We start from the raw sequence: 113014 nt of genomic DNA on the forward strand, positions 1-113014 counted from the left end.
GTGATGGCTGTTGCTCGTCGATACTCGGTAATGCTGGTGATGCTCGTTCCTTGCTGCCCGTCAGATCGATACCGCATGGGCCCGGTTGCCCAGCGCGCGGACCACGCTGAACACCGTCAGCGCCGACGTCTTCGGGTTGGCCGCCAGCGGCTTGCCGCGCATCGTCAGCTCGAAGCCGCCGAAGGCGCCGCGCGCCTCGACGTGGTGGACGTTCTCCTGCACGCCGGGATCGGCCAGCAGCCTGACCGCGGTGCGGTCCAGCCCCAGGCCGGCCAGCGACAGCGTGGCCGCGACGTTGGCGTTCTTCGGATACAGACGCGCCGCATCGCGCGCGGTGCCCTCGAAGATCACCGTCGGCGTGGTGAGCGCATCCAGGTCGAACATGGCCTCCGCCGGCGTGTCCTTCCAGGCCCGCGGCGGCTTGCGGCCGGTGTAGACCACCTCGTCCAGGCCGCCGACGCGGGCCGCGGCCAGCGCGTCGATGGCGCCGATCGCCCCGGACAGCAGCTGCACCTGCGTGCCGCCCCGGCGGGCCGCCGCTTCCAGCCGATCGGCCAGGCCCGGCTCGGACAGCGCGCCCACCGACACGACCATGCAGGCGATGCCGCGCTCCAGCGCCGGCACGATGTGCTGCTCCAGCGCATGGTGACCCGCGCACTCGACCAGCAGGTCGGGGCGCGCGTCGCTGTCGCTCAGCCGCGTGGCCACCCGCGCGCGCGGCGCGAGCTCGGACAGCGCGCTGCGCGCCTCGTCCATGCCGTTCTCCGGCACGATCACCACGTCGAACACCACATCGGGATCGCTCTTGAGCAGCTCCAGGACGCCGCGCCCGATCGCGCCGCAACCCACCATCGACACATGCAGCATCTCGCTCTCCCTCAGGCCGCGACGGGGGCGGTGGCCGGGGCCGCGTCGGCGGCCTTGTCCTGCACGGGCTCGTCCTTGTTCACCGGCGGGCCGGCGAACGCGGTCTTGAACGTGCCGATCGACAGCATGTCGATCTCCAGCAGGAACGGTCCGCGCTGCGACGTGGCTTCCTTCAGCGCCGCGCCGATCTCGTCCAGGCTGCTCACGCGCCGGTGGCGCAACGACAGCGACTGCGACAGCACCGCGTAGTCCGGCGTGTGCAGGTCGACATAGTGGCGGCGGCCGCCGTACTGCACGTCCTGGATGTTCTTGATGACGCCGTAGCCCTTGTCGTTCATCAGCACGATGACCAGGTCGGCCTGCTCCTGCACCGCGGTGGCGAGCTCGCCCAGGTTCAGGATGAAGCCGCCGTCGCCTGCCAGCGCGAAGGTGGTCTTGCCCGAGCCGGTGGCGGCGGCGCCGACGGCCGCGCCAATGCCCATCGCCAGCCCCTGGCCGATGCCGCCGCCCAGCGCATGCACGCCGGCGCGCGAATCGAACAGGCGCAGCTCGCGGTTGCCCCAGGTGCTGTTGGACACGGTCACGTCGCGCACCCAGTTGAACTGCTTGCCGACCGCGCCCTGCAGCGCCTTGACCAGCGCCGTGTACGGGCCGAGGCCGTCGTGCAGGCTGGCCACCGCCTGCTCGTGCGTGCGGCGCAGGTCATCGGCGAAGGCCGGATCGATCTGCATGCGGCCGGCCAGGCGGTCGGCCAGGCCCTCGAGCACCAGCGCGGCGTCGCCGCTGACGAAATAGTCGCTCTGGTAGCAGCGGCCTTCGGAGGCCGGGTCGGCGTCGACGCGGAACAGCGGACGCGGCAGCTTCAGTTCGTACTTCAGCGTTTCGTTGCCGCGCAGCCGCGAGCCCACCACCACCATTGCATCGCAGCGCTGGTAGAACTGTTCTACCGGCTTGTGCAGGTTGTAGGCGCCCAGCGAGCGGGGATCGTCCTCCGGCACGATGCCGCGGCCCTGCGTGCTGGTCACCACGCCAAAGCCCATGTCGAGCAGGCGCTTGACCTGCGCGCTGGCGTGGCGCGCACCGCCGCCCAGCCACAGCATCGGGCGCTTGGCCTTGGCCAGGCGCTCGGCCAGCGCGTCCAGCGCATGGTCCGACGGCTCGTGCACGGGCACAGGCAGCGGGCTCAGGTCCGAGGGCATCGGGATCAGCGCCGCCTGGATATCGATGGGGATCTCGACGCTGACGGGGCCGCTCGGCGCCGTCAGCGCGGTCTGCACCGCCAGCTTGATCGTGCTGATCGCGGTATCGGCGCTGCGCACGCGGAAGGCTGCCTTCGAGATGGCCTTGAGCATCGTCAGCTGGTCCGGCGCCTCGTGGATGTACGCCAGGCTCTGGTCCAGGTACGGCGTCTCGATCTGGCCGGTGATGTGCAGGAGCGGCGTGCCTGCGGTCAGCGCCTCGACCATCGCGCCGGCGGCATTGCCGGCGGCGGTGCCGGTGCTGGTCAGGCACACGCCCAGGCCGCCCGTGGTGCGGGCGCAGGCGTCCGCCATGTTGGTGCCGCCCGCCTCGCCGCGCGCCGGCACGAAGCGGATATTGCCGCGCTCGCCCATCGCATCGAGGATGGGCATGTTGTGGATCGAAATCACGCCGAATGCTGCCTTGACGCCGCACCGCTCCAGGAAGGCGGCGATCGCAAAGCCGACGGTGACTTGTTGTTGTTCGTTACGCATGACGGGAGTGTCCTCCGGAAACATCGATGTGGCTGCCCGTGGTGTACGAAGACAACGGCGAGGCAAGGAAAAGAATGGCTTGGGCGGCTTCGCGCGGCAGGCCGAGGCGCCCCAGCTGGATATGTTTCTGCTGGGCCAGGCGCGCGGTCCATGCGGCCCAGTCCAGATGGCGGTCCGCCTCGGGCCGCGCCTCGAAGCGGCGGCGCCACTGGCCGGACTCGATCAGCCCGACCAGGATGCCGTTCACCCGCACGCGGCGCGGGGCGAACTCGGTGGCCAGCGAGCGCACCAGGTTCAGGATGCCGGCCCGCGCCGCGGAAGTCGCCACCATGTGCGGCTCCGGCTGGCGCGCGAGCAGCGAGTTGACGCAGACCACCGCGCCCGTGCCCGAGCGTTCGAGCTGCGGCAGGAAGGCGCGCGTGGGGTAGATCACGGAGAAGAACTTGAGCTGCAGCTCTTCCATCCAGGCCGCGTCCTCGGTATCGGCGAACGTCGATACGCGGCCCTGGCCGGCGTTGTTGACCAGCATGTCGGCCGGGCCGAGCCGGGCCTCGACGTCCGCGGCAAAGGCGGCGACCTGGTCTGCCTTGAGCACGTCGCACACCGCGGCGAGCAGGCGGGCATCCGGATACGCGTCGCGCAGCTTCGCCTCGGCCTCGCGCAGGCGTTCCTCGTTGCGCCCGCACAGCGCCACGGCGGCGCCGGCCTGCAGCAGCAGCTCCACGGTGGCCAGGCCGATGCCCGAGGAACCGCCGGTGACGACGGCGACCTTGCCGTCGAGTTCAATCATGGGCATCTCCTCACTCCCGATGCAAAGTGGCTGCCGCGGCGGCTGGCTTCGGCATGGCCGCCAGCGCGCGCAGCGCCGCCAGGCCGTCCCGCTGCGGCGGCCTGTAATCGAGCAGGCGCGACAGCTCGCCCGCGGTGGTTCGTACTTTTTCGACCATGCCCTCCAGCTGCACGGCGCCGATGTGCGAGGCCGGAATCGTGGCGCCCATCGCGGCCACCACGCGGCCGGTGCGGTCGCGCACCGGCGCGGCGATGGTCGAGATGCTGGCTTCGAAGAAGCCTTCCTGCAGCACGTAGCCGCGCTCGCGGTCGCGCTGCACCATCTCGTGCAGTGCCTCTACGCTCTGCGGGGTGCTGGGCGAGAACACTTCCAGGCACGGCTCCGGATACAGCGCACGCAGTTCGGCCAGCGTCAGGTCCTCCAGCAGCACGCGGCCGAGCACGGTGGCGTGCGCGGGCAGCCGCGTGCCGACGTTGACGGTGCTGGCGAACGGGCTGGCGGCCACCGACTTGGCGACATAGACGATCGAGCGCCCGTCGCGCACGACGAGGTTGCACGGGTACTGGATGTCGTCGCGCAGCCGGTCCAGCAACGGGCGGCCGAGTTCGGTCAGCTCCAGCGAGGCCAGATACTCGAAACCCAGCCGCAGCACCGCCATGCCCAGCCGGTACTCGCGGCCCTCGGTGCGTTCGATGAAGCCCATGGACTCCAGCGTGGCCAGCAGCCGGAACACCGTCGAGCGCGGCGCCTTGAGGCGGCGCGCCAGCTCGGCCGCGGACAGCGTGCGCTGGCGGCCGCTGAACTCGCCCAGCAGGCGCAGTCCGCGTTCCAGTCCCGGCACGATGTATTTGTCCTGCGGGTCTTCCGGCAAGAGAGCATTGGTCATGTGTGACAGCATTGGCTGCCGGCGCGAGGAAAGCGCGCCGGCATCTGCATCGTGGTTCAGCGCTTGACCTTGGTCAGCGGGTGATCGGGCGGATAGGTCGGGGTGATCGGCTTCTTGGCGCCGAGCATCACGCACATCAGCGCGTCCTCCTCGCCGATATTGATTTCCTCGCGGTACACGCCCGGCGGCACCGACACCAGGTCCCGTTCGGTCAGGATGGTCTCGTAGCGCTCGCCGTCCTTCTCCAGCACCAGCTTGAGCTTGCCGCGCAGCACGAAGAACACTTCCTCGACGTCGGTGTGCAGGTGCGACGGGCCTTCGTGGCCGGCCGGGATGATCATGGTCGAGAACGTGAAGTGTTCCGACGGCACGGTGTTGGTATCGGTGGCCACGCCGGTGCCGCCCGTGCCCAGGTAGCGCATCTGCGCACGGCGGTATTTCGGGTCGTAGTCGGCCTGGAACTTCAGCGCGTCCCAGTCGTAGCGGCGGGTGGAAAAGCGGGCGACCCGGCTCTCCATCCACTGGTCGAACGAGGCGCCTTCGGGTTGCTCCCAGGTCCGCTTCATGTCTTGTTGTTGGGAAAGATCGCTCATGTGGATTCCTTCTGTCCTCAGTGCATGACAAAGCCGCCGTTGACGGCCAGGGTCTGGCCGGTCACGAAGCGGGAAAGATCGGAAAGGGCGAACAACACGGCGCCGCAGACGTCTGCCGGCAGTTGTTCGCGCGAAATCGCGCGTTGCTCGCGATAGAGCTCATGCCTCTTCTGGGGCACGTACTCGGTCGCCTCGACCAGCGTCAGGCCGGGCGCTACTGCATTGACGGTGATGTTGCCGGTGCCCAGTTCGCGCGACAGCGAACGGGTCATGCCGATGATGGCGCTCTTGCTCGCCACGTAGGCCAGCAGGTTGGGCGCGCCCCACAGCGGCGTGTCGGAGGCCAGGTTGACGATGGCGCCGCGGCCGCTGGCGCGCAGCGCCGGCTCGCAGGCGGCCGTCATCAGCCAGGTGCCGCGCACGTTCACGTTCATCACGCGGTCCCAGGTGGCGATGTCGATGTCGCCCGCGGCGCGGCCGCCCGAATCGGTGACCGCCGCGTTGTTGACGAGGCCATCGAGCCCACCCAGCGCCTGGACCGCCTGCGCCGCGCAGGCGCGCACCGATTCCGGGTCGCCCAGGTCCAGCGTCAGCGGCACGGCGGTGAAACCGCGCTCGCGCAGCGCCGCGGCCTCCTGCTCCAGGCGCTCGGTGAGGATGTCGGCCATCGCCACGGCCGCGCCGGCTTCGGCGATGGCGGTGGCGAACGCGAGGCCCAGGCCGCGCGCTGCGCCCGTCACCAGTACCCTGCGCCCGGCCAGCAGCTTGCCGCCTTGAATGTCATCGGCACGGCGCTCAGACATGGTTCGCTACCCCGGCCGCCGGCTTGACCATGGCGATCGGCTCGTCGGCGACCTCGGCCTCGGCGCGCCGGCGCAGCAGGCGGCGCACGCGGGTGATGCCGACGTCGTGCTGGTACAGCATCTCGTGGTCGCGCGCATTGGGCGCCATCGATTCGAGCACCACGCGGTCCTGCTCGAGCACGTCCCAGTGCAGTCCTTCCAGCCGGTTGCGATACAGGAAGCGCCAGACGTCGCGCTCCCAGCCGCTGACGTTGCGGGTACGCCAGAAGAACACCATGCAATGCTCCTCGTCCACCGGCGTGGCCATGCCGACGATGCCGAACGGACCGCCCGGGCCCACCTTGGCGCGGTACGGAATGGCAAGGCGCAGCCACAGGGTGCCGGTTTCGCCGAACTCGACCCAGTCGAAGTTGACGCCGCGCTGGCCGGTCTTCTCGAACATCAGGCCGTGCTCGGTCTCGCGCACCGCCATCACCGCCTGCTTCTCGCCGCTGGCCATCGAATGCGACACCGCGTGCAGGTAGGCGCCGTGCATCGGGTCCATGACGTTGTCGATGGCGTAGCGGTAGTTGCAGTCCCAATGCGCGACGCAAAGGAAGTTGCTGTGCTCGTCGCTAACCAGTTCCTCCGGCAGGCGCAGTTCGTCGGCGCTGCCTTCGCCTTGCGGCGCGCGGTCGCCGAACCACAGGAAGATCGCACCGGCGCGTTCCTGCACCGGGTAACTGCGCACGCAGGTCTTGCCCTCGAGCGGACAGCTGTCGACGGCCGGCACGCTCTTGACCTGGCCATCGCCGCCGACCTCGACGCCGTGGTACCAGCAGGCGACGCGGTCGCCCAGGTTCCAGCCCATCGACAGGCGGGCGCCGCGGTGCGGGCAGCGGTCTTCCAGCGCGTGGACCTGGCCGGCGTTGTCGCGCCACAGCACGATGTTCTGGCCCAGGCGCGTGATGCCGATCGGGGCGTGGGTCACCGACCACGAGGCGGTGACGGGATACCAGTAGTTGCGCAGGCCGGTGTTGAGGCGGGCTTCGGCGCGGGCTTGCTTGTTCGATTCCATGTTCTTTCTCTTGCGGGGTGCGGGCCTGATGAGCGTGCGGTGCGGGACCGGTCGGTCGGGGCCCGGTCAGGCGCCGAGCCGGCGGATTTCGGCGAGGAAGCGCTCTTCGGTCCAGCCCTGGCCGTCGCTGGTCATGAAGCCGGCGCGGTTGAAGCTGCGCACGATGTCCTCCGGCGTTTTCGCGCCGCCCTCGAAGGCGGCCTCGAGCGCGTCGCCCAGCGCGTTCTCGTAGGCGGTCGGCACGGCGGCGCGGGTCTGCCACACGATGTTGGGCACCTTGCCGGGACGCTCGATATAGCCCTTGCCGGCGACGTTGTTGGGGGCGGGCCGCTCCCAGGGCGCCAGGTTGGGGTTGTAGGCGAGGTCATCCATTGCGCTTCTCCTTGCTCGTTGCCGGCTACCGAATCGCGTCTCGTTTTATGTATGAAACGCTGATCCAGATATTGAACACAGTTGAGACTATAGACAACCGTCTCTCGGAATTTGATTAGGGTTTACCCCTCGGACTGGCCGTTTGTCAGTTTCGGTCGCCGCCCCGGCGGCACAAGAGGTCGTCAGGCCACTGCCGCGGCGGCGCTTGGACGCCGGCGTTCCGCTGTCAGCGGAAAGCAAGCGCCATGCGCCCTCCCGGGGGCGTTCAGGCGGCGCGGATCCACCGCGCGACCGCGGCGCCCTGTTCGACGTAGCAGGCGTGGCCCGCGTCGGGAATCAGCGTGAAAGGCAGGCCGAAGCGCTCGGCGAGCGCCGCGCAGGCGTCGGGTGGCGTGACCACGTCCTGCGCGCCGCAGGCGACGCGGACGTCCAGCCCGGCGGGCCGGGCCTGCAGATACCGGTCGATGGCGTCGCCGCACAGCATGGCTACGGCCTGGCGGTAGCCGGCGGGGTCCAGGCGCTCCATGTTCCGGCGCACCCAGGCCCGCGCGCCTTCGTCGGCGTCGGGACCCAGCAGGCGCTCCGGCCCCCGCGCGGCGAGGCCGGGCACGCCGAGCCGCTCGAGCGCCTCCAGCCGCTGCACGGCGACTTGCCGCGACTTCTCTTCCTGGCCCGGGCCGCCATAGCCCTGCGCGGGACTGACCAGCAGCAGCCGGGAGGGCAGCCATTGCGGATCGGCTTGCGCGACATAGGCCGCCGCCATCGGCGCGCCAAGCGAATGGCCGACGATCACGTCCGGGCGCAGGTCCAGCACGCGCAGCATCGCCTGCAGCGAACGCGCATAGTCGGCGGCCATGGGCGCCTCCGCCGGCAGGGGCGTCGAATTGCCATAGCCGGGCGCGTCCCAGGCGAGCACCCGCGCGTGGCCGGCCAGCAGGCTCGCGCATGGCAGCCAGGACGGCGCGCCGGAACTGATGCCATGCAGCAGCACGATTACCGGCCCCTGGCCCCCACCGCGACGGCAGCCGATCTGCGCCACGTCGCCGGTGCTTTCGCCCGCCGCGCTGGGCAGCCGCACGATTTCCTCGGCGAACGTGCTTTCCAGGCGCGCCAACTCGACGCTGTCCAGCCCTTCGGTAAGCGCCGTCTTATGTTCCATATATGAAACCTATGTTTGGTAATAAAACCTTGGGACTATAGTCGGCTCTTTTCGCGGTGGCAGCCTAGGGTAAATCCCTAGTAAAAATCCCGCGGCGCGCCGGTGTGGCTGCGTATGCGCACCACATTGAAGCGCTTGTGCGCGCGACCGGCAGCGGCCCCGCCGGCAAAAGCCCCGTAGCGCCAAGGGTTTCCGTCCGCTGCCCCGAGAGCGGGCCCCGATCCATCCCCGCGCATCGCTGCACCGCCTCAGGGAAACCCCTCGGACCACGGGTGCCGCAGGCGTCGCGCCCGGGCGGCACTAGGGAATTCCCGCCCCTTACGGTTTCGAAAACTCCCGCTATATTCGCTCCAACGTTTTCTATGTGATTCGTGGTTTTATATATGAAACGCAAAGAAAGCGATACAGAGGGTCGCCGTCACCCGTACCCGGCCCACCGGGACACCACGGCGTCCCGCCGGCCATCCCCGGCGGGAACCACACCAAGACCACGGATTTGGAGAAGGAATCGAGATGAACTTTGGACGGATCGCATCAACGGCCATCGCGGCCTCGGCCGCGGCACTGCCCATGCTGGCTTCGGCGCAATCCTCGGTGACGCTGTACGGCGTGATCGACACCGGCGTCGAGTACGTGAACAACGTGGGTGCGAACAAGGACGGCCTGTTCCGCGTGCCCAACCTGACCGCGACGGTGCCCTCGCGCTGGGGCCTGCGCGGCAGCGAAGACCTGGGCGGTGGCCTGAAGGCGAATTTCGCCCTCGAATCCGGCTTCTCCCCCGATAGCGGCACGGCCAACCAGGGCGGCCGGCTGTTCGGGCGCCAGGCTTGGGTGGGGCTGTCCGGTCCGTGGGGTCAGGTGTCCGTGGGCCGCCAGTACACCATGCTGTTCTGGGCCATTCTCGATTCCGACACGCTGGGCCCGAACATCTACGGCTCCGGCTCGCTGGACAACTATCTGCCCAACACCCGCGCCGACAACACCGTCGCGTACAAAGGCAAGTTCGGCGGCTTCACCGTTGGCGCCACCTACAGCTTCGGCCGCGATGCGGTGAACGCGGGCCCCAGCCCCGCCGGCACCAACTGCGCCGGCGAAAATCCGGCCGACAGCCGTGCCTGCCGCGAATGGTCCGCGCTGCTCGCCTACGACACCAAGCAGTGGGGCGTGCATGCCGCCTACGATTCGCTGCGCGGCGGCCCGGGCGCGTTCGGCGGCCTGACCAGCAGCAGCCTCTCGGACGACCGCCTGTCGGTGGGCGGCTACGTGTTGCTGGACCGCACCAAGCTGGGCATCGGCGTGATCCGCCGCGACAACGAAGGCAGCCCCACGCCGCGCAGCGAGCTGTACTACCTCGGCGCCGCCTACGACATCACGCCGCGCTTCAACCTGGCCGGCCAGGCGTACTTCCTGAACTATCACAACAGCGACAACCAATCGATGCTGTTCACGGTGCGCGGCACCTACGCGTTCTCCAAGCGCACCTCGATCTACGCCACCGCCGGCTATATCAATAACGACGGCAACCTGACCACGTCGGTCAGCGGCGGCTCGGTGGGCTCGAACACCACGCCCGGCGGCAACCAGCTGGGCACGATGATCGGCATCAAGCACGTCTTCTGAGCACGGGCGGTACGGCCCGGCATGGCGCGCATCTTGCGCCCGGGCCGTACCGCCAGCGCCCTGCCCGTTTCCATTGCGCACGGTGCCCCGCGCCGGCACGCACGTCATCCACCGAGGTACCAGAACATGAAGTCAGCAAGTCGCCCCCGCTCCCCGGTCCGCCGCATGGCGCTGGCCGCGTTCACCGCCTTCGCCGCCGCCGCCACCGTGGGCGGCATCGGCGCCGCGCATGCGCAGGCGTATCCGACCAAGCCCATCACCATCGTCGTCGCGTACCCCGCGGGCGGCGACACCGACGTGCTCGCGCGCATGATCGCCGAGAAGCTGTCGATCCGCCTGAAGCAGTCGGTGGTGGTGGAAAACCGCACCGGCGCCGCCGGCACCATCGGCAGCGCCTACGTGGCCAAGGCCGCGCCGGACGGCTACACGCTGCTCGCCGCGCCCAATACCGTGGCGTTGGCACCGCTGGTGCTCAAGTCCGGCTCGGGCGCCGTCTACGACGTGCAGCGCGACTTCACCCCGATCGTCCAGACCGGCTTCCAGTCGCTGTTCGTGGTGGTCAGCAAGAACACCGGCATCGCCAAGGTCGGCGACCTGGTCACGCGCGCCAAGGCCGGCACGGTCTCGACCTACGCGACCCCGGGCAACGGCTCGCCCATGCACGTGCTCGGCGAGCTGTTCAACAAGGCCGCGGGCGTCAGCATCGCGCAGGTACCGTACCGCGGCACGGCGCCGGCGGTGGTCGACGTGCTAGGCGGCCAGGTGCCGATGACCTACTCCACCTACGGCGCGGTCTACCAGCATGTGAACACGGGCCAGCTCGTGCCCATCGCCGTGGCCGACCAGAAGCGCTCGCCGTTCGCGCCGAATGTGCCCACGCTGGTGGAGCTGGGCTACAAGGACGTCGAGGTCAGCGCGTGGCAGGGCCTGCTCGGGCCCAAGGGCATGTCGCCGGAGCTGGTGCGCACGCTCAACACCCACGTCAACGAGATCCTGAAGATGCCGGACATCGTGCAGAAGATGGCCACGTTCGGCATCAGCCCGGTCGGCGGCGAACCCGGCGTGCTCGCCAAGGTGATCGCGGGCGATGCCACGCGCTACGCGAAGATCGTCAAGGAGTTCGGCATCCAGGCCGACTGAAGACGCAGACACGGCGCCTTCCATGCACGATGGCTCGAGCGGTGCGAACCGCTCGGGCCATCGTCGTCTTGCGGGTACGAGGCACGCAAAGCGTACCCGTTTCTGCGCGGGCCGCGCCTTACCGCCCGCCCCCGCCGCCGCCATCTTCGCCGGCCTGCCGCGGCAGGAATGCATCGCCCTCGGCGAGCGGCGCATGCCGGTACGTGGCCGGCGTGCGGCTCAGTTTCACGGGGGCGCCCAGCCCCCGGTACCCCCCTTCCATCTCCACCACCATCTCGCGATGCGCCGTATGCGGGTGCTGCAGCGCGTCCGCCACCGACAGCACCGGCGCGCACGGCACGCCCGCCTGCACGAGTTCGTCGGCAAGCGCCTTGCCGTCCAGGCCCGCCATGCGCGCCTCCAGCTCCGCCTTCAGCGCGGCGCGGTTGACCGAGCGCGCGCCGGCCGTGGCGTAGCGCTCGTCGTCCGCCAGCGCGGGCACATCCAGATGGCCGCACAGGATGCGGAACTGCCGGTCGTTGCCGACCGCCAGGAAGATCGGATCGGTGGCGGTGGCCACCGTATCGTACGGATAGATATTGGGATGGGCGTTGCCGGTGCGCGTGGGCGTCTTGCCGCTCATGAACCAGTTGGCCGCATGCGGATGCAGCAGCGACAGGCCCGAGTCGTACAGCGCCGCCTCGACGAACTGGCCGCGGCCGCTGCGCGCGCGCTCCTGCAGCGCGAGCAGCACGCCGAGCGCGGCGTTCAGGCCCGTCACCATGTCCACCACCGGCAAACCCACGCGCAGCGGATCGCCGTCGGCCTCGCCATTGATGCTCATGATGCCGGCCATCGCCTGGATGGCGGCGTCGTAGCCCGGCAGTCCCCCGAGCGGGCCGTCGGCGCCAAACCCCGACACGCGGCAATGGATCAGCCGCGGGAAGCGTTCCGACAGCGTCTCGTAGCCCAGGCCCCATTTCTCCAGCGTGCCGGTCTTGAAGTTCTCCACCAGCACGTCGGCCTCGGCCAGCAGCGCCAGCAGGACTTCGCGATCGGATTCCGCCGCCAGGTCCAGCCGCATCACCCGCTTGTTGCGGTTCAGCCCGAAATAGTAGGACGCCACGCCGTCCTTGAACGGCGGCCCCCAGGTCCGCGTGTCGTCCCCCTGCGGCGGCTCGATCTTCAGCACGTCGGCGCCATGGTCGCCCAGGATCTGGCCGCAGTACGGCCCGCCGAGAATGCGCGACAGGTCGACCACGCGGATGCCGGCGAGCGCGCCGGCGTTCGGTTGGGTCATGACAGGCTCCTGGAGGTGTCGGATGGGTCGATGGTAACGAATCGCCGGCGCGCGCCGGAGCCGCAAGCGCTCAGTCCAGCTGCGCGCCGCTCTTCTGCACCACGCTGCGCCACTTGCCGACCTCGGCCTTGACGAAGTTGCCCAGTTGCTCGGGCGTGGTGGACGACGGCAGCTCGAGCCCCTGCGCCACCAGCGTCTTGCGCACCTCCGGCTGCGACAGCGCATCGGCGAAGGCGGCGTTCAGCCGTGCGATGACCGGCTTGGGCGTGCCCGCCGGCGCCACCACCCCGAAGAACACCGACACATCGAACCCGGCCACGCCCTGCTCGGCCACGGTCGGCACGTCCGGCAGCGCCTGCGAGCGCTCCTTGGTGGTCACACCCAGCGCGCGTACCTTGCCGCTCTTGATGAACGGCAGCGCGGTCAGCACATCGGTAAACGTCATGCTGACCTGACCGCCCAGCAGATCGTTCAGCGCGGGACCGGTGCCCTTGTACGGGATGTGCTGGAAGTCCGTGCCGGCCAGGTTGTTGAACAGCACGCCGGCCAGGTGCGACGAGGCGCCGTTGCCCGACGAGGCATAGGTGAGCTTGCCGGGATGCGCCTTGCCGTAGGCGATCAGTTCGGCGATGTTCTTCGCCGGCACGGAAGGATTGACCACCAGTACGTTCGGCAGATGCCCCACCTGGATCACCGGCGCGAAGCTCTTGACCGGGTCGTAGTTGATCTTGCGGTACAGGCTCACGTTGATGGCCAGCGGCGCCGAGGTGCCGAACATCAGCGTGTGGCCATCTGGCTCGGCGCGCGCCACCACCTCCGCGCCGATATTGCCGCCGGCGCCGGCGCGGTTCTCCACGATCACCGGCTGGCCCAGGCTGCTCTTGAGCGCGGCGGCCAGCGTGCGCGCCATCGCGTCGGTCGGGCCGCCCGGCGGGTAGGTCACCACCAGCATGATGGGCTTGCTTGGAAAGTCCTTCTGCGCGACGGCGGGCGCGATGCCCACGCACAGGGTACAGGCGGCGATTGCCGCGATGCGATGCCAGATTGCCATGATTGTCTCCACCCGGAATGTTTTAAAAATGGGGTACTGCTCGGTACGGTGCCGTTCGCGTCCGCTCAGAACACGGTGACGGTCTTCAGCGCGGCCGCGGTGCAGCCGGTGTCGCCAGCGCGCGGGTACACCGCTTCGGCAAGCCATGCCGGCTCACTCTCGCCCGCCAGCGGATCGCGCGGCAGCACGCGATGGGCCAGCACCAGTTGCGCCAGCCGCATGCGGCGCCGCGAGCCGATGCGCCCGGCTTCCCACGCCATCGCGGCGGCGCTGGTGACGTGATACAGCGCGGAGGCGGCCTGGCGTGCCAGCACGTCGCCATCGGCGCCGGCATCGGCGGCATGCTGGGCGAGGGCCTGGGCGCGCGTGATCGCCGTCGCGAAGGCGGCGCGCGCGTCGGCGTGCAGAGGGGCTTGCGCGAGCAGCGCATCCAGATGGGCGCGCAGCACGGGCAGCGCGCCTTCGCGGCGGATTGCCCGCAGCACGTCCAGCGCGACGATATTGCTGGTGCCTTCCCAGATCGAACCCAGATGCGCGTCGCGCACCAGCCGCGGATCGCTCCACTCCTCGATATAGCCGCAGCCGCCGCGCATCTCCATGGCGTCGCCGGTCACCTTGCGCGCATCGCGGCAGGCGCGGAACTTGATCAGCGGCGTCAGGATGCGCATCAGCGGATAGGCGTCGGCCTCGCCCAGGTCGGCGCGGCGCAGCGCCTCGGCGGTCTGGAACACCATCGTGCGGGCCTGCTCGGTGGGCAGGGTCAGCTTGAGCAGCTGGCGGCGCATCAGCGGCATGTCGGCCAGCCGCTTGCCGAAAGCACGGCGCTCGCGCGCGATGAACAGCCCTTCGGAGAGTGCGCGCCGCATCAGGCCCGCCGCGCGCACGCCGTTGGACAGGCGCGAATTGTTGATCATGTCCGCCATCTGTACGAAGCCGCGGCCCGGCTCGCCCACCAGCCAGGCATGCGCGCCTTCGAGGCGGATCTCGCCGCTGGCCATCGAGCGCGTGCCCAGCTTGTCCTTCAGGCGGATGATGCGATAGTGATTGGCGCTGCCATCGGCCAGCGTGCGCGGCAGCAGGAACAGCGACACGCCCTTGATGCCTTCGGGCGCGCCCGCGGGACGGGCCAGCACCATCGCCAGCGCGGCGTCCGGGTTGGAGCAGAACCACTTGTCGCCCCACAGCCGCCAGGCGCCGTCGGCCGACTCGGCCGCCTCCGCGCGCACCGCCTGCGTCGCGGTAGCCGCCACGTCGGAGCCCGCGCCCTGTTCGGTCATGAACATCGCGCCCTGGTACAGGTCTTCGAACACCTGGGTAGTCAGCGCGGGCAGGAAGCGCTCGACCAGCGCCGGGTCGCCGAACTTGCGCAGCGTGCGCGTCAGCGAATCGGTCATCGACAGCGGGCAGCACAGGCCAAACTCCGCCTGCACGAACAGATAGGTCAGCGCGTACTTGGCCGCGGGCGGCATCGGCGCCGGCCAGCCCAGCACGCCACCGCGATGGGAGGCGGCGGCCAGCCCGAACTCGGAGAACGCCACGCGCTCCAGTTCCACATAGGCAGGATGCTTGTCGATGCGCTGCGCATCGATGCCGGTACGGGTGCGGTACGACAGCTCCGGCGGGTGGTGGTCGGCGACATTGGCCAGCGTATCGAGCACGCCTCCGGCCAGCTCGCCCATGCGGTCCAGGTGCGGCAGCAGGTGGCGGTACAGATCGTCGGGCAGATAGAGCGGCAGCAAGGCGCCCAGGTCCGGATCGGTGGCGAACAGGTTGGCACCGTGCTGGTCGGGCACCGGGTGAGCCGCCTCGATGTCGTCTTGGGAAGGCAGGGGTTGGACGCTGGCAAGCATGGTGTCTCCTTCTCGTATGGACCTCGCCGCCATGAAAGGGGCCGGTCTCTCGTCGCTGCTGTGCCTGCATTATTCAAAGCGGGGCGATTCGTGTCTAATTCAATAATTGGCTTGGTCCATATATTTTTTGTATCGATAGGGAACGCCCATGGAATTCCGTCACCTCCGCTATTTCCTGGTCCTGGCCGAGGAATTGCACTTCGGCCGCGCGGCGCGGCGGCTCTCCATTTCCCAGCCGCCGCTGTCGCTCAATATCCAGCAGCTCGAGGCCTCGGTCGGCGCCCGCCTGTTCGAGCGCGACAGCAAGGGCGTGCGGCTGACCGCCGCAGGCCGCGCCTTCCGCGAGTCCGCCACCGCGCTGCTCGCGCAGGCGGAGGAGGCGCGACTGCTCGCGCGCGAGATCGAGGCCGGCGCGGTGGGCCGGCTGCGGGTCGGCTTCGTGGGCTCCATGCTCTACCGCGGCCTGCCGCAGCGGCTGCGCGAATTCCAGGCGCGCTACCCGGGCATCCAGGTCGCGCTGACCGAGCTGAACTCCCAGGAGCAGATCGACGGCCTGCTGCATGGCCGCCTGGACGCCGCCTTCATCCACACCGGCCGCGTGCCCGACGAACTGGCGACCCGGCTGATCCATAGCGAGCCCTTCGTCTGCTGCATGCCGGAGGACCATCCGCTGGCCGGCCGGCGCACGATCAGGCTCACCGAGCTGCGCGGCGATCCCTTCGTGCTGTTCTCCCGCAAGGCGTCGCCCGATTACTACACCCGCATCGTCGACATGTGCGCGGCCGAGGGCTTCTACCCGCAGGTGCGGCACGAGGTGCGGCACTGGCTGTCCGTGGTGTCGCTGGTATCGCAGGGAATGGGCGTGGCGGTGGTGCCGGCGGCGCTGCAGCGCTCGGCCATGGCGGGCGCGGCGTTCCGTCCGCTGGCCGGCTCGACCGTGCCATCGGAGGTGTATTGCGCGTGGAAGGCACTGCCGGACCATCCGGCGCGCGACCATTTCATCGCCATCTTCGCGGCCGCGGCAAGAAAAAAGCCATCCGCCGGGGCGACGGATGGCTCTTGAGGACGCATTGGAACGGGGTGTTCAGCGTGTGCTTAGCTTAACGGCAGCATTGGCCCGATCCAATAACGCAAATACGGTAATTAGAGCCAACCCTCGATTTTTGCCGGCCGTTTCCGGCACTTGGGCACCGGGCCTTCCCGCCAGCACGCCGCACTTGGACTGCCCCGGAATGCCCCGCAACCGCGCCAGGATGCCGCCCTCCCGCCTTCGGCAAGGCCTGTTGCGCTACAATGCAAACGATTCTCATCTGCGTACCTGTTGCGCTCCGCCGGCGCAAGCCGGACGCCACCTCCACTGACCGGAAACCTCATGCGGTTGTCTGAACTGCCGCGGCGCACCGCCGCTGTCGTGCTGTCGGTCGACGACACCACGCCCAACGACCCAGTCGCCCGCCGACTGCGCGAACTCGGCTTCGTGCCCGGCGAAGCCGTGCAGATCATCGCCGTCGGCCCGTTCGGGGCCGACCCGCTGGTCGCCCAGGTCGGCTTTACCCGCTTTGCGCTGCGCCGCGCCGAGGCAGCCCGCGTCGCGGTGGAGCCCGTTGCGGCCACCGTCGCCAGCCTCGCGCCCGCCGCCGACCCACGGGTCTCCGACGTTCCCCCGGCCAGGCGCACCGCCTGAACGCCGCTCACGAGTCTTACGCCGAACATGTCCGTCGCCTCATCCCCGCCCGCCCTGCGCATCGCACTGGTCGGCAATCCTAATTGCGGCAAGACCGCGCTGTTCAACCGCCTGACCGGCAGCCGCCAGAAGGTGGCCAACTACGCCGGCGTCACGGTCGAGCGCAAGGAAGGCCATTTCGTCTCGCCGGGCGGCCGGCGCGTGCGCATCCTCGATCTGCCGGGCGCCTATAGCCTGCACGCGGCCAGCCTGGACGAGGCCATCACGCGCGACGTCTGCACGGGGCAGCGCCAGGACGAGCCGCCGCCCGACCTGCTGGTCTCCGTGGTGGACGCGACCAACCTGCGCCTGCACTTGCGCTTCGTGCTGGAGCTGCGCCGCCTCGGCCTGCCGATGGTGGTGGTGCTCAATATGAGCGACGCGGCGCAGCGGCGCGGCATCCGCATCGACCGCGACAAACTCTCGGCGGCGCTCGGCGTGCCCGTGGTCCAGACCGTGGCGGTCAAGCGCGGCGGCGCGGCCGCGCTGCTCGAGGTCCTCGACGGCACCCTGCCCGCCACCTCGCCCATCCTGGCCGGCGACGCCGGCCAGACCACCGACCTGCACCAGCAGGTCAACCAGCTGCTCGCCGCGGCCGTGGAGATGCCCGCGCGCACGGCCGAACTCGATGACCGCATCGACCGCGTGGTGCTGCATCCGGTGTTCGGCCTGGCGCTGCTCGCCGTGCTGATGTTCCTGATGTTCCAGGCGGTGTTCGCCTGGGCCGAGCCGCTGATGGGCGGCATCGAGGCCGGTGTGGCCTTCGCGGGCGAGTGGATCGGCAACTTCCTGCCCGACGGCATGCTCAAGAGCCTGCTGGTGGACGGCGTGATCGCCGGTCTGGGCAGCGTGGTGGTGTTCCTGCCGCAGATCCTGATCCTGTTTCTGTTCATCCTGACGCTCGAGGAATCCGGCTACCTGCCGCGCGCGGCCTTCCTGCTGGACCGCCTGATGATGGGCGCCGGCCTCTCCGGCCGCTCCTTCATTCCGCTGCTGTCGAGCTTCGCCTGCGCGATTCCCGGCATCATGGCCACGCGCACGATCCAGGACCCGCGCGACCGCCTCGCCACCATCCTGGTCGCACCGCTGATGACCTGCTCGGCCCGGCTTCCCGTGTACACGCTGCTGATCGGCGCGTTCATCCCCGAGCGCGCCGTGATGGGCCTGTTCAACCTGCAGGGGCTGGTGCTGTTCGCGCTCTACGTCGCGGGCATCGTCAGCGCGCTGATCGTCGCCTACGTGCTCAAGTGGTTCCGGCGCGGCGGCACCGACCACCCGCTGCTGATGGAGCTGCCCTCGTACCGCATTCCCAATCCGCGCGACATCGCGATCGGGCTGTGGGAGCGCGCGCGCATCTTCCTGTCCCGCGTGGGCAAGATCATCCTCGCGCTGACCGTGCTGCTGTGGTTCCTCGCCACGTTCCCGGCGCCCCCGGAAGGCGCCACCCAACCGGCCATCGACTACAGCTTCGCCGGCATGATCGGCCGCGGCCTCGAAACGATCTTTGCCCCGGTGGGCTTCAACTGGCAGATCTGCATCGCCCTGGTGCCCGGCCTGGCCGCGCGCGAAGTCGCGGTCGGCGCGCTGGCCACCGTCTATGCGCTGTCCGGCAGCGAGGACGCCGTCGCGGCCCAGCTGGCCCCGATGATCGCCGCGCAATGGTCGCTGGCCACCGCGCTCGCGCTGCTGGCGTGGTTCGTCTTCGCCCCGCAGTGCATTTCCACGCTCGCCGTGATCCGTCGCGAAACCAACTCGTGGAAGGTCATGGCGCTGTCGACGCTGTATCTCACCGGCCTCGGCTACCTGGCCGCCTTCGTCACCTATCGCGTCGCGCTGCTGTTCACCTGAAGCGGCCACCGCGCATTCACCATGAGCCTGTACCAACTCGCCGAAACGCTGCTCGTCCCACTGATCGTGATCGCCTGCGCGATCTCGGTCGCGGCGCGCTACATGCCGCGCACGCGCGAGCGCATCAAGGCGTCGCTGGCGGGCGCGCTCGGCGGCGGCACCGCCACCGGCTGGAAGGGCCGCATGGTCGCGTGGCTCGCACCGAAGGGCGCGGCCGGCTGCGCGAGCGGGTGCGACAGCGGAGGCTGCAACACCTGCGGCTCCAACGAAACCGCCGGCGGGCAGCCCACGGAACAGACGGTGAAGTGGGTGCGCAAGCGCTGAATCGGCGGTGCGAGCGCTCCGCAGAAACGGGTACGCTCCGGCCCATCTCCCTCGATGACCAAAGCCCTCGACCATGCGTCGAGGGCTTTTTTTTGCAGGTGCAGCACGACAGGCCGACGCTTTCCGGTTAACGGTTATAAACAATCGAAAGCTTGCGATTGCTAAAGTGCGCAGTCCCTCCCGGTGTCACCTTAGGCGCTCTTTCTGACGCTCAAGGAGAGCACCATGCCGCAAGACTGCATCGCAGGCATTGAACTTACGGTTTTCAGGACCGAAGGGACGAACAGAGCGGAACAAGATGACGGGAACAACGGACGCCTCACTACCAGTGGCTCCTCTGCTGTAGTTCAGAAACGTACCGCCGGGCCAATGCTCGCAGCGATCCGATCGCTGGTGTCCACGAACTCGGATCCCCAGAAACATCCACTCACCAACCAGGACTGGGCCCGCCTGCCGGTAAGCGTCACCAGCAAGATATTCACCTATCTTGCCGACCCATTCGACCGCGCCACCCTTGCCATGACTTGCCGCGTTCTGGATCAGCGGCTGAAACCGTACCGGAAGGAATTTGCGCTGTTTCGGCATGTGATAGCGGCGAAGAGACGTCTGGACACGCGGACGCAATCGTCGTGTATCCGTGAGCTTTCAGTGTGGCTTGACATATTCAGCAGTAACGGTTGGAGCCAATGGCGGACATGCTCTGCCCTGCGAACCATCTTTGCGAGACTCGGTGCGCTCTACCCGCATGTGCCCGAGCGCGTCTTTCACGAAATCTGGCCACTCTTCCTGGGGCTGGATTCAAAACCGGCGACGCAGTTATTGCAGCAGATCGCAGACGCAGCCCTCAAGCAATCGCCCAAGTTCGCCATCGTCGTGCTAACAGAAATCGCCAGGCGCACCGTTCATAGCCCGAGTATGAAACCGGATTTTCACGACAAGCTCCTTGATCTCGCTATTCCGCTATGGCAACACCCGAACACCGAAGAGGCGGAACACCTCATTGGGGCAATCGCCCAACGCATGGAAATCCGCAAGGACAACGAGACTAACAAGCGTCGGGACGAAGCAAGATGGAAAAGGATGGTGGCGCTGTTGCCATCGACCACAAATGTCAATTCCCCCGCCGTGCTTGGTTTGGCGCTTTCCGCCCTAGAAATCCAGTTCCACTGGGAGAGGCATGGCAAGCAGCAAGGCATCGGATTTCCCGCAGTGGCGATATTGCGAGAACGCATTGGCGCATTTCCGAGCCATGCGGACATCGGCTCAAATGCTATCCGCTACCGTACGCGCAAGGAGGAGGAAATAGACAACCGACGAGCGAGGCGATACATCGCCAGTGGCCGCTTCGCTCGTGACTGTGCGGAAGACGAAGCAGCGCGACGGCAGTTCGCGGGGCATTTTTCGAGCAGCATGCCACGCATTCAAACCGCCGGCGGGGGCTGCGGCTAATTTAGGACAGCACGACAGTGGCCAGGCTCTTGTGTCCTGCGCCACCGAGGTAGCGTAGGAGACAAGAATGAGCAAGGTGTACTGCAACTACCCAGGCTGGATTGCCTCGCGGAATCAAGCGCGGGCGGATAGCCGAAGCGTGGCCATCGCCAGCACTGGCCTGTACTCGAGTTGGGGGGCAGTTGCGCTCTGCCGCGCCGGAGTCTTTGCTGAGGCCATCACGGCTTTCTTCCGTGCCGGCGCGGCAATTTCACTACCGGCACCTGTTGCACTAACTGGAATCCGGCATGCGCTTTCGCAAGTTGGCCTGGGCCTTGGCACTGTAATGTCAATGGCGGAGATGACCGCGGCTAGCTATGTATTTGGTAAGGATGCACATGAATTCCGTTGTCTTCGCAATCACCTCCGGAAGCACAAGAGAAACAGCGAAGACTTTGCGGCCGATATACAGAACGCAAAGATGGCCGCACACCACGCCAAGCGTGGATTACCGGCCAGCGTGGTAGCACCGACCTACCCACAGGCGGACAACAGTACCGTCCGCGCAAAAAGCTATTTCGAATACGAGACCGGTCAAGTCGAAATACGGCAGGCAACCAACACCTTCAAACGCTCCCTATGGATGTTCCTGCGCGACGGCCCCCTTCAAGGCGGTGCGGTAAGCTGCAACCTTGCGACCCTGTGGCAAGCCGCCAAGGTCAGCGATCTGCTGCATATCGCCACCGTGCCGGCCAATGCGATCGGGACAGCCATCGGCGGCGCAGCGTTTAGTGTCGCCTGTGGCGTTCTCCATATCGTGGCCGGTGTGCTCGCTCGCAGCGAGGGTCTGCAGAAGTTGGCGGCGGCAACGAACGCAAAGGCGAAAATCGACGGCGTCATCCAGAGAATCGATACCGCCAAGAGGCAGCGAGAAGCCGCGGTAGACGATGCCGCCGAAGTCGGCGCAGCGCTGCTGCGGCACGCCGCAAAGAACGAGGACCGCGCGCAGGACGATGCGCGCAAGCAGATCCGGGTCGGCAAATGGCGCATCGGCTACGGCACGATGGCCATCGCGATCGCGGCACTGTCGCTGACATGCTTCGTGATCGCCGGCGGCCTTTCGATGGGCGGTATTGTCATTGCCTTCGTCGGCGGTCTGGTCGTGGCGGGCTGGGTCGGCTATGCCGCCTATCGCAACCGGCAGGACGCGCGCAGGTTGCAGGCGGCAGTCGCGGAGGGCAAGGGCGCCGGGCCCGCGATGCCGCTCGAGGAAGCCATCGCGCGCGCCGTTGTTTATCTCGACCGGAATACCGGCATCGGCAAGGAGGACCGGGCAGGAAGGCGGATGATCAAGCATGCCCTGATGGATATCGGCATGAAGCGCGAGGATTTCTGGGCGTTGCGGTTCTGCGCCGACGACCCCGAAGTCAAGGATTCGGTGGTGGACACCTTGAAAGTCTTGATCCACAACCTTGTCGACGGCGATGGCGCACGCACGGCGCTGGCGGCCAGGGTGAACAGCAAACGTCCGGCCTCGCAATAGCGGCTACCGTTTGCAGCTCTCGGCCGGCGGTTGCGCACCGCCGGCCCTGTCCCCTCCATGGGACAGGGAGTACAGCGTGGTCGGCGCATCCGCGCCTTGATGCCACGGCTTGCTTACTCCGGCTGAATCCCCGCATCCTTCACCACTTTTGCCCAGCGCGCCACCTCGCTACGCAGGAACGCGCCGAGTTGCTCGCGGCTGGAGCCTTTCAGCTCGATGCCTTGCGTGCTGAGCCGATCGCGCGTCGCACCATGCTGCAGGGCCTGATTCACTTCCTTTTCGAGGCGCGCGACGATCTCGGGCGGGGTTTTCGCTGGCACCACCATCGCCCACCACTGGTTCAGTTGCATGCCTGGAAGCCTGGCTTCGGCAGCGGTCGGCACCGTGGGCAGCGCGGGCAGCCGCGTCGCGCCGGTCACCATCAGCGCGGATAGCTTGCCCGTGCCGAGCAGGCTGCTGCCACTTGCCAGCGTGGCAAAGTGTCCGGCCACAAGCTGAGCGGCCACGTCGGTGAGGGCGGGAGCCGACCCCCGGTACGGGACCACATCGACCTTGACGTCGGCCTGGGCTTCCAGCAGTTTCGCGGACAGATGGCTGATCGATCCATTGCCGCTGGTGGCCATCTGCAACGGCCCCGCCTTGCGTGCGTCGGCCAGGAAGCGCTGGATATCGCCCGCCTTGTAGCGGCCGCTGTCGGCAAACAGAATCAGTGGCGATTCCCCCATGAGCGAGACGGGCGCGAAATCGCGCAACAGGTCGTAGGGCATCTGCGTGAAGACGGCCGGTGCGATCGCATGCGGCAGCTCGACCACCGCCAGCGTATAGCCATCCGGCGCCGCCTTCGCGGCGGTCTCCAGACCGATACGCCCGGAGGCGCCGGAGCGGTTCTCGACCACCACGCTCTGTCCCATGGTTTCGCTCATGCGCTTGGCCAGCGCGCGGGCGAAGGCATCGGTACTGCCGCCGGCCGCCCATGGCACGATCAGGCGCAGGGGCTTGTCCGGATATGCCGCGTGGGCGGTGGGGCTCAAGGTTGCCGCCAGCAGCAGCAGCGAGGGGACCAGGCCCCGGATGGTCTTGCGTAGCGTCATGCGAGCGCTCCCTTGTATCAGCGTGAAAAGGCAAACGGCGGGGGGAATCAGACGGATTCGACCTGGAACGGATCGCGCTCGCCCTTGGCGGTCAATAGCAGCAGAACCTGCTCGGACGATGCGATGCGACCGTCGGCGCGTAGCTGCCGGGCGGCGCTCAACCCTGCACCGGCGCACAGCTCCACCCAGAAACCGGCGCGGGCCAGTCGCGACACGCCATCGACCGCCGCGTCGTCCCCTACGACCAGAGCACCGCCGCCCGAGCGGCGCACGGCGATTTCCTGCTGGGCGGTCACCGTTGAGCCGGCGGTGGAGAACTGCGCCGTCTGCCCCGGAAATTCGGCTTGCAGCGAGGCGCCGTCCAGCACGCGAGACAGCCTGGCAAAGGGCTCCACCGCCCATAGCCGAGGCAAGCGCGGCAGCACGCCGGCTTGCACGAGGTCGCGCAGGGCGCTGTAGATGCCCCACAGCAGGTCGCCCCGCGCGGTTGGCACCATGATGTGATCGGGCCGGCAGCCCTGGGCTACCCACTCGAGCGCCACCGCGCGATAGCCTTCCACGCCGAACACCGGGCTGCCGACCGGCGGCACGGTGTAGTTGGTCAGCGCGAAGGCGCGGTCGCGCTCCACCCGCAGCCGCACGTGGTCCCAGCGCGCGTGGCCGGTATCGAAGGCGACGCGCTTTGCCCCGTAGTAGTGAAGGGCGCGCGCGAACGGCGTGGGCAGGTCGCGATACGTTGCGACCTCGCAGCGCAAGCCGGCCGCGGCGCAATAGGCCGCGGCGGAGATCGCCGCATTGCCGCTGGACGCAAGCACCACGGTGTCCGCGCCGATGTCCAGCGCGCGGCTCACGCCCTGCGCGGCCATCCGGTCCTTGTGCGATCCAGTCGGGTTCATGCCCTCGTGCTTGACCCACAGGGCCGCCACATCGAGATCGCGCGCGAGACCACGCACATCCAGGCAAGGCGTGTCGCCCTCCCCCAGCGAGACACCATGCGAATACGGCAGCCAGTGGCCCCACCTATAACCTGAGCTTTGTGCCACCGGCGCGGCCGGCAGGCTGTCGTACACCGCCTCGACGCTGCTGGGCCGCCCTGCCTGCGCGCAGCGCGGGCAGCCGGCGGGCATATCGGCTATGGGATACTCCGCCTGGCACGTGATGCAGCGGAGCTTCGCCAGCCGCGCATTGCGGCGAATCGGGGACACCGGCGACACGGCCGATGATTTCGGAAGAGGTGTTTGCATGCGGCGTATGGTAGAGGCCGGCGGCCGCCCCGGGCACCATGCGTCATGCATATCGAATAAGCAAAACTAATATGTCGACGACCACACCGAGCGCTCGTCAGATCGAGATATTCCGCATGGTGATGCGCCTGGGCTCGGCCAAGCGGGCCGCCGCGGCGCTGCATATCAGCCAGCCCGCGGTGACACAGTTGCTGGTCCAGTTCGAGACGCGCTCCGGGCTGAAGCTGTTCGACCGGCTCAAGGGCAGGCTGGTGCCGACGCCGGAAGCGCGCGCGCTGATGGCGGAAGTCGAGCGCGTCTACGTGGGGCTGGACATGGTCCAGCGCAAGATCGACATGCTGCGGTCGCATGAGGACGCGGTCCTGCGCGTCGGCGCCCTCCATGCAATGTCCGCCAGCGTGATGCCCGCGGTGGTATCCGAGTTCCTGCAGCTCTATCCGCGCATGCGTTGCCAGTTGCTGGTCGACAGCTCGCTGGTACTGCGCGACAGCGTGCTGCAAGGCGGGCTCGATCTGGCGTTCATGGGCAACGAAGCGGACACGAGCGGCCTGGTGGCCTCGCCGTTCTACGAGGCGACGGCCGTCTGCGTCATGCCAGCGACGCACCCGCTGGCCCATCGGCAGCGCATCGGACCCGAGGATCTGCGCAATGTGCCACTGGTGGGACTGTCCGAGTCCGATCCGGCGCAGCGCAGCCTCCAGGCGCTGTTCGCGCAAAGCAGCACCGTCCCCCGCTTTGTCGCGGAAACGCCGTACAGCGCCACGCAATGCGCGCTGGTCCTGGCGGGCACGGGGCTGGCGATCACCAATCCGCTGGTGGCGCGCGAATATGCGGCACTGGGCCTGCGCGCCGTGCCTTTCGCGCCCGCCGTGGTGTTTCGCGCGGTGCTCGCCTTTCATCCCGGGCAGGGTCAATCGCGCGCGGTCCAGGCGTTCGTCGGCCTGTGCCGGCGGCGCGTCGATCAGACGCTGGCGACATAGTCGCGCGATGCGAAGCGCCCGCGCCGGTCTTGACGCCCGCGTGGCGCCTCGCATACTCTGTCGCCCAGGCTGCGTGAATCGATGCCTGTATCGATCCCGCCGTTCCGCCGGCGCAGCCCGCCTCCTTACCAGACGATGACCCGTTCGCGCCCTTCCCGCCGTCATGCCGCCGATGCCCTGTGCATCGCCGCGCCGGCCTGCGCGCGTTCGCCGCTCGCTCTGCGTTCGTCCTCTGGTGCCGTGTCTGCCGTGGCTATCGCCGCGAACACGCGCGCCCTCTCCTCGCTAGCGCTAGACCTACCGATCGGTTGCCGGGCCTAGGGCCCCCGTGGCAGTTCGGCAGCCTCGCGCCACCCGTTTTCCGGATCCGTCCGGTCTCATTTCATCTTCCCGCGAGGAGGAATTCCCATGCTCCGCAACCCCGCCGCCAAATACCGTCCCGCCGCCACCGTGGACCTCACGGATCGCACCTGGCCAAATCGCCGCATCGAACGCGCTCCGCTCTGGATGAGCACCGATCTGCGCGATGGCAACCAGGCACTGATCGAGCCGATGAGCGTCGCGCGCAAGCTGCGCTTTTTCGAACAGTTGGTGAAGATTGGCCTGAAGCAGATCGAAGTGGCTTTTCCCTCGGCATCGCAAACCGACTTCGACTTCGTGCGCATGCTGATCGAGCAGTCGCGCATTCCCGACGACGTCACCATCGTCGTGCTGACGCAGTCGCGCGAAGATCTGATCCGCCGCACCATCGACGCCGTGCGCGGCGCGCCCCGTGCCGTGGTGCATCTCTACAATCCCATCGCGCCGGCCTTTCGCCGCATCGTCTTCGGTGCGAGCCGCGACGAGGTGAAGGAGATCGCGCTGTCCGGCACGCGCCTGATCCGCGCGCTGACCGATTCGCTGCCCGAGACGGCATGGTCCTACGAGTATTCTCCCGAGACCTTCAGCATGACCGAGCTCGATTTCTCGCTCGAGGTCTGCAACGCCGTTGCCGATATCTGGCAGCCCGATGCCAGCCGCCCCCTGATCCTGAACCTGCCGACAACGGTGGAATGCAGCACGCCCAACGTGTTCGCCGATCAGGTCGAATGGATGCACCGGCATCTGGCGCGCCGGGCGGATATCGTGCTCTCCGTCCACCCGCACAACGATCGCGGCACTGCGGTGGCCGCCGCCGAACTGGCCGTGATGGCCGGGGCCGACCGCGTGGAAGGCTGCCTGTTCGGCAATGGCGAGCGCACCGGCAACGTCGATCTGGTGACACTGGCACTGAACCTCTACACGCAGGGCGTCGATCCCGGACTGGACTTCTCGGATATCGATGCCGTGCGGCAATGCGTCGAGCATTGCAACCAGCTTCCCGTGCATCCGCGCCATCCCTATGCCGGCGACCTCGTCTTCACCGCGTTCTCCGGCTCGCACCAGGACGCGATACGCAAGGGCTTCGCCCAGCAGCGGCCCGACACGGTATGGGAAGTGCCCTACCTGCCGATCGATCCCGCCGACCTGGGCCGCAGCTATGACGCCGTGATCCGCGTCAACAGCCAGTCCGGCAAGGGTGGCATGGCGTATCTGCTCGAACAGGGCTACGGGCTGTACCTGCCGCGTCGATTGCAGATCGAGTTCAGCCGGGCCGTGCAGCGCATGACCGACGAGAGCGGCGCGGAGGCCAGTGCGAGCGAGCTGTACGCGCTGTTCCGGCGCGAATACCTCGATGCCGATGGACCGATCCGCTATGTGGGCCACCGGCTGCTGACATCCGCAGGGCGAGACGGCGACGTGGAGGTCGAAGCGGTCCTGATGCGCGATGGCAGGGAAGCGACGGTACGCGGCAAGGGCAATGGTCCGATCGATGCGTTCGTGCGCGCGCTCGGGCTGCCGGTGCGGGTGATGGACTATCACGAGCACGCACTGTCCGCGGGCGCGGACGCACAGGCCGCCTGCTATGTGGAAGTGCGTCTCGGCGATTCGCCGACCGGCTTCGGTGCCGCGGTCGACGGCAACCTCGTCAGCGCTTCGCTCAAGGCGGTGGTGTGCGGCGTGAACCGGCATCTGCGCGCGATGAAAACCGCCGACGGCAACAAGGCAGCGCAGGCGGCGTGATGGCGCGGCGCGCGCGGGGCTGCCATGTCCCCGCGCGCTGCGCGTCGCGCCGCCGCCACGGCAATCATGGCCAAAGCGAGCAACGCCCCGCTTCTTGCGTTGGGTCAAAATGCGCAAGCATCACATGGGACACACTCGGCGTCAGATTCCATGACCTGAACGCAGAGCACCATGACTTGCCATAACCGTCTTCACGCCGATCTCAACGTCGATTCCTACGTCGATTCCAGCGCTGTCTCGCGCGCCTTCCGTTTCCCTTCGCGCCATCGCGTTGCCGCCGCCGTGCTGGCCGCCTGCGCGGGCCTTTCGCTGTCGCTGCCCGCGATGGCGGCCGACGCGGATGGCCAGGGCAACTGGATGGTGCGCATGCGCGTCACCTATCTGGACATGGCGAATAAATCCGACCCCGTCGGCGGCATCGGTGCGTCGGACCGCGTCACCGTCAACAACAAATGGATTCCCGAGCTCGACGTCACGTACTTCTTCACGCCGCATATCGCCGCGGAACTGGTGCTGACCGTGCCGCAGAAGCAGGACGTCTATCTCGATGGCAACCGCATCGGCAGCTTCAAGCATCTGCCGCCGACGCTGCTGTTGCAGTACCACTTCCGCCCGGAGGCGACGTGGCGACCCTACGTTGGCGCGGGCCTGAACTTCACGCGCATCTGGGGCGCGGACATCGCCGGTGGCGCCATGTCGCTGGACCGCTGGAGCGTCGCGCCCGCGCTGCAGATCGGCATGGACTACCGGCTCACGCGCAACTGGTTCCTCAATGCCGATGTGAAGAAGGTCTGGCTGTCCAGCGACGTCACGGCCGGCGGCGTCAAGGTGTCCGAAGCGAAGCTGGACCCGTGGCTGTTCAGCGTCGGGGTCGGCTATCGCTTCTGAGACTTGCGCCAGGGATGCCGCAAAGGCGTCCCTAGCGGAACGCCGGCTCGTCGAAGCTGCGCAGCTTGCGCGAATGCAGCGCCTCGACGCCGTTCTCACGCAGGATGCGGATGGCTTCGAGGCCGATGCTCATGTGCTGGCTCACGCGCTGGCGATAGAAGGCGTTCGCCATGCCGCGCAGTTTCAGCTCGCCGTGCAGCGGCTTGTCCGAGACGCATAGCAGCGTGCCGTAGGGCACGCGCAGCCGGAAGCCGTTGGCCGCCACGGTGGCGCTCTCCATGTCGATGGCGATGGCGCGCGACTGGTTGAAGCGCGCATACAGCGCCTTGGACTTCAGTTCCCAGTTGCGGTCGTCGGTCGACACCACCGTGCCCGTGCGCATCCGGATCTTCATCTCGTTGCCCGACAGGCCCGTCACGCGCGCCACCGCTTCCTGCAGCGCCACCTGAATTTCGGCGATGGGCGGCACCGGCACCCACGGCGGCAGGTCCTGGTCCAGCACGTGATCATCGCGCACATAGGCGTGCGCCAGTACATAGTCGCCCAACTGCTGCGAGCGCCGCAGGCCGCCGCAATGGCCCACCATCAGCCAGCAATGCGGACGCAGTACGGCGAGATGGTCGGTCATGGTCTTGGCATTGGACGGGCCCACGCCGATATTGACCAGCGTCACGCCCAGCTTGTCCTCGCGCACCAGGTGATATGCCGGCATCTGCGGCAGGGCACGCGGATACAGGCCCTCGGTGGGCTGCGCCTGCCCCAGCTCCTGCACCACATCGCCCGGCTCCACGAAGCGCACATAGCCTTCGCCGTCGCCGCTGCCCATCAGCGAGCGGCCAAGCGCGACGAACTCGTCGACATAGCGCTGATAGTTGGTGAACAGCACGAAGCGCTGGAAATGCTGCGGGGCGGTGCCGGTGTAGTGGTACAGCCGCTGCAGCGCCAGGTCGACGCGCTCCGCAGGAAACAGCGACAGGGGCCAGGCCTCGCCCGGAATGGGCTCGTAGGTGCCGTTGGCGATGGCATCGTCGATGCGGCTCAGCTCGGGCAGCACGAACGAGGCTTCGAGTTCGCGCGCCTGCGTGTAGCTGATGTCGGTGGTCGATGCCTCGATGACGAAGGGCAGCGGAATCGGTCGCCGGCTGGTTCCCACCACCACCGGCACGCGGTGATAGCGCATCAACCGCTCGATCTGGTCGCGATAGTAATCCGCGAGCAGGTCGGGCCTTGTCACGGTGGTGCCATAGACGCCGGGGTACGCCACCGTGCCCCAGGAGGGCCGGCTGTCGGTCACCAGCGTTTCGAGATTGACGGAGATGCCCAGGTACGGGTAGCAGGCCTGCGCCGCAGAGGGAAGGGGCGCGCCCTGCACGAAGGCGTCGAAGCGCGCGCGGATCGCGGCGACCGACGCCTCGTAGATATCGTTGATACGAACCAGCGCCGCGTCGGCGTCGGTGAACTCGGCCAACTGATCGGCCGGGTGGGCGGAAGAGAAGATCGAGGCGTTCATGGCAGCCATCATACTCCCGCCGGCCTCGGCCGCGGCGGCGAAGCAAGCCCAGGGCCCCGCGGCTCCGCCCCGGGCGCCCGCCAAATTGACGCGCCCGCGCACCGTCGCTACACTGCGCGCTCATGCGGCCGGCGGCATCGCCGGCGCGCGGATGGCGCACGGCAACGCCCTTCCACGGGTTCCTACCTCGCCGTCGTCCCACCACCCGACCATCTCAAAACCTCGCCCGCTCCCCACGGCCGGGAGCGCCGACGAGGCGCTGCACGTTTCGCAAGGAGAGCCGCCGATGCAGATCCGCAACCTGATGCCCGAGGATATCGAGGCAGCCAGACAGCTACTTGCGGAGAACGGCTGGTCTCACCGGGTGGCCAATCCCGAACGGTTCGCGCGTCTGGTCGCCAACTCGCAACGCGTCGCGGTGGCGGTGGACCAGGGCGATATCGTCGGCTTCGCCCGCGCGCTGTGCGACGACGTCTCCAACGGCTATATCTCGATGGTGGCCGTGGCGCAGAGCCATCGGCGGCGCGGCATCGGGCGCGCGCTCGTCAGGCATATCATGGGCGACGATCCGGACATTACCTGGGTACTGCGCGCCGCGCGCTCTTCCGAGGCGGCATTCTTCGGCCAGCTCGGCTTCACGCCGTCGATGGTGACGATGGAAAGGCGCCGCGCTTGAGCCGGGTGGCGCGCGCCCTGCCACCAGCCTTTCAGCGGTCGGTACGGATGGGCCCGAATTCCACCGGCACCCACGCATAGCCCTTCGCTTCGGCCCTTACATGGCCAATGCCCGGGAACGGCAGATGCGCGCCGGCCACCCACAAGCGGTTGCGCGCGGCATCGGCGAACAGGCGCTTGCGCGTGCGTACCGCCTGGCGCGTATCCGTATCGAACTCCAGCGCGACATCCGGGCGGCGGAACTGCACCGCATGGCTGTGCACGATATCGCCCCACACCAGCAGGCTGTCCTTGCCCGACGTGAACAGATAACCGGTATGCCCCGGCGTATGGCCGGCGGCATCCACCGCGGCCACGCCGGGCACCAGTTCGTCGCCGGCGCGGTAGGCGCGGAGCCGGTTGGCCTCCCGGTACGGCGCCACGGCGTTGCGCGCCATCTCGAAGAAGGGCCGCGCGGCCTCCGGCGCCTGCTGTGCCTGCGCTTCGCTGAGCCAGAAGTCGGCGTCGGCCTGGTTCACGTGGAGGGTGGCATTGGGAAACAGCGCCTTGCCGTCGGCCACGAGGCCACACGTGTGGTCGGGATGCAGATGCGTCAGCAGCACGGTGTCGACCTGGCCCGGCTCATAGCCGGCCGCGCGCAGGTTCTCGGCGATGCGGCCCAGCGCCGGCCCGAAGCAAGACGGGCCAGCGCCCGCGTCGACCAGGATCAGGTTGGTACCCGTGTGGATCAGATAGGCATTGACCGCTGTCTGCACGCCCGGCGTGGCGGCCACGAACATGCGCGCCAGCAGGGTCTGCACTTCTCTCGCGCTGGTATTGCGCAGCAGCTTCGGGTCCAGGTCGATATAGCCGTCATAGAGCGCGGTGACCTCGAACTGCCCGACCATCATCCGGTAGAAGCCCGGCGCCTGCGCCTTGACCTGGGCCGGCGGGGCCGCCGCGGACTGTGCGCCGGCGGGCGCCACAAACGAAACGGCGCCCGCCAGGGCCAGCGCCGTGAAGACATGGAATGCGGATCGGCCCGCGGTGTTCGGTTGGCGACCAGCGGTCAGGTGCCGTGCTGACATGCGATGCTCCCTTCTTGGTGGAGAGGATTCGGAGGTTGAAGCCGCCGCCACTGTAGCACCGCATCGTCCGCCCGCGGGCGTTGCCGCGCCCGCGGGCGCCTGTCCCGGGGCTTATTCCGGCTGAATGTTGGCCGCCTTGATGATGCGGCCCCATTTCGTGGATTCGGCCTGCTGGAACTTGGCCAGCTCGGGCGGCGTGGTGGTGAAGACTTCTGTGCCGGTGCTCTGGTAGAAGTTGGACGCGGTCTCGCTCTTGGCCGCCTTCACCAGCATGGCGTTGAGCTTGGCGATCACCGGCTGCGGCGTGCCGGCCGGGGCGTAGGCCGCGAACCAGTAGCTCATCTCGTAGCCCTTGACGCCGGCTTCATCGATGGTCGGCACGTTGGGCGCAAGCGGCGAGCGGGTCTTGCTCGATACGCCCAGCGCCTTGAGCTTGCCGCTCTTGACCTGCGGCAACCCGGTGGCGTTGTCGGTGATCATCATCTGGATCTGGTTGCCCAGCAGATCGGTGACCGCCAGCGGATTGCTCTTGTACGGCACGTGCAGCAGCTGCACCTGCGCCATCTGCTGGAACAGCTCGCCGGCGATGCGCGACGACGAGCTGCCGCTGCCGAAGCTGAGCTTGCCCGGTTCCTTCTTGGCCAGCGCGATGAATTCCGCCACCGTGTTCACCGGCAACTGGGGGTTGACCACCATGATCTGGCCGCCCTTGCCCAGCGCCGTAATCGGTGCAAAGTCCTTGACCGGATCGTAGGGCAGCTTCTTGTACAGATGCTCGTTCGCGGCGTGTGTGGTGTTGGTGGTGATCAGCACCGTATAGCCGTCGGGCGAGGCCTTGGCGACGTCGCTGGCCGCGATGAACCCGCTGCCGCCGGGCTTGTTGTCGACCACCACGGTCACCTTGGCGTCGGTGGTGATCGCCTGTCCCAGCGCACGCGCGAGCTGATCGGTGGCGCTGCCGGCCGCGAACGGCACGACGAAGCGGACGGGCTTGTCCGGGAATTCGGCGCGGGCCGCGCCAGCCAGCATCAGCAGCGCGGTGGCGGCGATCGAAACCTTGAGGAATCCGGGCATGGTGAAGTCTCCTGTCTGAACTTTTCTAGTGAGTCAAAACGCATTGCATTGCGGTGGTGCTTGCGTGGGCGCGGCGCCAAGCCGGCGCAGGCCATCGCGGCGGAAGCGTGCCTCGCGGCGGACTAGTCCGATTCCATCATGCGAGGCGGAGCGGGAATGTCGAGCTGCAGCAGCAGGAAGGCGAGCGCCTTGCCGTGCGTGTCCAGATTCAGCGCGTCGTTGACGCCGCCATCGAGCACGCCGTCCAGCACGAAGTTCATCGCCTGTATCGAGGGCACGACGTAGCGACGCACGCTGGTGGGGCGGCGGTGGGCGAACAGCGCGCGTACGGCGTCCTCGGTGACATGCGCCAGCAGATGATCGAAGTCGCGCGCATCGTAGGCGATGACGCTGATGTTGGAGCGGTCGCCCTTGTCGCCGGTGCGGCCGTGGGCAAGGCGGTATAGCGCAACGGTGCGGCTCATGGCTCGATCCAGGTATGCGAGGGGGACACGGCGGCGCGCGGCACCAGGCACGACATGGCGTTCAGGCGCCGGCGCAGCGCGGTGCGCACGCCGCCGCCGCCCGCCGGACCGCAGGTGTAGAGCGCGTTCACCTCGCGCAGCAGGGTATCGGCCACGGCCTTGTCGTCGTGCGCGAGCGCGGCGCGCAACCGGACGTCCTGCGCCTGCGCCTCATGGGGCTGTGGCTGTGCGAGCCGCGTGCCGGCATCGTCGGCCAGCACGCTGATCACGCCGATGAGGTCGAAGCGGATATTGCCATCGTGGCCGAGCATGGCCATGCGCTTGCGCACGATATCGGCGGCCAGGCGGGCCCGCGCGGCCGCGTTCGGGCCCGCGTACGAGATCTCACCCTCCGCGATCCAGCCGCCTTCGTAGAACAGGTTGGCCTTCAGGCTGTCCGGCCGGGCGCGGCCGGCGATATTGCGCACCGCCACGCGGTCCGGGCCGAGCTGCTCGACCGTGACCGCGCTGATATCCGCGACCACGTCCGGCGTCAGGTACGCCGCCGGGTCGTGGACTTCGTACAGCAGCTGTTCCTTGACCGTGCGCAAGTCGACGCAACCGCCTGTATTGGCGGCCTTGGTGATCTCGATGTCGCCGTCGGCATCCAGGCGAACAATGGGATAGCCGACCGCATGCACGTCCGGGACGTCCTTCATGCCCGGGTCGGCGAAGTAGCCGCCGCTCGCCTGGGCGCCGCACTCGAGCAGATGGCCGGCCATGGTGGCGCGGGCGAGGCGGTCCCAGTCCTGCCACGACCAGCCGAAATGCGCCATCGCGGGCCCGACGGCGAGCGCGGGGTCCGCGACGCGCCCGCACACCACCACCTGCGCGCCGGCGGACAGGGCCTGCGCGATGGCCTGGGCGCCGATATAGGCGTTGGCACAGACGAAGCGCGCCTCGGGAAACGACTCGCCGACGATGCCGCGCAGCAGCGCGCGGCCATCGGCATGCGAGAGATCGTCGCCCTCGACCACCGCCACCCGCGGCGCGGGCAGGCCCAGCTCGGCAGCCAGCGCCTGTACGCGCCGGGCGGCGGCGCGCGGATTGGCCGCGCCGAAGTTGCCGACGATAGGAATGCCGTTGGCCAGGCACAGGCCCAGCACCGGCGTGAGCAGCGCATCGAGCAGCGGCTCGTAGCCATGCGCGGGATCGTTGCGCCGCGCCAGTTGGGCCAGCGCCAGCGTGCGTTCGGCCAGCGTCTCGAAGATCAGCGCGGCGGGGCCGCCCGCAGCGATCAGCGTGCGCACGACTGGCAGGGCGGCGTCGATACGGTCGCCCGAGAAACCGGCGCCCGAACCGATCAGCAGGGGAACGGTCATGGTGGCGATGCCAGAAGGCAGCGAGACAGCATAGTGGAAACCACCGGGGGCGCGCGGGTTGGGCGGGCACAGCGGCTGGTGATGGCATTCTAGGCCCGCGCCCCATTCCCGAAAAACGGATTATTTGGATTAATCTATCGATCCGTCAAATGAATTCCGCCGTCCATGAACCTCTCGGTCAAGCATCTGCGCGCCTTTGTCGCGCTCGCCGCGCACCGCAACTTCACGCGCGCGGCGCAGGCCTGCCATCTGTCGCAGTCCGCGTTCAGCGCGTTGATCCAGACGCTGGAGGAGCAGGCCGGCGCGCGGCTGTTCGAACGGACCACGCGTTCGGTGGAGCTCAGCGTCGAGGGCAAGCGCTTCGAGGACGTGGCGGCGCGCCTGCTCAGCGATTTCGAGACGGCGTTCGCCGAGCTGCGCGACCATGCCGAGCGCCGCAAGGGCCGGGTCGCGATCGCGGCGCTGCCTTCCATCGCCGCCGGCGACCTGCCGCCGATCCTGGCCGCTTTCCGCCAGCGCTATCCCGGCATCGCGATGGAGCTGTTCGACCTGCTGGCCGATGGCTGCATCGACCTCGTGCGGCGCGGCCGCGTCGACCTGGCGCTGGCACCCGCACCGGCGCAGGACCGTGACCTGCGCATCGAGCCGCTGATCGCCGATACGTTTCACCTCGTGTGTCCGGCGGACCATCCGCTGGCCAGCCGCAAGCGCATTCCGCCGCAGGCGCTGGCCGGCCTGCCGTTCATCCAGCTCTCGCGCACCAGCAGCGTGCGCCAGCACCTGGATGCCGCGCTGCATCCGCTCAAGCTCAACGGCGTGATGGAGGTGGAGCACCTGGCCACCGTGGCGGGATTGGTGGCGGCGGGGCTGGGCGTGACCGCGGTGCCCGCGCTCGCGCTGTTCCAGTTTCGCCTGGAGGGCCTGGCGGTCAGGCCGCTGCAGATGCCTTCGCTGGTGCGCGACATCTGCCTGATACGGCTGAAGGACCGGGGCGATTCCGCCGCGGCGGCGGCGATGGTGGAGTGCCTGCACGCCCATTTCGGCAAGCGGCGGGCTTCGTGATGGCGCCGTGCCGAAATGCGGCTCAGAAGTGTGCCAGGTAGCCGCCGTCGACCGCCAGCACATGGCCGGTGATGTACGAGGCCGCGGGCGAGGCGAGGAACACCGCCGCGCCGGCGACCTCGTCCGGCTGGCCCCAGCGGCCAAGCGCGGTGCGCTGCCTGAGCCAGTCCGCCACGCTTTCGTCGGCCACCATCGGCTGGTTCGGCTCGGTGGCGAAGTAGCCGGGGGCGATGGCGTTGACGGTGACGCCGTCGCGGCCCAGGTCCGCGGCCATCGCGCGCGTCAGCGCATCGAGGCCGCCTTTCGTTGCGGGGTACAGCACGTCGCCCGCGCGGGCCACCTGCCCCGCGATGGAGCTGACGTTGACGATGCGGCCGTAGCCGCCGCGCCCCATCCGCGCCGCCGCCTGCCGGCACAGCGCATAGGGCGCGACGAGGTTGGTTTCCAGCATCTCGCGCAGGTCTGCCGCGCCCAGATGCGCCATGGTCTGGCGGTTACGGGCGCCGGCATTGTTGACGAGGATGTCCAGTCGCGCGTGCGCTGCGTCGATGCGTTCGAAGGCGCGCGCGCCGGCCGCCTCGTCGGTGATGTCCAGCACCAGTGCCTCGGCGCTGCCGCCGCGATCGCGCAGCATCGCCACGGCGGCATCGACACGCTGCGCACTGCGCGCGGCGACGATGACATGGGCGCCGGCATCGGCCATCCCCGCCGCGATCGCCAGACCCAGGCCTTGGGCGCCGCCGGTCACCAGCGCGACACGGCCTTGCAGGGAAAAGAGTGAGGTCGTCATCCGCGGAAATATACCGCAGGCCCGGATGCGACAAGGGCGCCGCACGCGCGTGCGGCGCCCTCGTGGGTCAGCCTGTGGGCCGGGCGCGTCCGGCCCAGTCGCAGCGGCTCAGGGGAACGCAGGCACCGCGGGGTCCATGCCCGCGAAACGCGCCTCCGGATGCTTGCTGCGCAGCAGCGTTTCGATTTCCTCGCAGCGGCCGCGCGGCACGTCCACCATCAGCAGGATGCGTCCGTCCTCGATATCACCCTGGAAGGACTTCAGCCGGCTGTTGGGTGCGGAACTGCCGATCATGCTGGAGGCCCACGCGCCGAACACCGCGCCCAGCACGGCGAGCACGCCGACCAGTCCCCACTGCGGCGTGTCGCTTACGATCGGGAACATCGCCACCACGACACCGGCCGCCACGCCCACCGCACCGCCGACCATCAGGCCCATCTCGGCGGCATGCACGATATCCGAGGTCTGGAACAGATTGGCTTCGTGCAGCCCGGTCATGTCCTCGCCATCGCGCGCGACGAAATGGATGTGCCTGTTCTCGATTCGCGCCAGCAGCAGGTCGTCCATGGTGCGACGCGCGCTGGTCGTGTCGGGTAGCAGCCAGAATATCCGTTTGCGCATGGCTCTCTCCTTAACTCATGCTCTCGCCGACCGTCCCGAATCTTGCCCGGCGGCGCGCCTGACATCGGGCCGGAGTTATCTCGTTGTACGCCACGAGACCCGCAAGCGCAAGCAGACACGGCGCCCCGCCGGGCACCGTGCCTGCCTCGCGTCACGTCCTCGAATGGACAAGCGCCGCGGGGCCGTCACGACGGTGACGGACGCGGCGCTGCGAACTTGCGCTGTGGGTAAGGCGCGGCTCAGAAAGTGATAGGCAGCCGCACGTTGACCTGCAGGTCCGGCGTATCTCGGGTGAGGCCCGCGCCCACCGACAGGTTCAGCGTATAGCGGTCGTTGAAGCGGTACGAATAGCCGACCAGCAACGTGCCCTGCGTGATGCGCACCGAGCCGGGGACGCGTTGGCCGTTCTGCTTGGTCGGCCAGATGATGGCCTGGTCGTAGCCGATGCTGAAGGAGGCCCGCTCGTTCAGCGACAGGCCCATGCCGAAGTTGAAGCCGAAGATATCGCCCGGCGCGATCTTGCCCAGCGACTCGGTCTCGCCGTTGAGCACCGTGCGGCTGACGTTGTCGCGCGAGAAGTTGTGCAGATAGCTGAAGCTGCCGAAGAACACCGCCGGATCGCTCGGCAGCAGCCACGTGATGCCGGGCTGGATCGCGTGAAAGCCCGTACCGGTCGGCAGGCCCAGCGGCAGGCCCGTGCCCGTGGTGTTGCCCACGCAGCGCTGCACGCAGTCGGTCACCACCTCGAACGGGCTCTTGCCGGTATTGGACTTGTAGCGCAGCCAGCCGACGAAGTACGGCATGCGCTCGTTGCCGTAGTTGAGCTGGTAGCGCAGCGTGGCCTCGACATCGCCCAGGCCGCTGCCGCTCGCGTCGAATACGTTGTCCACGGCGGTGCCGGTAAAGACCTCGCGGCTGATGGTCGAGCCCGAACTGCGCACGTACGGCACCTTGGCCTCGATCTCCAGGCGCTTGGTGATGCCGTAGCGCAGCGCAACGGAGGCGACATACGTCGACGTCTTGACCTCGCGCACGTCGATCAGGCCGATCAGGATGGCCGGAATGACCGAATAGCCGACCAGCGCCACGCGGTTGTTCGACGAATAGCCGTACTGGAACGCCGGCTCCACCACCAGCTTGCCCACCGGCGTCAGCACGCCAGGCTGGTCGAAGATCGGGGCGATTTCCGGTGGCCGCGTATCGGACTCGGGTGGCTTGCCCACCGGCTGCTGGGCATCGGCCTGCGCCACGGTCACGTCGCCCTGCCTTGGCGGGGGAGCGGCCTGCGCGTTCGTGGGCACGCCCGTGGTGTTTGGAATGCCCGTCATGCCGCTGGCGGCGGCAGGCGCCGTGGCCGCGCCCGTGGCGATATCGCCGCCCGTCACGCCGGTACCGGGGCCGCGCTGGCCGCCCCGCTTGTTCGACAGCACATCGACGCCCAGCACGCTGCGCAGTTCGCGGATGGTGGCCTCCTGCTCGGCCATCGAGCGCTTCATGGCCTCCAGCGCCGCGGCCTGCTGCGCGACCTCCTTCTTCAGCGCATCGAGCCGCGCCGCGGTGGGCCCGTCGTCGGGCGCTGTCTGGGCCTGCGCCAGACCCCCGAGCAATAGCAACGTCGAGCACCCCGCTTGCCGGATGCCCCGCAGTGACTTGTTCTTCATGGCGTCTTCCTCCCGGGACGGCGGACTGTTGTGCAGGAGTCCGCGACCTGCCTGCATGGCATTCGCTCCTTGCCTACCTCATCGCGTTTCCTCTCGTTTTCGGGCCGGTCTCCGCGCCGGCCTCATGCTTGCCGCATGGCTTGGTACCGCGGGCCCGCCTTCCCCCTCACCTCGCGCTCGCCGCCCGCAGCAGCGCGTTCTGCAGTGCCGATCCCGCGACCTGCGCGCGGAACGCCTGCAACGTGTTCACGCCCGCGTCGATGGTCAGCAGGCTCTGGATTTGCTGGTTGCTCAGCGTGTTCTGGATGACGGTGGCCGGCGAACTGGCCAGGGCGGCGGGATTGAAGCTGTTGCCCGGCCCGTTCTGGATGAGGTTCAGCAGACCGTTGGTGGCGACCGTGCCGGTGGCGGTGGCGATCACCGATGGCGGCGGCACGGCGGCGGCCGCGGCAGTGCCGGGGCTCGGCGCGGCGGTGCTGGCGGTGCCCGGCGTGGCGGAGCCCGTGCCCGGCTGTCCGGCGCTGGCGGTCGCGCTGCCGGTGCCCGGTGTACTGCTGCCGGTGCCCGGGCTGCCGGGGTTCGACGTGGTGGTGCCGTTGCCGCCGAGCGCGGCGTTGACGGCCGCCGTGGCCGTGGCCCCGGCGTTCGCCGCGCCCTGCAGCGCCGCCGCCAGGCGGCCCGCCTGTTCGGCCGTGATGCGGCTCACATCCGGAATCGTCAGGCTGGTCGAAACCACCAGGTTGCCGTTGACATAGACGGCGCGCTCGATGCCGAAGGACACCTGCAGGCCGGCCGCCTCGAAACCGCCGCGCAACTGCTCCAGGCGCTCCTGCGCGACCGGCGTCCAGCCCGCCATCAGCGTTCGCGATGCGCCGACTGCGATCGGCGAGGGTTGCCACGCAGCGCTCGGCGCGGGCGCATCCGCGACATCCGCGTCCAACGCGTTGGCCGCTGGCGCGGCGCTGGCCCAGGCACTGCCGCAGCAGGCCAGCCCCACGCCGAGCAGCATGGCTGCCGCCGGCGAGGCCGCGCCGCCGCGGCGCGCGCGCGGGGTCATGGATAAACGGTGGTGGTCCATGATGCGGTATTCCTAGAAATCTCCCACGCCGTGCTTGGGCATGACGGTGAAGAACAGACTGTCCCGGTTCACGCCCATCCAGTAGGGCCCGCTGGGCGCCACGCGCCAGTCGGCATACTGGTTGAAGCGCGCGCGGTCGGTCCGGTTGTGGATCACGAACAGCAGGTTGCTGTCCCAGATGCGCTCGAAGTGTTCGCGCGACAGTGCGCGCGTGCCCATGGCCGGGTCTCCCACCAGAACCCGGTTGCCGCGCACCCCCTTGACCACGACGAAGTGGTGATAGCCGTTCTCGACGATCAGCACGATCGCCGGCACCTGCGTTTCCTCGAGCTTGGACAGGGGCAGCTCGTAGCCATCGGCCAGAAAGCCACGCGCTTCCAGAAAGCGCTTCATGTCCAGCAGCGAGAACCCTTCCTGCCGGATCTTGGCCTGGTTGCCCCGCAGGTACATCTCCTGGAACACTTCCTGTTCCGTGACGGGATAGCCGTACTGGTAGGTCAGCAGCGTAGCGATCGCCGCCGAGCCGCAACTGAAGTCGTACTGCTGGCGCACCGTGGTGCGAAAGCGCGCTTCCTTCAGGCTGACCGTGCGCACGCGGTATTCGCCGCCGACGCCCGGCACGACGGCCTCGCCGGCATGTCCGGCAGGCGCGCCCAGCGACGCGCCCAGCAGCACCGCCAGCAACATCGAACCACGCACGATCATGGCCGGAACTGCACGTTGAGGATGGTCGCGTTCTGGATCAGCACGTTGGCCCCGCTGTTCTGGATCACGGTGGGCAAACCCGCGGAATTGGAGAAGGCGCCGTCGCTGATGGCGTTGGTGCCGGTGACGATGCGGTTCGCGTAGTTGTCCGCCACGGTGCCGGACAGCCGCATGTCGTTGACCACGACCTCGGCGCCGCCGCGGATATCGTCGAGACGATTGCCGTCGACGGGCTTGCCGAAAGCGGACAGCGCCGGCGCGGGCTCGTCCTGCGGCGTGGTGGAAGCCGGTACCGCCACGCCCGTGAGGGAGGGAATGCCGGTGTAGTGCGCGATCGCCGCGATCGCGGGGGTTGGCCCGTCGGGCTGCGGCTCGGCCAGGACCGACAGCCCGGGCCAAAGCAGAAATGCCATCGACAGCGTGCCGACGGCGGTACGGACCGGTCGCATGGTGCGCCTCCTACGAACCCTGGCGGGCGATTCCGACGGTACGCCTTGCCAGGTACGACTGGACGTCTGGGTGAACGGACGCCCATCCGCGCTAGCGCGAACGGGCATCCCGTCGTGTCAGCCCGACACGTGCATGGTGCGGCGGCGGCGGACGCCGGGTCCGTTCGCCACCGCGCATACACGCATCGCGCTTCCCGCGCGGTTTCGCCCTACCTGCCGACCGCCAGGTTGGCCTGCACCGTGACCGCCTGCTGCACCAGCGCGCCAAGCCCGCTGTTCTGGTTGGCGATCATGATGCCGGCTGCCGACTGGCCCACGCTGGTCATGGCGTTGGACATGTTGAAGGTGCCCGCGTCGGCCACTGCCATGCCGCCCGCGCCACCCACGCCGCCCGTCGCGCCATTGCCCACGCCACCGGTGCCGCCCGCGCCGGCGCCGCCGGCTCCGCCCGCACCGCTGGATGCGCCCACGGCGCCAGCCGCGCCATTGCCGGCGGTCGAGCTGCCGTTGGTCGCCTGGGTCGACGCATCACCATTGGTTGCCGCGCCGCCCGCGCCGCCGTTGCCCGCCACGCTGTTCTGCGTGCCGCCCGCGCCGCCGGTTCCGGTGCCGGTGCCAGCCGTCGCCGTTGCAGCGCCGCCGGTGCCCGCGCCGCCAGCGCCGCCGGTGCCGGTGCCGGTGCCAGCCGTCGCGGTGGTCGCGCCGGTGGTGCCCGTACCGCCTGCGCCGCCAGATGCCGCGGAGGTGCCGCCGGTCGGCGACGCCGCGCCGGCGGTGCCCGAGCCCGCGGCGCCATCGCCCACGCCGACGCCCACGCTCGCGCCCAGCGCGCCGCCCGAGCCCGCGGCCGCATAGCCGCCGCGGCCGCCCGTGGCCGAGCTGCCCGAGCCGCTGTCGCCACCCGTGCCGCTACCCGCCGCGCCACGCGAGCCGACGCCCAGGCTCGCACTGAGCGCATAGCCGCCATTGCCGCGGCCATTGCCACCGTAGCCGCCCGTGCCGGAGGCCTCGCCACCATTGCCGCCGCGGCCTGCCGTGGCGCTGCCATTGGTGGCGGTACCCGCCGTTGCGCTGCCGTTGGTGGCATTGCCGCCCGCGCCGCCGTTGCCGCCCGCGCCGCCATTGCCGCTGTTGCCGCCATTGCCGCCGGTGCCGCCGGCCGCCATGCCGCCCGTGCCATTGCCGCCATTACCACCGGTGCCGCCCGCGGCGTTGCCGGTCTGCACGGCGATATTGCCCAGGTGCGCGATCGACATGCCGCTCACCGTGCCCGACAGGCGCGTGGTCGCGACCGCCCGGCTGGTGTTGAAGGCATTGCTGAAGTTGGCGGTGGCCGAGCCGCCGTTGGCGGCGGCGTTGCCATAGCCGCTATCCATCCGCACGCGGTTGGTGTTGTCCGCGTTGGTCTTGGTGCGCGTGCTGGTGGTGGTGCTGGAGTCGGTGTAGCTGCTGCTGTCCTGGTAAGCGCTGGAATATTCGCTGGCTTGCGGCCCGTCTCCCGTCTGCGTCGATACTGCGGTTGCGGTTTGCGTGTTGTTGCCGTCGATGCGGCGAACGTCACTGTTGGTGGTCGGATCGGCGGCCATGGCCTGGCCGCCGATGGCGCCAAGCGCCATGGCGATAGCCGACGCTAGTAAGGTCTTATTCATACGAAGCTCCCAGGAGAATGTCACAGCGGCTCAGCCCGGCGCCGGCGTCTGATTGGGTATCCGCCGGCAGCAGGTAGCGGTCTGGCACGCGGCCAAACCGGCATCGCCTGCGCATAATCAGTGCCAGCGGATTTGCGCAAAGCCGCAAGTCCTTTAAATACAACGCCCGGCAAACGCGGCTGGTCCCTGGAAACGGCCAACGCAATGCCCTCAGGCGGCCCGCTGGCTGTGAACCGCATCACACATGTCACAACTCTGAGACAGCGACCGCAGTGCAACAAGGTTTGCTGCGACGCAACGCGCACGCGTCGATCCACGGCGGTGCACAGGCTGGCCGCGGACCTTGCGGTATCCGCACGCGAGTATCGGATTTGAAACAACATCGCCTCGGTGTCCCCGCCGCCGCTCGGCCCGGCGCGCCTTGTGGGGATGTCTGTCTCCCGTCGCACATACCGCTTTGCGCTGTGTGCGCCGCAGCGTTGTGGCGCATACCAGATCCACGGTGGCGTTCGCGCGTCACACCCCGGAGGTCTCGCAAACCGGCGCCCCGCAAGGGATTCCGGCGTGTGGCCATGGCGCGACGCAACTAGGTTCTATGTCTGATTTAAAGTACATTAAGGTATTTCGGACGTGTCATCTCTCCCCAAGGGAAGCCATGAGTGAAGCCGTCGTTCCCCTGTATCACCAGATTTACGTGGTGCTGCGTCAACAGATCGTGGAGGGCCGCTTCGGCCAGGGCCCCCTGCCCGGTGAAATCGATCTGGCCAAGCAGTTCCACGCGTCGCGCGTGACGATGCGGCGCGTGTTCGACCGCCTGGTTCAGGAGGGACTGGTGCGCAGGCACCGCGGCCTGGGCACGTTCGTCAATCCGCATCCGGTCAAGCCCGCCCAGGTGGAGGATCGCCCCTCGAGCCTGCTCGACAACCTGATCGACATGGGCGAGAAGACCGCCGCCAAGCTGATCGCGATGGACGAGGTGCAGGCCACCCCGGAGGTCGCGCAGGCGCTCGCGCTGCAACCCGGCGACCCGGTGGTCAAGGTCGTGCGCGTGCGGCACTACCAGGGCCGCCCGCTCTCCCATATCACCGTCTACCTGCCCGCCGACGTGGGCCGCCTGCTGACCAGCGAGCGCCTGGAGACGGCGCCCATGCTGCGGTTGCTCGAAGCCGGGGGGGTCCAGCTGGGGCGCGCCACGCAGGTGGTGTCCGCGCGCCTGGCCGACGTGGTGGTGGCCCCGCTGCTGGAGGTGCCGGTCGGCGCGGCGCTGCTGGCGGTGCGCCGGGTCGTGAAGGACAAGTCGGGGCGGCCGGTCCAGTTTCTTCTGGGCCAATACCGTCCCGACCGCTATGAATACCGTATGGAACTGTCGCCCGCGGGCGGCGACAGCGCCAACGTATGGGTGGAAAACGGCGTCCGCTCGGGACTGCGCGATTGAGCGATCGCGCGAATCCGCAGCCGAGGGCGAACCCGATAACGATTCGATGGAGACCATGCCCATGTCGCTTGACACAGTTGCCAAGACCCGCCTGTCCGGCCGCCAGCGTCGGCGCGCCACCGCCACGCTGACCATTCCGCTGCTCGCCGCGCTGCTCGCCCTGCCGGGCATGGTCCGCGCCGAGATAGCCGGCGGCAAACCGATCCGCCTGCTGGTGGGCGCCCCGCCGGGGGGCACCACCGATACGCTGGCGCGCGCGCTCGGGCAGGAAATGGCCAAGGTGCTGAACCAGACCGTGGTGGTGGAGAACCGCCCCGGCGCGGGCGGCAATATCGCCGCCGACATGGTGGCCAAGGCCGCCCCGGACGGCAGCACGCTGCTGATGAGTTTCACCAGCCACACCATCAACGCCTCGCTGTACAAGAAGCTGCCGTTCGACCCGGTGGCCGACTTCACGCCCATTACGCTGGTGGCGACGGTGCCCAGCGTGCTGGTGGCCGCGCCGAGCCTGCCCGCCTCCGATATCCCGCAGCTGATCAAGCTGGCCAAGGCCCAGCCCGGCAAGCTGAACTTCGGCATCGGTTCGGTGGGCTCGTCGCTGCATATGGCCGGCGACATGTTCAAGATGATGACGGGCACCTATATCGTCAACATTCCCTACAAGGGCACAAACCCCGCGCTGACGGACCTGCTGGCCGGCCAGGTCGACCTGATGTTCGCCAGCACGATCAACGTGCTGCCGCACGTGAAGGCCGGCAAGCTGAAGGTGCTCGGCGTGACCAGCCCCGCGCCGCTGCCGCAGTTTCCGGGCGCGGCGCCGATCGGCGCGACGGTCAAGGGCTTCGAGTCCAATGCATGGTTCGGCCTCTTCGGCCCGGCCGGCATGCCGGCCGAGGTCACGCAGGCGCTGTACCAGGCCGCGCGCAAGAGCCTGGACAACCCGAACGTGACCAAGCGGCTGGAGGCGGACGGCGCCCAGCCGGTCGGCAATTCGCCCGAGACCTTCGGCGCGTTCGTGCGCCAGGACATCAAGCGCTGGGCCACCGTAGTCAAGTACTCGGGAGCCACCGTCGAATGACGTCCCCCGGCCACCCCGCCCCCGCCACGCTCGCGCAGAAGCTGGTGGCCCGCGCGGCCGGCATGGAGGCGGTCGTGCCGGGCACCGTGGTGACCTGCCGCGTAGACCTTGCCATGTCGCACGATTCCAGCGGGCCGCGCCGCGTGGCGCCCCTGCTGCGCGAACTCGGCGCCAAGGTGTGGGATCCCGAGCGCTACGTCATCGTGACCGATCACTTCGTGCCGGCCGCCGATCCGGAAGCCGAAACCATCGTGCGCTTTGCCCGCGACTGGGCGCGCGATGCCGGCCTGCGCCATGTCATCGACGGCGAGGGCATCTGCCACGTGGTGCTGCCCGAACGCGGCCACGTGCTGCCGGGCCGCTTCATCGTCGGCGGCGACAGCCACAGCCCCACCGGCGGCGCCTTCGGCGCCTACATGTTCGGCATCGGCGCCACCGAGATGGCGGGCGTGCTGGCCACCGGCGAAATCTGGCTGCGCGTGCCCCACACCATCCGGCTGCACTGGAACGGGCGCCTGGCCGACGGCGTGTGCGCCAAGGACATGATGCTGTTCCTGTGCGCGCGCCTGGGCATGGGCGGCGGCCGCTACGAGGCCGTCGAGTTCAGCGGCGACGCGGTGACCGCGCTGCCGATGCAGGAGCGCATGACGCTGACCAACATGACGGCGGAACTGGGGGCGCAGACCGGCCTGATTGCTCCCGACGACACCACGCTGCGGTGGCTGGCCGACACCGGCGTCGCTCCGCAAACGCTCGCGGCCATCGACGTGGCGCACTGGCGCACCGATGCCGGGGCGGCGGTGCTGGAGGACCATCGCTTCGACGCCGCGACGCTGCCGCCGCAGGTGGCCGCGCCGCACTCTCCGGCCAACAGCGCGCCGGTGGAGCAGGCGGCCGGCGAAGTCATCGACATCGCCTATCTTGGCGCCTGCACTGGCGCCAAGCTCGAGGACATGCGCATGGCCGCGCGCGTGCTGCGCGGGCGGCGCATCGCGTCGGGCGTCACGCTGCAGGTCGCCCCCGCTTCCTTGCGCGACCAGCAGCAGGCCGAACGCGAAGGCACGCTGGCGGCGCTGCGGGATGCCGGGGCCCAGTTGCTGCCCAATGCCTGCAACGCCTGCGCGGGCTACGGCCCCACCCGCTTTGGCGCCAGCGCGCGGGCCATTGCCTCCACCGCCCGCAACTTCCCGGGGCGCATGGGCGATGCCGGCAGCGCGGTCTGGCTGGGCTCGCCGCTGACGGTGGCGGCCTCCGCGGTGGCCGGCCGCATCACCGATCCGCGCACCATGCTGTCATGAGCCAGATGTCCCCTCTCCGCGCCGTTACCGCCTCCGCCACCGGACGCATCTGGCGCTTCGGCGACAACGTCGACACCGACGCCATGGCGCCCGGCACCTACATGAAGCTGGGGATCGAAGAGATTGCGCGCCACTGCCTCGAAAACCTGCGGCCGGAATTCCCGGCGCAGGTGCGCGCGGGCGACCTGCTGGTAGCCGGCGAGAACTTCGGCGTGGGCTCGTCCCGCGAGCAGGCGCCGCAGGCACTGCGGCAACTGGGCATCGCCGCGATCGTCGCGCCCTCGTTCGCCGGACTGTTCTACCGCAATGCGCTGAACCTGGGGCTGCCGGCGCTGGTTTGCCGGGACACCGCCGCGCTCGCGGACGGCGCCGAGGCCACCCTGGACCTGAACGCCGCCACGGTGGTGCTGGGCGATGGCCGCCGCATTGCGTGCGAACCGATTCCCGGCTTCCTGCTGGCGATGCTGCGCGCGGGCGGATTGATTCCGCATCTGAAGGCGCGGCTGGGCGCGGGCGTCTAGCAGGCGCGCGCCGCCGCGGCGCGCACTACGACGGACCGACCTCGTCCGATGGCGCCTGCATCGCCCGCGCCTCGGCCAGCAGCGCGATCACCTCCGCGTCCTCGGTCTGGTTGAAGTCGACATAGAACGCGCCGACCGCCCCGAAGCTTGGCGGCACATCGAGGCAGACGACCTCGTCGGCTGCAGCGCGCAGGGTGTTCAGTCCCTCCTCCGAGCCGACCGGCACGGCCGCCACGACATGGCTCGCGCCGGCCATGCGGGCCGCTTCGAGCGCGGCGCGCAGCGTGGCGCCGGTTGCGACCCCATCGTCCACCACGATGACCGCGCGGCCAGTCATGGCCGTGACCGGTGCTCCGCCGCGGTAGCGCTGCCGGCGCCGCGCGATCTCGTCCAGTTGACGGCCGCGCTCGGCGTCGAAGGTCCCGCTGTCCAGCAGCCGCCGGGTCCAGGCATCGTCGTTCGCCACCGTATGGGGCGCACTGCCCGCGGCATCGCCTTCCACCACCGCGCCCAATGCCAGTTCCGGATATCCCGGCGCGCCGATCTTGCGCACGATCAGGATGTCCAGCACTGCGCCGATGGCCCGGGCGACCTCGAACGCCACCGGCACCCCGCCGCGGGGCAGCGCCAGCACCAGCGGCGGCGCACGGTCCGGCGCGGCGCCGTATCCCAGTTCGCGCAGACGGCGACCCAGGTATTGGCCGGCCTCGCGCCGGTCCGCAAAGCGGGATGGCAGTTGCATCACGGTCTCCTGTGGCGCGGTGTACCGCGAAAGGCCCCTTCTCCGAGCCAATATGTTGCTTCCGCCATAAAACATTCCGTTACAATGCGGATGCAATTAAGAACGATTCGTATTTCTCAACACATCGTTCTGTCGGCGCCCGGCCTTTTCGGCGTCCCGGAACGAGGCTCTTCCAAAATATAGACAGATTCACCATGACCAAGCGCGCTCCTGCCTGCCGCCGCCACCACGCCTTTCGTCTGACCACGCTTGCCCTCGCCCTGCAGGCCGCCGGAACCGCCCTCGCCCAGGAACAGGCGAACCCCGAGGCCGCGACGCAGCTGCCCTCGGTGACCGTACGGGCGGACGCCGGCAACGAAAGCCCGACGGGTCCCGTATTCGGCTTCGTGGCCAAGCGTGCCACCACCGCCACCAAGACCGACACGCCGGTCATGGAGACGCCGCAGTCCATCTCCGTGATCACCCGCGACCGCATCGAGGCCCAGGGCGCGCAGACCATCCAGCAGGCCATCGGCTATACCGCCGGCGTCACGGCCGGCGTCTATGGCAACGACAACCGCGGCGACTGGGGCAAGTTCCGCGGCACCGACTTCACGCAGTACCAGGACGGCCTGCTCAATCAGGTGGGCTTCTACAACAACGTGCGCACCGACGTGTACGCGCTGGAGCGCATCGACGTGCTGCGCGGTCCGTCGTCGATGCTGTTCGGCCAGGGCGCCGTGGGCGGCATCCTGAATCTGGTCAGCAAGCGGCCGCAGGCCGAGGCCGCGCGCGAGATCGGCGTGCAGTTCGGCAACAACAACCGCAAGCAGGTGCAGGCGGATCTGACCGGCCCGCTCGATGCCGAAGGCAAATGGCTGTACCGCCTGGTGGCGCTGGCGCGCGACAGCGATACGCATATCGACTATGCCCAGGACAACCGCTACCTGATCGCGCCGTCCCTGACGTGGCGCCCGAACGCGGACACCTCGCTGACGCTGCTGGCCAACTTCCAGCGCGACGACAGCAACACCACGGCGGGCTTCCTGCCCTGGCGCGGCACGCAGATCGCCAATCCGGCCGGCCAGATTCCGGACAGCTTCTTCGTCAGCGAACCGGGATACGACCGCTTCCGGGCGGAGCAGGCCGCCATCGGCTACCAGTTCGAGCACAAGGCCAACAGCGTGTGGACGCTGCGGCAGAACCTGCGCTACTCGCACAGCAAGGTGGACTACCGCAGCATCTATGCGGCGGGCTTTACCGGCGCCACGCACGGTTGGGTGCCCGGCAGCGACACCATGCTGCGCCGCACGGTCTATATGAACCAGCCCACGCTGGACAACTTTGCGGTGGACACGCAGGCCCAGGCCAATTTCGCCACCGGCCCGATCGGCCACACGCTGCTGACCGGCATCGACTACCAGCACTCGGAAATCACGGGCCGCACCGGCTCCGGCGGCACCGCCGCGCCCATCAACGTGTTCAATCCCGTGTACGGCAACTTCACGCCGCCGACCACGATCCGCGACCTGAACCCGAGCACGCAGGCGCAGACCGGCCTGTACATGCAGGACCAGATCTCGTGGAACAAATGGCTGCTGATGCTGGGCCTGCGCTACGACATGTCGCGCGCCTCGCAGGACAACACGCCGTCGGCCTCGCGCGACGACAATGAACTGACCAAGCGTGCCGGTCTGATGTACCGCTCGGACCTGGGCATCAATCCGTATGTCAGCTACTCCGAGTCGTTCCAGGGCCAGGCCGGCTTCAGCCAGTCCGGCCGCCCGTTCGATCCGCTGCGCGGCAAGCAGTGGGAAGCCGGTATCAAGTACCAGCCGCCGGGCAAGAACGCGATGCTGACGGTGGCCGTGTTCGACATGCGCGATCGCTGAACAACCAGTGGGATTCTGCTGGCCAATTACACCTACCTGGGCCACCGCTTCGACTTCCAAAGAACCGCAAGGTGGCCGGCGTGGTGAACGGCGTGCCGGAGACCACGCAGGTGGGCGAGGCCCGCACGCGCGGCGTGGATGCGCGCGTGATCGCCGGCACCGCGGCCGAACTGGACAAGCGCCTGGCCAGCGTGCCGTCCAACATGGCGTCGCTTGAACTTGTACGTGGCCCAGAAACGACGTGCCGGGCTTCTCGACGGGCGCGGGCGTGCGCTATATCGGGCCGAGCTATGACGGCGCGGACAACAACAAGGTCGGCGGCGTGACGCTGTTCGACGCCATGGTCGCCTACGACCGCGGCCCGCTGCGCCTCGCGCTGAACCTGACCAACCTCGCGGACAAGGAGTACGTGAGCACCTGCCTGACCCGCGGCGACTGCTACTACGGCGCGCGCCGCACCATCGTCGGCAGCGCCACGTATCGCTTCTGATCCGCTTGCCAGCTCTCTCGGGATCCCATGGACGGATTCTGTTGCGCTCCCCCTCGGGGGAGCTTTTTTTTGCTTGTTCGCCGCAGGGCGCGATATCCGGTGCCTGTCGCGCTTAGTGGTGCTGCGGTCCTGCCCGGCCGCGGCAGCGCGGACCGTTACCCTTGCTCTCCGCCCCCGCCTCTGCCGCGCAGCCGCGAAAGCGGAGAAGACGCGCCATGCGTATGGAACGCGTCCGGACCGCCTTCGTCCGATGGCCCGGCGACGCCGCGCTCGAACTCGGCGATGACCTGCGCGCCGAGCAGCAGCAGCGTGGCGGCGATCTCCAGGCTCAGCAGCACGATGATGGCGGTGGTGAGCGAGCCATACACGCGGCCGACCTGCGACAGCGTCGCGAAATACCACACCAGCACGTGCCGGGAGATTTCCCACAGCACCGCCGCGGTCATCGCGCCAATGAGCGCGTAGCGCACCGACAGGCGCCCCACCGGCATCACCAGATAGATGGACGTGAGCAACAGCACTTCCCCGCCGAGCCCGAGCAGGTAGAGCAGCGTCCCCGAGAGCCGGTCCAGCGACCAGTCGCGGCCGAGCACTTCCACATGGCGCTCTCCAATGGTCTGCAGGGCGCCCGCGACCAGCGTCACCATCAGCAGGCCCACGCTGAGCACGAGGATGTAGCAGTACGGGAGGATCGCCGACACGAGGAAATGCCGGCGGCGGATAGCGACCCGGTGCACGAAGATCACCGACATCGCGTTCTCCAGCACCGTGAAGGCCAGCGAGCTGAAGAAGATCATGGTCGCGAGCAGCACCCATCCGATCACGCCGCGGTTGGCCATGAAGCTGGCCAGTTCTCCGGTGAGCGCGCGCGACTGCCCAGGGATCAGCCATTCCAGATAGCGCGACAGCGTTGCCAGCAGCGCCTCCGGCGCGACGATATGCGACAGCCCGATCAGCATCAGGATCAGCAGCGGCACGATCGACAGCAGGGCGTAGTAGGCGACCGCGCCCGCCAGCAGCAACCCCTGGTTGGCGCGGAAATTACTGAGCGTCAGCAGCACGAAGCGGCCGGGGTGCTTGAGAACCGCGCGGGTACGCGCATCGATGATCGGCATGGCTGCGGCGCTGGGAATCGGTGGCCTGGAAGTCGGTGGCGGCGGCGGTCCAACCCTGTCCGGCGCGGCCCGCCGCTTCGCGCCCAGTGGGCAATGTGTGCCATCGCGCGGCGCATGGCAAGAGGAGCTTGTCCTACGGCGCGCGGCAGTTTTCGTGCGATGACCGCACCGTTGGCGGCGCGGCCACCACAGGGCGCGGACATTTCGCTATTGTTGTCTGGCCCCGCGGTGGGCATTCCATAACAAGCCGTCCAACGGAGACATACCATGCAACTCGCAACCGCTCCTCGCGCCCTGGCGCTGGCCATTGCCATCGGCATCGCCCCGGGTTTCTCATGGGCCGACAGCCGGCCCGCCGGCGAGCGCTTCGACGCGCCCGGGCTCGAGAAGCCCGCCACCATCCTGGTGGACCGCTGGGGCGTGCCGCATATCTATGCGAATACGCTGTACGACGCCTTCTATGCGCAGGGCTTCGTCGCCGCGCGCGATCGCCTGTGGCAGATCGACCTGTGGCGCAAGCGGGGACTGGGCGAGATGGCGCGCGACTTCGGTCCGGCCTACGTGGAGGGCGATCGCATGGCGCGCGCCGTACTGTACCGGGGCGACATGTACCGCGAATGGCTGGCCTACGGCTCGGACGCCAAGCGCGTCGCCGAGGCCTTCGTCGCCGGCGTCAATGCCTATGTCGCGCTGACCGAGAGCCGGCCCGAGCTACTGCCGGCGGAATTCCGCCAGCTGCGCTACAAACCCGCGCGCTGGCGCGCCGAGGACATCGTGCGCATTCGCCACCACGGGCTGACGCTGAACTTCACCGGCGAAACGGACCGCGCCCAGCTCTACTGCCAGGCCAAGGGCGAGGCGCCGCGCGCCGACTGGCTGCGGCGGGAACTGGACCCGCCGATCGAGCCGCGCCTGCCCGAAGGGCTGGACCCCTGCGCCATTCCGGCGGCAGAACTGAAGAAGGCCTATGGCCTTGCCACCGCGCCGGCCCGCTTCCCCAAGGAGGCGTGGACCACTGCCGATGCCGCCACCAGCGCCCACGAGCTGTATGCGATGGCGGAGGCGGACAGCGACACCGCGCGCAGCCTGGGTTCGAACAACTGGGTGATCGCCGGCAAGCGCACGCAAAGCGGCCGGCCCATCCTCGCCAACGACCCGCACCGCTCGCACGGCGCACCGAGCCTGCGCTACATCAGTCATCTGAACGCCCCGGGCCTGTCCGCCATCGGGGCCGGCGAGCCCTTCCTGCCGGGCATCTCGATCGGCCACAACGGCACCATCGCCTTTGGCCTGACGCGCTTCTACATGGACCAGGAAGACCTTTACGTCTACGAGACCAATCCGGCCGCGCGCAACGAGTACAAGTACAAGGGCCGCTGGGAACCGATGGAAACCGTCACCGAGGAGATCGCCGTGCGCGGCGAGGCCGCGCCGCGCAAGGTGACCATCGACTTCACCCGCCATGGCCCGGTGCTGCATGCGGACGCGGCCACCGGCCGGGCATGGGCGCTGCGCGCGGCATGGCTGGACCAGGGCATGGCGCCTTACTTCGGCTCGATGGACTATATGCGCGCGCAAAACTGGGACCAGTTCCGCGCGGCGATGAACCGTTGGGGCGCGCCGGGCGAAAACCAGGTCTACGCCGATCGCGGCGGCAATATCGGCTGGCTGCCGGGCGGGCTGACGGTGGTGCGCCCGAACTGGGACGGCCTGTTTCCGGTGCCGGGCGATGGCCGCTACGAATGGGCGGGCTATCGCAACATGGACGAACTGCCTTTCGCCTATAACCCGGCCGCAGGCTATGTGGTCACGGCCAACGAGAACAATATTCCGCCTGACCACCCCGCCGCCCGCGCGGGCATCGGCTACGAATGGAGCGATACCTCGCGCGCGCGCCGCCTGAAGGCGCTGGTGGGGGCGGCGCCCATCTCGTCGCTGGCCGACTCGATGGCGTGGCAGAACGACACCGTCTCGCTGCCCGCGCAGCGCGTCGTGGCGCTGCTGCCCGGGCTGGAAAGCGCCGATCCGCAGGTGGCCCGCGCGCTCGGCCTGCTGCGCGGGTGGGACGGCAACCTGCGCGCCGACAGCGTGCCGGCCGCGCTGTTCGAGATCTGGTTCAGCAACCATCTGCGGGCGGCCGTGGTGCGGGCCGCGCTGTCCCCCGAGGCGGCCAAGCTGGTCGGCGCAGGCGATGCCGCCCGCGTGCTCGCGGCGCTGGAGCAGCCGCAGCCGTGGATGCCCATGGCGCGCCGTAACGAGATCATGCTGGCCTCGCTCAAGAGCGCCATGGCCGAACACGAGCGCCGCTCGGGCGGCGAGAAGCTGGTCGCCTGGGGACAGCTGCACCGCGCCATCTTCGAGCATCCGTTGTCCGCCATCTCCGACGAGGCCACGCGCCAGCGCTACAACGTCGACGCGGGCGGCATCGGCGGCTCGGCCTTCACGCCGATGAACACGAGCTACCGCAACAGCGACTACCGGCTCACCGCCGGAGCGTCGTTCCGCATGGTGCTGGACGTGGGCAACTGGGACGCGGGACGGGTGATCAATACTCCAGGGCAGTCGGGTGACGCGGCCAACCCGCACTATCGCGACCTCGCACCGGTGTGGGCGAGGAGCGAGTACTTCCCCCTGCTTTACACGCGCAAGGCCGTGGAGAAGGAAAGCCGCCAGCGGCTGGAGCTGGTGCCGCGCTGAAGCGGGCGCCGCCCCGCGGTTTTCCCCGGGGCGGCGCGGCAAGCGGCAAATATCGATTGACTCCGCCCCTATACCATCCTATAACCATCCCAGTGGATGTTAATTGGATGGATATGTCAAAAGAAGCGGATCAAAGCTCACTTCCCCTCGCGCCGCGCCCCAAGGGGGGCGATACCGAGAAAATCACCATCAATCTCGGACCGGTCGATCTTGGCCAGATCGATCTGCTGGTCGAGGAGGGGTTTTATTCCAACCGGACCGACCTGATTCGCACGGCCATTCGCAATCAGCTCGCCCTTCACGCGCAGGCGGTCAGCGAAACGGTGACCCGACGGGCCCTCGTGCTCGGCCTGCAGCACTTCTCGCGTCAGGACCTCGAGGCCGCCCAGGCGGCGCACCAGCGTCTGGACATTCACGTGCTGGGGCTTGCCAGCATCGCCACCGACGTCACTCCCGAACTTGCCCTCGCCACCATCAACTCGATCGTGGTGCTGGGTGCCTTCCATGCGCCTGCCGCCGTCAAGACGGCGCTGGCCGGGCGCATCCGCTGACCGCGGATCGCCAAACCGGAAAACCCGATGAAAATGAACGAAGACTTCCTCGCGTCGATGCAGGAAGCCATGCAGATCCTGCGGACCAGCGGTCCGCTCGAAGCGACAGAAGCGATCCAGCGCGCGCTGCGCGGCGGGGATGCGGGCGTGTCCGCCCCTGCGCCGGCCGGTCATGCGGCCATCGCAGAGCCGGCGCGGCGCGACGCCGCCGCCCGGGATCACGACGCACCGCGCGCCCGTGCAACCGCGCGCACGCAGGCACATCCCCAGCGCCACACGGACGCGCAGGCCAGTGGCCACTTCAGCAGCCGCACCTACGCCGGCGCCACCGGCAAGCGCGACTACAAGCTCTATGTGCCCGGGGGCTACGGGAACGAGCCCGTGCCCCTGATCGTCATGCTCCACGGCTGCACGCAAGATGCCGACGATTTCGCCGCGGGCACGCGCATGAATCTGCTTGCCGAACAGCACAACTTTCTGGTGGCATACCCGATCCAGCCGGCCAGCGCCAACCCTTCCAAGTGCTGGAGCTGGTTCAAACCCGGCGACCAGCAGCGCGATCGCGGGGAGCCGGCGCTGATCGCGGGCATTACGCGCGAAGTCATGTCCAGCTACCGGGTGGATTCGCAGCGCGTGTATGTGGCGGGCCTGTCCGCCGGCGGGGCCATGGCCGCCGTGATGATCCAGACCTATCCGGAACTGTACGCGGCCGCGGGGGTGCATTCGGGCCTGCCCTATGGCAGCGCGCAAGACCTGCCCTCGGCGCTGGCCGCGATGAAGGGTGGCAAGGGCGGCGCGGGCCGGCGCAGGCCGGCCGCCAGCAGCGCGGCGCCGCGCCGGCCCGTGATCGTGTTCCACGGCGATGCCGATACCACGGTCCATCCCGCCAACGGCGGACGTGTCCTGCAAGGCTTCGACCACGCCGCGGCGGGCGCGCGGCATGCCCAACCAGGCGGGCGTCCTTACACGCGGCACGAACTGCGCTCCGCGGATGGCATCGAGGCGGAACAGTGGATCGTCCATGGCGCGCCGCACGCATGGGCGGGCGGCAGCAGCCGGGGGTCGTACACCGATGTCGATGGACCGGACGCCAGCGCGGAAATGGTCCGGTTTTTCCTGGCCCATCCGGCCCGCCCGTAGCCGGCGAGCGTCGTCCTGTTCCTACAGGGCTTTCAGCGCCGGGCCTAACCAGCCGACCGGGCATGCGGGCTATCGTAGAGCCATATCGGCGGCCGTCGCCGCCGCGGAGGGCATGACATGATCAGAACCGCGATAGTGATAATGACCAGTGCCTTTGCGATTGCGCTGACCGGCTGCACGGCCGCCGGCGCGGTGGCAGGTGGCGTCGCCGGCCACGAACTGAGCGACGGCAGCCCTTGGGGCACGATCGGTGGCGCCGCCGTGGGTGGCGTGATCGGCCACGAACTGGGCAAGGACTGACCGGCCGCGCACTTCGCTGTCGGTCTCCGGGCCGCCGCACCAGCGCGGGTCTCGTACCCGCGCTTTGTTTTTGGCGCGGCAGCCCGCTAATACATCGGGCGGTCCGATGCGCGCGTGACGATGGACGCGCCGGCGATCAGCTCGCCCAGCAACGCCAGCGAGGCGCGTCCGCTGCTTTCATAGGGATCGAAGTGCGCCTGGGGCGAATACTTGAGCATGGTTGCCACGTTGACCTTGCTGGTATTGACATGCCCCATCGCCCACCCGGCGAACTCGCGCTCCAGGATTTCCTCGTAGTGCAGCAGCACCAGGTCGTGGTGGCGGGGATCGCGCGCGATCGCCTGGTACAGGTGCGATACCGCCATGCGCCCGCCCTCCAACGCTTGCAGGAACATGCCGTTGCCATGGCAAAGCACGCCCGTGATGCCGTTGCGGGCATTGTTTTCCAGGCTGGTGGCCAGGATGTCCTCCATCAGCGTGGCGGGCGCGGGCTCGCTGGCGCGGCTCGCGTAAAGCAGACGTACGAGCATGGCGGCGCCTCCTTAGCGTCGGTTGAGATTGAGCAGCGTCAGGAATTCGCGCCGCAGGCTGTCATCCTTCAGGAAAGACCCGCGCATGACGCTGTTGGTCATCTTGGCATCGGTGTCGCGCACGCCGCGCCAGTGCATGCAGAAGTGCTCGGCTTCCATCACGATGGCCAGCCCGTCCGGCTTCATCTTCTCCTGCAGCAGGTCGGCCAGCTGGCTCACCGCTTCCTCCTGGATCTGCGGCCGGCACATGATCCATTCGGCCAGCCGCGCATACTTGGACAGCCCGATCAGGTTGGAATGCTGGTTGGGCATCACGCCCACCCACAGCTTGCCCAGGATCGGGCACAGGTGGTGCGAGCAGGCGCTGCGCACCCGCATCGGCCCGACGATCATCAGCTCGTTGAGCTGCTCGACGTTGGGAAACTCCGTCACGTCCGGCGCATGGACATAGCGGCCGGCGAAGATTTCCTTCAGGTACATCTTGGCGACGCGGCGCGCCGTCTCCTGCGTATTGTGGTCGTTGTCGACGTCGATCACCAGGCTGCGCAGCACCTCGGTCATCCGCTCTTCCACCTCGTCCTGCAGCGCCTGCAGTTCGCCCGGCTCGATATAGCGCGAGATATTGTCGTTGGCGTGGAAGCGTTGGCGCGCCGCCTCGAGCCGGGCGCGAATGCGCGCCGAAACGAGGGGCCCGCCGGCCGGGGCGTGAGCGCCATCGGCGTCGTCGGGCTTTGCCGCGCGCGCGCCGCGCGCGTTCAGCGTGGGATCCATGTCGGTCATCCGAAGTTGTCCAGCGAAATGCTAACTGGCAAGGCGGCCCATGCCGCGTCGCCGGCCGCCGCCCGCGTGCAACGGCCCGGCGCAACGGCAGGATCGATGCAAAATCGCAGCGGCGATCACATTGGACTATATGGGTCCCGTCGCAGTGCCGCAACCACCGTACGGCGGAGCGCCCGATTTGGCGGCCGGGGGCCGGAATTGACGACAAAAGCGGAACAGTGTGTTCTTCGCCGCCCGGATTTTCTTTGGGACGGGGTTGGCTACCATGCTTGGCATGCGACGGCAATGCCGTCATACCCTTTCATCAGCACGCAAACCAGCAGGCATACCATGTCCCAGCAGAACAACCAGCACGACACCGAGGCGCAACAGGCCGACTTCGACCTCGACATCCCGCAAGGCTCGCTCGAAGCGGCCGCGTTCGCCGAATTGCCCTATACGTTCGCGCGCGGCGGCACCTGCGCCCGCTACTACAACGAGTTCTTCGGCTGAACGCGGCGACGAGGCGGCGCCGGGCCGCCGCCTCCCCGCAAGGAGCCCTCGCTCGATCCGTCTCTCAATACGTCTTGTAGGGCAGGAACTTGCCCGACATCTCGATGCGCACCCGGTCCCCATTGGGATCGGCCTCGCGCTGCAGGTCCATGCGGAAATCGATGGCGCTCATGATGCCGTCGCCGAATTCCTCGTGGATCAGCGCCTTGAACGTCGTGCCATAGACGCTGACCAGTTCGTAGAAGCGGTAGATCAGCGGGTCGGTCGGCACCGTGGTCGGCAGCGAACCCTTGTACGGTACGGTCTTGAGCCAGGGCTCGGCTTCCGGCGGCAGGCCGAAGATCTCCATCACGGCCCGGGCGCCGGCGTCGTCGAAGACCATCTGGCCCAGGCACGCGGCCGTCGTCCATTCCTTGCTCTTGCCGACCTTGTCGGCGACCTGGGCCCAACTGATGCCCTTGCTGACCTTGGCTTCGATGATCAGGTCGGTAACGTCGCTGCGGTTCATGGTTTGTCCTCTCGGTGTCGTAGGCGGAATCGGAAATCAGGCGATGCGGGCCAGCGGCGGGCCGGACGCCGCCGGCGCGGGCTGCGGCTCGCTGCCGGGAGACACCACCGGGGGTTCCGCGGGCGCGCGCCCGCCGGCGTAGCCGTTCGCGCGCGTGACCAGGAAGTCCACCAGGTGGTTGCGGATCGCGTAATAGCGGGGGTCGTGGTGCAGCGTGGCGCGCTGCCGGCTGCGGGGCAGGACGTTGCGCACCACCTCGGCGATGCCGGCGCGGGGTCCGTTGCCCATCAGCAGGATGGTGTCCGCAAGCAGGATCGCCTCGTCCACGTCGTGCGTGATCATGAAGACCGTCTGTCGCGTGGCCGCGCAGATGCGCAGCAGCTCGTCCTGGATGGTGCCCCGCGTGAGCGCGTCGAGCGCGCCGAACGGCTCGTCCAGCAGCAGCATCTTCGGTTCGATGGCGAAGGCCCGCGCGATGCCCACCCGCTGCTTCATGCCGCCCGACAGCGCGGACGGCTTCTTGTCGATGGCATGCGCGAGGCCGACCATCTCCACGTAGCGCTCGACATGCGCGTCGACCTGCGCCGCATGCCACTGGGGCCAGCGCGACCGCACGGCGAAGGCGATATTGCGGCGAACGGTGAGCCACGGCATCAGCGCGTGTCCCTGGAACACCACGCCGCGCTCCAGGCTCGGCCCGGCGATCTCGCGCCCGCCCATGATCACGTGGCCCTCGCTGGCCGCTTCCAGCCCGGCCAGCACGTTGAGGATGGTGGTCTTGCCGCAACCGGAATGGCCGACGATGCAGACGAACTCGCCTTGCGCGATGCCGAAATTGACGCGCTCGAAGACCGTCGTGTCGGCACCGGGATAGCGCTTGGCCAGCGCCTCGACCTTCAGGAAAGGTTGTTCCATGCGCCCTACTCCACGTAGCTGACCAGCTTCTGCAGGCGCGCGAACATCATGTCCAGCGCCATGCCGACCACCCCGATCATCAGGATGGCGAAGATCACGTTGGCGAGCGACAGGTTGTTCCACTCGTTCCACACGAAATAGCCGATGCCGGTGCCGCCCACCAGCATCTCGGCGGCCACGATCACCAGCCACGCGATGCCCATCGAGATGCGCATGCCGGTCAGGATGGTGGGGGCCGCGGCCGGCAGGATGACCTCGCGCGCGCGGCGCCAGGCGGACACCTCCAGCGTGCGCGCCACCGCCAGCCATTCGCGCCGCACCGTCGCCACGCCGAACGCCGTATTGGTCAGCATGGGCCAGACGGAGCAGATAAAGATCACGAAGATGCCGCTGATCGACGAGTCCTTGATCGTGTAGAGCGCGATCGGCATCCAGGCCAGCGGCGAGATGGGCTTGAGCACCTGGATGAAGGGGTTCAGCGCGCGGAAGGCGAGCGGCGACATGCCCACCAGAAAGCCCAGCGGCACCGCCACCAGCGCGGCCAGCGCAAAACCGAGGCCAACGCGCGCGAGCGACCAGCCGAGCTGGATGCCGATGCCCTTGTCATTGGGGCCGTTGTCATAGAACGGCTGCGACAGGTTGGCGGCGATGGTGCGCCCCAGCGCTGCCGGCGTGGGAAAGCCGCTGGACGGCTGCTCGGCACCGGCCGCCGCCCCGGGGTCCTTGCCGAGCAGCTTCATGTACTCGATCTGCTCCGCCGTGTACTGCTGGGCGACCGTGGCGGCCGGCATGGTGGCGACGTGCCACACGCCGAGCACGGACAGCAGGATCAGCAGCGACAGCAGCGCGCCCTGGATGGCAAGCCGCGACGAAGCGGACAGGCGGCTGGCGCGCGCCTGGGCAGGCGGGCGGCGGACGGATTCGGGCAGGGACATCGCGGGCTCCGGGACGGCTTTCACGTGCGGCGGATCGGAAAGCTGGCCAGATACGCGTCGGGGCGCGCCGGGTCGAACTCCTTGCCCATGATCCGGAAGCGCGGATACGCGCCATCCGGCACGGTCTGTCCCAGCGACTTCATGGCCTGCCGGGCGTCGGTGAGCAGGAACACCTTCTCGGCGATCTGGCGGTAGTCGACCTCGCCCTTCACATAGCCCCAGCGCTTCATCTGCGTGAGCATCCACACCGCCATCGACTGCCAGGGAATCGGATCGAAGTCCGCGCGGTCCGGCACCTCGCGCACATTGCCCAGGCCGTCGGCGAAGCGCCCGGTGAGTACCTGCGCGACCACGGTCTCCGGCTGGTTCAGATAGGCCTGCGGCGAGATCACCTTGGCGATCAGCGGGCGGTTCTTCGGGTCGCACGCCATCGCGGAGGCGGTCAGCACCGAGCGGTACAGCGCCGCGAAGGTGTTGGGATGGGCGCGGATGAAGTCGGCGGACGTGCCAAAGGCGCAGCAGGGATGGCCGTTCCACAGATCGCGCGTGAGCACGTGCAGGAAGCCCACCTCGTCATACACGGCACGCTGGTTGAACGGGTCCGGACCGAGGAAGCCGTCGATATTGCCGGCACGCAGGTTCGCCACCATCTCCGGCGGCGGCACCACGCGGATCTGGATGTCCCGGTCCGGGTCCAGCCCCGCTTCTGCCACGTAGTAGCGCAGCAGAAAGTTGTGCATCGAGTAGTCGAACGGCACCGCGAAGCGAAAACCCTTCCACTGCTTCGGATCGCGCTTGTCCTTGTGCCGCACCGACAGCGTGATGGCCTGCCCATTGGTGTTCTGGATGGTGGCCACGTTCATCGGCACCGGGTTGGATCCCGCGCCCAGCGTCATCGCCAGCGGCATCGGCGACAGGAAGTGCGTGGCGTCGTATTCGCGGTTGAGCATCTTGTCGCGGATCAGCGCCCAGCCCGCGGTCTTGACGACCTCCACGTTCAGGCCCTGCTCGCGATAGAAGCCCAGCGGATGCGCCATGATCAGCGGCGTCGCGCAGGTGATGGGAATGAAGCCGATCTTCAGGTCGCGCTTTTCCGGCGCGCGCTTTTCCTGGGCCATTGCCTGCAGCGCATGCAGCGGCAGCACGCTGGAGATGGCCGCCATGGCCGTGCCCCGGCCCACGGCGCGCAGGAACCGCCGGCGCACGGCCTCCTGCGGGAAGATGGCCTTGACCAGCGCAGCCTCGAGAAGGCGGTTGGAGAGCGCTTCCGCGTTCGTGGCCTCCGTGCCCGGCCGTACCGCGCGCGCCATCGCGGCATCGTGATCGGCCGTGCTGGCATGCTGCCCGCAGGCGCAGCCGGCCAGCAGCGGCCGCTCGGCGTCGTAGGGGTCAGGCAGGTCGTGCGCGGACGCGGCGGCGCGTCCCTCTGGCTTGACAGCGGTCATGGCAGCTCCCCGGCTGGTTGGTCAATGTGTTGCGCCTTTGCGCAGGCGAATCTCTTGTGGCTCCCATGCTAGGGACGATGGCCTCGGCCCGGTATCGCGCCAGCAGGGAAAGCGCTGTCGTGGCGCACGTGATGCCCTGTAGTGCCAGCACTACAGGGCGGCCACCACGGGCCTATGCCTCGAGCAGGTTCTGGCGTACCGCGTACAGCGCGAGTTCGACGTCGTTGCGCACGCCGGTCTTCTCGAGGATCCGCGCGCGGTAGGTGCTGACGGTATTGGGGCTGAGCGCCAGCGCCTGCGCGATCTGCCCCACGGTATTGCCGGCCGCGATCAGGCGGAACACCTGGTATTCGCGGTTGGACAGCGTCTCGTGGGCCTGCCGCCCCGCCATCTCGCTGATGGCGGCGGCCAGCGCCTCCGCGATGGCGGGCGTCACATAGACCTTGCCGGCCGCCGCCTTGCGGATGGCGGCCACCAGTTCCTCCGTATCCGCACTCTTGTTCAGATAGCCGGCGGCGCCCAGACGGATCGAGCGCACCGCGTACTGCTTGTCCGGATAGGTGGACAGCATCAGCACCGGCAGCCGGGGCATCTCGCTCTTGAGCTGGCGCAGCACGTCCAGCCCGTCGCGGCCGGGCATGGCGATATCGAGCAGCAGCACGTCGGCCGGGCACGGATTCGCCTCGCGCAGCAGGCGCACCGCCTCCGGGCCATCGGCCGCTTCCGCCACCACGCCGATATCGTCCGCATCGGCCAGGATCTGGCGCAGGCCCTCGCGCACGATACGGTGGTCGTCGCAGATCAGTACCCGGATCATGCTGCGTTCTCCTCGCGGCAATGCGGCTCGTGACCGGATGCGGGCGCCCGCGTGTCCGCGGGCATCGTCAGCCGCACCGTGGTGCCCGCGCCGGGGCGGCTGTCGATCTGCACCGTGCCGCCGAAGTGCGACGCGCGCTCGCGCATGCCCAGCACGCCGTAGGCGGCGGCGCGCTCGAAGGCGGCGGCGGGCGCCCCGCGGCCGTCGTCCCGCACCTCGATGCGCAGGCCGTCGGCGCCGGCGCGCACGCCGATGCGCACGCTGCGGGCCTGCGCGTGCCGCGCCACGTTGGACAGCATTTCCTGGAAGATGCGGAACACCGCGATGGCACGGGCGCCTTCAGGCGCGGCGGTGCCCTCGTCGATATCGAAACGCCGCACGCAGCGCAGCTCCGCGCTGTCGGCGAACTCCTGCGCCTGCCACTCCAGCGCGGCCCACAAGCCCTGGTGGTCGAGGATCGACGGGCGCAGGTCGGTCATGATGCGGCCGACGTTGTCGACCGCGTTGTCGATCAGCGTTCCCATGCGCCGGCATTTCGCCAGCCATTCCGGGTGGGGCGCCAGCCGGTGCGCGAGCCAGTTCACATCCATCTTCAGCGCCACCAGCAGGCTGCCGAGTTCATCGTGGATCTCGCGCGCGATGCGCGTGCGTTCGTCCTCGCGCACGCTGTCCAGGTAGGCCGACAGCTCGCGCAGCTGCGCCAGCGCGTCCGACAGCGCGCGCGTGCGCTGCTCCACGCGCCGCTCCAGCAGATCGTTGGCCTGGCGCAGCAGTTCCTGCGCCCGCTGCCGTTCGGAGATGTCGACGAAGGTCACCACCGCGCCCAGCACCGTGCCTTCGTCGATCACGGGGTGCGAGGAATATTCCGCATGGAAGCTGCTGCCGTCGGCGCGCCACATCACCTCGCTGTCGATGCGGCAACCGTGGCCGGCGCGAAAAGCGTTGAAGATATGGCAATCGCATTCGGCATAGCGGCTGCCGTCGGCGCGGGTATGGTGGACCAGCGCATGCATGTTGCGGCCGGCCATCTGCGCCGGCGTGTAGCCCAGCATGGCGGCGGCGGCGCGGTTCGCGTACATGCAGCGGCCCGCCGTGTCGACGCAGTAGATCCCTTCCCCGGTCGATTCCAGCAGCAGGCTCAGCCGCTCGTGCCATGGCGCGCCGTCCACGGCGCTGGCGGGCACGGCGCTGGCGGGCACGGCGTGGGCGGGCGAATGCGGCACGGCAAGCAGGGACGGGGGCGACATGGGCGGGCTCCGCGAGAGGGGCCTGCGCATCGCGCAAGCACCATGCCATCCGCGCATGCCGCCAAGGCCGCCCTGACGGCCGGCCGGTGCACCGTCGGGGACCGGCATGCGCACCGCGCCAGGGCATGGCACCCGGCGCAGGAGACCCCGCTGCACCACCGTGCGTACCCGTTTCTGCGGGGAGGCCCGGGCCGACGCGTCGACCGTACCCGTTTCTGCGGGGCGCCGAGGCGCGTTCTCGCCGTCATCGGCGTCGGCGCCGGTCTCCGATCCGTGCGGCTCGTATTACGGCTGTAACGCCACATTACGCCGTGCCCGCATGCCACGGTGCCGCCACCCTGTCCCCTGGCGCCGCCAAAAGCCGCGCAACCCCGCACCGGCAAGGATCGGGCGCATTCCACGCGGCATTCGCGGCGGCACGGCTCGCGGCCGCGGCTTGTGAAACAGCCTTACAAGTGCAACCGCCCGCACCCGATACGTGCCACTACATTCGAGCCATGTTCAACGCGCCCTTCTCAGGAGCACACCCATGAAACGCACCCTGTCCCTTGCCGTAGTCCTGTCCACCGCGGCGGTGCTGCTCTCGGCCTGCATCGTGGTGCCGCACCACGGCGGAGGCCATCGCCACCACCATCACCACCGCTATTGAGCGGCCCTCGCCGGCCACCGCAACCGCGCCCGAACAAACCCATCCTTGCAGGAGCACACCATGACCCGCCAACTGCTGATCGCACTCGGAACCCTTGCCGCCGGCGCCATGTTCGGCATCGTCACGCCCGCCCAGGCGCATTCTGACCATGACCACCGGGATCGCTACCAACGCCACGAGCGTCACCATCCGGTACCGCCCCATGCGCGTCCCTACGTGCGCCCGGTCCACGGCCACGCCCATGACCATCGCATGTCGCGCCCGGGACATCGCTGGGTGCCCGAGCGCTGGGTACGCGACCGGCACGGTCACCTGGTGAAGCGGCCGGGGTACTGGGTACGCTGAATACGGCGCACCGACGACGCCTGATCGTCGCGACGTGATGGAAGGGAATGCCGGCCGGTGGGCCGGCATTTTTTTTCCATGACGCGCCGCGCGCCTTGCTGTGGCGCCGGCACAACCGCCCCTTGCCCGGCGTGCACGCCTGTGTGCCCTATCCAACAGTGACCCGCTGACAGCGCCAGTACATTGACCCTCGACAACCGCCGGAGCGGAACAGACCGCATCCGCCGCGGCATATGGAGAGCGTCATGGCTAAGGACAATGAGATCGTACCGGTCGTGCTATGCGGCGGCACAGGTTCGCGCCTGTGGCCGCTGTCGCGCGACGGGCATCCCAAGCAGTTCCTGCGGTTGCTCGGCGAGCGTTCGCTGCTGCAGGATACGTTGCTGCGCGTGCGGGAGGTTCCCCACATCGCCGCGCCGATTCTGGTCAGCAACGAAGCGCACCGCTTCGTGGTGGCCGAACAGGCGCGCGAAATCGGCTGCGAGCCCGCGGCCATCATGCTCGAGCCGCATGCGCGCAATACCGCGCCGGCGGCCGCGGTGGCCGCGCTGCGCGCCCGGGCGAACGGCGCCGATCCGATTCTGCTGGTGCTGCCGTCCGATCACCTGATCCGCGACCACGAGGGCTTTGCCCGCGCGGTGACCGCAGCCAGCGCCGCGGCCGCGGCGGGCGCCATCGTCACGCTCGGCGTGGTGCCCACCTTCCCGGCGACCGGCTACGGCTATATCAAGGCGGTGCCCACCAATGTCACCGAGCTGCTGTCGGTGTCGCGCTTCGTCGAGAAGCCGTCGCTGGAGCAGGCCACCGACTATCTGGGCGAAGGCAACTGCTTCTGGAACAGCGGGATGTTCCTGTTCCGCGCCTCGGCCTACCTGGCGGCGCTGCAGGAGTTCGCGCCCGCGATCCTCGATGCCTGCAAGCAGGCGGTGGAGCGCGGCCAGATGGACCTGGACTTCTGCCGGCTCGACGGCGCAGCCTTCGAGGCGTGCCCGTCGGATTCGATCGACTACGCGGTGATGGAGCACGTGCGCGGCGCGCAGATGGCCCCGCTCGCCTCCGACTGGAGCGACGTCGGCTCGTGGGACGCCGTCTGGAAAGCGGCCGACAAGAACGCCGACAACAACGTCGCGATCGGCAACGTGGTCACCCACGGCGCGAAGGACTGCATGGTTCACGCGTCGCACCGGCTCGTGGCCATCGCGGGGCTGGACAACGTGATCGTGGTCGAGACCCCCGACGTCGTGATGGTGGTCCACAAGGACCACGCCCAGGACGTGAAGCATCTGGTGGAAGGACTGCGCGCCCAGGGACGCTCCGAGGCCACCCAGCACCGTCAGGTGTACCGCCCCTGGGGCTCGTACGACTCGGTGGACAACGGCCAGCGCTACCAGGTCAAGCGCATCAGCGTCAAACCCGGCGCCAAGCTGTCGCTGCAGATGCACCACCACCGCGCCGAACACTGGGTCGTGGTCTCCGGCACCGCGCGCGTGCGGCGGGGCGAGGTCGAGTACCTGCTGACCGAGGACCAGTCCACCTATATCCCAATCGGCGAGACACACAGTCTCGAAAACCCCGGCCGGATCCCGCTCGAACTGATCGAGATCCAGTCCGGTTCCTATCTTGGCGAAGACGACATCATAAGGATGGCAGATATCTATGGGCGCACATGATCTTGAGCCACTGGGCCAGCTTCCGGCCGTGGACCTTCAACTCGACACCGGCACCGGCGACAGCCAGCAGGGACGCGGCGGCCAGCGCACCAAGCGCGCGCTGATCACCGGCATCACCGGTCAGGACGGCGCCTATCTTTGCGAGCTGCTGCTGGGCAAGGGCTATGAGGTGCATGGCATCAAGCGCCGCAGCTCGCTGTTCAACACGGACCGCATCGACCACCTGTACGAGGATCCGCAGCGCCAGGACCGCCGCCTGTTCCTGCACCACGGCGACATGACGGACACGTCCAGCCTGGTGCGCGTGGTACAGCAGTCGCAGCCCGACGAGATCTACAACCTCGCGGCGCAGAGCCACGTGGCGGTCTCGTTCGAGGAGCCGGAGTACACCGCGAACACCGACGCGCTCGGTACGCTGCGCCTGCTCGAGGCCGTGCGCATCCTGGGCCTGGAGAAGACCACGCGCTTCTACCAGGCATCCACCTCGGAGCTGTACGGCCTGGTGCAGGAGATTCCGCAGAAGGAAACGACGCCCTTCTACCCGCGCAGCCCGTACGCGGCGGCCAAGCTCTACGCGTACTGGATCACGGTGAACTACCGCGAGGCCTACGGCATGTATGCCTGCAACGGCATCCTGTTCAACCACGAAAGCCCGATCCGCGGCGAGACGTTCGTGACCCGCAAGATTACGCGGGCCATTGCCCGTATCGCGCTGGGCCTGCAGGACACGCTGCATCTGGGCAACCTGTCGTCGCTGCGCGACTGGGGACATGCGCGCGACTACGTGGAAATGCAGTGGCTGATGCTGCAGCAGAACGCGGCCGAGGACTTCGTGATCGCCACCGGCGAGCAGCACAGCGTGCGCGAGTTCGTGCAGCGCGCGGCGGCCGAACTGGGCATCACGGTGCGCTTCGAGGGCAGCGGGGTCGACGAGGTGGGCGTGATCGACAGCATCGACAACAGCCGCCAGACCGTCGCCCCGGGGCGCAAGGTCGGCGACGTGATCGTGCGGGTGGACCCGCGCTACTTCCGTCCCACCGAGGTCGACACGCTGCTGGGCGATGCCACCCGCGCGCGCGACCGCCTGGGCTGGACGCCGCGCATCTCGTTCGGCGAGCTGGTGAGCGAGATGATCAGCGCCGACTATTCCGCCGCACGCCGCGACGCCCTGTGCAAGCTGGCCGGATTCCGCGCCTACGACCATCATGAGTGAGACCGCGCGGCGCCCCGTGCGCCGCGCGCATGATCTTCCAACAACAAACCGGACCGCGCGCCGCCTGGCCGGCGCCGGCAACGGAGCAAGGCCGTGAATCGAATCCTGCGCGGCATCGGCGCCAACGCCTTCGGGCAGGCCGTCACGGTCGTGACCCAGCTTCTGAACGTGCCGCTGTTCCTGGCCACGTGGGGAGCGGACCGCTATGGCATCTGGTTGATGCTGATCGCCGTGCCGGTCTATCTGGGCCTGGCGGACTTCGGCTTTACCGGCGTCGCGGTCAACCGCGTGGTGATGAACGTGGCCGCGGGCAAGCAGCGCGCCGCGCTGACCGCCTACCAGTCGGCCCTTGGCCTGCTGCTGGCGATCGGCGTGGCGCTGCTGTGCCTGTCCGGCGGCGTCGGCGCGGCCCTGGGCGCCCAGATCCAGCAATGGACCGGGCTTGGCCGCATGGAGGCCGTGCTGGCGATGCTGATGATCGCCGTGCAGGTCTTCGGCTACATGCTGGTGCTGCTCGTGCACGGCGTCTTCTACAGCAGCGGGCGCTATGCCGAGGCGATGCTGTGGCTCAACGTCTTCCGCCTGCTGGAGTTTGGCGCACTGGCCGCCGCCGTGCTGGTGTTCAAGGGCGGCTTCCTGATGCTGCTGGCCTTGCAGGCCGCCGGCCGCGTGATCCTGCTGGCGGTGCTGTACGCGCGCATGCTGCGCTTCGCCCCGTGGGGCCGCTTCGGCCTGTCCCACTTCTCGCGCGACGAAATCAAGGACATGTTCCTGCCCGCGCTCGCCTTCAACGCGTTTCCGATCGGCAACGCCCTCAATATGCAGGGGCTGGTGCTGTGCGCCGGCTTCCTCTTCGGTCCCGCGGTGGTTGCCTATTTCAGCGCGATCCGCACGCTCTCGCGCATCCCTTACCAGCTCGGCCAGCTGATCAGCCAGGCGCTGTCGCCCGAGATCGGGCGGCTCTACGGCCAGCGCAACGCCACGGCGCTGCGCGCGCTGTACCGCCATGCCCTGGCCGCATCCGTGGGCCTGGCCACGGCCTGCGCCATCGTGCTGTACGTGGCCGGCGACTGGATCTGCAACTACTGGACGCACGGCAAGCTGGTGCCGCAGCACCCCGACTACAGCTGGCTGCTGCTGGCGGCGGTGGTCAATTCGCTGTGGACCACGGCGTCCGTCATGGTCACCTCGACCAACAACCACGCGCGGCTGTCGCTGGTGTTCCTGGGCGCCAATGGCGGCGGCCTGCTGGTCGCGCTCGCCGCCGGGCCATGGCTCGGCCCCTCGGCGGTGTCGCTGGGCGTGCTGGTGACCGAAGCCATCGTGCTGATGGTGCTGCTGCCGCAGATCCAGGCGTTCGCCAAGCACGGGATATCGGGCGCATTGGCGCGCCCTTGAGGCGCGGCGCGCCGCGCATTCCAAGGGTTCATCGCGCCCGAAAACGATAGAGCGGCAACCTTGATGGAATGCAGCAGGAAGAGCCGCGAGCAAGCTTGCGGCTCTTCCTCCTCTTCTATCCCGCTCATGACGAACGAAAGCGACGCTTCATACAAGCTGCTCTTCTCCACGCCCGAATTTGTACGCGAACTGATACGGGGATTCTCTATACCGGACAGCGGACATGGACGGCAGCCACCGACATCGCCGCGCTGATTGCGCAGATGCCGGATACGGTTTCAAAATACCAGCCCAGGCTGTCCTATCTGCTGATCGATCGCAACCAATACCGGCAAGCCGATCTGGTCAAGATGAACAACCTCGTGGCCTGCGCCATTGGGCTGGAACAACCTGCCAGCAAGGAGACGTGTTCGGCGCTGATCGCTCAACTGCGGCTGATGGTCGGGACCAATGTCCCACTCACGCAAGTTGTTGTGCGATGGATGCGCGGGCTGGCTTTGCGCCACAGCAAGAGTTCATCGGTACCGCCCGTTTTGGCGGAAGCGGCTTTCAACAATCTGAAGGAATTCGAAATGACATGGGGACACCTTTTTGAACAGGAGCGGCAAGAAGGTCGGCAAGAGGGCCGAAAGGAGGGGCTACAGCAAGGCCAAGCTTTGGCGCTGCGCAAGCTATTGGTTCGGCGCTTCGGCAGCGTTCCACCGGAAATCGCTGGCCGTATCGACGTGGCTGCGCCGGAGCAGCTCGATGTGTGGTTGGATCGGGTTTTCTACGTGGACAGCCTGGCCGAAGTCTTCCGCGAATAGCGCAACACCCCCCTACGACCGGACCGGCGGTGGGCAGCATGTGACTGCCTGCCGCCTCGCATCCCGCTCAATTGATATACCCGGCCTCGCGCTGGAAGTACGCCAGATCTTCCGGCAACTCCTGCACGGCCTTGGCCGGGCAGCCGCCATACAGCATATGCGGCGCCTCCATGCTGCGGTTCAGCACCGCGCCGGCGGCGAGCACGGAGTAGTCCGGCAGCGACGAGCCGGGCAGCAGTACCGACCTGGTCCCGACGAAGCAATAGGCACCGATGGTCACCGGCGCGCAACGCTGCTTCGATTCGCGGATCGATACGCTGTGCGTCAGGATCTGGCTGCGGTAGCCGGCGAAGGTGGTGTAGGGGCCGAGCGTGACGGTATCGGTGCAGTCGATCAGATGCCGCGACGTCACCGCGGCGTGCCGGCCGATGATCAGCGCCGGATCACGCCCCACGGCATCGCGGAAATGCGGCGAGTCGGTCAGGCCGACGGGAAAACCCGAGACCCAGTTCAAGCTTCCAAGAATGGCATGCTCGCCGAGCGCCACGCGCCGCAGGCCCTTGATCACCGTGAGGTGCGAGATCACCGCATGCGGGCCCATCTCCAGTTCGTCGCACAGCACCACCGACATGCCGATGCGCGCGGTGGGATGGATGCGGTAGCCGCATACCGCGCCGAGCACGCGGCGGCGCAGCGGCCAGGGCATGGCCAGTGAAAGCACGGACACTAGCTGCTTGATCATTGCGATCTCCCGAACACCGGGCCCTTGAAGACCCGTTCCAGCGTGGCGCGCGGATTGGCCAGGTGCTTCGCCACGCGATAACAGGCCAGCGGCACGACATCGAGCCGATGCCAGTCGCGACCGACGATCTTGCGGAACATCCGGCGCTCGAACTGCTCGTGCGCGTCGGCCAGCCGCGCCGACCCGGTAATGGATTCCGCGTAGACGCGGTAGCAGCTCATGAAGTCGGGCACGTTGCGGAACACCGCGCCGGCCAGCGCCATGTCGATGGCCAGCTCGCCGTCCCAGTTCGAGCGGTTCTCCACGTTGAACCCGCCCGCCGCATGAAAGGCGCGTGCGCGGAAAAACGTCGAAGGCTGGATGGCGATGGCCGAGCCATAGGCGGCCGGGCGCAGGCCGAAGCGGTCCGAATAGACGCGCCGCAACCGCTTGCCGGCGCCGTCGATCACATAGCCGTTGCCGCAGATCACGTCCCAGTCGCGGTGCCGCTCAAAGTACTCGACCGCCTTTGCGAATGCGCCAGGCAGGAACACGTCGTCCGAGTTCAGGTAGCAGTAGATATCGCCGGTCGCATGCGCGAAGCCCTTGTTCAGTCCATCGCCCGGCCCGCGGTCCGGCTCGAGCAGCTGCACGGCGATATGGGGCGCGTAGCGCGCGATGATGTCGCGGCTGCCGTCCTTGGAGCCCGGGTCGACCACGATGTACTCGATCTCGCAGCCCTGCTGCTCGATCACCGAGCGGATGGCCGCCTCCAGATACGGCGCCTGATTGAACGACACCGTGACCACGCTGATTTTCATCGCTGTTTTCCTTCGCGCAGGGCGATTCCGTGGTGCCAGGCAAACAACAGGCCGACGAAGACGGCCGATCCCCAGCGATGCTCCGCCGAGAACGGCGAGAAGAAGATGTCCCACACGAGCTGAGCCATCATCACGAAGAAGTAGATGGGCAGCACGCGCATGTTGCGCACGAACACGGCCAGCGCCCGTCCCATCAGGCAGATCCAGAACACACCGCCCAGGATGCCGCTCCACACCAGGCCCCCCATCAGGAAGGAGTGGGCCGGGATCAGGTCGTTGTCGAACACCTCGAGCTTGTCGTTCAGCGAGGCGCCCATCTGGTAGACGAGCACACTGTAGGCATCCTGGTAGCCGTTGCGGTCCACCGCCCACGATCCATGGCCGAGCCACGGCGAATCGAGGAACGCGCGCACCGATACCAGGATCTCGGAGCGCCCGCCCAGCAGGATGCCCAACTCGCTGGTGGCCTGCACCGTGTACTTGTGCACGGCTTCCGGCGTGAGGAAACCGAAATCGCCGGCATGCGCGAAGATCACCGACAGCACGGAATTGAGCGCCGCCATGGCCACGGCCAGCGCGACGAAGATCGCGGCGATGCCGCCGGGCGTCTTCACCACGCCGGTTACGTAGCGGGCCAGCGCGGAGCGGCGGCCGAAGTACACCAGCAGCGCGATCAGCGGCAGCCCGGCGGCACTGCGGAAGTCGAAGATGGCCGAGACCACGGCATAGGCGCCCAGGCACACCATGATCCGCAACATGCCGGCGCGCGCCATCGACAGATAGGCCAGCAGCAGGATCAGCACGGGGCTGGCATAGCCCCATTTCCAGGGATTGAACAGCATGTCCTCGGTGGGCGCCCGCGCCATGCTGACCATCTCGCTCAGCGCCAGGCCAATCAGGAAGAACCAGATCCGCCGTGACGAGCCCTCCCCGAAGTGGTTGCCGATCGCATAGATCGTCAGGAAGAAGACGCCCGGCGCCAGCACGCCCTTGAGCGATGTCATCAGCGGCGTGCCGTTCACCACGTCCGACATGGCCTGGGCCGCGGCCCACATCAGCGTCAGGGCAAGCAACGTGACATAGGCGCGCGGAATCCGCAGCGTCGAGAGCAGCGCCAGCGCGTAGCAGGCGGCGATGAACTCGCCGACGAACACGTCGCCGATCACATTGAGCTTGATCGCCGCGACCGCGCCCAGCGCGAGATACAGCACCGGCCGGGTCGACTGCGTCGCGACAGGGGGGGAATAGGTGGATTGCAGCATGTGACCGCCCGGAGTGAAATAGGGCGCGGCGGCGCGTTTGGCATGCATCGCGCACGTCCGCGGAACAGGAACCGACGCATGGGCGGTTCCCGGCCTGGATTGCATGACGGCAAGATGAACCCGAGCCCGGGCCGCATCTGTACGTTGCCCCACACCGCCTCGTGCGCGGCGGGCCGCGGTGCCCTTCCCCGGTCCGCTCTGCCGCCGATTGTGCGGCAACCCACAGTCCCCCGCGACATGGCGCGCTAGATTGCCGTACACGTCCTGCGGCCGGCGGCATCGCCATGCCGCCGTGCGTGCATGCGGGAGCGGTCGTCCGTCTCCCGCAGCTCTGTCCAGACACGGCCAACAGCACTGACAAGAGAAGCCATGAATCGATCCTCCTCCCGCATTTTCGTTGCCGGCCATCGCGGCATGGTCGGCGGCGCCATCGTGCGAGCCCTGCAGGCAAACCCGGACGCGCAGGTCGTCACGCGCAGCCACGCCGAGCTCGACCTGTGCGACCAGGCGCAGGTCCAGGCCTTCTTCGAGCGCGAGGGGATCGACCAGGTCTACCTGGCCGCGGCCAAGGTGGGCGGCATCCACGCGAACAACACCTATCCCGCCGAGTTCATCCACCAGAACCTGATGATCGCGGCCAACGTGGTGCATGCGTCCTGGCGCAGCGGCGTCCAGCGGCTGCTGTTCCTGGGCTCCAGCTGCATCTATCCGGCCCTTGCCGCGCAGCCCATCCGGGAAGACGCGCTGCTGACCGGCCCGCTGGAGCCCACCAATGCGCCCTATGCGATCGCCAAGATCGCCGGCATCAAGCTGTGCGAGAGCTACAACCGGCAATACGGCACGGACTACCGCTGCCTGATGCCGACCAACCTCTACGGCCCGGGCGATAACTACCACCCCGACAACAGCCACGTGATTCCCGGCCTGATCCGGCGCTTTCACGCGGCCCGTCTCGATGGTGCCGAGGAAGTGATGGTGTGGGGCACGGGCACGCCGCTGCGCGAATTCCTTTACGCCGACGATCTGGGCCAGGCCTGCGTCCACGTCATGGACCTGGACCGGGACACCTACCTGCACCATGCCGGCGCGGCCGGCTTCTTCAACGTGGGCAGCGAAGACGAGGTCAGCATCCGCACGCTGGCCGAGCTGGTCGCGGAAACGGTCGGTTATCGCGGCAGGATCGCATTCGACAGCAGCAAGCCCGACGGCACGCCACGCAAGCGCCTGGACAGCGGGGCGATCGCGGCCACCGGCTGGCGTCCGACCGTGGCGCTCGCCGCGGGCCTGCGCCTCGCCTACGAGGACGCGCTGCGCAGCCGCCGCCTGCCGGTCGCCCCGGCGGAACCGGCGCTGCTGGCGACCGGCACCTGATCCGCCCCTCCCGGCGCCGCCTGGCGCGCCGCCCACGTAGCCCAAGGAGTCGTTCCGGCGCCATGAAGATTCTTCTGTACTGCCTCAACTATTCCCCCGAGCTGACCGGCATCGGCAAGTACACCGGCGAGCAGGCCGAATGGCTGGCGGCCCGCGGCCACGATGTGCGCGTCATCACCGCGCCGCCCTACTACCCGGCCTGGCGGATCGGCGCGGGCTTTCGCGCGTGGCAGTACCGCCGCGAAAGCCGCGGCGGCGTGCATGTCGCGCGCGCCCCGCTGTGGGTGCCGCGGCGGCCGTCCGGCCTGAAGCGGCTGGTGCATCTGGCCAGTTTCGCGGCGAGCAGCCTGCCGCTGTTGTTTGCCCAGTGGCGCTGGCGCCCCGACGTGCTGTTCGTGGTGGAACCCCCGCTGTTCTGCAGTCCGGCCGCGCTGCTGTTCGGCCGCCTGAGCGGCTGCAAGACGTGGCTGCACGTGCAGGACTACGAGGTGGACGCCGCCTTCGCGCTCGGCCTGCTCAGGCAGCCGCTGCTGCGCCGGCTGGCCACGGCCCTGGAGCGCGCGGCGATGACGCGCTTCGACTGCGTCTCGACGATCTCCGAGGCGATGCTGCGGCTGGCGCGGGAGAAGGGCGCCGATGCCGCCCGCACGCTGCTGCTGCCCAACTGGGTCGATGTCCAGGGCCTGCGCCCGAGCCGCGGCAGCCTGCACCGGCGCCGGCTCGGCATTCCGGCCGACGCCGTGCTGGCGCTGTACTCGGGCAACATGGGCAACAAGCAGGGACTGGACGTGCTGGCCGACGCGGCGCGCCGGCTCGCGCATCGCCCGGACATCCACTTCGTGTTCTGCGGCGACGGCGCCGGCCGCGCGGAACTGGAGGCCGCTTGCGCCGGACTGGCACAGGTCCACTTCCTGCCCCTGCAGTCGGCCCAGCGCTTCCCGGCGCTGCTGTGCGCCGCGGACATTCACCTGCTGCCGCAGCGCGCCGACGCGGCGGACCTGGTGCTGCCATCGAAGCTGACCGGGATGCTGGCCAGCGGCCGCGCGGTGGTGGCCACCGCGCATGCCGCCACGGAACTCGGCCGCCTGCTGGCCTCGTGCGGCGTGATCGTGCCGCCCGGCGACGGCGGCGCACTCGCGGACGCCATCGGCGCGCTGGCGCGCGACCCCGACCGGCGTGCCGAACTCGGCGCGGCCGGGCGTGCGTGGGCCGAGCGCCATCTGGATCGGGAGGCGGTGCTCGCCCGCCTGGAGCAGCAACTGCTTGCCCTGTGCGGCACGCCCGCGCCGCGGCCCGTGCCGGCGATCGGCGTGCCCGGGGAGTGAACCCGCGCGGCCCCGGTATCTGTGAGTTTGCGCACCGAACACCATGCCGGAGGCCGCGCATGCTTCGCGACAATGGCGCGCGTTTCGCGCGTCCGGCGCGCCGCATCGGCCGTTGGGCGGCAATGATCCACCTACTGACTCCGACACTTCCATGCTAATCGCACAAGACGACCCTTCCATGGGCCCTTCCTTCTCGCTCGGCAATCGGGTGCAGCGGCAGTTGTGGAACTGGGTCTGGCTGTTCCTGTTCCGCCCCAGCCCGCGCTTCGCGCACGCGTGGCGCTCCGCGCTGCTGCGCCTGTTCGGCGCCAGGCTCGGCCGCCATGTCCATGTGTATCCGAGCGTGAAGATCTGGGCGCCGTGGAACCTGCACATCGACAACAACGTTGGCGTGGCCGACGGCGTGACGCTGTACAACATCGAGCGGATCGAGATCGGCGAGTACGCGGTGATCTCCCAGGGTTCGCACCTGTGCACGGGCTCGCACGACTACAACAGCTACAACTTCCAGCTGGTGGCATCGCCGATCGTGGTCCAGGCGCGGGCATGGGTCTGCGCGGAGGTCTTTGTGGCGCCGGGCGTGACGATTGCCGAAGGCGCCGTCGTGGCGCCGCGCTCGGTCGTGACCCGCTCGCTGCCCACGTCGTGGACGGTCTATGCGGGAACGCCCGCCAAGCCCATCAACCGGCGCAAGCATCCCGCGGCACAACGCTGAGCGGCACCACGCCGGGCGACATGGGCCAGTGACGACCAACCACGGGTAACGAGGGCTGCGGGGCCGTCTTTCCGACACGCGTGTCCCGGCTCCACGCTGGCGCGCGCGTCAGCCGGCCAGTTCCAGCACGATGTCCTGATACGTCGTGGCAAAGCGGCGGCGGCGTTCGTCCAGGTCCGCGCGGCCGTGTTCCGCGTTTGCGCCCGGCACGTCCTCTGCGTGCCTTTCCGCCAGCACCGCCGCGATCCCGTCGGCCAGGGCTTCGGCATCGTCCGGCGCGAAGTAGCTGCCGCGGGCCGGAGCCTGTTCGCGATGCACGGGAATGTCGGACAGCAGGATGCGCTTGTCCAGCGACTTCGCTTCCTCCACCGTCGTGCTCCAGCCCTCGAAGCGCGAGGGGTTGATCAGCGCCACCGCGCCGCGCATCAGGCCCAGCAGGTCGGCGTAGGGAACCACGCCGAGGATGCGGAAGCTGTCCTCGAGGCCGGCCTGCGCGATGCTGTGCTGGAGCTGGCGGCAGTATTCGGGATTGCGCGGGTCCAGCGTATTGCCGGTGGCCAGGACGGTGGCCCGCTGCCCGCGTTCCTTCAGCACCCTCAGGGCTTCGATGGCGACGCGGTGGTTCTTGTGCACCCACAGCTGGTTGGGCAGGTGGAAGTACGGCCCCGAGAAGCCGTACCGCCGTTCCAGTTCGGGCACCGCCGTCGCCTGCGCGCCCGCATCGGTGTCCAGGCTGGCGACGAACTGCAGCACGCGCGCCCGCGCCGCATCGGCCGGATGCCGGCGTTGCAGGTCGCCACGCGCATGGTGGCTGCTGACGAGGATGCGCGCCGAGCCGCGGCAAATACCTTCGAACAGCCGCTCGCGCTGCGCGATGTCGTCGGCGGTGAACAGCTCGGGCAGGTGCAGATGCTGGAAGTCCGGGATCCAGCCCAGCGTGGGCACGCGAGAACGCCTGCCCAGCGGCCGGTGGTGCGACAGCACCGCGACGCCCTCGCGCGCCAGGCGCCACTCGAACCAGGCGTCGCGGCCGGTGGCGCGGAACCAGGCCTGCCGCGCCAGGCGCGACGGATGGCGGTCATCGAGCAGCGCGGTGCGTACCACGCGAAAGGGCGGCAGACCCTCCAGCAGGTCCGCCGGCGTACGCTCTCCGGTAAAGATGATGGGCTCGATCCTGCGCGCTTCCAGAAGCGCGATGGCCCACAGCAGATTGCGGTAGTAGCTGATGCCGCCGAGCCAGCCCCGGTCCTGGAACGCGAACACAAAGCCGACGCGGATCATGCGGCAAGCTCCCGGGACTGCGCGAACCAACGGGCATAGCGCCCGATGCCCAGCTCCATGTCGACCGCCGGCGCCCAGCCCAGCGCGTACGTGCGGCCCATATGGGCCTGCAGGCACGGCGGATCGCCGACCCGGGCCTGGTGCGAAAAGGAAGGCGTGGCCTGCACGCCAAGCGCGCCGTACAGCAGCAGCAGCGCCTGCCTGACGGTCGTCGGCCTGCCGCTGGCGCCGTTGAAGATCGGGCACGCGGGCGTGGCGTGCGCCGCCACGGTGGCCAGCAAGCGCGCCGCGTCCTCGGCATGCATCCAGTCCCGGCGTTCGTTGCCGGTCCCGGCATAGACGTGATCGCCGCGCTCGATCTTGCAGCAAGCGTCCCATAGCAGCTGCTTGCGCAGCCCCTCGCCGTAGAGCGAGAAGAGCCGCACGATGGCCACCTTCAGCCTGAAATGCCGCGCATAGGAGATGCACAGCTGCTCGGCCATCAGCTTGTGCGTGCCATAGGGCGAAGCCGGTGCGCTCGCCAGGTACGGCATGCTCTCGTCGACGGGATCGCAGGTGCTGTCGCCGTACACCGCCGCGCTCGAGGGATAGACCACCACGCAGGACGGGCAATGCTGGCGCGCGAATTCCAGCACGGCCGCGGTCGAACATACCGTGCTGCCGTAGTCGCGCAGCGGATCGCCCAGCGAGTTCGCCACCGAGCCGCTGCCGGCGCAGTGCACGATCAGGTCGGGCCGCACATCCAGCGCCACCAGCGTCTGCAGATTGACTTCGCCGCTGTGCCATTGCATGCCCGCGGGCAGCGGTTCGCCGCTGCCGCAGCTGCCGCGGCCGATACCGGTCACGCGCCACCCTTGCTGCAGGTAATGTTGCGCTACGAAGCGGCCGAGGAAACCTCGCGCGCCCGTCACGAGCACCGTGTTGTTTGCCATTGTTATCGGTCGGATCGAAGGGTTTCCCGGCGTGCCCCGGCCAGCTGGCGATGAGGGGCACGAGTGCGGCGCACCGTCGTGCGCTCCGCTGTCACTTTACGCACTGCCGCACCGCTGCACTGTGGGATAGCCCTCATAGTCGCGCCGGCCACCGATCCGCCATGGCGCCGTGGCTCGATGCCGCCGCCGCTTCAATGGCAGGAGGCCTGCAGCAACGCGCGTACGCGGCGCCCTGCCGCGCCCCAGTTCAGACGCTGCGCATACTCGCCATAGGAGGTCTGGCACAGTCGCATATAGGCCGCGGGCTCGGACATCAGCGCCCCGATGTAGTCGCAGTACGCCTGCGGATCGGCGTCGAGATCGAAGGTCATGCCGTTGCGGCCGTCCCGTACCACGGTGCACACGCCGCCGGTGCGCGTGGCGAGCGAGGGCAGGCCAAACGAGCTCGCCTCGGCGAACACCACGCCGAAGCACTCCGCCCGCGACGGCACGATCAGGAAATGCGCGCCGCTCATCAGCGCGTCGAACTGGTGGCGCCCCGCCTCGCTGGCCTTGGAGATGAAGCCATGCAGCTTGACGAAGGGCGGCGGCTCGAAGGGCGGCTGGCAGCCGACCACATGCAGCTCGGTCGCAATGCCCTGCCGGTTCAGCAGCGACGCCACGGCCAGCGCCGTGTCGCCACCCTTGCGCTCCCAGTCCACGCCGACCAGCAGCAGCCGGCAGACATCGCCGCGGCGGGCCCGCGCGATATGCTCGATGTCGGCGCTGCCGCGCGCACAGTCGACATTGGCGCCGAACGGCACGACCTTGACCTTGGCAGGGTCCACATCGTAGTGCCGCAGTGCCGTGGCGGCGGCCCATTCCGAGCTGTAGATCGCGACGCTGGCGCGCGTGAGCGCCTGCTGCTCCAGCCGGTTGCCGGTGCGTACCGTCTCGGCGCAGAAGTTGCTGAAGTTGGGATAGAAGCCGAGCATGCCGGCGAAGCAGGCGTCGGTCCAGAAGGCGATGGGCTTGTCCGACTCCAGGCACGCGATCGGCAGCGTGCCGGGACTGAACACCACGTCGCAGTCGGCGCAGCGCAGGCAGCGCTCGGCGTGATGGGCATAGCGCCGCGCCACCGAGGGCGCGCGCTCGCGCTGGTAAGTGCGCGCGAGCAGCCGCCGGTAGGCGACCGTCTTCACGCGCTGGTAAAAAGTGAGCGCGCGTCCCGCGCTCAGCTTGTCGATCACCTCGGTCTCGAGGTTGCTGGCGCGCAGCGCGCGCAGTATGTAACGGGCGGAACCGGACCAGGCATGCGGATCCGATGTGTCATAGGTGGTGAGAAAAGCGACTTTCATCGGATCCGCCTCCTGGCTGGCCGTCATAACGGCAATTGCATGGCCCTGCGCTGCTGTTCCTCGACCTTGAGCACGACCATGTACTCGTAGATCGCGATCAGCACGCAGTAGTGGAATCCGGCCTTGCCGTCGATAAAGCCGAGCCGGAGCAGGTACAGGTGAATGAAGCGGGCCACGGGCCGCAGCGGCAGCCGGAACGACAGCTCCTTGAGCGCACGCCGGCGCGCGGGTGGATCGCGCACCAGCAGCGAGGAGAAGCGGAAGTCGTCTTCCTTCAGGCTGCGGATCGTCTCCATGGCTTCGCCCATCGAGTATTTGTTGTGCTTGTCGAACCAGGCATCGAAGCCCTTGTTGAAGCTGAAGTGCAGAAAGTGGTTGTCCAGGAAGCCGACGGTGCCGTCCACCACTGGCGCGGGATTGACGAGCCGCTCCCAGCGCACGCGGTCCGGCTGGAAGAAGCGCAGCACCCAGATCGGATAGCCGCCAGCGAAGCGGATCCACTTGCCGAGGAAGAAGTTCTTGTAGCGGACGCGATAGGCCACGTGGCCGCCCTCGGGTCGGCCTGCGATCGCCCGCAGCTCGCCCGCCAGTTCCGGGCTCACCACTTCGTCGGCGTCGGAGTAGTAGACCCACTTGTGCTTGAACTCGATGTTCTCGTTGGCCCAGTTCTGATGGGCCGACCAGTTGTCGAACTTGCGATAGAACACGCGCGCGCCGTATTGCTTGGCGATCTCGACGGTACGGTCGGTGCTGTGCGAATCCAGCACCACGATATCGTCGGCCCAGGACACGGATTCCAGGCAGCGGGCGATGTTCTTCTCTTCGTTGAGGGTAAGAATCAGGATCGAGACCATGGCGTCGTCTCTGCGGTTAGCGATGGGGACATCGGTACGGGCCCATGGCTGGGCTACGACTGGCCATAGCGCGTGAGCTGCACGCCGTTGCGCGCCAGCGCGGCGCGCAGATCGCCGGCATCGATCAGCGGCTCGGCCTCGCACTTGCGCCAGGACTCGGCATACCCCGGGTGCACCGAGATCTCGGTGACCCCATCGCGCAGCAGGTCGGGCAGGCGGGCGGCCCAGCCGTCATCGTCATGGTTGATGGCGCCGTAGTAGTGCGTATGCCGCAGGCCCGCGAAGTACAGATGGCAGTAGTTGTTCATCACCGCCTGGCGCGGATTGGCCGCGAAGTAGAAATTCTGCGGACGCCGTACCCAGTCCAGCCCCGCGCGCGCCATCTCCCGCCGCAGCGCGCTGATCACCACCGGGAACTTGTGCAGGTGGCCGTGGCTGTCCACATGGGTCACGTGCACGCCGTTGTCGCGCAGCTCCTCCAGTTGATGGCGGAACTCGCGCGCGATGTCTTCTTCCGACAGCATCCACGCGAGCGCACGCACCCGTTGGCGATTGCTCTCCCGAAATACCCGGCCGCGCGTGCACAGCGACGGCGCCGACCCCGCCAGTGGCGGATGGCCGTCGACCATGTTGAAGTGCAGGCCGAACGAGCAGCGCTTGCGATTACGGCGGGCATACTCGAAGGCCTGCGCCGATGCCGGGCGCCCGGTCATGATGGTGGCGCTGGTCAGCAGCCCCGCTTCGAAGCACGCCACTGTGGCGTGATAGGTATCGTCGTCCCAGCCGAAATCGTCGGCGTTGATGATGAGCTTGCGCATTGCTTCCTCCCCGTTAGCAAGCCTGGGGCACGCCGTCGGCGTGGCCCTGGATGATGTTCAGCAACCGTTCTCCGACCTGGTTGCTTTGGAACCGCCTTGAGAAGCTGGCCCGCGCCGCCGCACGCATGCGATCGCGCGCCGGTTCGTCCATGGCCAGCCAGCGGCGCAGTGCGGCCTGCGCGCCTTCGACGGTGTCGTCGCTGACGATGCCGGCGCCGTCGCTCTGGATCTCGCGCCAGATATTGACCTTGTCCGAAATGAGCACCGGCACGCCGCAACCCATCGCCTCGGCCACCGCCACGCCGAAGTTCTCCTGGTGCGAGGGCAGGCTGAACACCTCGGCGGCGTGGAAGGCGCCCCACTTCAGTTCGCCCGACAGCATGCCGGTCCACAGCACCCGGTCCGCGACCCCGGCGCGCACCGCCAGCGCCTCCAGCGACTCGCGCAGCGGCTGCGCGCCGGGCCCCACCATGACCAGATGCAGCGACGGGTCTTCCCCGGCGATGCGCGCAAAGGCCTGGATCAGCAGGTCGCACCCCTTCTTTTCGTGGATGCGGCCGAAGAACAGCACGATGCGCTTGCCTTCCAGTTGCGGATAGGCGGCGAGGAAGCGCGCACGCAGCTGGGCCTTGTCCTGCGGCGGCAGCGCCGTGCCATACGAGGCGATGCGTTCGGTGCAGCGGTAGAGCGGAAACGAGCCGCGGGCCCGCAGGCGCTCCTCGTCGCAGGTAAACAGCACGGCGCGCGCGCGGCGCAGCACCCAGCATTCGCCGAGCAGCCAGTACAGCGACTTCTTCAGGTGCTTGAGCGGGTAGCGCTGCTTGAACCAGGGATCGAGCATGCCGTGGGTGAAGACAAAGTAGGGCACGCGCTTGCCGCGCAGCGTCAGCCATGCGGCAATGCTGTGGAACTGCCACAGCCCCTCGATGATGATGGCGTCGTACTCCTCGCAATGCGCCTTGAGCCAGCCGAGCAGCCGCGTATTGAAGGTGTATGTCAGCACCGAAGGGCCCAGCGCGATGACATTGAGTTCGCTCTCGCGCACGTAAGGGGCATCGGGGGCGTCGCCGCAGCAGACATCCACCCGCACGCCGCGCTGGGTCAGCGGAATGCTCAACTGGCGCAGCCCCTCGATCGGCCCGCCGCCCGCGGGATTGATGGTGGCGATGAGATGAAGCAGCTTCATGGCTCTGACCTTCTCGTCTGGCGCAGCAACGGCCGGCATGCCGTGCCGGCGGGGCTCGCTGTGTCGTTATGGTTTCCACGCGGCGCCAATGCGGGGGCGCCGGTTCGGGAATGGTCGAAGCTTAGGAGCGCGCCCGGACCCGTCTCTGTTCGTTGGCGCACCGTTGGTGCACCGGGTCGGCCAGGGTGGAAGCGACCCCTCGCGCAGCGGGGATTCTCCGCCTTTGCCCCTCTCATCCTGATGACGGAGGGCGCCTCATCCTTTTGGCGCGATCGGAACCGGCGAACTCATCCGCCGTTGGGGAAAGCGCACCGCGGCGGCGCACGTGGCGCTGTTACAGCGTTGAACCCGGGGCCGGGTCGTTACGTGCGGTGGCACACCATACGACGGGTCTTTAGCCTGCTGTCAGTTTCAACGCTGAAACATTAAGGCCGGAGCGCTGTTTCAATGTTGAAACTCGGGGGTGTGGATTAATTTTCACCCTTTTGGTTAGGCTGCTATCGGTTACCGGCGCTTCATTTCCGGATTATGAAAAGCGGTATCTAGTCCTTTTTGCAAGCGCAGCAAAGCTGACTTGATTTCAAAAGATTCAGCCCATAAGATGGCCTAAACGCATTAAAGATAAATCGTTTTGGGGTGGGGAATCAGGGTCGGCTCCTGGCATGCAGCGCGTCTTTGGGAGCGAAGGACGCGCTAGATTTGCGGGATCCAGGACTTGCCTGAACGGCTCGGTCGGTACGCCATTCGTACCGGTGGCATCAGGCGTCCTTAGTGTGTTCAACCTGTTCTCCGCTGCGAACATACGGGGGGAACAACAACATGAACGCACTGCTGATCGAGAGCCATCCTTTGCTAAGGCTTGGCTTGTATCGGATGCTGGAACGCATCGAGGGCATCGACCAGGTCATCACGGTCGACCCGGCCGACATCTCGCTGCTGGACGGCGCCTACGGAGATACCGACCTCATGATCTTCGGCATGCCGCCGGACGTCGAAGCGGGTTGGCAGCTGCTTGGCGACGTACGGCGGGTCCTGAGCGCCCAACGGGTGCTGCTGCTGTCGGACACCATCCCGCTGCAGGTACCCACCACCGTCATGACGCAGGGCGTGTGCGGCTGTCTGCCAAAGACCGCCTCGCTCGCCGTGCTCGAGGCGGCCATCCGGCTCGCCATGGTCGGCGGCTATTTTGTCCGCGGCCACGGCGCCCAGGCGCTGTCGCCGGCGCCATCGCTGGGCATCCCGCTGCCAGCCGGCGGCCATGGGGGTCCGGTCGGCGCGGGCGCGCCGCCCAGCTCGCGCGCCTCGGCGCCCGCACTCCCCACGCCGGCGATCCACGCGGCCAATCATCCCGCCACGCTGGCCACCGCGCGCGGCCCGACCGGACAGGCGCGCGCGGTGCCGTCCGTGGCGATGCGCGCGGCCGCCGCCGCGCCGGAGCCGGCCGCCGAGACCACTCACTACGACGAGGCCGAGATGCTGCAGATCACGCCGCGCCAGTACGAGGTGCTGGTGCTGCTCGCACGCGGTCATCCGATCAAGACGGTCAGCCGCATGCTCAATATCTCGGTGGCCACGGTCAAGAGCCATGCCTGCACGCTGTACCAGCGGCTGAAGGTGCGTAACAAGGGCGAGGCCGTGTACACCGCGCTGCAGCGCGGCGCCAAGCTCGAATGGGTCAGCGGCGACGGCACGGCCACGCGCGCCACGGTGACGCGCATGCCGCGACCCGCAGCCGTGGCGGAGCGCACCAACGCCACGCCGATCCAGGCGGCGGTGGCCATGCGCTGACGCCGCAGCGCAAGCTCCGACGACTGGCACGGCGGGCCGGGACCAATGTCCCGGCCCGCTTTGCTTTTGCGCGCCGCCTTGCCCCGCCTTGTGCCGCGCTTCGCGCCGCCAGCTCACCCTTCTCTGCCCGCCGCGTGGCGCGTTTCGGCCGCGGGCGACCGTGCTGTGTCAACGCGCAACATCACCGCGTGATCAATGTGGGACAGCGCACCGATACCCCGCCCCCGCGCGCTCAGCATTCGAGCATCGGGGGACATGGCCTGTCGCTGTGTCTATTTGCAATAAGCAGGGGGAGCTTGTCGTGAACACAACCAACGAAGGTCAACAATCCATCGCCACCAGCAAGCGCGGCAGCCGCTGGCTGCTGGCCATCGCCGCACTGGGTGCCACCGTCATGCTGGGCGCATGCTCGAGCTCGCCGGGCATGTACTTCGACGCCAAGGCACCGGTCAGCGCTATCGGCCCGGACGCGGTGCCCAAGATCACTCCGATCACGATGGACCTGGTCAAGGAACTGCGCGCGAGTGTCAAGCGTGGCAACGAGAACATCGACGAACTGTTCGCCACGCCGGAGCCGTATCGCATCGGCCCCGGCGACATCATCTCGGTGGTGGTGTGGGACCACCCCGAACTGGTGTTTCCCACGCAGACCTACAGCATCGGCCAGGGCTACGAACTGCCCGCCGTCGGCGGCAGCGCCAACGTGCCGGGCTACGTGGTCAGCGCGCAGGGCGACATCCAGTTTCCCTACGCCGGCGTGATGAAGGTCTCGGGCCGCACCGCCAACGAGGTGCGCGAACAGATGGCCAAGGCCCTGTCGCGCGTGGTGCGCGATCCGCAGATGACCGTCCGCGTGCTGGCCTTCCGCAGCCAGCGCGTCTATGTCGACGGCGAGGTCAAGACCCCCGGCATGCTGCCGATCGACGATGCCCCGATGACGCTGGTCGAGGCGCTGAACCGCGCCGGCGGCGTGCTCACGCAGACCGGCGATGCCAGCCGGGTGCGCATCACGCGCGGCAAGCAGAGCTGGTACGTCAACATGCCCGCGCTGCTGTCCAAGGGCATCGACCCGTCGCGCATCCTGCTGCGCAACGGCGACATCGTGCGCGTGGAGCAGCGCGAGGACAGCAAGGTCTTCGTCACCGGCGAAGTGCTGCGTCCCAGCGCGCTGCTGATGCGCAATGGCCGCATGACGCTGAACGAGGCGCTGGGCGACGCGGGCGGCGTCAATCCGAACTCGGCGAGCGCCGAGCAGATCTTCGTGATCCGCAAGTCCGAGACCGGTGGCGAGCCGCACGTGTTCCACCTGGATGGCACCTCGCCGGTGGCGCTCGCGATCGCAGAAGGCTTCGAGCTCGAACCGAAGGACGTCGTCTATGTCGACGCGCGCGAACTGGTGCGCTGGAGCCGCGTCATCAACCTGCTGATTCCGGCCACGCAGCCGGTCATCGGCACCGCGGGTGTGGTTCGCTGAAGCGGAGCTCGCCATGATCCAGTCGATTCTCGTGGTCTGTCTGGGCAATATCTGCCGCAGTCCGATGGCGGAGACGCTGCTGCGCGAGGCGCTGCCGAACTGCCAGATCGCGTCCGCGGGGCTGGCGCCGCTGGAGGGCGCCGCCGCGGACCCGCGTGCGGTATCGCTGCTGGGTGCGGAAGGCAGCGCCATTCGCGCCCATCGGGCCCGCACCGTCAACGCCGCGCTCATCGACTGGGCCGATCTGGTGCTGGTGATGGACGGCGAGCAGCGCGATGAACTCGAGGAGCGCTTTCCGCAGGCGCGCGGCAAGGTCTACCGGCTGTGCGAGTTCGTGCACGCCGATGTGCCGGACCCCTTCGGATGCTCGCAGAACATGTTCAGCATCGTGCTGGGTCTCATCAAACAAGGTATCGAATCATGGTCGGTGCGGATACAGGCTACACGAGCCAACGTACCGGCCAACTGTCACGGGGAGGCATCATGAATATCAACCAGGCCCGGCATCGCCATGCCGACAACACGGACGATCGCGAAGGCGTCGTCGACCTGACATCGTGGATCGATGTCCTTGCCAAGTATCGCTGGACGTTCGTCCTCGTGGCGGGACTGATCACGCTGCTGGGCATCGTCTACGCGTTCATGGCGCGACCGGTGTACCGCGCCGACATCGTCGTTCAGGTGGAGGAAAGCGCCACCTCGCCCGCCAGCAAGCTCGCGGCATCGGTTTCGCCGGTGTTCGACGTCAAGCCGGCAGCATCGGCGGAAATCGAGCTGCTGCAGTCGCGCATGGTGGTGGGCAAGGCGGTCGATACGCTGAACCTGGATATCGAGGCGGCGCCGCGCTACTTTCCGCTGATCGGCCGCGCGATCGCCGGCCTCAATCCCGAGCTGTCGCGTCCGGGCCTGCTGGGCTGGGGCGGCTTTGCCTGGGGCGGGGAATCGATCTCCGTCTCTGAGCTGACCGTGCCCGAGGCCATGGAAGAGCGCAAGATCATGCTGACGGCGCTGGGCGGCAATGCGTTCCGCGTGGAGTTCCCGAGCGACCGCGCCCAGGCCACCGGCAAGGTCGGCGCGCCGATGACGGTGCAGACGGCGCAGGGTCCGGTGACCATGCTCGTGGACAAGCTCGATGCTCGCCCAGGCGCGCAGTTCGTCGTGCGGCATCTGCCACGCGCCACGGCCATCGCGGCGCTCCAGCAGCAGCTGCACATCATGGAGCGCGGCAAGCAGAGCGGGGTCATTGGCGTCACGCTGGAAGGCGAGTCGCCCACGCGCACCGCGGCCATCCTCAACGAGATCGGCTTCGAGTACGTGGACCAGAACGTGCGCCGCAAGGCCGCCGAGGCCGAGAAGTCGCTGGCCTTCCTCAACAGCCAGCTCCCGCAGCTCAAGCAGCAGGTCGAAACCGCCGAGCAGCGCTATAACGCGATGCGCAACCAGCGCGGCACCGTCGACCTGAGCGAGGAGTCGAAGCTGATCCTCACGCAATCGGTCGGCATCCAGACGCGCCTGCAGGAACTGCGGCAAAAGCGCGAGGAACTGGCCACCCGCTTCGCCGGCGACCACCCGAGCATCACCGCGATCGATGGCCAGATCGCCAGCCTGACGTCGCAGCTCAATGGCGTCACGGGCCGGATCCAGCGCCTGCCGGACGTGGAGCAGAACGTGCTGCGCCTGATGCGCGACGTGAAGGTCAGCACCGAGCTGTACCAGACTCTGCTCAACGACGTGCAGCAGCTGCGCCTGATGAAGGCGAGCAAGGTCGGCACGGCGCGCCTGGTCGATCCGGCCGACGTGCCGCTCAAGCCGGTGCGTCCGAACCGCGCGCTGATCGCCGCCGTGGCGCTCGCGCTGGGCATCGTCGCGGCGCTGATGGTGGTGGTGCTGCGCCGCTCGCTCGACGGTGGCGTGGCCGACGCGGACGAGATCGAACGTCAGACCGGGCTGACCGTCTACTCGACCATTCCGTTCAGCAATATCCAGGCGCGCCAGGTGGGGGCGACCAAGGACAAGGCCGGCCTGCTGGCGCTGCATCAGCCGGAGGATCCGGCAATGGAGAGCCTGCGCAGCTTCCGCACCGCGCTGCAGTTCGCCCTGCTCAGCAGCCGCAACCGCATCGTGGTGATCACAGGCGCCGCGCCGGGCGTGGGCAAGTCCTTCATCTGCGCGAACTTTGCCGCGGTGCTCGCCGCCGGCGGCAAGCGCGTGGTGCTGGTGGATGCGGACATGCGCCGCGGCGGGCTGAACCACCGCTTCGGCGTGGCACGCTCGCCGGGCCTGACCGAGCTGCTGCTGGGCGCGCCGCTGGAGAAGGTGCTGCAGCGCCAGGTCGCGCCCGGACTGGACTTCATCGCCACCGGCTCGCAGCCCCCGCATCCGTCGGACATGCTGCAAAGCGCCGGCATGGAAGCCCTGCTCGATACGCTGAAGACGCGCTACGACATCGTGCTGGTCGATTCGCCGCCGGTGCTGTCCGCCTCGGACGCGGGCATCCTCGCCAGCAAGGCCGGCGCGGTGTTCCTGGTGGCGCGCGCGGAAATGACCACCGCAAGCGAACTGGTGGCCACCGACAAGGCCATTCGTCATGCGGGCGGCGAGGTCAAGGGCGTGCTGTTCAACGGCTTGCGCGTCGAGGGCCGCTGGTACCGCTCGCACGTTCACTTCGGCAAGTATCGCTACCTGAACCAGTACGGCGGCGCGCTGGCCAAGGAAAAGCAGGCCTGACGGGCACGGCCGCGAGGCCAAACGCGGGCAAAGGGGCACTTCGGTGCCCTTTTTTCATTGGCGTCGCGGGATGTGTTGCGTCCACGCGACCGCGGGTGTCGGTGTCTGTCCGACGAGGGGCCGAGACACGTAGGAACGGGCCTGTCGGAATGCGCGCCAGTTGTAAGGAGTTGTTCGAACACGGGCACGAGGCAGCGGTCGGCACGTCAGAATGACAGTGCGCGGTGCATCGTCGCCGCCTCCGTCAGTGGCACCGGCGCCCAGGCGCGCGTGCCGTTCGATAACGCGATAGAGAGGTCCTACATGTCCAAGAAATTGCCCGTTGATCAGCCGCTGAAGCAAATCAAGCAACCCGCCCGTGTGGCCGCGATGGCCGGCACGATCGCCGGTGTGTTGGCCGCCGGCATGTTCTCGCTGAGCGCCCAGGCGCAAACCCCCGCCGGGGCGAACACCGCGACCGCGCCGGGCACCACCACGATGCCGGCCACCGGCGCGCAGTCCACCGCCCCTGGCGTGCCGCCGGGCATGGTGCAGATCCAGCCGCCCAAGGATCCGCTGGTCGAGCGCCGCGAGGCCCGCCGCGAGGCAAGGGCGGAGTACAAGGCCACGAAGAAGGAAGCCAAGCAGGAGTACAAGCAGGAAGTGCGCGGCGCGAAGCAGGAACGCAAGGCCGAGAACCGCGCCGCCGATGCGGCCGCGCGCGAGGAACTGTCGGCGCCCAAGCAGTAAGCCGAGGCCCGGCAGCCGGGCGATGCCGCAGGACGGCAGGCCGTGCCGGCGCGCCCGATTGTCTCGGGCGCGCCGGCACGGCCGCTTGCATCAGGGGTCGCTCAGTGCGATGTTGGCCGGCAGGGCCGCCGCGGCCGGGTCGTCGCGCGCCAGGTCGCGTACATGGAGCACCAGTTGCGCCGCAAAGGCATCGCGGCTTTCCGGCAGCCACAGCTTGTGATCGTGCCACGGCAGCACACGCACATGGACGCGATGCAGCGGCGCGAGGGCGTCGAGCCCGCCGCCCAGTTGCGCGCGTGCCCTGGCCAGGCCGATGTCCCCCTTTCCATAGAGCAGATCGACCCGCACACCGCGCGCGTGCAGCGCGTGCATGGCCGTGCGCGGATCGCGCGCGGCATTGGCGCCAGGCGCGGCGGCATCGGCATACGCGGCATCGCCCCGGGCATCGGCATACCCCTCGGCATTCGCCGCGCGCAGCATGCGCCCGATCCGTCGACCCAGGCCTGCCACCCGGCTCCACGCATACCATCCCGGCCATCGGTGCGAGCGCGCGCCGCGGTCCGCCCGCAGCCCGCACAGTGAGCGCAGGGCCGCGCCCGCGCCGGGAAACGCTGGGAGGTTGGCCAGCACCAGCCCATCGACGCCCGGATGGCGCAGCGCGGCTTGCAGTCCCAGCCAGCCGCCCGTGCCGATGCCGGCCACCACCACCTTGTCGTAGCCACGCGCGCGTACCCAGTCGACGGCCGCGGCGACATCGCGGCAGGACCGCTCCCCCATCAGCGCGCTCGCGCTGACTTCGCGCGCGGCGGATGGCGTATCGCCGAGCATCGAGACGTCCAGGCGCAGCGACGCAGCGCCCATGCGCGCGAGCTGGCGCGAGAGGGTCACGAAGATCCTGCAGTCCCCGACATGATGGCTCCCGCCGCTGTTCGGAAAGATCACCACCGTGCCGCCTTTGGGCTGCCTGCCGGCGACGCTGCCGCTCGGGGCCGCGTGCGTCGTGCAAAGGATGCCGAACTGCCGGCCTCCATCCAGCCACAGCGGCCACTCGCAAGCGCCGTCGGCGAGCAGAGGCGGCGCCGCGCCGGCACGAGCGCCGGGCGGGCATGGCGGCCTCACCGTGGTGACGGGACCGAGCCAGTGCAGGATGTCGCGCCACGCACGCTCCGGCACGGCGGCCAGATCGGCGCATTGCATCATCCGCGGATATTCGGGGAAGTCGGCCAGCGTTACGCAGGCGCCGCCGCGCTGATAGTGCGCGGCGAGCGCCGCCACCGGCGAGCCGCTGCCAGGCCACGCATCGAGCAGCAGCACGCGCCGCCCCGGCACCCGGGGCCGCTCGTCCAGGCGCAGTGCGTCGATGCGCGCCACCGTGTCCGCGCTCAGGCGATAGCCCAGCAGCGGGAGCGCGCCGTCGGCGCACGGGGCCTCGCCCGGCGCCAGCAGGCTGTCGCGCCAGTTCGCGTGGAGCATGCGCATGTCGCCAAGATAGTCCTGTCCCGCCAGCGGCGGCGCGATCAGCACGAGCCCGTCCGCGCCGGCGCCGGCGTGCGCGGCCATTGTCTCGGCCGCGAGCACGGCGAGCATTGCGCCCAGCCGCAGCCCGCACAGCACCACGCGGCGCGTACCCGTACGCGCGCGCATCCACGCCGCGGCATCGACGATGGCGCGCTCCCACTGCGCCATGCTGCCCGGCGCAGCCTCGGCCCCGGCGGCGTCGCCGGTACCCGGGTAGTCGAAGCGCAGTGCCGGCACGCCGGCCGCGGCGAGGTCGTCGGCGAGATGGCGCAATGCGCGGTGCGACCACATGGCCTCGTGACCGATGGTCGCGCACAGCACGACGGCGGTATCGCCCGGTGCATCATGCAGCCAGCCCACGCATTCGCCGAATGCCACGCGTTTCATGCTCCGCCCTCCCCCGCTGCGTTGATGCCGTGCCGTGGTGCCGTGCCGTAGTAGTGCCGTGATGCGGTGATGCGGTGATGCGGTGATGCGGTGGTGCGGTGGTGCTGGACGGATGTCCGCAAGCGCGGCCGCGCGCGCCCTGCGTCGTACGCAGAATTGGGTACGCTTGCCCATTGCGGGCGAGGAAACGGCACGGCGAACGAGGCGGTGCGATGCGCCGGACCTGCCGGCACATTGCACCGCTGTCGTTCGCCGCTTACGACGAGAGCTTGCTGTGCGCCGCGCCGATCGGGCGCTCCAGCGCGCGTACCGCGGGCGAGGCCGCCGGCAGCGGCATGCCCAGGTACGGGTTGATGGTGCGGAAGTCCGCGCGGTTGCTGCGCCGCTGCGCCACGCCGTTGATGATGCCGCCCGCCAGGCGCGCGTTGGCCCGCGTCAGGCGCTTGAGCGTCTCGTCCACCTGCCCGGGCACGGTCACGTCGGCGCGCATCACCAGCAGCGTGGAGCCGGCCTGGCTCGCGACCAGCATGGCGTCGGCCACGGACAGCACCGGCGGCGTATCGACGATCACCAGGTCGAAGCGCTGCTTGCAGGCGCGCAGCGTATCGCCCAGCGTCGGCAGCATCAGCAGCTCGGACGGATTGGCCGGCGTGCGGCCGGCGGTCAGGATCGAGAGTCCGGCGACCACCGTGTGCTGGACCGCCGCGGGCAACGGCACGCGGCCGGACAGCACGTCGGCCAGGCCCGGCTCGGCCGGCTGGTCGAAGCAGCCGGCCACGCGGCCGCGCCGCATGTCCGCATCGATCAGCAGCACGCGCTGGCCCGCTTCGGCGAACAGCACGGCAAGGTTGACCGCGGTAAACGTCTTGCCGGAGTCCGGCGCCGGGCTCGTGATGGCCACCACGCCATCCGGCGCGGCGCGCAGGTCGAAGTGCAGCGCGGCGCGAACGCTGCGCAGGCCCTCCACCGCCAGCGCATGCGGCGAGCGCCGGGCCAGCAGATAGCGATCGTGCAGACCCGCGGTAACGCGCGCATCGCCCTGCGCCAGCTCGCTCTCGTTGGCCTCGGCCAGCGCGGTGCCCGGCTGCGGCGCGGCAAGGCGCCGGCCCTGCTGCGGCACGAACGCGCTCATTGCACCGAAGCGCCGGTTCAGTTCGGCTTCGCGCTCCAGTTCGGCCTGTTCGTCGCTGTGCGCGATATCGCCGAGAATGGACAGCCCCAACCGCGCTTCGGCATCGCTCGCATCGGCCACCGACGGCTTGAGCCGGCGCCGCAGCATCACACAGCCGATCGCCAGCGCCAGTCCCACGAGTCCACCACCGACCGTGGCGGGCCACGGGCCGACGCCGACCGGCTTGGCAAACGCCGCGGCCGCATCGACCACTCGCGTCTGCGTGGAGCGGTCCGAATGCACCAGCGACAGCTGTTCGATGCGGTTGCGCAGCGACATGTACATGTCTTCGGCCACCTTGACATCGCGCGTGATCGCCACCGACTCGCGCTCGGACAGCGACAGGTTGTGCATGCGCGCGTCCAGGTCCTGCCGCTCGCGCGTGAGCTGCTGAATCTGGCTGTCCACCGTCTTGACCTCGTTGGCGTCGGTGGTGAAGCGCTGCAGCAGCTTGGTACGCTCCAGCCGCAGGGCGGCGATCTGGCGCTGGTAGTCCATGCTGCCCTGCAGATACGATTGCGCGTCCTGCGTCGGATGCATCGAGCCGGAGCGCGAGCGGTAGCGGGTCAGCGCCGCCTCCGCGCGTTCCAGTTCGGCTTTGACGCGCGGCAGCTCCGCGGTCAGGAACGCCAGCGAGCCGGCCGCATCGTCGCGGCGCTGCGAAGTCTGCCCGCGGATATAGGCATCCGCGATGCCGTTGACCAGATCCGCCGCGACCTTGCGGTCGCCGTTGCGCCACGCCAGCCGCACCGTGCCGGCGCCGCCCGCGACGGCATCCACCTTCAGCTCGCCGGTGATGGTGTCGATGGTGGCCACCGGATCGTGGCGCGTGACGACAAAGTGCGTGCCCGGCAAGGCATCGATGCGCGACACCAGCATCTCCACGCCGGCGCCCGCCGCGGGCTCGCCGACCTGGCCGTCGAGCAGCGTCTCGCTGCCCGCCACCAGCCGATACGCGCCGCCGCGCATGACCTGCAGCGTCATCGGTACCTCGAGCAGCCGCTCCGGTACGGCCAGCCGGTCCACGGCGATGCGCTCGCCGCCCCACGCATAGCCCAGGTCGTGGGGCCACGCCCCGCGCGCCTGTCCCGGTTCCGCGAGGCGCGCGGCCAGCGTGCCGACCAGCGGCGCGCGCAGCGGCTCGGCGCTGATGCCCAGGCGCAGGCGCTCGATGACGGGACCGGCCACCGCACGGCTGCGCAGGATGCCGGCATCGAACGGGACGGACTGCCCCGTGGTGGCGACGTCGCGCAGCGCGCCGTCATTGCCGGCGACCTGGATCAGCGCCGCCGCCTCGTACTGTGGCGCGCGCGAGAGCGCGAGTACGCCGCCGATCGCCGCCCCCGCGGCGGTCGCGACCATCAGCCAGCCCACACGGTCGAGCAGCGCGCGGCCGTAACCGGCCCGCCGCTCGGACACCGCCCCCGGAACCGGCATCGCGCCGGCAAAAGACATCCTGTCCACGGCAATCTCCTGCTACACATCGGCGCGCGGCGCGCGCCGGCAAAACGGCTGACTGAAGGCTTCGATTGTGGGTACGCGCGCCAGTGGCGTCGGTTCGCACCCGCACCTATCCTTTCGCACCCTCCCTGTCGACGCAGGGCTCTCGCTCAGGCCTCGGCCAGCGCCGGCAGCAAACGGTCGAACTCGCGCTTGACCAGCTTGTAGCACTCGCACGAATGCGCTTCGAGGCCGTGGCGGTCCAGCACCGTGATATGTCCCCGGCTATGGTGGATCAGGCCCAGGTCCTCGAGCTTGCCGGCCGCCTCGGTCACGCCTTCGCGCCGCACGCCCAGCATGTTGGCGATCACCTGTTGCGTGATGACCAGTTCATTGGACGCCATGCGGTCCAGCGCCAGCAGCAGCCAGCGGCACAACTGCTTGTTCAGCGAGTGGTGGCGGTTGCAGACCGCCGTCTGCGCGATCTGCGTCAGCACGGCCTGCACGTACAGCAGCGTCGCGCGCTGGATCGGCGGCGAACGCATGAACTCCTGCTTCAGCGTATTGGCCGAGAGCCGGTAGGCGAAGCCGGGCGTGCGCACTTCGACGCGGCACGGCATGGTGTCGCCGCCGGTCAGCACCGGGATGCCCACGAGCCCTTCGTTGCCGATGGCCGCGATCTCGGCGGTGGCGCCGTTCTCCAGCAGCGACAGCATCGAGACGATGGCCGTGGTGGGGAAATACACATGGTGGATGCGCTGGCCCGAATCGGTCAGCAGTTGCCCGGCACGCATGCGCACCAGTTCCAGATGGCCCGACAGAGCCTCCCATTCCTTGCGCGGCAAACCGCCGAGCAGATGATTGACGTGCAAGTCCGAACGTTGGCCGATCATTTTCTTCTCCCTCTTCCCCGTGATACCGCTGGTGCTGCTACCCGTTTGCCGTCTGTGCCCGCCTGCCGCTGCTGTGTTGCCACGACCGCCGTGCATCGCTTGCGGACCACCGCCGGTCCCGTGTTCCCGCATGTCGTTGCAGGCCGTGGGCGGCGCGTCTTCCGTGTCGTTATTAAGTTCCATATGTGGTGCGTCCAACAGTAGCCGCACGGCTGAAACCTGTTCATCCTTCGGTAGGTGGTAGAAGACGTACGCCTGTTTCAGCGCTGTAACCGCCACGGCGCGACGCCGCTTGCGCGTGTCGCTGCACGCCGAACGCCCCCCTCGCCACGGCCTTTTTTCCTGTGAGGCTCGGCCATCGGGATGGGCCGCGAAGCCATCTGCACTAGTGCGTTTTTTGCGCTCTCATCCCTGCGGCGAAGCCGCGAACGGGCACCGCGCATATGCGCTCGCGCAAAGGTGTAGACCGTGCGGAGAGCGACGGTCAGCGATGGCTGCCATTGCCTCTCATCCTTGGCACGAGCACGTCATCCGTTGGAGTGAGGATTCATGCGCGCACGTCGATGCGAACGGGTGCGCGCCATGCGCGCACGCCCGGCCGCACAGCGACATCGGGACAACGACGCGACGCAAAGCACGGACGGGCCGCGAAGGGGCACGGCCGGCGGGACAGCGATGACGTCGAAGGGCGGCGCGCGTGCGCCGTATCAGGAATCGCCTTCGCCCAGATAGGCGCACAGCGCGGGCACCACGGCCTCGTAGCTCGCTTCCATCTGGTCGAAGCAGTCCTGGCAGGCATCGGGGCGCCGGCTCAGGATGGCCCGTACCAGGCGGAACTGCATCACCATCGCCTCCGAGGCGAGGCGCTGGCAGGCGGCGGCGATGGAGGCCGGCACCGGCTGCCCATGCTGGGCCAGCCATCGCAGGTACCGGCCCAGCATCTCGAAATTCGCGCCGAGCTGACGCAGCATGTGGAAGGCGTAGGGATGAAAGGCAACCTCCCCGCCGGCCAGCAGCGCATCGAGATGCTCCGGGAATACCGTGCGATACGCGGACAGCGGGTTGTTGCGCGGGCGCCGTGCCAGATGCCTGCGCAGCAGCGCGAGCGACGCGCGCAGCTGCATCGTGCCGCTCAGCGCGGGGAAGCGCCGCCGCACCACTTCCGCATAAGGAGCGAGCATGTCGGGCAACGCCGCCAGTTCGGGCAGCAGCCGGAACAGCCCCGCATAGTCGTCGCCGCGCGCGACATGGTAGCCGTCGTTGTGGTAGTAGCCCACGCCACGCGCCTCCGGCATCAGCACATCGATGCCGATCGTGGTCTTGGCGTGCTCGCGGCGATACCAGGTGGCATAGGTGTCCGGCAGATAGAAGCCGTCGACCTCGAGCAGCACCACGTTGCCGCGCGCGGTCTGCGTGGCGACGTGGCGCTCCAGGCCGTCGTACAGCGCAAGCTCCTGGACCACCACGCCATAGACACGCTCCAGGTCCTCCGCGGGATATTTGGACAAGGTGAACTGGTCGCCCTCGAAGTCCTGCGCCACGGTAAACGGCAGCGCGGCCACGGGGTCCAGCTCCCAGCCGTGCAGCAGCTCGATCCACACATCGACGTACGCGTTGGCCTGGGGCCAGACGGCGTTGTCGGTATGCAGCGCATGCGCGGAATGGATGGCCTGCGTCAGCGCGCGCATATCATCGAACATGATCCGGTCCCACGGCCAACCGTGCCCGCTCGGACCGGCGTGCCCTATCTGAGCAGGAGCGGCGCGGAGGCGCTCCTACGCGGACCAGCTCCAGCGCGGCGCGGCGGGCATGCGCGCGCAGCGCGCGTACCGTGCATGCCCGCGGGCTGCGGTCGGCCTTCATGCGGATCTCCTCAAATCGATCGTTCGGCCAGCAGCAGGCTGGCGGTGTTGCCCAGGATGCGGTCGTTGTTGATCATCAGCGGCCCGGACCACAGGTCGCGCAGATGGCGCCCCAGGCTGAAGGGGGTATCGCACTTGTAGCCGGCCATGCCGCAGATCAGCAACGCGGCGCGCACGGCCTCCAGCGCCAGCGTGGACACGCTCGTCTTCAGGCCGTTCATCTCGGCGGCGAGCGCGAACAACGCCGCCACCGACTGCGCGCCCGCGCGGCGGCGCCGGTGCGTGAGCGCCATGTCCAGCCTTGCCTCCATCATCTGCACGGTCGCGACCGCCTCGGCAAGGCGCGCGGCGGAGACCGGCATGATGTCGGGCCGTGCGCGCACCTGGCCCTGGAAATAGGCCTTGGCGCGCTGCACCGCATCGCCGGCGATGCCGATCCACAGCGCTGCCCACAGGATGTGCGAGACCGGCGTCATGGTGGCGTCGGCGATCTCGCCGAAGGGCACCGGCAGGATCTGCTCCTGGTCGCCGCGGGCCTCGATCCGGAAGCCATTGCTGCAGGTGCCGCGCATGCCCAGCGGGTTCCACTGGTCCAGCGCCTGCAGCAGCCGGTCCTGCCGCAGCACACAGATCAGCACCTGGTCCGACTGCGGGGCATCGGCATGGCGCCGCGCGGTGGCCAGGATGACGTCGGCCTGCTCGCCGTAGGAAATGGTGGGCGCGACCTTGCTCAGCTGGTAGTGGTCCCCCTGCAGCCGCACGGCGCAGCTGCTGCTGCGCAGCGCGCCGCCCAAGGCGTCTTCCGACGTGGCCGAGGCAAGCAGCAACTGCTCGGCCGCCACGCGCTCGAGCAGGCCCTCGTGCCAGGGGCTGCCCACGCCGTGCTCGATCAGGCAGGCCACCTGGATCTGGTGCATGGCGAACACCATGCCGGTCGAGGCGCACGCCGCGCCCAGCAGCCGCGAGATGGCCGCCACGATATCGAGCGAGGCACCGTCGCCGCCGAACTCGACCGGCACCATGGCCCCAAGCAGCCGGTGCTCGCGCAGGGCGGCGAGCGCGGCCTGCGGAAACGCCGCGTCGCGGTCGACTTGCTCGGCGTGCTCCGCCGCGATGGCGGCGACCTCGCGCGCCAGGTCGAGCAGGTGCCGGCCCGGTTCGGTCGACGCATGCGGCGGGATCAACTGGGACAGAAAGGTGGGGGCATTCATGCTGCCTCCTGTTGTCGGCGCAGCCGGCCCAGCGCGAACGCCAGCGAATCGATGCTGCAGAACAGGCGGCGCGAGAGCAGCCGGTCGGGTATTTCGATGTCCAGCGCGGTCTCGATGGCCAGCAGCACATGGACCGAGGTCAACGGGGAAAGCCCGGCTTCGTACAGATCGGCCTGGTCGTCCAGCGAGGCCACAGGGACGTCAAGCTTGCCGACGTCGGCCAGAATCCGGCGGATGATGTCTTTCATCTTGGCTTTCCTCCCCTTCGGGCGTGCGTTGCGCCCGGTGAGCCGGCATGGGCCGGCGGTCGTGGTGCGATGGCCGGCGATGCGCAACGTCGTCCGGTCCCGCCCTGGTGTCATTGCCCTTGTTGCGGTGCGGCCCTCGCTCAGAATGCCGCCTTTCCGGTCCAGCCTCGCAGCGCGGTGCTGGCGATGATGCGCAGGTCCAGTTCGAACGACCAGTTGCGGATGTAGTAGATGTCGTACTCGATGCGCGCGCGCATCTTCTCCACGGTATCGGTCTGGCCGCGCAGGCCGTTGATCTGGGCCCATCCCGTGATGCCCGGCTTGACCCGATGACGCAACATGTAGCGGTCGATCAGCTCCTTGTACATCTCGTTGTGTTCGAGCGCATGGGGGCGCGGGCCCACCACCGACATCTCGCCGCGCAGCACGTTGAGGAACTGCGGCAGCTCGTCCAGGCTCGTGCGCCGCAGGAAGGCGCCGATACGGGTCACGCGCGGATCGTTGCGCTTGGCCTGCGTCACCCCGTGGTCCTGGTGAACGACCATGGTGCGGAACTTGAACACGTCGAACGGCTTGCCGTCCATGCCGAGCCGGGCCTGGCGAAACAGCACCGGCCCGCGCGAGGAGAGCTTGACCAGCACCGCGATGACCAGCAGCAGCGGCGACATGCCCAGCAGCGCCGCGGCGGCGAAGGCCCGGTCGAAGCTCGCCTTGAGCATGCCGGTGATGCGCGAGTCCGGCGGACTGTTCAGGTCGATGACCGGAAGGCCCAGGAATTCGCTGAAGCGGTGGCCCAGCAGTTCGACCGACATCACGTCGGGCACCCAGCGGATATCCACCAACTCGTTGCGGAACTGGAACACGACGTCGGACAGATCGCGGCAGGCCGCCATCGGCAGCGTCAGCCAGATCTCGCTCACGCCGCGGCTGCGCACGAACGGCGAGATCTCGTCCATGCTGCGCAATACCGAGACGCCGGCCGGCAGCATCTCGTCGTCGCGCTCGCTGTAGATGCCGACCACGTGATAGCCGGCATCGCGCATCTGCTTCACGCGCTGGAACATCTCATGACCAAGCGGCCCGTAGCCAAGAATCAGCACGCGCTTGGCATTGATGCCCTGCTGCCGCACGTTGCCAAGCAGGCGGTACAGCAGCAGGCGCGTGCCGACCAGCGCGACGGCGACCGTGGCGAACCAGCTCATCGACCACAGCCGCGAGATGGCGCCCGACTGATGCATCAGGAAGGCGACCACGAGGCCCGCGACGCTGACCAGGCTCCATGCCGCGAACGTGCGCAGCGCGAGCGCGGCGCGGCTGCGTCCCCGCCAGGAACCGTACAGCCCGCACGCGGGGAAGACGAACAGCGCCGCGATGGTGGCGAAGGCCGTCAGGAAGGCATTGACGGGCGCCGCCTGCGCCAGCCCCTGCGGGAACCAGTATTCCCCCAGCAGAATGCCGCAGATGCCCACGATCGCACCGTCGATAAAGCGGTACATGTACTGCAGCGCGGCCTGCCGCTCGACCGCCATCGTGCTCATCGTTGCCATGGCCCTTCCCTCGTCCGGTCAACATCCTTGGTAGGAAAGGATCATTGCGCCCGGCAGGCGGAGGGTCTGTTGGTTGGGCCACACTGGCCCGCTGGCTTCGGCGTTCGCGCGCGGCGCCAGCCGCGCCGTGCGCGGGGAACGCAGGGAGACGGCGTCATGGCAGGCGCGCATGCGCGGCCGTGGCACGCTTGCCGCCGCCATCACCGACCATGACGCGCGCGGACAGCGCCGCCGCGTGCGCGCCGTCGCGGTACACGCGGCCGAAGGGCTTGTCCCTGGCCGAGAGGTAGACCGCAATCTGCTCGAGCCAGCGATGCGTGGGTGCGCTCGCGCCGCTGGCCGGCAGTCCCACCACGAAGGCAAGCACGAGCGCGACGGCGACAGGCGGCGTAGCGCGCCGCGCCCGTGCGTGGCTCAGCGCGATGCACCACACGCTGGCGCCCAGGCCCAGCGCGAGACCGCCTGCCACCTCGCTCGGCGAATGCACGCCCAGCACCAGGCGCGAGACGCTCACCGCCACGGCCAGCACCACGCCCGCGGCCGCCGCGGCAAGCGCGGTCCATGCGGGACGCTTCGGCGCGAGGCGATGCAGCACGACGGGAAGCACCGCCGCCGCCATCACGCTGTGCCCCGAAAACCCGGTGAAATCGACCGCGGGCAGGCCCACACCCCAGCCCATGTAGGCCAGCTTGGACAGCACGGTAAGTCCGGCGACGAGCCCGAACGCACACAGCCACTGGCGGGCGGCAGCCGTCTCGCGGCTGTGGCGCAGCCACGCGTACAGCATCACCGCGCAGGGCAGCAGCAGCGTGGTTTCTCCGAAGCGGCTCAGGAATTGCCAGTGCGACATAGAAGGATCGGCAAGGGTTGGTCTGGACTTACAGGAAGGGATATCGAAGGGATGCGGCCAGCGCGCTCGTTCACGGCGCGGGCACGTCGCGGTGCGCCGCCCGCGACGCTGCATTGGTCTTTTGGTTGATAGAAGCACCGGGGGCGTTTCGATATTGTCTGGCTGTGGCGCGCCTGGCGGAATCGGCGCGCCACTTTCGAAGCCCGCATGGTCCCCCGGTCGGCGGGCTTCCTTTTTCCACAACGCAAGCACCGGCATCGCGCGGAAGGCGGGCGGCCGTTCGCGGCGTGGAGCGCGACGTCGTTAAGTCGTCGCCGGCATTGTCGTTCGGCGGCACGCGCCCCGATGCACGCCTTCAGTCGCCGACCTTGCCGGCCAGCGGGACCGCCACGCCGCGTTGGACCGGATCGGCCGGATCAACCGGATCGACGACCACGCAGCATTCGCGGTGAATGCCCATCTGCGCCCGCACCGACTCCACCCGCCGGCGTGCCTCCGACTGACCCGCATCGCGCGCCGCCATGACCGCCGCCGCCTCCGAGGCGTGGCAGCACCCGTGGATCTCGCCGCGGAACAACAGCGGTTCACTGCGGGCCGTCGCCAGGCGGATTTCGAAACAGCATGTCCATTTTCCTTTCCCCTCGGGCACGGCGAAGCCGCGCACGACCAGGACATCGAAGCCGCCATCCATAGGACCCCCTGCACCACGCCCGTCGGCGGAACCTTCTCAGGCGGGATCCGCAACGCATAGGACGTACCCGGAGGATAGATGGCGCGCCCCGGGGCGCCCATCATCCGCTTGTCTTAGTTCGACAGGCTGCTGGAGGACGAGAGGGCCGGCGTGCGCAGACGCAGCGAGCGCAGCCGCGGGAAACACTGCCCGCCCGCGCTGACCAGCGCGATCGCCGCCGAGACGACATCGGGCGAGGCGGGAACGGGCAGGCAGCCGCTGGCGCCGAGCCGGGCCGCCTGGCCCGTCAGCTCCGCATCGCAGGACTCATCCATCAGCAGGCAGCGGCGCGGTGCAAGGCGCGCGTACAGCGTCTCGAGCAGCAGGCGCCTGTTAGCCTGGGCGCCGCTGCAATCGAGCAGCGCGAAAGACACGGGCTGTTTGGGCAGTTGGTCCGGCGCCGCGGTCAGCAGCCAGTCCGGGGTCTGCAGTACGACGGGACGAGTGCGAAGCCTGTTCAGCTGGCGCGAGAGGCGGCCTAGCAGCAGGGTGTTGTTGGCGAGCAGGAGGGTCGTCATCGACTCTGTTGGCGGCAGATAGGGGAGGACAGCGTCAAGGCGTCAAGCGGCCGAGGCTAGCAACAGGGTAGCAATCCGCGGCCCGGGCGCGCCTCGACCATTCGGATGAGGCGGGACGGCAGAAAGGATGAGAACGGCGGCCGGCACCTACGGGCGGTCCAGGCCAGCAAGGGCCGTCCGCAACATTGCGCGACTGCGACTGCGAATGCGGACCCCGGCGGGTCCGCATTCGCGCTCATGCCGCGCAGAACGCCAGCGAGGGCTCGAGCCGGATCGGCGTCGCGGCGGCAGGCGACGCCGGCACGGGCATCGTCGGGCCCGGCCAGTTCAGCTTGGCGCCGCGCCGCAGCGCTTCATAGACGGCCTCGCCCTTGTTGCGTACCTGCAGCCGCTGGTACAGCGTGCAGGCATGCGTCTTGGCGGTCGCCGCGGAGATATTGAGCGCGCGGCTGATGGTCTTGATCGGATAGCCGCGCGCGAGCAGGACCAGGACCTCGTATTGGCGCTCGGTGATATTGAGCATGTGCGCGCCGATCGAAGGCGTTTCGATTTCCGCGAGGTGCGGCTCGGCTTCCGGCAACTGCGCCGTGTGGGAAACAGGCGGCATGGCTTGCTGCGCCGCGGTGCCCTCATTGGCCACCGCGCAGGTCGCGGCCTCGATGGCCGCTACGGCGGCCGTGCCATGAGTCCAGGCAGGGAAGCATTCGCCGCCGGCGAGCACAAGCCGGATGGCGGCATCGAGAATGTCGGCGCTGCAAGCTTTGGACAGCAGGCCGCAGACAATGTCGGGCACCACGGCGTCGGCCATCGCCGGGTGCATGCCGTCGGCCAGGACCAGTACGCGCTGCGGCCGGAACCATTGGCACAACTGCTCCAGCGGTTGCCAACTGGTGTCGCCGTTCGTCGACAGACCGTAGATCAGCAGGTCCGCATTGGGCAGCCACGCGTCTTCGGCGCGGGCAATGGTGGTGGGGTCGATATCGATGATGTCCTCCGGCATCACCGAGTGCGCCAACAGATGGCGCAATCCCAGGCGCAGCAAGGGATGAGGCTCGATCAACAGGATGGTGGCCATGATGCTTCGTCTTCTTCTTGTTGCATCCGCGGGCCCTGCGACAACCCGCTCGTGCGAACGGACGGGCAACGCTATCCTGCGCTTACCTGTCCATACGATCCAGCCTTCCCCCGTCGCCGCGCCACCCTTCTGCCGTCTGTTGCGGCGTATGACCTGCTCGTGAAGTCCGCCCGAATCGCCCCGTTAGCGTGTACCACGCTTTAGATACATCTAAAGTCAGATATAAAACACATTCACTGGGGACCAGCATATGCACTGCACGTGCGGAAAGCAAGGCGCAGCATCAAAGCAATGGCGCGGTACGGAAATTTGACGTAGCCCCAGGCGCGGCGCGGCCTGGCGGCGCACCAAGGCGTTTTGCTGCGGCGCGGCATTTCGCCCCCCGCACTCCCCTCTCACGTGGGGTAGCGACGTACGGACGCCGGAACGCCCCGCCCGCCATTGTTAAGCCCGACTGAACAGTCCTGGCAGGCAGGGAGGCTTTATCCATCGCCCGGCGGCTTCCAGAATGGCTGGGAGGGGCACGCATTCCCGCGTTACGCCCCCGTCTTTCACGCTTTCCCTGGAGTCCTTCATGCAACGTCAAATCCAACGCCAGGTCGCCATCGTGACGGGCGCCTCCCGCGGCATCGGCGCCGGCATCGCACAACGCCTGGCCCGTGACGGCTACGCCGTCGTCGTCAACTATGCGGGCAACGCCGCCGAAGCGGGCAAGGTCGTGCAGGCCATCGAGGCCGCCGGCGGCGCCGCGATCGCGGTGCGCGGCGACGTGGCCAGCCCGGCGGATGTCAGCGCGCTGTTCGAGCGGGCCATCTCGACGTTCGGCCGCGTCGACGTGCTGGTCAACAATGCCGGCATCATGCCGCCGTCGCTGCCGATGCTGGCCGATACCGACGACGAGACGTTCGATCGCCTCTTCGCCGTGAACGTGAAAGGCACTTTCAATACGTTGCGCGAGGCAGCGCGCCGGATGGAATCGGGCGGCCGCATTGTGAACTTCTCGACCAGCGTGATCGGACTCGCCCTGCCCGGTTACGCGGTGTACGGCGCCACCAAGGGTGCCGTCGAGGTGCTCACCAACATCATGGCCAAGGAACTGCGCGGCCGGAACATCACCGTCAATGCCGTCGCGCCGGGACCGACCGCGACGGCGCTGTTCCTCGATGGCAAGACGCCGGAGACCGTGGAGCGCCTGGCCAAGGCCGCGCCGCTTGAGCGGCTGGGCGTGCCGGAAGACATCGCCGGGACGGTCGCTTTCCTCGTATCGCCCGATGCCGGGTGGATCAACGGGCAGACGTTGCGGGCCAATGGCGGCATCGTCTGAAGGATTCCGTGCGCCAGCAATCCCGTCCCGGCGTTCGGGATTGCGCCCCACTGGACACAAAAATAATTTACATTACACTTCGATGTGCAATTTGTGCCGGATGAGTTTTCACTTACGGGATTTTCGTTGCCAATCAATCACTTAGCATATGGCTGCCTCCTTCGAGCGCGATGACGCCGTCGCGGCCGGCAAGCTGACGCGGACCGAGTTCGCCGTCGTGCGGGCCTATGCGCAGGGCATGCGCGCGGTGGACATCGCCAACCGCTATCTGCTCGATCCCGACGAGGAAGACGACCTCACGGAGCATCAGGCGGTGCAGCGCATCCTGAAGCTTCGCGACCGCCTGGTGCAGTTCGCGCTGCAGAACGATCGCCCGGATATCGCGGCGATGTTCGACTCGCTGAAGGGGCGCTCCAACGTCGCGATGGATCGCCGGGTCGACGCCCTGTCGTCGCTGGAACGACTGGAGCCGGGCAAGCCGCTGCTGTCCCATGCCGTCTCGCTGTGGTTCGGCCCCAGCTTGTCACGCCGCCTCACGGGGGGCGGCATCGCGACCCTGGGCGATCTCGTGACGCTGGTCAACCGGCGCGGCGCGGCGTGGTGGCGGCGGATACCGCGGCTCGGGGCCAAGTCTGCGGGCGTGATCGTGCAGTGGCTGGTTGGGCATCGCCACGCACTCCGCGGTCCCGGAGGCGCAGAGGCGCTGGAGCCACACATCGTGATGGCCGTCTCACCTGTCGGGGCCTCCGCCCCGGGCCGAACAGCGCTCGCTGCCGGCTTGCGTGCGCCGGTGCCGCTGGAGCGCATGATCGCGGGTCCCGCCGGCACGGACGGCTTGGGCCTAGGACGGGATCTGGAACTGGTGCGAGCGTGGCTCGCCAGAAAGCCGGCCGGCAGCAACACCTGGATAAGCTACCGTCGCGAATGCGAGCGCTTGCTGCTTTGGGCCGCACAGCGCGGACGATCGCTGCGGACGCTGGGACGCGACGATGTGCGCGACTACGTCGCCTTTCTGGCGGACCCGCAGCCCGCGGCATTCTGGTGCGGACCGGCCAGCCCGCGCGACCGGGCGCATTGGCGCCCCTTCGAAGGGGGCCTTGGTGCCGCTTCGCGGGCGGCCGCGCTGCGGGTGGTCCGGGCGTTGTGCAAGAGTCTGGTCAAGGACGGCATCCTCGCCGCGGACCCGTGTGCGGACATCACCGTGGACGTTCGCCCGGCAGAGACCGGATCCGAGGTGGTTGCCAGCGGGGCCGGAAGCATCGCGCATTTCCGCCGGTGGCTTGCCCGCGTCGATCACGGCCCGCGCTGGCGCGCCGCGAATGCCGTGGTTCATCTGCTTGCCGACTGCGGCATGCGGCTGGGCGAGGTCGCCCACGCTCGCCATGAGGATCTGGCGCGGCACGGTGACCGATGGACGCTGTCGGTTCGCGCGAAGTCGGCGGCACGGATGTCGTTGACCGTCGGCGAGCCGGTCCTGGCTGCCCTGCGTGCCCACTGGGCGGACCGGGCGTTGCCGGCCGATCCGGCCACGGGCCCGTTGGTCGGCCCGGTCGATATGCCCCCGACCCGGCGCGCTCAGGCCAAGATGGCCTTGTGCGCCAATTCCGGCTATTCCCTGAGCGGGCTGGACCAATTGGTCCGGGCAGCCTGGCGGGAATTCGTCGAAGATCCTGAACACAGTGGATTCAAAGATTTCCGCTTCACCCCGGGCACGCTTGCGCGCGCCTGATCTGCCCTCGCGGTCCCGCCACGTGCGCTCTGCCTGACTCCCTGCGGGCCCGCCGAGGCTCAGTCGGGTACGTCAGATCAGCGTCTTGTCCAGTCCAAAGCGCGCCTTCAGCGCCTCGACCAGCGCCTCGCGTGCGTCGCGCTCGCCAAGCTGCACGTCCAGCACCACCCGTCCGGAATCCCATTCCTTGATGGTGCCAAGCAGCTCGCCGTCGCTTGTCCGGATCTTGTACTGCCGGCTGATCTCCTTGACCTTGCGCGACTTGCCTTCCTGCGCCTGCTTGCGGATCGCCTCGACCTCGCGGCTGGACAGACCATCGTTCATGACACGTAGCGCGAGCTCCCGCGTACGATCTTCGCCGGCCAGCTTGTAGTACAGCGTCAACTCGTAGCCCGTCGCGATGCCGATGGCGCTCGGGCGCTCGCGCATGGCGTTGAGCACCGACTCCGGCAGCTTGAGCAGGGCCAGCGTCTTGTTGACCGTGCCGGCCGACATTCCGGTCAGCTCGCAGATTTCCTCTTCCTTCTGTACCTTGCCCTCATCCAGCAGCTGACGCCAGGCGATGGCATTGTCCAACGCCGACTGGTCGGAGCGCTGCTCGTTCAGCAGGAAGGACAGCCGGTAAAAATCGAGATCGCTCAGGTCGCTCTCGATAAAGCATTCCATCTCGGTCTTGCCGGCGGACGCCAGCGCCCGCTTTCGGTAGTGACCGTCGATGAGAATGTAGTGCCCCGGACGCGAGGGATCTGGCGCCGCCAGACCTGGCGTTTTCTGGCCGTGCGTGGCGATGGAGGCGGCGCGCTCCTGCACCGTAGCCGGGTCATAGATCCGCCGCGCATTGAGCGGATTGTCGTGCAGTTGGGCCAGCGGGATCTTCTTCAGGACCCGGCCCTCTGCGGCCGCCTCGCCGCTTTCAGCGCTGAAAGACTCCGGTGCCTCTGCGCCCTTGGCCTTCAACAGGCCGTTCGGATGCTGGGCGATCGCCGCCTCGGCGCGGGCAAAGCGGTCCAGGGTCGCGTTCCGGGTCTTTTCGGCGGCCATGCCGGCAAGCATGCCAGCCCGGAGGTTATTTAGCTTCGTGGCCATAAAAATTACTCGATTAGAGACAGGACTTCATCGACCATGATGTCGACTTCCTGCACGGCCTCGCGCGCGCCAGGCACCCCGTGCACGGTGCACCCGATGGCCTGGCACTCTCGAAAGGCCGACCGGGAGCCGACCATCGAAGACATCAACGGGAAGTCGCCATCGTCGCCCAGGATCTCGATCGCCTGTCGAGCGATGGAGACACGGCGCTGGACCATATTGGCCATCACGCGAACTTTCAGCGTTTCGTTCTGCACCTGGGCATGGTGGGCCAGCGTCTTGGCGGCGACAGCCGCCCATAGATCGGGAGGCGACGGGACCACCGGAATGATGGCCAGATCGGAAATGAGCAGGGCGCTGGAGGGCGCAGCCGAGTGGACCGCTGGAGGGCAATCCACCACGATGTAATCGTAGTCCTGGACGAATTTACGGACTTCGCGGTGCATCGCCCCGCCAGAGGGCGCGAGACCGATGACCGACGCCGGGAAGGGCCGCTCGTCGCTCGCCTGGGCCGCCCATCTCGTGGCCGTTCCCTGTTCGTCCATGTCGACGAGCATGGCGCGCGCCCCACGCAGCCCCAACGTGCCGGCCAAGTGCATGCTGACCGTGGTCTTGCCACAGCCACCCTTTTGGTTGAAGACCGTAATGATTCGTGCAGGCACGTGACGTCTCTCTTTCAGCGCTGAAAGCGCGGGTTCGTTTCAGGGGAGACTTTAGACAATCCCCACCCCGGCATCAACCGTTTTCTAGAATTCAAGAAATATGTTGCTATGCGTCTTGCCACACAAAGCCGCTGGAAAGCCGCCTTGAAATGCGCCTGCAAAACGTCCTAAAGTTATGAAGTGCGATGTACGCCGCACATGACACGAATGAGCAAACTGGATATGATGCCCACTACAGTCGAGTCAAGTCGTGTCAACCTCGTCGGCTTCCGTTCGGTATCTACGAGAACTCAACGTGCTTGAACGGTTGTTTGCGTCGTGTACAAAGAACTTGCTTCGAAAGGAAACTCACATGGCAACCGGTACGGTCAAATGGTTCAACGAGACCAAGGGATTTGGCTTCATCACCCCGGACGATGGAGGCGCGGATCTGTTCGCCCACTTCTCCGAAATCCAGGGTTCGGGTTTTAAGACACTGAAGGACGGTCAGCGCGTGACGTTCGAAGTCAAGCAAGGTCCGAAGGGTCTGCAGGCCTCGGCGATCAAGCCTGCCTAACCCAATGCGTCATCCGTGCTGAGAACCACCATCGGTGGTTCTCGGCCAAAGAAAAAGGCAAGCCGTCACTGGCTTGCCTTTTTCTTTGGGAGTCGCCGGCAAACGCCTCCTGTACCCCAGCCGCGTATCAGGCTAGCTTGCGCACGCTGGTACGCGAAGGCTGCAGGATCAGGGCCTTAGACGAATCCGCATCGACCTTGGCATCCGGATACACGACCAGCACATCTTTCAGGGCCTTTCGGAACAACGCGCGGAACTTGCGCTCGCTTTCCGTTTCCGTACCGAACTGCATCTGCAAGGCCTCCCAGGGGATCTCCGTGCGCCGCTGGATGGTGAAGAACCGGTAGGTCAGCCAGGAATAGACGTCCAGCGCGAACGGCGACTGCTTGAGCGCCTTCAACGCCCGCATATCCACGGGCACGGGCCGGTTCACCAGCTCGTTGAAGAACGGCTCGGACAGCACCACGAAGCTCTCGAACATCGAGCCCTGGCCGGGTTGCATTGGGTCCCACCACGTAGACAGCTGATCGGCGAGCAGGTAACCCACGCGGTCGATCGACAGCGGCTCGTTATGGTTTGGATTCGGATTCTGGCTTGGCGTGGACTTGTTCTGCACGATGGCAATCGTCGCCGAAAACAGGCGGATCATCTGCTGGCGCACCAGCGTCATGGTCCCGCGCTTGCCTCCGGTCGCCATCGGAATGCCGAGGTTGTACATGAACTCGGACAGCGAGTTGCCCAGCGAGATGCGCCGGTCCTCCACCGTTCCGGTGAACTCGCCCCGCTTTTTCTTCGCCATGATCTCCTTGCCGATCCAGGCGAGCATCAGCCGCGGATAGGAACCGTACGGATACCCCAGCGAGACTGTCTCGGACACCAGTTTCTGGCGCCCATTGCTGGCACGCTCCGAGCGTTGCTGCGTGAAGTAGCCTGGCTGGATCATCAGCGAAATATTGCCGCTGGTGCGTGTCCACACCGGCGGCGCGCCCTTCGGAGCGCGATACGGCAGCGTTACCTGGACGCTGGCACGGCTCAGGAAGCCGACTTCGCCACTTTGCCACGCGTCCTCGCGCTCCATGGCCTGGGCTTCGTCGAACAGACGCTGGAATTTCTCGGACGGTACCAGCGGCACGTCGTTGCCAGGAACGATGATGCGCGAGGGCTCGCTGTCGATGCTGATGACATTGCGGCTTCCCTGCGTGGCCGGGGTGCGTTTGATAGGCATATGGGCTAGCTTCGAATTACCCGACTTTGTACTTGATGCCACCAGCCTTGTCACGCAGAAACAGGTACGTTCGCTTTTTCCGCCCTGGGTTGGTCGTGGTCTGTCTCTCGATTGCTGGTCGCATGCAGGGCGAGGGTGGGCAACCCGTTCAGGGTTGTCCACGTTCGCGCTGTCATCAGCTACAAGTAATACGTACCTTTACGGTTAACTACTTGTAAACCGTATACGGCGCCGCCAAGCCCTTGAACCGAAAGGGTAAACAGCGCCTTCGCGAACCCGAATCTGCGGCGGACCGTACTCGATTCTGCGCGACGCTGAACCCAATTCTGCGCAACCTCGAACCCGTTTCAGCGCGGGGGGCGAACCGGATTCTGCGGGGACAACTCTGCCCTTCCACAGCCTTATCCACAGTGCCGGGCAATGAAGCCGTACCCGTTTCTGCGCGCACGCTCGGCTAATTCTCCGAAAGCGGATCCGGCGCCATCCTTCTGGACGCCCATCACGCGCAGATTTGGGTACGGACGCCATAGGGGAGCGAAGCACCCGGGCATTGCGTACCCGTTTCTGCGCCGATTCCGCGTCGCTAGCGTACCCGATTCTGCGATGGCGTCGGTGCCCCGTGCGGACGCGGCGTGACCGTACCCATTTCTGCGCGTACCCGATTCTGCGAGTCGGCTACCACCCCTCCGGGGAACAGGGGTGCGTACCCGATTCTGCGTGCGGGCTCGATGCCCGCGCCGAGCGAAGCGTACCTACTTCTGCGGGCTGCAGTGCGAAGGTGATGCCCGCTCGTGCAACACTGAACAGCGTTTACAAACACTGCAGCGATGGCGAGCGCTCGCATACCTGGTTCCAGCTGCATCCTGCTGCGCCACACTCCGTACCCGTTTCTGCGCCAGCGAGAGAGCGGGTGGAAAGTCGGAATCGGAGCCCAAGGAAGGCGGGCGCCCCTACCCGTACCCAATTCTGCGTCGCTGCGAAAGGCGGCGACGCGGGACAAGCCGTACCCATTTCTGCGCAGGCGGGTCGCATATCGCCGCAGCGACGGGCTACGGAAATCAGCGTCGAGGGCACCCCTTTCCGTACCCGTTTCTGCGCCTGGTGAGATCCTTCCGGGCAGCGCCGCGGGCGTACCCGTTTCTGCGCTCAGGCGCATCGGACATGGAAAAGTTGTGAAATCGACGGTCGGATCAGGAAGCGAACCCGCTCTGGACGAGGAAGGCAGGGTGGCGAGGGCGTGATGCGTACCCGATTCTGCGGGCATGCCAACGGGGCTGAAGCCGGTCAAAGGAGGGAAAGCGTACCCGTTTCTGCGGAGATGATTTGCCGTCGGGCCGCGCCTTCAGCGCGACCGTACCCGTTTCTGCGCGCGCTGCGAAACGCGGATATCGCAGCCGGCAGCGCGTACCCGTTTCTGCGCATACGAGCGAGCCGTATCGGAAAGGTGCACGGGGCGTTGCATGGGGTCACGTTGGGCAACCGTGGAATTTGCCGCCCAAAAAGCAAAACCCCGCCGAAGGGCGGGGCTTTTACCGAGCCCGACACGAGGTCGGGAGGCCGGGAAGCTTACAGCGGGGTGATGTTCGCTGCTTGCAGACCCTTCGGGCCGTTCTTCACTTCGAACGACACGCGCTGGTTTTCTTGCAGCGACTTGAAGCCATCCGAGCGGATTTCCGAGAAGTGAGCGAACAGATCGTCACCACCTGCGTCCGGCTTGATGAAGCCAAAACCCTTTGCGTCATTGAACCACTTAACGATACCGGTTTGCATAGTATTGCATTTCCTAAAAAAATATAAAGAAACGGAAAGCGCACGCGCCCCCGAACAAAGCAACTCAAGGAAAGGACACCATGGACAACCGAAGTACCATGACGGTGGCTAACGAATGTGCTGTTGCCTCGTCGCTTGAATCTAGCGGGCTTTATACGGGTATTCGGAGCCAACGTCAAGTGAGCGCGGTCCGGTCGAGTGCTGGGGCCCGTTCGGTGCCAAGGGGATCATCATTGCTTTTGCATGAAGTGTATTTGCCCGTATCGCCGCAGGCGTTAACAAATCTGTAAGACATTACGCTTGCCCGCCTCGACCTGCGAGCCTGAGGCACGACGACGCCATGCGCGTTCGCGATAAAAGACGATACAGGAGACAACGATGTCGGTACCGGACCCCACTTCCGAATACGATGCCCGTGTTGACGTGAACACGGCCGCGACCATGCCGGCCAGGCAAACCATGCTCGAGCGAATATTCAAACTGAAGGAGCATCGGACCGACGTTCGCACCGAACTGCTCGCTGGCGTGACGACGTTCCTGACGATGGCCTACATCATCTTCGTCAATCCGACGATCCTTGGCGATGCCGGCATGCCGAAGGACGCGGTCTTCGTCGCCACCTGCGTGGCCGCGGCGCTTGGCACGCTCGTGATGGGCCTGTACGCGAACTATCCGATCGCGATGGCGCCGGGCATGGGCCTCAATGCGTATTTCGCCTACACCGTGGTCAAGGGAATGGGCTTGCCGTGGGAGGCCGCGCTTGGCGCGGTCTTTATTTCCGGCTGCCTGTTTCTGCTGGTAACGCTGTTTCGCGTGCGCGAGATGATCGTCAACGGCATCCCGCATTCGATTCGCGTGGCCATTACCGCCGGCATCGGCCTGTTCCTGGCCATCGTGGCGTTGAAGAACGCCGGCATCGTGGTGGCCAGCCCCGCGACGCTCGTGACGCTCGGCGACCTGCACCAGACCCCTGCCGTACTGGCCATCATCGGCTTCCTCGCCACGGTCGCGCTGGACCGGCTGAAGGTGAAGGGCGCGATCCTGATCGGCATCTTGCTCACGACCATCCTGAGCTTCGCGGTGGGCGGCAATACGTTCCACGGCATCGTCTCGGCGCCGCCCTCGATCGATCCCACGTTGTTCAAGCTGGACATCTCCGCGGCGCTGTCCGTGGGCATTCTCAACGTCGTACTGGTGTTCTTCCTGGTCGAGCTGTTCGATGCGACCGGTACGCTGATGGGCGTCGCCAACCGGGCGGGCCTGCTCAAGGCCGGCAAGATGGATCGCCTGAACAAGGCGCTGATGGCGGACAGCACCGCGATCATGGCGGGCTCCTTCCTCGGTACGTCTTCCACCACGGCATATATCGAAAGCGCATCCGGCGTGCAGGCAGGCGGCCGCACGGGCCTGACCGCCGTGACGGTCGCCGTGCTGTTCCTCGCCTGCCTCTTCATCGCACCGCTGGCCGGCACGGTGCCCGCCTATGCCACCGCCCCCGCGCTGCTCTACGTCTCCTGCCTGATGCTGCGGGAACTGGTCGAGATCGACTGGAACGACGTGACCGAGGTGGTCCCGGCCGTGATGACCGCGCTCGGCATGCCCTTCACCTATTCGGTCGCCAACGGCGTCGCCTTTGGCTTCATCACCTATGCGGGACTGAAGCTGCTGACCGGCCGCGCCAAGGATGTGCCCATCATGGTCTGGATCATCGCGGCGGTCTTTATCTTCAAGTTCTACTATCTGCCCGGGCATTGACCAGGCTCTGGCAAGCGACCACGTGAAAAGGGGCGGCTACGGCCGCCCTTTTTCGTTGCGTCCGGTCCCCCCGCGGGCGTACCCGTTTCTGCGTCGGGCGGGACTGCGAAAGCCGGACCTGCGTACCCGTTTCTGCGCGCCCGCCGACGGGGCGCCGAGGCGGAAGCGAGGTAAGCGTTTATTTACCAAGGGCGGCGTAGTGCCTGGCTTTGCGGGTTCCTACATAAGGATGAGATTGGTTGCAATCCTCGCATCGGGGGCTGGACAAAAGTGTCCAAATGCACTGAACTAGAGGCGTGGCATCTGAGGGGCGCTTCGAAGCGCCCCTTCTTGACTCCGGCGTTTCCGGAGCTGCGCCAATGGCGCCACATCACTAGATCGAAGCCGTCCGCGAAACGGGGCGCAATCGACCAGACCGTTAGACAGACGGCTTTCGCCACCACGAATAGAGCGTGCGAACCCACGTGCGCCATAAAAAAACTGAACGACGAGTGGTAGTAGCGAACAGTAGTGCCGGGGATGTTGTGCAACGGGGATGACTCATGTCTGTGGAAGAAATCCGCCGGCCCGCCATCGGGCCGATCAGCGAA

The 113014-nt window shown here is 68.0% G+C and carries 102 protein-coding genes (1 of these 102 only partly in view); 42 read left to right on the forward strand and 60 right to left on the reverse strand.

Features of this window, described 5'->3' with window-relative positions; translation table 11 throughout:
• Positions 1-60 precede the first annotated feature (60 nt).
• From LDO27_RS06540 to LDO27_RS06580, 9 genes are all read right to left on the reverse strand, one after another.
• Positions 61-867 carry an aspartate dehydrogenase gene (locus LDO27_RS06540; protein WP_222204440.1) on the reverse strand — a complete coding sequence of 269 codons (807 nt, stop codon included), beginning with the start codon at positions 865-867 and terminating at the stop codon, positions 61-63.
• Positions 868-878: 11 nt separating this feature from the next.
• Positions 879-2600, reverse strand: coding sequence for a thiamine pyrophosphate-binding protein (locus LDO27_RS06545; RefSeq protein ID WP_224040482.1), 1722 nt, complete (start codon positions 2598-2600; stop codon positions 879-881).
• The gene (locus LDO27_RS06550; protein WP_222204435.1) at positions 2593-3396 is read right to left on the reverse strand and encodes an SDR family oxidoreductase; all 804 of its coding nucleotides are present in this window, start codon (positions 3394-3396) and stop codon (positions 2593-2595) included. The genes LDO27_RS06545 and LDO27_RS06550 overlap by 8 nt, the downstream gene beginning before the upstream one ends.
• Before the next feature lie 4 nt (positions 3397-3400).
• On the reverse strand, positions 3401-4276 hold the full coding sequence (locus LDO27_RS06555; RefSeq protein WP_222204433.1) for an IclR family transcriptional regulator: 876 nt from the start codon (positions 4274-4276) through the stop codon (positions 3401-3403).
• Positions 4277-4332: 56 nt separating this feature from the next.
• Positions 4333-4869 (reverse strand): cupin domain-containing protein, encoded by a 537-nt coding sequence (locus LDO27_RS06560; RefSeq protein WP_222204431.1) that lies wholly within the window; start codon positions 4867-4869, stop codon positions 4333-4335.
• A 17-nt stretch (positions 4870-4886) separates the two neighbouring features.
• On the reverse strand, positions 4887-5672 hold the full coding sequence (locus LDO27_RS06565) for an SDR family oxidoreductase (protein WP_224040484.1): 786 nt from the start codon (positions 5670-5672) through the stop codon (positions 4887-4889).
• Complete coding sequence (locus LDO27_RS06570) at positions 5665-6729, reverse strand: aromatic ring-hydroxylating oxygenase subunit alpha (protein WP_222204427.1); 1065 nt, start codon at positions 6727-6729, stop codon at positions 5665-5667. The genes LDO27_RS06565 and LDO27_RS06570 overlap by 8 nt, the downstream gene beginning before the upstream one ends.
• 66 nt (positions 6730-6795) lie before the next feature.
• The gene (locus LDO27_RS06575) at positions 6796-7101 is read right to left on the reverse strand and encodes a recombinase-like helix-turn-helix domain-containing protein (RefSeq protein ID WP_224040486.1); all 306 of its coding nucleotides are present in this window, start codon (positions 7099-7101) and stop codon (positions 6796-6798) included.
• A gap of 265 nt (positions 7102-7366) precedes the next feature.
• Positions 7367-8260, reverse strand: a complete 894-nt coding sequence (locus LDO27_RS06580; protein WP_224040489.1) for an alpha/beta fold hydrolase — start codon at positions 8258-8260, stop codon at positions 7367-7369.
• 513 nt (positions 8261-8773) lie between these two features.
• On the opposite strand from LDO27_RS06580, the gene LDO27_RS06585 reads away from it, so the two are divergent.
• Positions 8774-9880 carry a porin gene (locus LDO27_RS06585; RefSeq protein WP_222204422.1) on the forward strand — a complete coding sequence of 369 codons (1107 nt, stop codon included), beginning with the start codon at positions 8774-8776 and terminating at the stop codon, positions 9878-9880.
• Positions 9881-10006: 126 nt separating this feature from the next.
• Positions 10007-11020 carry a Bug family tripartite tricarboxylate transporter substrate binding protein gene (locus LDO27_RS06590; protein ID WP_377747283.1) on the forward strand — a complete coding sequence of 338 codons (1014 nt, stop codon included), beginning with the start codon at positions 10007-10009 and terminating at the stop codon, positions 11018-11020.
• A 118-nt stretch (positions 11021-11138) separates the two neighbouring features.
• Here LDO27_RS06590 and LDO27_RS06595 read toward each other — a convergent pair whose 3' ends face one another.
• The 3 genes from LDO27_RS06595 to LDO27_RS06605 form a co-directional block, all read right to left on the reverse strand.
• Positions 11139-12299: a CaiB/BaiF CoA transferase family protein gene (locus tag LDO27_RS06595; RefSeq protein WP_224040491.1), complete on the reverse strand. Its 1161-nt coding sequence runs from the start codon at positions 12297-12299 to the stop codon at positions 11139-11141.
• A gap of 70 nt (positions 12300-12369) precedes the next feature.
• Positions 12370-13350, reverse strand: a complete 981-nt coding sequence (locus LDO27_RS06600; RefSeq protein WP_222204419.1) for a Bug family tripartite tricarboxylate transporter substrate binding protein — start codon at positions 13348-13350, stop codon at positions 12370-12372.
• A 65-nt stretch (positions 13351-13415) separates the two neighbouring features.
• Entirely contained in the window at positions 13416-15200 is a 1785-nt protein-coding gene (locus tag LDO27_RS06605; protein WP_224040493.1) for an acyl-CoA dehydrogenase family protein, read from the reverse strand.
• Positions 15201-15348: 148 nt separating this feature from the next.
• On the opposite strand from LDO27_RS06605, the gene LDO27_RS06610 reads away from it, so the two are divergent.
• The 6 genes from LDO27_RS06610 to LDO27_RS06635 all read left to right on the forward strand — a co-directional run bounded on the left by LDO27_RS06610 (position 15349) and on the right by LDO27_RS06635 (position 22066).
• Entirely contained in the window at positions 15349-16263 is a 915-nt protein-coding gene (locus LDO27_RS06610; protein WP_224040495.1) for a LysR substrate-binding domain-containing protein, read from the forward strand.
• Positions 16264-16572: 309 nt separating this feature from the next.
• The gene (locus tag LDO27_RS06615; RefSeq protein WP_222204411.1) at positions 16573-16884 is read left to right on the forward strand and encodes a FeoA family protein; all 312 of its coding nucleotides are present in this window, start codon (positions 16573-16575) and stop codon (positions 16882-16884) included.
• Between the two features lie 27 nt (positions 16885-16911).
• Positions 16912-18771: a ferrous iron transport protein B gene (feoB, locus tag LDO27_RS06620; RefSeq protein WP_224040497.1), complete on the forward strand. Its 1860-nt coding sequence runs from the start codon at positions 16912-16914 to the stop codon at positions 18769-18771.
• A 21-nt stretch (positions 18772-18792) separates the two neighbouring features.
• Positions 18793-19095 (forward strand): DUF6587 family protein, encoded by a 303-nt coding sequence (locus LDO27_RS06625; RefSeq protein ID WP_224040499.1) that lies wholly within the window; start codon positions 18793-18795, stop codon positions 19093-19095.
• Between the two features lie 225 nt (positions 19096-19320).
• Complete coding sequence (locus tag LDO27_RS06630; protein ID WP_224040501.1) at positions 19321-20544, forward strand: F-box protein; 1224 nt, start codon at positions 19321-19323, stop codon at positions 20542-20544.
• Between the two features lie 67 nt (positions 20545-20611).
• On the forward strand, positions 20612-22066 hold the full coding sequence (locus tag LDO27_RS06635) for a hypothetical protein (RefSeq protein ID WP_224040504.1): 1455 nt from the start codon (positions 20612-20614) through the stop codon (positions 22064-22066).
• A gap of 113 nt (positions 22067-22179) precedes the next feature.
• Here the strand turns inward: LDO27_RS06635 and LDO27_RS06640 are convergent, their stop codons facing one another.
• The gene (locus tag LDO27_RS06640; RefSeq protein ID WP_224040506.1) at positions 22180-23157 is read right to left on the reverse strand and encodes a tripartite tricarboxylate transporter substrate binding protein; all 978 of its coding nucleotides are present in this window, start codon (positions 23155-23157) and stop codon (positions 22180-22182) included.
• A 47-nt stretch (positions 23158-23204) separates the two neighbouring features.
• Positions 23205-24284 (reverse strand): pyridoxal-phosphate dependent enzyme, encoded by a 1080-nt coding sequence (locus LDO27_RS06645; protein ID WP_224040508.1) that lies wholly within the window; start codon positions 24282-24284, stop codon positions 23205-23207.
• A 188-nt stretch (positions 24285-24472) separates the two neighbouring features.
• Here LDO27_RS06645 and LDO27_RS06650 point away from each other — a divergent pair, with 188 nt between their 5' ends.
• From LDO27_RS06650 to LDO27_RS06660, 3 genes are all read left to right on the forward strand, one after another.
• On the forward strand, positions 24473-25381 hold the full coding sequence (locus LDO27_RS06650; RefSeq protein WP_224040510.1) for a LysR substrate-binding domain-containing protein: 909 nt from the start codon (positions 24473-24475) through the stop codon (positions 25379-25381).
• 408 nt (positions 25382-25789) lie between these two features.
• Positions 25790-27484: a 2-isopropylmalate synthase gene (leuA, locus tag LDO27_RS06655; RefSeq protein ID WP_224040512.1), complete on the forward strand. Its 1695-nt coding sequence runs from the start codon at positions 25790-25792 to the stop codon at positions 27482-27484.
• Positions 27485-27655: 171 nt separating this feature from the next.
• Complete coding sequence (locus tag LDO27_RS06660; RefSeq protein WP_224040514.1) at positions 27656-28372, forward strand: OmpW/AlkL family protein; 717 nt, start codon at positions 27656-27658, stop codon at positions 28370-28372.
• Positions 28373-28403: 31 nt separating this feature from the next.
• On the opposite strand, the gene LDO27_RS06665 is transcribed toward LDO27_RS06660, so the two are convergent.
• Positions 28404-29894, reverse strand: a complete 1491-nt coding sequence (locus LDO27_RS06665; RefSeq protein WP_222204389.1) for an AMP nucleosidase — start codon at positions 29892-29894, stop codon at positions 28404-28406.
• 274 nt (positions 29895-30168) lie between these two features.
• On the opposite strand from LDO27_RS06665, the gene LDO27_RS06670 reads away from it, so the two are divergent.
• Positions 30169-30558 (forward strand): GNAT family N-acetyltransferase, encoded by a 390-nt coding sequence (locus tag LDO27_RS06670; RefSeq protein WP_222204387.1) that lies wholly within the window; start codon positions 30169-30171, stop codon positions 30556-30558.
• 31 nt (positions 30559-30589) lie between these two features.
• Here the strand turns inward: LDO27_RS06670 and LDO27_RS06675 are convergent, their stop codons facing one another.
• The 4 genes from LDO27_RS06675 to LDO27_RS06690 form a co-directional block, all read right to left on the reverse strand.
• Entirely contained in the window at positions 30590-31624 is a 1035-nt protein-coding gene (locus LDO27_RS06675; RefSeq protein ID WP_224040516.1) for an MBL fold metallo-hydrolase, read from the reverse strand.
• A 111-nt stretch (positions 31625-31735) separates the two neighbouring features.
• Complete coding sequence (locus LDO27_RS06680; protein WP_222204383.1) at positions 31736-32698, reverse strand: Bug family tripartite tricarboxylate transporter substrate binding protein; 963 nt, start codon at positions 32696-32698, stop codon at positions 31736-31738.
• A gap of 122 nt (positions 32699-32820) precedes the next feature.
• Positions 32821-33162 (reverse strand): AtuA-related protein, encoded by a 342-nt coding sequence (locus LDO27_RS06685; RefSeq protein WP_222204381.1) that lies wholly within the window; start codon positions 33160-33162, stop codon positions 32821-32823.
• Positions 33159-34523 carry an acyclic terpene utilization AtuA family protein gene (locus LDO27_RS06690; protein WP_224040518.1) on the reverse strand — a complete coding sequence of 455 codons (1365 nt, stop codon included), beginning with the start codon at positions 34521-34523 and terminating at the stop codon, positions 33159-33161. The genes LDO27_RS06685 and LDO27_RS06690 overlap by 4 nt, the downstream gene beginning before the upstream one ends.
• A gap of 165 nt (positions 34524-34688) precedes the next feature.
• Between LDO27_RS06690 and LDO27_RS06695 the strand changes: the two genes are divergently transcribed.
• Positions 34689-35585, forward strand: coding sequence for a LysR family transcriptional regulator (locus LDO27_RS06695; protein WP_222204376.1), 897 nt, complete (start codon positions 34689-34691; stop codon positions 35583-35585).
• Positions 35586-35607: 22 nt separating this feature from the next.
• On the opposite strand, the gene LDO27_RS06700 is transcribed toward LDO27_RS06695, so the two are convergent.
• From LDO27_RS06700 to LDO27_RS06730, 7 genes are all read right to left on the reverse strand, one after another.
• Positions 35608-36375, reverse strand: coding sequence for an SDR family oxidoreductase (locus LDO27_RS06700; protein WP_224040520.1), 768 nt, complete (start codon positions 36373-36375; stop codon positions 35608-35610).
• 108 nt (positions 36376-36483) lie between these two features.
• Entirely contained in the window at positions 36484-36996 is a 513-nt protein-coding gene (locus LDO27_RS06705; protein WP_222204373.1) for a DUF1269 domain-containing protein, read from the reverse strand.
• Between the two features lie 239 nt (positions 36997-37235).
• Positions 37236-38657 carry an acetate kinase gene (locus LDO27_RS06710; RefSeq protein WP_224040522.1) on the reverse strand — a complete coding sequence of 474 codons (1422 nt, stop codon included), beginning with the start codon at positions 38655-38657 and terminating at the stop codon, positions 37236-37238.
• A 166-nt stretch (positions 38658-38823) separates the two neighbouring features.
• On the reverse strand, positions 38824-39735 hold the full coding sequence (locus LDO27_RS06715) for a flagellin (RefSeq protein ID WP_224040524.1): 912 nt from the start codon (positions 39733-39735) through the stop codon (positions 38824-38826).
• A gap of 12 nt (positions 39736-39747) precedes the next feature.
• On the reverse strand, positions 39748-40440 hold the full coding sequence (locus tag LDO27_RS06720; RefSeq protein ID WP_224040526.1) for a C39 family peptidase: 693 nt from the start codon (positions 40438-40440) through the stop codon (positions 39748-39750).
• Positions 40437-40889, reverse strand: a complete 453-nt coding sequence (locus tag LDO27_RS06725) for a hypothetical protein (RefSeq protein ID WP_224040528.1) — start codon at positions 40887-40889, stop codon at positions 40437-40439. The genes LDO27_RS06720 and LDO27_RS06725 overlap by 4 nt, the downstream gene beginning before the upstream one ends.
• Before the next feature lie 209 nt (positions 40890-41098).
• Positions 41099-42538: a hypothetical protein gene (locus LDO27_RS06730; RefSeq protein WP_222204361.1), complete on the reverse strand. Its 1440-nt coding sequence runs from the start codon at positions 42536-42538 to the stop codon at positions 41099-41101.
• Between the two features lie 655 nt (positions 42539-43193).
• Between LDO27_RS06730 and LDO27_RS06735 the strand changes: the two genes are divergently transcribed.
• The 4 genes from LDO27_RS06735 (at position 43194) to LDO27_RS06750 (ending at position 46870) form a co-directional block, all read left to right on the forward strand.
• Entirely contained in the window at positions 43194-43973 is a 780-nt protein-coding gene (locus LDO27_RS06735; protein ID WP_224040530.1) for a GntR family transcriptional regulator, read from the forward strand.
• Between the two features lie 169 nt (positions 43974-44142).
• Positions 44143-45051 carry a tripartite tricarboxylate transporter substrate binding protein gene (locus tag LDO27_RS06740; protein WP_224040840.1) on the forward strand — a complete coding sequence of 303 codons (909 nt, stop codon included), beginning with the start codon at positions 44143-44145 and terminating at the stop codon, positions 45049-45051.
• Positions 45048-46349 (forward strand): 3-isopropylmalate dehydratase large subunit, encoded by a 1302-nt coding sequence (locus tag LDO27_RS06745; protein ID WP_224040532.1) that lies wholly within the window; start codon positions 45048-45050, stop codon positions 46347-46349. Before LDO27_RS06740 ends, LDO27_RS06745 begins: the two co-directional genes overlap by 4 nt.
• A gap of 5 nt (positions 46350-46354) precedes the next feature.
• Positions 46355-46870: a LeuD/DmdB family oxidoreductase small subunit gene (locus LDO27_RS06750; RefSeq protein WP_224040534.1), complete on the forward strand. Its 516-nt coding sequence runs from the start codon at positions 46355-46357 to the stop codon at positions 46868-46870.
• A 25-nt stretch (positions 46871-46895) separates the two neighbouring features.
• Here the strand turns inward: LDO27_RS06750 and LDO27_RS06755 are convergent, their stop codons facing one another.
• Positions 46896-47612, reverse strand: coding sequence for a phosphoribosyltransferase (locus tag LDO27_RS06755; RefSeq protein WP_224040536.1), 717 nt, complete (start codon positions 47610-47612; stop codon positions 46896-46898).
• 194 nt (positions 47613-47806) lie between these two features.
• Between LDO27_RS06755 and LDO27_RS06760 the strand changes: the two genes are divergently transcribed.
• Positions 47807-49483 (forward strand): TonB-dependent siderophore receptor, encoded by a 1677-nt coding sequence (locus tag LDO27_RS06760; protein ID WP_322790808.1) that lies wholly within the window; start codon positions 47807-47809, stop codon positions 49481-49483.
• A gap of 241 nt (positions 49484-49724) precedes the next feature.
• A complete protein-coding gene (locus tag LDO27_RS25625; RefSeq protein WP_322790809.1) occupies positions 49725-49973 on the forward strand; it encodes a TonB-dependent receptor in 249 nt (82 codons plus the stop codon).
• A gap of 155 nt (positions 49974-50128) precedes the next feature.
• Here LDO27_RS25625 and LDO27_RS06765 read toward each other — a convergent pair whose 3' ends face one another.
• Entirely contained in the window at positions 50129-51088 is a 960-nt protein-coding gene (locus LDO27_RS06765) for a YihY/virulence factor BrkB family protein (protein ID WP_222204349.1), read from the reverse strand.
• Positions 51089-51355: 267 nt separating this feature from the next.
• On the opposite strand from LDO27_RS06765, the gene LDO27_RS06770 reads away from it, so the two are divergent.
• From LDO27_RS06770 to LDO27_RS06785, 4 genes are all read left to right on the forward strand, one after another.
• Complete coding sequence (locus tag LDO27_RS06770; protein WP_224040538.1) at positions 51356-53785, forward strand: penicillin acylase family protein; 2430 nt, start codon at positions 51356-51358, stop codon at positions 53783-53785.
• Between the two features lie 107 nt (positions 53786-53892).
• Positions 53893-54336, forward strand: coding sequence for a CopG family transcriptional regulator (locus LDO27_RS06775; RefSeq protein WP_224040540.1), 444 nt, complete (start codon positions 53893-53895; stop codon positions 54334-54336).
• A gap of 27 nt (positions 54337-54363) precedes the next feature.
• Positions 54364-55476, forward strand: a complete 1113-nt coding sequence (locus LDO27_RS06780) for an extracellular catalytic domain type 1 short-chain-length polyhydroxyalkanoate depolymerase (RefSeq protein WP_224040543.1) — start codon at positions 54364-54366, stop codon at positions 55474-55476.
• 141 nt (positions 55477-55617) lie between these two features.
• Positions 55618-55776, forward strand: a complete 159-nt coding sequence (locus tag LDO27_RS06785; RefSeq protein ID WP_377747287.1) for a glycine zipper 2TM domain-containing protein — start codon at positions 55618-55620, stop codon at positions 55774-55776.
• Between the two features lie 86 nt (positions 55777-55862).
• Here the strand turns inward: LDO27_RS06785 and LDO27_RS06790 are convergent, their stop codons facing one another.
• Positions 55863-56306 (reverse strand): BLUF domain-containing protein, encoded by a 444-nt coding sequence (locus tag LDO27_RS06790; RefSeq protein WP_224040545.1) that lies wholly within the window; start codon positions 56304-56306, stop codon positions 55863-55865.
• 12 nt (positions 56307-56318) lie between these two features.
• Positions 56319-57086, reverse strand: coding sequence for a GTP cyclohydrolase I (gene folE, locus LDO27_RS06795; protein WP_377747288.1), 768 nt, complete (start codon positions 57084-57086; stop codon positions 56319-56321).
• A gap of 330 nt (positions 57087-57416) precedes the next feature.
• Here folE and LDO27_RS06800 point away from each other — a divergent pair, with 330 nt between their 5' ends.
• Entirely contained in the window at positions 57417-57578 is a 162-nt protein-coding gene (locus tag LDO27_RS06800; RefSeq protein ID WP_222204338.1) for a hypothetical protein, read from the forward strand.
• A gap of 64 nt (positions 57579-57642) precedes the next feature.
• On the opposite strand, the gene cynS is transcribed toward LDO27_RS06800, so the two are convergent.
• From cynS to LDO27_RS06830, 6 genes are all read right to left on the reverse strand, one after another.
• Positions 57643-58086, reverse strand: a complete 444-nt coding sequence (cynS, locus tag LDO27_RS06805) for a cyanase (protein WP_222204336.1) — start codon at positions 58084-58086, stop codon at positions 57643-57645.
• Positions 58087-58122: 36 nt separating this feature from the next.
• Positions 58123-59001, reverse strand: coding sequence for an ABC transporter ATP-binding protein (locus LDO27_RS06810; protein ID WP_222204334.1), 879 nt, complete (start codon positions 58999-59001; stop codon positions 58123-58125).
• A 5-nt stretch (positions 59002-59006) separates the two neighbouring features.
• Positions 59007-59936: a nitrate ABC transporter permease gene (gene ntrB / locus LDO27_RS06815; RefSeq protein WP_224040546.1), complete on the reverse strand. Its 930-nt coding sequence runs from the start codon at positions 59934-59936 to the stop codon at positions 59007-59009.
• Between the two features lie 20 nt (positions 59937-59956).
• Complete coding sequence (locus tag LDO27_RS06820) at positions 59957-61381, reverse strand: CmpA/NrtA family ABC transporter substrate-binding protein (RefSeq protein WP_224040548.1); 1425 nt, start codon at positions 61379-61381, stop codon at positions 59957-59959.
• A gap of 172 nt (positions 61382-61553) precedes the next feature.
• Positions 61554-62198: a response regulator gene (locus LDO27_RS06825; protein ID WP_224040550.1), complete on the reverse strand. Its 645-nt coding sequence runs from the start codon at positions 62196-62198 to the stop codon at positions 61554-61556.
• Complete coding sequence (locus LDO27_RS06830; protein WP_224040552.1) at positions 62195-63445, reverse strand: PAS domain-containing sensor histidine kinase; 1251 nt, start codon at positions 63443-63445, stop codon at positions 62195-62197. Before LDO27_RS06830 ends, LDO27_RS06825 begins: the two co-directional genes overlap by 4 nt.
• A gap of 709 nt (positions 63446-64154) precedes the next feature.
• On the opposite strand from LDO27_RS06830, the gene LDO27_RS06835 reads away from it, so the two are divergent.
• The 5 genes from LDO27_RS06835 (at position 64155) to LDO27_RS06855 (ending at position 69526) form a co-directional block, all read left to right on the forward strand.
• Entirely contained in the window at positions 64155-64439 is a 285-nt protein-coding gene (locus tag LDO27_RS06835) for a hypothetical protein (RefSeq protein WP_222204324.1), read from the forward strand.
• Positions 64440-64684: 245 nt separating this feature from the next.
• Positions 64685-66109, forward strand: a complete 1425-nt coding sequence (locus tag LDO27_RS06840; RefSeq protein WP_222204323.1) for a mannose-1-phosphate guanylyltransferase/mannose-6-phosphate isomerase — start codon at positions 64685-64687, stop codon at positions 66107-66109.
• Positions 66096-67322 carry a GDP-mannose 4,6-dehydratase gene (gmd, locus tag LDO27_RS06845; protein ID WP_224040554.1) on the forward strand — a complete coding sequence of 409 codons (1227 nt, stop codon included), beginning with the start codon at positions 66096-66098 and terminating at the stop codon, positions 67320-67322. Before LDO27_RS06840 ends, gmd begins: the two co-directional genes overlap by 14 nt.
• A gap of 93 nt (positions 67323-67415) precedes the next feature.
• Positions 67416-68720: a lipopolysaccharide biosynthesis protein gene (locus tag LDO27_RS06850; protein WP_224040556.1), complete on the forward strand. Its 1305-nt coding sequence runs from the start codon at positions 67416-67418 to the stop codon at positions 68718-68720.
• Positions 68721-68788: 68 nt separating this feature from the next.
• Positions 68789-69526 carry a DUF4351 domain-containing protein gene (locus tag LDO27_RS06855; RefSeq protein WP_224040558.1) on the forward strand — a complete coding sequence of 246 codons (738 nt, stop codon included), beginning with the start codon at positions 68789-68791 and terminating at the stop codon, positions 69524-69526.
• 67 nt (positions 69527-69593) lie between these two features.
• Here LDO27_RS06855 and LDO27_RS06860 read toward each other — a convergent pair whose 3' ends face one another.
• From LDO27_RS06860 to LDO27_RS06870, 3 genes are read right to left on the reverse strand one after another with little or no spacing between them, the layout of a single operon-like run.
• Entirely contained in the window at positions 69594-70268 is a 675-nt protein-coding gene (locus LDO27_RS06860) for an acyltransferase (protein ID WP_222204317.1), read from the reverse strand.
• The gene (locus tag LDO27_RS06865; protein ID WP_224040560.1) at positions 70265-71068 is read right to left on the reverse strand and encodes a glycosyltransferase family 2 protein; all 804 of its coding nucleotides are present in this window, start codon (positions 71066-71068) and stop codon (positions 70265-70267) included. The genes LDO27_RS06860 and LDO27_RS06865 overlap by 4 nt, the downstream gene beginning before the upstream one ends.
• On the reverse strand, positions 71065-72330 hold the full coding sequence (locus tag LDO27_RS06870) for a hypothetical protein (RefSeq protein ID WP_224040562.1): 1266 nt from the start codon (positions 72328-72330) through the stop codon (positions 71065-71067). Before LDO27_RS06870 ends, LDO27_RS06865 begins: the two co-directional genes overlap by 4 nt.
• Before the next feature lie 300 nt (positions 72331-72630).
• Here LDO27_RS06870 and LDO27_RS06875 point away from each other — a divergent pair, with 300 nt between their 5' ends.
• The 3 genes from LDO27_RS06875 (at position 72631) to LDO27_RS06885 (ending at position 75741) form a co-directional block, all read left to right on the forward strand.
• Complete coding sequence (locus tag LDO27_RS06875) at positions 72631-73701, forward strand: GDP-L-fucose synthase family protein (protein ID WP_290368799.1); 1071 nt, start codon at positions 72631-72633, stop codon at positions 73699-73701.
• A gap of 62 nt (positions 73702-73763) precedes the next feature.
• Positions 73764-75026, forward strand: coding sequence for a glycosyltransferase WbuB (locus LDO27_RS06880; protein WP_224040564.1), 1263 nt, complete (start codon positions 73764-73766; stop codon positions 75024-75026).
• A gap of 151 nt (positions 75027-75177) precedes the next feature.
• Positions 75178-75741: an LbetaH domain-containing protein gene (locus LDO27_RS06885; RefSeq protein ID WP_222204305.1), complete on the forward strand. Its 564-nt coding sequence runs from the start codon at positions 75178-75180 to the stop codon at positions 75739-75741.
• A 108-nt stretch (positions 75742-75849) separates the two neighbouring features.
• Here LDO27_RS06885 and LDO27_RS06890 read toward each other — a convergent pair whose 3' ends face one another.
• The 6 genes from LDO27_RS06890 to LDO27_RS06915 form a co-directional block, all read right to left on the reverse strand.
• Entirely contained in the window at positions 75850-77022 is a 1173-nt protein-coding gene (locus LDO27_RS06890) for a glycosyltransferase (protein WP_224040565.1), read from the reverse strand.
• Positions 77019-77954 (reverse strand): NAD-dependent epimerase/dehydratase family protein, encoded by a 936-nt coding sequence (locus tag LDO27_RS06895; RefSeq protein WP_224040567.1) that lies wholly within the window; start codon positions 77952-77954, stop codon positions 77019-77021. The genes LDO27_RS06890 and LDO27_RS06895 overlap by 4 nt, the downstream gene beginning before the upstream one ends.
• 191 nt (positions 77955-78145) lie before the next feature.
• Entirely contained in the window at positions 78146-79291 is a 1146-nt protein-coding gene (locus LDO27_RS06900; RefSeq protein ID WP_222204298.1) for a glycosyltransferase family 4 protein, read from the reverse strand.
• Between the two features lie 23 nt (positions 79292-79314).
• On the reverse strand, positions 79315-80145 hold the full coding sequence (locus tag LDO27_RS06905) for a glycosyltransferase family 2 protein (protein ID WP_222204296.1): 831 nt from the start codon (positions 80143-80145) through the stop codon (positions 79315-79317).
• A 53-nt stretch (positions 80146-80198) separates the two neighbouring features.
• A complete protein-coding gene (locus LDO27_RS06910; RefSeq protein ID WP_222204295.1) occupies positions 80199-80963 on the reverse strand; it encodes a ChbG/HpnK family deacetylase in 765 nt (254 codons plus the stop codon).
• A gap of 13 nt (positions 80964-80976) precedes the next feature.
• Entirely contained in the window at positions 80977-82149 is a 1173-nt protein-coding gene (locus tag LDO27_RS06915) for a glycosyltransferase (protein WP_224040569.1), read from the reverse strand.
• 819 nt (positions 82150-82968) lie between these two features.
• On the opposite strand from LDO27_RS06915, the gene LDO27_RS06920 reads away from it, so the two are divergent.
• From LDO27_RS06920 to LDO27_RS06940, 5 genes are all read left to right on the forward strand, one after another.
• Complete coding sequence (locus tag LDO27_RS06920) at positions 82969-83937, forward strand: response regulator transcription factor (protein ID WP_222204291.1); 969 nt, start codon at positions 82969-82971, stop codon at positions 83935-83937.
• Positions 83938-84331: 394 nt separating this feature from the next.
• Positions 84332-85411, forward strand: coding sequence for a polysaccharide biosynthesis/export family protein (locus tag LDO27_RS06925; protein ID WP_222205190.1), 1080 nt, complete (start codon positions 84332-84334; stop codon positions 85409-85411).
• A gap of 13 nt (positions 85412-85424) precedes the next feature.
• Entirely contained in the window at positions 85425-85898 is a 474-nt protein-coding gene (locus tag LDO27_RS06930) for a low molecular weight protein-tyrosine-phosphatase (RefSeq protein WP_222204289.1), read from the forward strand.
• Positions 85895-88138 (forward strand): polysaccharide biosynthesis tyrosine autokinase, encoded by a 2244-nt coding sequence (locus LDO27_RS06935; RefSeq protein ID WP_222204287.1) that lies wholly within the window; start codon positions 85895-85897, stop codon positions 88136-88138. The genes LDO27_RS06930 and LDO27_RS06935 overlap by 4 nt, the downstream gene beginning before the upstream one ends.
• Before the next feature lie 303 nt (positions 88139-88441).
• Entirely contained in the window at positions 88442-88867 is a 426-nt protein-coding gene (locus LDO27_RS06940) for a hypothetical protein (protein WP_224040571.1), read from the forward strand.
• A gap of 90 nt (positions 88868-88957) precedes the next feature.
• On the opposite strand, the gene LDO27_RS06945 is transcribed toward LDO27_RS06940, so the two are convergent.
• From LDO27_RS06945 to LDO27_RS06995, 11 genes are all read right to left on the reverse strand, one after another.
• Positions 88958-90772 carry a serine aminopeptidase domain-containing protein gene (locus LDO27_RS06945; RefSeq protein ID WP_224040573.1) on the reverse strand — a complete coding sequence of 605 codons (1815 nt, stop codon included), beginning with the start codon at positions 90770-90772 and terminating at the stop codon, positions 88958-88960.
• A 256-nt stretch (positions 90773-91028) separates the two neighbouring features.
• Entirely contained in the window at positions 91029-93398 is a 2370-nt protein-coding gene (locus tag LDO27_RS06950) for a polysaccharide biosynthesis tyrosine autokinase (RefSeq protein WP_224040844.1), read from the reverse strand.
• Positions 93399-93553: 155 nt separating this feature from the next.
• Positions 93554-94276, reverse strand: coding sequence for a Crp/Fnr family transcriptional regulator (locus LDO27_RS06955; RefSeq protein ID WP_222209094.1), 723 nt, complete (start codon positions 94274-94276; stop codon positions 93554-93556).
• A 707-nt stretch (positions 94277-94983) separates the two neighbouring features.
• Positions 94984-95976 (reverse strand): DUF1839 family protein, encoded by a 993-nt coding sequence (locus tag LDO27_RS06960; RefSeq protein ID WP_222209092.1) that lies wholly within the window; start codon positions 95974-95976, stop codon positions 94984-94986.
• 173 nt (positions 95977-96149) lie between these two features.
• Positions 96150-97349: an acyl-CoA dehydrogenase family protein gene (locus LDO27_RS06965; protein WP_224040575.1), complete on the reverse strand. Its 1200-nt coding sequence runs from the start codon at positions 97347-97349 to the stop codon at positions 96150-96152.
• Positions 97346-97597, reverse strand: coding sequence for an acyl carrier protein (locus LDO27_RS06970; protein WP_222209088.1), 252 nt, complete (start codon positions 97595-97597; stop codon positions 97346-97348). The genes LDO27_RS06965 and LDO27_RS06970 overlap by 4 nt, the downstream gene beginning before the upstream one ends.
• A gap of 140 nt (positions 97598-97737) precedes the next feature.
• Positions 97738-99144 (reverse strand): undecaprenyl-phosphate glucose phosphotransferase, encoded by a 1407-nt coding sequence (locus LDO27_RS06975; protein ID WP_222209086.1) that lies wholly within the window; start codon positions 99142-99144, stop codon positions 97738-97740.
• Positions 99145-99298: 154 nt separating this feature from the next.
• Positions 99299-99994: a phosphatase PAP2 family protein gene (locus LDO27_RS06980; RefSeq protein WP_222209084.1), complete on the reverse strand. Its 696-nt coding sequence runs from the start codon at positions 99992-99994 to the stop codon at positions 99299-99301.
• Positions 99995-100349: 355 nt separating this feature from the next.
• The gene (locus LDO27_RS06985) at positions 100350-100685 is read right to left on the reverse strand and encodes a hypothetical protein (RefSeq protein WP_224040577.1); all 336 of its coding nucleotides are present in this window, start codon (positions 100683-100685) and stop codon (positions 100350-100352) included.
• Positions 100686-100798: 113 nt separating this feature from the next.
• On the reverse strand, positions 100799-101242 hold the full coding sequence (locus LDO27_RS06990) for a DNA-binding response regulator (RefSeq protein WP_224040578.1): 444 nt from the start codon (positions 101240-101242) through the stop codon (positions 100799-100801).
• A gap of 235 nt (positions 101243-101477) precedes the next feature.
• The gene (locus LDO27_RS06995; RefSeq protein WP_224040580.1) at positions 101478-102317 is read right to left on the reverse strand and encodes a helix-turn-helix transcriptional regulator; all 840 of its coding nucleotides are present in this window, start codon (positions 102315-102317) and stop codon (positions 101478-101480) included.
• Positions 102318-102891: 574 nt separating this feature from the next.
• Here LDO27_RS06995 and LDO27_RS07000 point away from each other — a divergent pair.
• Together LDO27_RS07000 and LDO27_RS07005 are read left to right on the forward strand one after the other, a co-directional pair.
• Positions 102892-103641: a glucose 1-dehydrogenase gene (locus LDO27_RS07000; protein WP_224040582.1), complete on the forward strand. Its 750-nt coding sequence runs from the start codon at positions 102892-102894 to the stop codon at positions 103639-103641.
• A 148-nt stretch (positions 103642-103789) separates the two neighbouring features.
• A complete protein-coding gene (locus tag LDO27_RS07005; protein WP_224040584.1) occupies positions 103790-105370 on the forward strand; it encodes a site-specific integrase in 1581 nt (526 codons plus the stop codon).
• Positions 105371-105442: 72 nt separating this feature from the next.
• On the opposite strand, the gene LDO27_RS07010 is transcribed toward LDO27_RS07005, so the two are convergent.
• Both LDO27_RS07010 and LDO27_RS07015 read right to left on the reverse strand, forming a co-directional pair.
• Positions 105443-106456, reverse strand: coding sequence for a ParB/RepB/Spo0J family partition protein (locus LDO27_RS07010; RefSeq protein ID WP_222209073.1), 1014 nt, complete (start codon positions 106454-106456; stop codon positions 105443-105445).
• A 5-nt stretch (positions 106457-106461) separates the two neighbouring features.
• Entirely contained in the window at positions 106462-107118 is a 657-nt protein-coding gene (locus LDO27_RS07015) for a ParA family protein (RefSeq protein WP_222209071.1), read from the reverse strand.
• Between the two features lie 352 nt (positions 107119-107470).
• On the opposite strand from LDO27_RS07015, the gene LDO27_RS07020 reads away from it, so the two are divergent.
• On the forward strand, positions 107471-107674 hold the full coding sequence (locus tag LDO27_RS07020; protein ID WP_006159056.1) for a cold-shock protein: 204 nt from the start codon (positions 107471-107473) through the stop codon (positions 107672-107674).
• Positions 107675-107801: 127 nt separating this feature from the next.
• Here LDO27_RS07020 and LDO27_RS07025 read toward each other — a convergent pair whose 3' ends face one another.
• Together LDO27_RS07025 and LDO27_RS07030 are read right to left on the reverse strand one after the other, a co-directional pair.
• A complete protein-coding gene (locus LDO27_RS07025; RefSeq protein WP_222209069.1) occupies positions 107802-108899 on the reverse strand; it encodes a replication protein RepA in 1098 nt (365 codons plus the stop codon).
• 1566 nt (positions 108900-110465) lie between these two features.
• A complete protein-coding gene (locus LDO27_RS07030; RefSeq protein ID WP_006159057.1) occupies positions 110466-110669 on the reverse strand; it encodes a cold-shock protein in 204 nt (67 codons plus the stop codon).
• A gap of 459 nt (positions 110670-111128) precedes the next feature.
• On the opposite strand from LDO27_RS07030, the gene LDO27_RS07035 reads away from it, so the two are divergent.
• Entirely contained in the window at positions 111129-112424 is a 1296-nt protein-coding gene (locus tag LDO27_RS07035; RefSeq protein ID WP_377747311.1) for an NCS2 family permease, read from the forward strand.
• A gap of 542 nt (positions 112425-112966) precedes the next feature.
• Positions 112967-113014 carry the beginning of a hypothetical protein gene (locus tag LDO27_RS07040; protein WP_224040586.1) on the forward strand. It continues 414 nt past the right edge of the window, so 48 of the gene's 462 nt are visible here — the first part of the coding sequence; its start codon is at positions 112967-112969; its stop codon lies off the right edge, out of view.

The organism is Cupriavidus respiraculi, assembly GCF_914271545.1.
GTDB lineage: Bacteria > Pseudomonadota > Gammaproteobacteria > Burkholderiales > Burkholderiaceae > Cupriavidus > Cupriavidus respiraculi.

Coding starts and splice junctions, on each gene's coding strand:
- LDO27_RS06600 (WP_222204419.1), bottom strand. CDS start 13,350: ATGGCAATCTGGCATCGCATCGCGGCAATCGCCGCCTGTACCCTGTGC.
- LDO27_RS07010 (WP_222209073.1), bottom strand. CDS start 106,456: ATGGCCACGAAGCTAAATAACCTCCGGGCTGGCATGCTTGCCGGCATG.
- LDO27_RS06905 (WP_222204296.1), bottom strand. CDS start 80,145: ATGGTCTCGATCCTGATTCTTACCCTCAACGAAGAGAAGAACATCGCC.
- ntrB (WP_224040546.1), bottom strand. CDS start 59,936: ATGTCCCTGCCCGAATCCGTCCGCCGCCCGCCTGCCCAGGCGCGCGCC.
- LDO27_RS07025 (WP_222209069.1), bottom strand. CDS start 108,899: ATGCCTATCAAACGCACCCCGGCCACGCAGGGAAGCCGCAATGTCATC.
- LDO27_RS06720 (WP_224040526.1), bottom strand. CDS start 40,440: ATGATCGTGCGTGGTTCGATGTTGCTGGCGGTGCTGCTGGGCGCGTCG.
- LDO27_RS06575 (WP_224040486.1), bottom strand. CDS start 7,101: ATGGATGACCTCGCCTACAACCCCAACCTGGCGCCCTGGGAGCGGCCC.
- LDO27_RS06685 (WP_222204381.1), bottom strand. CDS start 33,162: ATGAGCCGCACCGTTGCGCTATACCGCCTTGCCCACGGCCGCACCGGC.
- LDO27_RS06745 (WP_224040532.1), top strand. CDS start 45,048: ATGACGTCCCCCGGCCACCCCGCCCCCGCCACGCTCGCGCAGAAGCTG.
- LDO27_RS06680 (WP_222204383.1), bottom strand. CDS start 32,698: ATGCCCGGATTCCTCAAGGTTTCGATCGCCGCCACCGCGCTGCTGATG.
- LDO27_RS06890 (WP_224040565.1), bottom strand. CDS start 77,022: ATGATCCGCGTCGGCTTTGTGTTCGCGTTCCAGGACCGGGGCTGGCTC.
- LDO27_RS06690 (WP_224040518.1), bottom strand. CDS start 34,523: ATGACCGTTCCCCTGCTGATCGGTTCGGGCGCCGGTTTCTCGGGCGAC.
- LDO27_RS06765 (WP_222204349.1), bottom strand. CDS start 51,088: ATGCCGATCATCGATGCGCGTACCCGCGCGGTTCTCAAGCACCCCGGC.
- LDO27_RS06715 (WP_224040524.1), bottom strand. CDS start 39,735: ATGGACCACCACCGTTTATCCATGACCCCGCGCGCGCGCCGCGGCGGC.
- LDO27_RS06585 (WP_222204422.1), top strand. CDS start 8,774: ATGAACTTTGGACGGATCGCATCAACGGCCATCGCGGCCTCGGCCGCG.
- LDO27_RS06950 (WP_224040844.1), bottom strand. CDS start 93,398: ATGTCTTTTGCCGGCGCGATGCCGGTTCCGGGGGCGGTGTCCGAGCGG.
- LDO27_RS06780 (WP_224040543.1), top strand. CDS start 54,364: ATGAAAATGAACGAAGACTTCCTCGCGTCGATGCAGGAAGCCATGCAG.
- LDO27_RS06775 (WP_224040540.1), top strand. CDS start 53,893: ATGGATATGTCAAAAGAAGCGGATCAAAGCTCACTTCCCCTCGCGCCG.
- LDO27_RS06910 (WP_222204295.1), bottom strand. CDS start 80,963: ATGCGCAAGCTCATCATCAACGCCGACGATTTCGGCTGGGACGACGAT.
- LDO27_RS06695 (WP_222204376.1), top strand. CDS start 34,689: ATGAACCTCTCGGTCAAGCATCTGCGCGCCTTTGTCGCGCTCGCCGCG.
- LDO27_RS06705 (WP_222204373.1), bottom strand. CDS start 36,996: ATGCGCAAACGGATATTCTGGCTGCTACCCGACACGACCAGCGCGCGT.
- LDO27_RS06625 (WP_224040499.1), top strand. CDS start 18,793: ATGAGCCTGTACCAACTCGCCGAAACGCTGCTCGTCCCACTGATCGTG.
- LDO27_RS06875 (WP_290368799.1), top strand. CDS start 72,631: ATGCGGGAGCGGTCGTCCGTCTCCCGCAGCTCTGTCCAGACACGGCCA.
- LDO27_RS06675 (WP_224040516.1), bottom strand. CDS start 31,624: ATGTCAGCACGGCACCTGACCGCTGGTCGCCAACCGAACACCGCGGGC.
- LDO27_RS06925 (WP_222205190.1), top strand. CDS start 84,332: ATGCTGGGCGCATGCTCGAGCTCGCCGGGCATGTACTTCGACGCCAAG.
- LDO27_RS06615 (WP_222204411.1), top strand. CDS start 16,573: ATGCGGTTGTCTGAACTGCCGCGGCGCACCGCCGCTGTCGTGCTGTCG.
- LDO27_RS06975 (WP_222209086.1), bottom strand. CDS start 99,144: ATGGCAACGATGAGCACGATGGCGGTCGAGCGGCAGGCCGCGCTGCAG.
- LDO27_RS06670 (WP_222204387.1), top strand. CDS start 30,169: ATGCAGATCCGCAACCTGATGCCCGAGGATATCGAGGCAGCCAGACAG.
- LDO27_RS06540 (WP_222204440.1), bottom strand. CDS start 867: ATGCTGCATGTGTCGATGGTGGGTTGCGGCGCGATCGGGCGCGGCGTC.
- LDO27_RS06630 (WP_224040501.1), top strand. CDS start 19,321: ATGCCGCAAGACTGCATCGCAGGCATTGAACTTACGGTTTTCAGGACC.
- LDO27_RS06755 (WP_224040536.1), bottom strand. CDS start 47,612: ATGCAACTGCCATCCCGCTTTGCGGACCGGCGCGAGGCCGGCCAATAC.
- LDO27_RS06985 (WP_224040577.1), bottom strand. CDS start 100,685: ATGGATGGCGGCTTCGATGTCCTGGTCGTGCGCGGCTTCGCCGTGCCC.
- LDO27_RS06750 (WP_224040534.1), top strand. CDS start 46,355: ATGTCCCCTCTCCGCGCCGTTACCGCCTCCGCCACCGGACGCATCTGG.
- LDO27_RS06920 (WP_222204291.1), top strand. CDS start 82,969: ATGAACGCACTGCTGATCGAGAGCCATCCTTTGCTAAGGCTTGGCTTG.
- LDO27_RS06930 (WP_222204289.1), top strand. CDS start 85,425: ATGATCCAGTCGATTCTCGTGGTCTGTCTGGGCAATATCTGCCGCAGT.
- leuA (WP_224040512.1), top strand. CDS start 25,790: ATGCTCCGCAACCCCGCCGCCAAATACCGTCCCGCCGCCACCGTGGAC.
- LDO27_RS06640 (WP_224040506.1), bottom strand. CDS start 23,157: ATGACGCTACGCAAGACCATCCGGGGCCTGGTCCCCTCGCTGCTGCTG.
- LDO27_RS07005 (WP_224040584.1), top strand. CDS start 103,790: ATGGCTGCCTCCTTCGAGCGCGATGACGCCGTCGCGGCCGGCAAGCTG.
- LDO27_RS06735 (WP_224040530.1), top strand. CDS start 43,194: ATGAGTGAAGCCGTCGTTCCCCTGTATCACCAGATTTACGTGGTGCTG.
- LDO27_RS06835 (WP_222204324.1), top strand. CDS start 64,155: ATGACCCGCCAACTGCTGATCGCACTCGGAACCCTTGCCGCCGGCGCC.
- LDO27_RS06560 (WP_222204431.1), bottom strand. CDS start 4,869: ATGAGCGATCTTTCCCAACAACAAGACATGAAGCGGACCTGGGAGCAA.
- folE (WP_377747288.1), bottom strand. CDS start 57,086: ATGACCGACATGGATCCCACGCTGAACGCGCGCGGCGCGCGCGCGGCA.
- LDO27_RS06820 (WP_224040548.1), bottom strand. CDS start 61,381: ATGACCGCTGTCAAGCCAGAGGGACGCGCCGCCGCGTCCGCGCACGAC.
- LDO27_RS06870 (WP_224040562.1), bottom strand. CDS start 72,330: ATGCTGCAATCCACCTATTCCCCCCCTGTCGCGACGCAGTCGACCCGG.
- LDO27_RS06570 (WP_222204427.1), bottom strand. CDS start 6,729: ATGGAATCGAACAAGCAAGCCCGCGCCGAAGCCCGCCTCAACACCGGC.
- LDO27_RS06945 (WP_224040573.1), bottom strand. CDS start 90,772: ATGAAACGCGTGGCATTCGGCGAATGCGTGGGCTGGCTGCATGATGCA.
- LDO27_RS06800 (WP_222204338.1), top strand. CDS start 57,417: ATGTCCCAGCAGAACAACCAGCACGACACCGAGGCGCAACAGGCCGAC.
- LDO27_RS06645 (WP_224040508.1), bottom strand. CDS start 24,284: ATGCCCGCCGGCTGCCCGCGCTGCGCGCAGGCAGGGCGGCCCAGCAGC.
- LDO27_RS06590 (WP_377747283.1), top strand. CDS start 10,007: ATGAAGTCAGCAAGTCGCCCCCGCTCCCCGGTCCGCCGCATGGCGCTG.
- LDO27_RS06785 (WP_377747287.1), top strand. CDS start 55,618: ATGACCAGTGCCTTTGCGATTGCGCTGACCGGCTGCACGGCCGCCGGC.
- LDO27_RS06995 (WP_224040580.1), bottom strand. CDS start 102,317: ATGGCCACCATCCTGTTGATCGAGCCTCATCCCTTGCTGCGCCTGGGA.
- LDO27_RS06790 (WP_224040545.1), bottom strand. CDS start 56,306: ATGCTCGTACGTCTGCTTTACGCGAGCCGCGCCAGCGAGCCCGCGCCC.
- LDO27_RS06710 (WP_224040522.1), bottom strand. CDS start 38,657: ATGAAGAACAAGTCACTGCGGGGCATCCGGCAAGCGGGGTGCTCGACG.
- LDO27_RS06610 (WP_224040495.1), top strand. CDS start 15,349: ATGGAATTCCGTCACCTCCGCTATTTCCTGGTCCTGGCCGAGGAATTG.
- LDO27_RS06895 (WP_224040567.1), bottom strand. CDS start 77,954: ATGGCAAACAACACGGTGCTCGTGACGGGCGCGCGAGGTTTCCTCGGC.
- LDO27_RS06965 (WP_224040575.1), bottom strand. CDS start 97,349: ATGAATGCCCCCACCTTTCTGTCCCAGTTGATCCCGCCGCATGCGTCG.
- LDO27_RS06760 (WP_322790808.1), top strand. CDS start 47,807: ATGACCAAGCGCGCTCCTGCCTGCCGCCGCCACCACGCCTTTCGTCTG.
- LDO27_RS06700 (WP_224040520.1), bottom strand. CDS start 36,375: ATGACGACCTCACTCTTTTCCCTGCAAGGCCGTGTCGCGCTGGTGACC.
- LDO27_RS06955 (WP_222209094.1), bottom strand. CDS start 94,276: ATGATCGGCCAACGTTCGGACTTGCACGTCAATCATCTGCTCGGCGGT.
- LDO27_RS06970 (WP_222209088.1), bottom strand. CDS start 97,597: ATGAAAGACATCATCCGCCGGATTCTGGCCGACGTCGGCAAGCTTGAC.
- LDO27_RS06555 (WP_222204433.1), bottom strand. CDS start 4,276: ATGACCAATGCTCTCTTGCCGGAAGACCCGCAGGACAAATACATCGTG.
- LDO27_RS06865 (WP_224040560.1), bottom strand. CDS start 71,068: ATGAAAATCAGCGTGGTCACGGTGTCGTTCAATCAGGCGCCGTATCTG.
- LDO27_RS06665 (WP_222204389.1), bottom strand. CDS start 29,894: ATGATGGCTGCCATGAACGCCTCGATCTTCTCTTCCGCCCACCCGGCC.
- LDO27_RS06580 (WP_224040489.1), bottom strand. CDS start 8,260: ATGGAACATAAGACGGCGCTTACCGAAGGGCTGGACAGCGTCGAGTTG.
- LDO27_RS06860 (WP_222204317.1), bottom strand. CDS start 70,268: ATGATCAAGCAGCTAGTGTCCGTGCTTTCACTGGCCATGCCCTGGCCG.
- LDO27_RS06990 (WP_224040578.1), bottom strand. CDS start 101,242: ATGACGACCCTCCTGCTCGCCAACAACACCCTGCTGCTAGGCCGCCTC.
- cynS (WP_222204336.1), bottom strand. CDS start 58,086: ATGAACCGCAGCGACGTTACCGACCTGATCATCGAAGCCAAGGTCAGC.
- LDO27_RS06980 (WP_222209084.1), bottom strand. CDS start 99,994: ATGTCGCACTGGCAATTCCTGAGCCGCTTCGGAGAAACCACGCTGCTG.
- LDO27_RS07030 (WP_006159057.1), bottom strand. CDS start 110,669: ATGCAAACCGGTATCGTTAAGTGGTTCAATGACGCAAAGGGTTTTGGC.
- LDO27_RS06770 (WP_224040538.1), top strand. CDS start 51,356: ATGCAACTCGCAACCGCTCCTCGCGCCCTGGCGCTGGCCATTGCCATC.
- LDO27_RS06650 (WP_224040510.1), top strand. CDS start 24,473: ATGTCGACGACCACACCGAGCGCTCGTCAGATCGAGATATTCCGCATG.
- LDO27_RS07000 (WP_224040582.1), top strand. CDS start 102,892: ATGCAACGTCAAATCCAACGCCAGGTCGCCATCGTGACGGGCGCCTCC.
- LDO27_RS06660 (WP_224040514.1), top strand. CDS start 27,656: ATGACTTGCCATAACCGTCTTCACGCCGATCTCAACGTCGATTCCTAC.
- LDO27_RS06545 (WP_224040482.1), bottom strand. CDS start 2,600: ATGCGTAACGAACAACAACAAGTCACCGTCGGCTTTGCGATCGCCGCC.
- LDO27_RS06960 (WP_222209092.1), bottom strand. CDS start 95,976: ATGTTCGATGATATGCGCGCGCTGACGCAGGCCATCCATTCCGCGCAT.
- LDO27_RS06730 (WP_222204361.1), bottom strand. CDS start 42,538: ATGAATAAGACCTTACTAGCGTCGGCTATCGCCATGGCGCTTGGCGCC.
- LDO27_RS06880 (WP_224040564.1), top strand. CDS start 73,764: ATGAAGATTCTTCTGTACTGCCTCAACTATTCCCCCGAGCTGACCGGC.
- LDO27_RS06605 (WP_224040493.1), bottom strand. CDS start 15,200: ATGCTTGCCAGCGTCCAACCCCTGCCTTCCCAAGACGACATCGAGGCG.
- LDO27_RS06915 (WP_224040569.1), bottom strand. CDS start 82,149: ATGAAGCTGCTTCATCTCATCGCCACCATCAATCCCGCGGGCGGCGGG.
- gmd (WP_224040554.1), top strand. CDS start 66,096: ATGGGCGCACATGATCTTGAGCCACTGGGCCAGCTTCCGGCCGTGGAC.
- feoB (WP_224040497.1), top strand. CDS start 16,912: ATGTCCGTCGCCTCATCCCCGCCCGCCCTGCGCATCGCACTGGTCGGC.
- LDO27_RS06935 (WP_222204287.1), top strand. CDS start 85,895: ATGAATATCAACCAGGCCCGGCATCGCCATGCCGACAACACGGACGAT.
- LDO27_RS07020 (WP_006159056.1), top strand. CDS start 107,471: ATGGCAACCGGTACGGTCAAATGGTTCAACGAGACCAAGGGATTTGGC.
- LDO27_RS07035 (WP_377747311.1), top strand. CDS start 111,129: ATGCTCGAGCGAATATTCAAACTGAAGGAGCATCGGACCGACGTTCGC.
- LDO27_RS06840 (WP_222204323.1), top strand. CDS start 64,685: ATGGCTAAGGACAATGAGATCGTACCGGTCGTGCTATGCGGCGGCACA.
- LDO27_RS06885 (WP_222204305.1), top strand. CDS start 75,178: ATGCTAATCGCACAAGACGACCCTTCCATGGGCCCTTCCTTCTCGCTC.
- LDO27_RS06855 (WP_224040558.1), top strand. CDS start 68,789: ATGCAGCAGGAAGAGCCGCGAGCAAGCTTGCGGCTCTTCCTCCTCTTC.
- LDO27_RS06595 (WP_224040491.1), bottom strand. CDS start 12,299: ATGACCCAACCGAACGCCGGCGCGCTCGCCGGCATCCGCGTGGTCGAC.
- LDO27_RS06740 (WP_224040840.1), top strand. CDS start 44,143: ATGGTCCGCGCCGAGATAGCCGGCGGCAAACCGATCCGCCTGCTGGTG.
- LDO27_RS06725 (WP_224040528.1), bottom strand. CDS start 40,889: ATGCGACCGGTCCGTACCGCCGTCGGCACGCTGTCGATGGCATTTCTG.
- LDO27_RS06635 (WP_224040504.1), top strand. CDS start 20,612: ATGAGCAAGGTGTACTGCAACTACCCAGGCTGGATTGCCTCGCGGAAT.
- LDO27_RS06900 (WP_222204298.1), bottom strand. CDS start 79,291: ATGAAAGTCGCTTTTCTCACCACCTATGACACATCGGATCCGCATGCC.
- LDO27_RS06810 (WP_222204334.1), bottom strand. CDS start 59,001: ATGGAACAACCTTTCCTGAAGGTCGAGGCGCTGGCCAAGCGCTATCCC.
- LDO27_RS06550 (WP_222204435.1), bottom strand. CDS start 3,396: ATGCCCATGATTGAACTCGACGGCAAGGTCGCCGTCGTCACCGGCGGT.
- LDO27_RS06830 (WP_224040552.1), bottom strand. CDS start 63,445: ATGTCGCCCCCGTCCCTGCTTGCCGTGCCGCATTCGCCCGCCCACGCC.
- LDO27_RS06825 (WP_224040550.1), bottom strand. CDS start 62,198: ATGATCCGGGTACTGATCTGCGACGACCACCGTATCGTGCGCGAGGGC.
- LDO27_RS06940 (WP_224040571.1), top strand. CDS start 88,442: ATGTCCAAGAAATTGCCCGTTGATCAGCCGCTGAAGCAAATCAAGCAA.
- LDO27_RS06565 (WP_224040484.1), bottom strand. CDS start 5,672: ATGTCTGAGCGCCGTGCCGATGACATTCAAGGCGGCAAGCTGCTGGCC.